112 protein-coding genes, 4 pseudogenes and 2 riboswitches (1 of these 118 running past the window's edge) are annotated in these 115343 nt (G+C 35.9%); of the genes and pseudogenes, 98 read left to right on the top strand and 18 right to left on the bottom strand.

What is annotated here, in order from left to right:
- The 12 genes and pseudogenes from BCI01S_RS14140 to BCI01S_RS14085 all read left to right on the top strand — a co-directional run.
- On the top strand, positions 1-432 hold the 3' portion of the coding sequence (locus BCI01S_RS14140; RefSeq protein WP_061799477.1) for a tyrosine-protein phosphatase. 333 nt of this gene lie to the left of the window's left edge; only the last 432 of its 765 coding nucleotides appear in the window; the start codon falls outside the window, past its left edge; it ends in the stop codon at positions 430-432.
- A 127-nt stretch (positions 433-559) separates the two neighbouring features.
- The gene (locus tag BCI01S_RS14135) at positions 560-1234 is read left to right on the top strand and encodes a sugar transferase (protein WP_061799471.1); all 675 of its coding nucleotides are present in this window, start codon (positions 560-562) and stop codon (positions 1232-1234) included.
- Positions 1235-1254: 20 nt separating this feature from the next.
- Entirely contained in the window at positions 1255-2538 is a 1284-nt protein-coding gene (locus BCI01S_RS14130) for a lipopolysaccharide biosynthesis protein (RefSeq protein WP_061799466.1), read from the top strand.
- Positions 2525-3052, top strand: coding sequence for an acyltransferase (locus BCI01S_RS14125; RefSeq protein WP_061799461.1), 528 nt, complete (start codon positions 2525-2527; stop codon positions 3050-3052). The genes BCI01S_RS14130 and BCI01S_RS14125 overlap by 14 nt, the downstream gene beginning before the upstream one ends.
- A gap of 68 nt (positions 3053-3120) precedes the next feature.
- Positions 3121-4320 (top strand): O-antigen ligase family protein, encoded by a 1200-nt coding sequence (locus tag BCI01S_RS14120; protein ID WP_167555733.1) that lies wholly within the window; start codon positions 3121-3123, stop codon positions 4318-4320.
- On the top strand, positions 4317-4790 hold the full coding sequence (gene pssD, locus BCI01S_RS14115; protein WP_235844509.1) for a PssD/Cps14F family polysaccharide biosynthesis glycosyltransferase: 474 nt from the start codon (positions 4317-4319) through the stop codon (positions 4788-4790). Before BCI01S_RS14120 ends, pssD begins: the two co-directional genes overlap by 4 nt.
- The gene (pssE, locus tag BCI01S_RS14110; protein WP_061799453.1) at positions 4787-5269 is read left to right on the top strand and encodes a PssE/Cps14G family polysaccharide biosynthesis glycosyltransferase; all 483 of its coding nucleotides are present in this window, start codon (positions 4787-4789) and stop codon (positions 5267-5269) included. The genes pssD and pssE overlap by 4 nt, the downstream gene beginning before the upstream one ends.
- 15 nt (positions 5270-5284) lie before the next feature.
- Positions 5285-6298 (top strand): glycosyltransferase, encoded by a 1014-nt coding sequence (locus BCI01S_RS14105; protein WP_061799452.1) that lies wholly within the window; start codon positions 5285-5287, stop codon positions 6296-6298.
- 161 nt (positions 6299-6459) lie between these two features.
- Positions 6460-7824, top strand: a complete 1365-nt coding sequence (locus BCI01S_RS14100; protein WP_061799450.1) for a sugar phosphate nucleotidyltransferase — start codon at positions 6460-6462, stop codon at positions 7822-7824.
- 62 nt (positions 7825-7886) lie between these two features.
- Positions 7887-9053 carry a nucleotide sugar dehydrogenase gene (locus tag BCI01S_RS14095; RefSeq protein WP_061799445.1) on the top strand — a complete coding sequence of 389 codons (1167 nt, stop codon included), beginning with the start codon at positions 7887-7889 and terminating at the stop codon, positions 9051-9053.
- A gap of 207 nt (positions 9054-9260) precedes the next feature.
- Positions 9261-10322 (top strand): endo-1,4-beta-xylanase, encoded by a 1062-nt coding sequence (locus BCI01S_RS14090; RefSeq protein WP_061799439.1) that lies wholly within the window; start codon positions 9261-9263, stop codon positions 10320-10322.
- Between the two features lie 104 nt (positions 10323-10426).
- Positions 10427-10927: pseudogene (locus tag BCI01S_RS14085) on the top strand (transaldolase family protein); the annotation flags it as partial.
- Positions 10928-11100: 173 nt separating this feature from the next.
- On the opposite strand, the gene BCI01S_RS14080 reads toward BCI01S_RS14085, so the two are convergent.
- From BCI01S_RS14080 to BCI01S_RS14060, 6 genes and pseudogenes are all read right to left on the bottom strand, one after another.
- Complete coding sequence (locus BCI01S_RS14080; RefSeq protein ID WP_172885269.1) at positions 11101-11634, bottom strand: phosphoribosyltransferase family protein; 534 nt, start codon at positions 11632-11634, stop codon at positions 11101-11103.
- An 18-nt stretch (positions 11635-11652) separates the two neighbouring features.
- Positions 11653-12726 carry a solute carrier family 23 protein gene (locus tag BCI01S_RS14075; RefSeq protein ID WP_061799428.1) on the bottom strand — a complete coding sequence of 358 codons (1074 nt, stop codon included), beginning with the start codon at positions 12724-12726 and terminating at the stop codon, positions 11653-11655.
- 73 nt (positions 12727-12799) lie between these two features.
- Positions 12800-12901, bottom strand: a riboswitch (purine riboswitch).
- A 534-nt stretch (positions 12902-13435) separates the two neighbouring features.
- On the bottom strand, positions 13436-13786 hold the full coding sequence (locus BCI01S_RS25295) for a hypothetical protein (protein ID WP_152680008.1): 351 nt from the start codon (positions 13784-13786) through the stop codon (positions 13436-13438).
- 406 nt (positions 13787-14192) lie between these two features.
- Positions 14193-15005 carry a hypothetical protein gene (locus tag BCI01S_RS14065; RefSeq protein WP_047941941.1) on the bottom strand — a complete coding sequence of 271 codons (813 nt, stop codon included), beginning with the start codon at positions 15003-15005 and terminating at the stop codon, positions 14193-14195.
- Between the two features lie 305 nt (positions 15006-15310).
- A pseudogene (locus BCI01S_RS25995) lies at positions 15311-15550 on the bottom strand (transposase); the annotation flags it as partial.
- Positions 15551-15714: 164 nt separating this feature from the next.
- Positions 15715-17133 (bottom strand): PTS transporter subunit IIC, encoded by a 1419-nt coding sequence (locus tag BCI01S_RS14060; protein WP_047941944.1) that lies wholly within the window; start codon positions 17131-17133, stop codon positions 15715-15717.
- Between the two features lie 293 nt (positions 17134-17426).
- Here BCI01S_RS14060 and BCI01S_RS14055 point away from each other — a divergent pair, with 293 nt between their 5' ends.
- The 5 genes from BCI01S_RS14055 to BCI01S_RS14035 all read left to right on the top strand — a co-directional run bounded on the left by BCI01S_RS14055 (position 17427) and on the right by BCI01S_RS14035 (position 22838).
- Complete coding sequence (locus BCI01S_RS14055; protein WP_047941946.1) at positions 17427-18443, top strand: LacI family DNA-binding transcriptional regulator; 1017 nt, start codon at positions 17427-17429, stop codon at positions 18441-18443.
- Positions 18436-19095: a ribulose-phosphate 3-epimerase gene (gene rpe, locus BCI01S_RS14050; RefSeq protein ID WP_047941947.1), complete on the top strand. Its 660-nt coding sequence runs from the start codon at positions 18436-18438 to the stop codon at positions 19093-19095. The genes BCI01S_RS14055 and rpe overlap by 8 nt, the downstream gene beginning before the upstream one ends.
- 22 nt (positions 19096-19117) lie before the next feature.
- The gene (gene rbsK / locus BCI01S_RS14045) at positions 19118-20032 is read left to right on the top strand and encodes a ribokinase (RefSeq protein ID WP_061799421.1); all 915 of its coding nucleotides are present in this window, start codon (positions 19118-19120) and stop codon (positions 20030-20032) included.
- A gap of 326 nt (positions 20033-20358) precedes the next feature.
- The gene (locus BCI01S_RS14040) at positions 20359-22002 is read left to right on the top strand and encodes a PTS transporter subunit IIBC (protein WP_082810065.1); all 1644 of its coding nucleotides are present in this window, start codon (positions 20359-20361) and stop codon (positions 22000-22002) included.
- A complete protein-coding gene (locus BCI01S_RS14035; protein WP_061799419.1) occupies positions 21999-22838 on the top strand; it encodes an endonuclease/exonuclease/phosphatase family protein in 840 nt (279 codons plus the stop codon). Before BCI01S_RS14040 ends, BCI01S_RS14035 begins: the two co-directional genes overlap by 4 nt.
- A 148-nt stretch (positions 22839-22986) precedes the next feature.
- On the opposite strand, the gene guaD is transcribed toward BCI01S_RS14035, so the two are convergent.
- The gene (gene guaD / locus BCI01S_RS14030; protein WP_061799418.1) at positions 22987-24354 is read right to left on the bottom strand and encodes a guanine deaminase; all 1368 of its coding nucleotides are present in this window, start codon (positions 24352-24354) and stop codon (positions 22987-22989) included.
- Between the two features lie 157 nt (positions 24355-24511).
- Positions 24512-24613, top strand: a riboswitch (purine riboswitch).
- Between the two features lie 182 nt (positions 24614-24795).
- Here guaD and BCI01S_RS14025 point away from each other — a divergent pair.
- The 13 genes from BCI01S_RS14025 (at position 24796) to BCI01S_RS13965 (ending at position 40176) form a co-directional block, all read left to right on the top strand.
- Positions 24796-26154 carry a uracil-xanthine permease family protein gene (locus BCI01S_RS14025; protein ID WP_061799415.1) on the top strand — a complete coding sequence of 453 codons (1359 nt, stop codon included), beginning with the start codon at positions 24796-24798 and terminating at the stop codon, positions 26152-26154.
- A gap of 25 nt (positions 26155-26179) precedes the next feature.
- Positions 26180-27184, top strand: coding sequence for an aromatic ring-hydroxylating dioxygenase subunit alpha (locus BCI01S_RS14020; RefSeq protein ID WP_061799408.1), 1005 nt, complete (start codon positions 26180-26182; stop codon positions 27182-27184).
- Positions 27185-27406: 222 nt separating this feature from the next.
- Positions 27407-27967 (top strand): transposase, encoded by a 561-nt coding sequence (locus BCI01S_RS14015; RefSeq protein ID WP_082810064.1) that lies wholly within the window; start codon positions 27407-27409, stop codon positions 27965-27967.
- A gap of 1418 nt (positions 27968-29385) precedes the next feature.
- Complete coding sequence (locus BCI01S_RS14010; protein WP_047941958.1) at positions 29386-31092, top strand: NAD-dependent malic enzyme; 1707 nt, start codon at positions 29386-29388, stop codon at positions 31090-31092.
- An 81-nt stretch (positions 31093-31173) separates the two neighbouring features.
- The gene (locus BCI01S_RS14005; protein WP_061799406.1) at positions 31174-32121 is read left to right on the top strand and encodes an AEC family transporter; all 948 of its coding nucleotides are present in this window, start codon (positions 31174-31176) and stop codon (positions 32119-32121) included.
- A gap of 293 nt (positions 32122-32414) precedes the next feature.
- The gene (locus BCI01S_RS14000) at positions 32415-32828 is read left to right on the top strand and encodes a hypothetical protein (RefSeq protein WP_061799404.1); all 414 of its coding nucleotides are present in this window, start codon (positions 32415-32417) and stop codon (positions 32826-32828) included.
- A gap of 329 nt (positions 32829-33157) precedes the next feature.
- Complete coding sequence (locus BCI01S_RS13995; protein WP_061799563.1) at positions 33158-34387, top strand: MFS transporter; 1230 nt, start codon at positions 33158-33160, stop codon at positions 34385-34387.
- A gap of 121 nt (positions 34388-34508) precedes the next feature.
- Positions 34509-35282 (top strand): IclR family transcriptional regulator, encoded by a 774-nt coding sequence (locus BCI01S_RS13990; protein ID WP_061799402.1) that lies wholly within the window; start codon positions 34509-34511, stop codon positions 35280-35282.
- 18 nt (positions 35283-35300) lie between these two features.
- Positions 35301-36566 carry a Zn-dependent hydrolase gene (locus BCI01S_RS13985; protein WP_235844508.1) on the top strand — a complete coding sequence of 422 codons (1266 nt, stop codon included), beginning with the start codon at positions 35301-35303 and terminating at the stop codon, positions 36564-36566.
- 26 nt (positions 36567-36592) lie between these two features.
- A complete protein-coding gene (locus BCI01S_RS13980) occupies positions 36593-37378 on the top strand; it encodes a dihydroorotate dehydrogenase electron transfer subunit (protein WP_061799398.1) in 786 nt (261 codons plus the stop codon).
- Positions 37375-38286, top strand: a complete 912-nt coding sequence (locus BCI01S_RS13975; RefSeq protein WP_061799392.1) for a dihydroorotate dehydrogenase — start codon at positions 37375-37377, stop codon at positions 38284-38286. The genes BCI01S_RS13980 and BCI01S_RS13975 overlap by 4 nt, the downstream gene beginning before the upstream one ends.
- A 206-nt stretch (positions 38287-38492) precedes the next feature.
- Complete coding sequence (allB, locus tag BCI01S_RS13970) at positions 38493-39938, top strand: allantoinase AllB (RefSeq protein WP_061799390.1); 1446 nt, start codon at positions 38493-38495, stop codon at positions 39936-39938.
- Between the two features lie 52 nt (positions 39939-39990).
- The gene (locus BCI01S_RS13965) at positions 39991-40176 is read left to right on the top strand and encodes a hypothetical protein (protein WP_061799388.1); all 186 of its coding nucleotides are present in this window, start codon (positions 39991-39993) and stop codon (positions 40174-40176) included.
- Between the two features lie 169 nt (positions 40177-40345).
- On the opposite strand, the gene BCI01S_RS13960 is transcribed toward BCI01S_RS13965, so the two are convergent.
- The gene (locus BCI01S_RS13960; RefSeq protein WP_061799387.1) at positions 40346-41254 is read right to left on the bottom strand and encodes a helix-turn-helix transcriptional regulator; all 909 of its coding nucleotides are present in this window, start codon (positions 41252-41254) and stop codon (positions 40346-40348) included.
- Positions 41255-41330: 76 nt separating this feature from the next.
- Here BCI01S_RS13960 and BCI01S_RS13955 point away from each other — a divergent pair, with 76 nt between their 5' ends.
- From BCI01S_RS13955 to BCI01S_RS24810, 5 genes and pseudogenes are all read left to right on the top strand, one after another.
- Positions 41331-41783, top strand: coding sequence for a VOC family protein (locus BCI01S_RS13955; RefSeq protein WP_061799386.1), 453 nt, complete (start codon positions 41331-41333; stop codon positions 41781-41783).
- Positions 41784-41971: 188 nt separating this feature from the next.
- The gene (locus BCI01S_RS13950) at positions 41972-43417 is read left to right on the top strand and encodes a right-handed parallel beta-helix repeat-containing protein (protein WP_061799385.1); all 1446 of its coding nucleotides are present in this window, start codon (positions 41972-41974) and stop codon (positions 43415-43417) included.
- Positions 43418-43685: 268 nt separating this feature from the next.
- Entirely contained in the window at positions 43686-44225 is a 540-nt protein-coding gene (locus tag BCI01S_RS13945; RefSeq protein WP_061799383.1) for a hypothetical protein, read from the top strand.
- Between the two features lie 132 nt (positions 44226-44357).
- Positions 44358-44699 carry a MazG nucleotide pyrophosphohydrolase domain-containing protein gene (locus BCI01S_RS13940; RefSeq protein ID WP_047941978.1) on the top strand — a complete coding sequence of 114 codons (342 nt, stop codon included), beginning with the start codon at positions 44358-44360 and terminating at the stop codon, positions 44697-44699.
- Positions 44680-45248 (top strand): annotated as a pseudogene (locus BCI01S_RS24810) (PTS transporter subunit EIIC); the annotation flags it as partial. The gene BCI01S_RS13940 and the pseudogene BCI01S_RS24810, both read left to right, overlap by 20 nt.
- Positions 45249-45847: 599 nt before the next feature.
- On the opposite strand, the gene BCI01S_RS13925 reads toward BCI01S_RS24810, so the two are convergent.
- Both BCI01S_RS13925 and BCI01S_RS13920 read right to left on the bottom strand, forming a co-directional pair.
- Positions 45848-46576 (bottom strand): SIS domain-containing protein, encoded by a 729-nt coding sequence (locus BCI01S_RS13925; protein ID WP_061799379.1) that lies wholly within the window; start codon positions 46574-46576, stop codon positions 45848-45850.
- Between the two features lie 59 nt (positions 46577-46635).
- Positions 46636-48027, bottom strand: a complete 1392-nt coding sequence (locus BCI01S_RS13920; protein ID WP_047941983.1) for a nucleotidyltransferase family protein — start codon at positions 48025-48027, stop codon at positions 46636-46638.
- A 226-nt stretch (positions 48028-48253) separates the two neighbouring features.
- Between BCI01S_RS13920 and BCI01S_RS13915 the strand changes: the two genes are divergently transcribed.
- From BCI01S_RS13915 to BCI01S_RS13885, 7 genes are all read left to right on the top strand, one after another.
- Positions 48254-48967, top strand: coding sequence for a GntR family transcriptional regulator (locus BCI01S_RS13915; RefSeq protein WP_061799376.1), 714 nt, complete (start codon positions 48254-48256; stop codon positions 48965-48967).
- A 342-nt stretch (positions 48968-49309) separates the two neighbouring features.
- Positions 49310-49753: an ROK family protein gene (locus tag BCI01S_RS26230; RefSeq protein ID WP_061799374.1), complete on the top strand. Its 444-nt coding sequence runs from the start codon at positions 49310-49312 to the stop codon at positions 49751-49753.
- Positions 49744-50298: an ROK family protein gene (locus tag BCI01S_RS26225; protein WP_082810062.1), complete on the top strand. Its 555-nt coding sequence runs from the start codon at positions 49744-49746 to the stop codon at positions 50296-50298. The genes BCI01S_RS26230 and BCI01S_RS26225 overlap by 10 nt, the downstream gene beginning before the upstream one ends.
- Positions 50286-51011, top strand: coding sequence for a chitin disaccharide deacetylase (gene chbG / locus BCI01S_RS13900; RefSeq protein ID WP_061799368.1), 726 nt, complete (start codon positions 50286-50288; stop codon positions 51009-51011). Before BCI01S_RS26225 ends, chbG begins: the two co-directional genes overlap by 13 nt.
- Before the next feature lie 13 nt (positions 51012-51024).
- Positions 51025-51258 (top strand): PTS system mannose/fructose/sorbose family transporter subunit IID, encoded by a 234-nt coding sequence (locus BCI01S_RS13895; RefSeq protein WP_047941986.1) that lies wholly within the window; start codon positions 51025-51027, stop codon positions 51256-51258.
- 91 nt (positions 51259-51349) lie between these two features.
- Positions 51350-52645, top strand: coding sequence for a neutral/alkaline non-lysosomal ceramidase N-terminal domain-containing protein (locus BCI01S_RS13890; protein ID WP_061799366.1), 1296 nt, complete (start codon positions 51350-51352; stop codon positions 52643-52645).
- Positions 52646-52725: 80 nt separating this feature from the next.
- Positions 52726-53133 (top strand): PTS sugar transporter subunit IIA, encoded by a 408-nt coding sequence (locus BCI01S_RS13885; RefSeq protein WP_061799364.1) that lies wholly within the window; start codon positions 52726-52728, stop codon positions 53131-53133.
- On the opposite strand, the pseudogene BCI01S_RS25985 reads toward BCI01S_RS13885, so the two are convergent.
- Positions 53107-53223, bottom strand: a pseudogene (locus BCI01S_RS25985) (AsnC family transcriptional regulator); the annotation flags it as partial. The gene BCI01S_RS13885 and the pseudogene BCI01S_RS25985 overlap by 27 nt on opposite strands.
- A 121-nt stretch (positions 53224-53344) precedes the next feature.
- Between BCI01S_RS25985 and BCI01S_RS13880 the strand changes: the two are divergent.
- The 5 genes from BCI01S_RS13880 to BCI01S_RS13865 all read left to right on the top strand — a co-directional run bounded on the left by BCI01S_RS13880 (position 53345) and on the right by BCI01S_RS13865 (position 57852).
- The gene (locus BCI01S_RS13880) at positions 53345-53761 is read left to right on the top strand and encodes a carboxymuconolactone decarboxylase family protein (protein ID WP_061799362.1); all 417 of its coding nucleotides are present in this window, start codon (positions 53345-53347) and stop codon (positions 53759-53761) included.
- 117 nt (positions 53762-53878) lie between these two features.
- Positions 53879-54046, top strand: a complete 168-nt coding sequence (locus BCI01S_RS24795; protein ID WP_268874849.1) for a YjfB family protein — start codon at positions 53879-53881, stop codon at positions 54044-54046.
- A gap of 179 nt (positions 54047-54225) precedes the next feature.
- Positions 54226-54489, top strand: a complete 264-nt coding sequence (locus tag BCI01S_RS13875) for a MazG nucleotide pyrophosphohydrolase domain-containing protein (protein WP_061799360.1) — start codon at positions 54226-54228, stop codon at positions 54487-54489.
- A 343-nt stretch (positions 54490-54832) separates the two neighbouring features.
- A complete protein-coding gene (gene licT / locus BCI01S_RS13870; protein WP_061799358.1) occupies positions 54833-55663 on the top strand; it encodes a BglG family transcription antiterminator LicT in 831 nt (276 codons plus the stop codon).
- 248 nt (positions 55664-55911) lie between these two features.
- Positions 55912-57852: a beta-glucoside-specific PTS transporter subunit IIABC gene (locus BCI01S_RS13865; protein ID WP_061799356.1), complete on the top strand. Its 1941-nt coding sequence runs from the start codon at positions 55912-55914 to the stop codon at positions 57850-57852.
- A 309-nt stretch (positions 57853-58161) separates the two neighbouring features.
- Here BCI01S_RS13865 and BCI01S_RS13860 read toward each other — a convergent pair whose 3' ends face one another.
- Positions 58162-58602 carry an Lrp/AsnC family transcriptional regulator gene (locus BCI01S_RS13860; RefSeq protein ID WP_047941989.1) on the bottom strand — a complete coding sequence of 147 codons (441 nt, stop codon included), beginning with the start codon at positions 58600-58602 and terminating at the stop codon, positions 58162-58164.
- Positions 58603-58723: 121 nt separating this feature from the next.
- On the opposite strand from BCI01S_RS13860, the gene BCI01S_RS13855 reads away from it, so the two are divergent.
- The 31 genes from BCI01S_RS13855 to BCI01S_RS13710 all read left to right on the top strand — a co-directional run bounded on the left by BCI01S_RS13855 (position 58724) and on the right by BCI01S_RS13710 (position 88148).
- A complete protein-coding gene (locus tag BCI01S_RS13855; RefSeq protein ID WP_061799352.1) occupies positions 58724-59140 on the top strand; it encodes a carboxymuconolactone decarboxylase family protein in 417 nt (138 codons plus the stop codon).
- A 201-nt stretch (positions 59141-59341) separates the two neighbouring features.
- Positions 59342-59515, top strand: coding sequence for a YjfB family protein (locus BCI01S_RS24790; protein WP_082810060.1), 174 nt, complete (start codon positions 59342-59344; stop codon positions 59513-59515).
- A gap of 479 nt (positions 59516-59994) precedes the next feature.
- The gene (locus BCI01S_RS13850; protein ID WP_061799351.1) at positions 59995-60753 is read left to right on the top strand and encodes an IclR family transcriptional regulator; all 759 of its coding nucleotides are present in this window, start codon (positions 59995-59997) and stop codon (positions 60751-60753) included.
- Positions 60754-60902: 149 nt separating this feature from the next.
- A complete protein-coding gene (locus BCI01S_RS13845; protein ID WP_061799559.1) occupies positions 60903-61856 on the top strand; it encodes a sugar kinase in 954 nt (317 codons plus the stop codon).
- Positions 61857-61878: 22 nt separating this feature from the next.
- Positions 61879-62517: a bifunctional 4-hydroxy-2-oxoglutarate aldolase/2-dehydro-3-deoxy-phosphogluconate aldolase gene (locus tag BCI01S_RS13840; protein WP_047941994.1), complete on the top strand. Its 639-nt coding sequence runs from the start codon at positions 61879-61881 to the stop codon at positions 62515-62517.
- 14 nt (positions 62518-62531) lie between these two features.
- Positions 62532-63680, top strand: coding sequence for a galactonate dehydratase (gene dgoD, locus BCI01S_RS13835; protein WP_061799348.1), 1149 nt, complete (start codon positions 62532-62534; stop codon positions 63678-63680).
- An 86-nt stretch (positions 63681-63766) separates the two neighbouring features.
- A complete protein-coding gene (locus BCI01S_RS13830) occupies positions 63767-65077 on the top strand; it encodes an MFS transporter (RefSeq protein WP_061799346.1) in 1311 nt (436 codons plus the stop codon).
- Between the two features lie 373 nt (positions 65078-65450).
- Positions 65451-66263: a creatininase family protein gene (locus BCI01S_RS13825; protein WP_047942000.1), complete on the top strand. Its 813-nt coding sequence runs from the start codon at positions 65451-65453 to the stop codon at positions 66261-66263.
- Between the two features lie 26 nt (positions 66264-66289).
- Positions 66290-67090, top strand: a complete 801-nt coding sequence (locus BCI01S_RS13820; protein ID WP_047942002.1) for an ABC transporter ATP-binding protein — start codon at positions 66290-66292, stop codon at positions 67088-67090.
- 15 nt (positions 67091-67105) lie between these two features.
- Positions 67106-68443: an FAD-binding oxidoreductase gene (locus tag BCI01S_RS13815; RefSeq protein WP_061799343.1), complete on the top strand. Its 1338-nt coding sequence runs from the start codon at positions 67106-67108 to the stop codon at positions 68441-68443.
- A 13-nt stretch (positions 68444-68456) separates the two neighbouring features.
- Positions 68457-69305 (top strand): ABC transporter permease, encoded by an 849-nt coding sequence (locus tag BCI01S_RS13810; RefSeq protein WP_123260435.1) that lies wholly within the window; start codon positions 68457-68459, stop codon positions 69303-69305.
- A gap of 48 nt (positions 69306-69353) precedes the next feature.
- Positions 69354-70349 carry an ABC transporter substrate-binding protein gene (locus tag BCI01S_RS13805; RefSeq protein WP_047942006.1) on the top strand — a complete coding sequence of 332 codons (996 nt, stop codon included), beginning with the start codon at positions 69354-69356 and terminating at the stop codon, positions 70347-70349.
- Position 70350: 1 nt separating this feature from the next.
- Positions 70351-71673, top strand: a complete 1323-nt coding sequence (locus tag BCI01S_RS13800) for an amidohydrolase family protein (protein WP_061799340.1) — start codon at positions 70351-70353, stop codon at positions 71671-71673.
- A 21-nt stretch (positions 71674-71694) separates the two neighbouring features.
- A complete protein-coding gene (locus BCI01S_RS13795) occupies positions 71695-72930 on the top strand; it encodes an amidohydrolase family protein (protein WP_061799339.1) in 1236 nt (411 codons plus the stop codon).
- Positions 72931-72981: 51 nt separating this feature from the next.
- On the top strand, positions 72982-73218 hold the full coding sequence (locus tag BCI01S_RS13790) for a ferredoxin (protein WP_047942012.1): 237 nt from the start codon (positions 72982-72984) through the stop codon (positions 73216-73218).
- Between the two features lie 217 nt (positions 73219-73435).
- The gene (locus tag BCI01S_RS25745) at positions 73436-74323 is read left to right on the top strand and encodes a hypothetical protein (RefSeq protein ID WP_172885252.1); all 888 of its coding nucleotides are present in this window, start codon (positions 73436-73438) and stop codon (positions 74321-74323) included.
- 161 nt (positions 74324-74484) lie between these two features.
- Entirely contained in the window at positions 74485-76605 is a 2121-nt protein-coding gene (locus tag BCI01S_RS13780; RefSeq protein WP_061799335.1) for a BglG family transcription antiterminator, read from the top strand.
- A 16-nt stretch (positions 76606-76621) separates the two neighbouring features.
- Entirely contained in the window at positions 76622-77062 is a 441-nt protein-coding gene (locus BCI01S_RS13775; protein WP_047942016.1) for a PTS sugar transporter subunit IIA, read from the top strand.
- Positions 77062-77328, top strand: coding sequence for a PTS sugar transporter subunit IIB (locus BCI01S_RS13770; RefSeq protein ID WP_047942018.1), 267 nt, complete (start codon positions 77062-77064; stop codon positions 77326-77328). Before BCI01S_RS13775 ends, BCI01S_RS13770 begins: the two co-directional genes overlap by 1 nt.
- A 31-nt stretch (positions 77329-77359) precedes the next feature.
- Complete coding sequence (gene ulaA, locus BCI01S_RS13765; RefSeq protein ID WP_061799334.1) at positions 77360-78655, top strand: PTS ascorbate transporter subunit IIC; 1296 nt, start codon at positions 77360-77362, stop codon at positions 78653-78655.
- Positions 78656-78726: 71 nt separating this feature from the next.
- Positions 78727-79719, top strand: a complete 993-nt coding sequence (locus tag BCI01S_RS13760; RefSeq protein WP_061799332.1) for a phosphotriesterase family protein — start codon at positions 78727-78729, stop codon at positions 79717-79719.
- Positions 79720-79735: 16 nt separating this feature from the next.
- On the top strand, positions 79736-80464 hold the full coding sequence (locus tag BCI01S_RS13755; protein WP_061799329.1) for a creatininase family protein: 729 nt from the start codon (positions 79736-79738) through the stop codon (positions 80462-80464).
- Between the two features lies 1 nt (position 80465).
- On the top strand, positions 80466-81179 hold the full coding sequence (locus tag BCI01S_RS13750) for a KDGP aldolase (protein WP_061799328.1): 714 nt from the start codon (positions 80466-80468) through the stop codon (positions 81177-81179).
- A 3-nt stretch (positions 81180-81182) separates the two neighbouring features.
- Positions 81183-81935, top strand: coding sequence for an SIS domain-containing protein (locus tag BCI01S_RS13745; protein ID WP_047942028.1), 753 nt, complete (start codon positions 81183-81185; stop codon positions 81933-81935).
- A 561-nt stretch (positions 81936-82496) separates the two neighbouring features.
- The gene (locus BCI01S_RS13740) at positions 82497-83615 is read left to right on the top strand and encodes an ROK family transcriptional regulator (RefSeq protein WP_047942029.1); all 1119 of its coding nucleotides are present in this window, start codon (positions 82497-82499) and stop codon (positions 83613-83615) included.
- Between the two features lie 31 nt (positions 83616-83646).
- A complete protein-coding gene (locus BCI01S_RS13735) occupies positions 83647-84060 on the top strand; it encodes a PTS sugar transporter subunit IIA (RefSeq protein WP_053215654.1) in 414 nt (137 codons plus the stop codon).
- Positions 84061-84062: 2 nt separating this feature from the next.
- Positions 84063-84542: a PTS sugar transporter subunit IIB gene (locus tag BCI01S_RS13730; RefSeq protein ID WP_047942035.1), complete on the top strand. Its 480-nt coding sequence runs from the start codon at positions 84063-84065 to the stop codon at positions 84540-84542.
- An 83-nt stretch (positions 84543-84625) separates the two neighbouring features.
- Positions 84626-85414 (top strand): PTS mannose/fructose/sorbose/N-acetylgalactosamine transporter subunit IIC, encoded by a 789-nt coding sequence (locus BCI01S_RS13725; RefSeq protein WP_047942037.1) that lies wholly within the window; start codon positions 84626-84628, stop codon positions 85412-85414.
- Positions 85407-86216, top strand: coding sequence for a PTS system mannose/fructose/sorbose family transporter subunit IID (locus BCI01S_RS13720; RefSeq protein WP_061799326.1), 810 nt, complete (start codon positions 85407-85409; stop codon positions 86214-86216). The genes BCI01S_RS13725 and BCI01S_RS13720 overlap by 8 nt, the downstream gene beginning before the upstream one ends.
- Before the next feature lie 14 nt (positions 86217-86230).
- Positions 86231-87295 (top strand): SIS domain-containing protein, encoded by a 1065-nt coding sequence (locus tag BCI01S_RS13715; protein WP_061799323.1) that lies wholly within the window; start codon positions 86231-86233, stop codon positions 87293-87295.
- A 415-nt stretch (positions 87296-87710) separates the two neighbouring features.
- Complete coding sequence (locus BCI01S_RS13710; protein WP_061799318.1) at positions 87711-88148, top strand: YhfM domain-containing protein; 438 nt, start codon at positions 87711-87713, stop codon at positions 88146-88148.
- A gap of 529 nt (positions 88149-88677) precedes the next feature.
- Here the strand turns inward: BCI01S_RS13710 and BCI01S_RS13705 are convergent.
- Both BCI01S_RS13705 and BCI01S_RS13700 read right to left on the bottom strand, forming a co-directional pair.
- Complete coding sequence (locus BCI01S_RS13705) at positions 88678-89940, bottom strand: S1C family serine protease (protein ID WP_061799312.1); 1263 nt, start codon at positions 89938-89940, stop codon at positions 88678-88680.
- A gap of 356 nt (positions 89941-90296) precedes the next feature.
- Complete coding sequence (locus tag BCI01S_RS13700) at positions 90297-91277, bottom strand: helix-turn-helix transcriptional regulator (protein ID WP_061799301.1); 981 nt, start codon at positions 91275-91277, stop codon at positions 90297-90299.
- Between the two features lie 88 nt (positions 91278-91365).
- On the opposite strand from BCI01S_RS13700, the gene BCI01S_RS13695 reads away from it, so the two are divergent.
- From BCI01S_RS13695 to BCI01S_RS13675, 5 genes are all read left to right on the top strand, one after another.
- Positions 91366-91896 carry a dihydrofolate reductase family protein gene (locus BCI01S_RS13695; RefSeq protein ID WP_061799295.1) on the top strand — a complete coding sequence of 177 codons (531 nt, stop codon included), beginning with the start codon at positions 91366-91368 and terminating at the stop codon, positions 91894-91896.
- 322 nt (positions 91897-92218) lie between these two features.
- Complete coding sequence (locus tag BCI01S_RS13690) at positions 92219-92875, top strand: response regulator transcription factor (RefSeq protein ID WP_047942160.1); 657 nt, start codon at positions 92219-92221, stop codon at positions 92873-92875.
- Positions 92872-93804 (top strand): sensor histidine kinase, encoded by a 933-nt coding sequence (locus BCI01S_RS13685; RefSeq protein WP_061799291.1) that lies wholly within the window; start codon positions 92872-92874, stop codon positions 93802-93804. The genes BCI01S_RS13690 and BCI01S_RS13685 overlap by 4 nt, the downstream gene beginning before the upstream one ends.
- A gap of 90 nt (positions 93805-93894) precedes the next feature.
- Positions 93895-94818 carry an ABC transporter ATP-binding protein gene (locus BCI01S_RS13680; RefSeq protein WP_047942048.1) on the top strand — a complete coding sequence of 308 codons (924 nt, stop codon included), beginning with the start codon at positions 93895-93897 and terminating at the stop codon, positions 94816-94818.
- A 31-nt stretch (positions 94819-94849) separates the two neighbouring features.
- A complete protein-coding gene (locus BCI01S_RS13675; RefSeq protein WP_061799287.1) occupies positions 94850-95548 on the top strand; it encodes an ABC transporter permease in 699 nt (232 codons plus the stop codon).
- A 58-nt stretch (positions 95549-95606) separates the two neighbouring features.
- Here the strand turns inward: BCI01S_RS13675 and BCI01S_RS13670 are convergent, their stop codons facing one another.
- Entirely contained in the window at positions 95607-96077 is a 471-nt protein-coding gene (locus tag BCI01S_RS13670; protein ID WP_061799282.1) for a tRNA (cytidine(34)-2'-O)-methyltransferase, read from the bottom strand.
- A gap of 270 nt (positions 96078-96347) precedes the next feature.
- Here BCI01S_RS13670 and BCI01S_RS13665 point away from each other — a divergent pair, with 270 nt between their 5' ends.
- From BCI01S_RS13665 to BCI01S_RS13645, 5 genes are all read left to right on the top strand, one after another.
- Complete coding sequence (locus BCI01S_RS13665; protein ID WP_061799277.1) at positions 96348-96833, top strand: sigma-70 family RNA polymerase sigma factor; 486 nt, start codon at positions 96348-96350, stop codon at positions 96831-96833.
- Between the two features lie 169 nt (positions 96834-97002).
- The gene (locus BCI01S_RS13660) at positions 97003-97995 is read left to right on the top strand and encodes a PAS domain S-box protein (RefSeq protein ID WP_061799271.1); all 993 of its coding nucleotides are present in this window, start codon (positions 97003-97005) and stop codon (positions 97993-97995) included.
- The gene (locus BCI01S_RS13655; RefSeq protein WP_309325685.1) at positions 97947-99509 is read left to right on the top strand and encodes a bifunctional diguanylate cyclase/phosphodiesterase; all 1563 of its coding nucleotides are present in this window, start codon (positions 97947-97949) and stop codon (positions 99507-99509) included. The genes BCI01S_RS13660 and BCI01S_RS13655 overlap by 49 nt, the downstream gene beginning before the upstream one ends.
- A 145-nt stretch (positions 99510-99654) precedes the next feature.
- Positions 99655-99894, top strand: coding sequence for a helix-turn-helix domain-containing protein (locus tag BCI01S_RS13650; protein WP_061799259.1), 240 nt, complete (start codon positions 99655-99657; stop codon positions 99892-99894).
- Positions 99895-99924: 30 nt separating this feature from the next.
- On the top strand, positions 99925-100413 hold the full coding sequence (locus BCI01S_RS13645; RefSeq protein ID WP_061799254.1) for a competence protein ComK: 489 nt from the start codon (positions 99925-99927) through the stop codon (positions 100411-100413).
- A gap of 233 nt (positions 100414-100646) precedes the next feature.
- On the opposite strand, the gene BCI01S_RS13640 is transcribed toward BCI01S_RS13645, so the two are convergent.
- The gene (locus BCI01S_RS13640) at positions 100647-101093 is read right to left on the bottom strand and encodes a helix-turn-helix domain-containing protein (RefSeq protein ID WP_061799249.1); all 447 of its coding nucleotides are present in this window, start codon (positions 101091-101093) and stop codon (positions 100647-100649) included.
- Between the two features lie 450 nt (positions 101094-101543).
- Between BCI01S_RS13640 and gnd the strand changes: the two genes are divergently transcribed.
- From gnd to BCI01S_RS13595, 9 genes are all read left to right on the top strand, one after another.
- Complete coding sequence (gnd, locus tag BCI01S_RS13635) at positions 101544-102440, top strand: phosphogluconate dehydrogenase (NAD(+)-dependent, decarboxylating) (protein ID WP_061799243.1); 897 nt, start codon at positions 101544-101546, stop codon at positions 102438-102440.
- Between the two features lie 109 nt (positions 102441-102549).
- Positions 102550-103317: a PTS sugar transporter subunit IIC gene (locus BCI01S_RS13630; RefSeq protein ID WP_047942054.1), complete on the top strand. Its 768-nt coding sequence runs from the start codon at positions 102550-102552 to the stop codon at positions 103315-103317.
- A gap of 24 nt (positions 103318-103341) precedes the next feature.
- Entirely contained in the window at positions 103342-104211 is an 870-nt protein-coding gene (locus BCI01S_RS13625) for a PTS system mannose/fructose/sorbose family transporter subunit IID (RefSeq protein ID WP_047942055.1), read from the top strand.
- A 77-nt stretch (positions 104212-104288) separates the two neighbouring features.
- Complete coding sequence (locus BCI01S_RS13620) at positions 104289-104702, top strand: PTS sugar transporter subunit IIA (protein WP_061799237.1); 414 nt, start codon at positions 104289-104291, stop codon at positions 104700-104702.
- Between the two features lie 27 nt (positions 104703-104729).
- Positions 104730-105224 carry a PTS sugar transporter subunit IIB gene (locus BCI01S_RS13615; protein WP_061799230.1) on the top strand — a complete coding sequence of 165 codons (495 nt, stop codon included), beginning with the start codon at positions 104730-104732 and terminating at the stop codon, positions 105222-105224.
- Between the two features lie 95 nt (positions 105225-105319).
- Complete coding sequence (locus BCI01S_RS13610) at positions 105320-106312, top strand: D-isomer specific 2-hydroxyacid dehydrogenase family protein (RefSeq protein ID WP_061799226.1); 993 nt, start codon at positions 105320-105322, stop codon at positions 106310-106312.
- Between the two features lie 40 nt (positions 106313-106352).
- Entirely contained in the window at positions 106353-107018 is a 666-nt protein-coding gene (locus tag BCI01S_RS13605) for an HAD family hydrolase (protein ID WP_061799221.1), read from the top strand.
- A gap of 37 nt (positions 107019-107055) precedes the next feature.
- Positions 107056-107979: a phosphoglycerate dehydrogenase gene (locus BCI01S_RS13600; RefSeq protein WP_061799218.1), complete on the top strand. Its 924-nt coding sequence runs from the start codon at positions 107056-107058 to the stop codon at positions 107977-107979.
- Between the two features lie 19 nt (positions 107980-107998).
- Positions 107999-108628, top strand: coding sequence for a bifunctional 2-keto-4-hydroxyglutarate aldolase/2-keto-3-deoxy-6-phosphogluconate aldolase (locus tag BCI01S_RS13595; protein ID WP_061799212.1), 630 nt, complete (start codon positions 107999-108001; stop codon positions 108626-108628).
- Between the two features lie 68 nt (positions 108629-108696).
- Here the strand turns inward: BCI01S_RS13595 and BCI01S_RS13590 are convergent, their stop codons facing one another.
- Entirely contained in the window at positions 108697-109410 is a 714-nt protein-coding gene (locus BCI01S_RS13590) for a response regulator transcription factor (protein ID WP_061799210.1), read from the bottom strand.
- Positions 109392-111338, bottom strand: a complete 1947-nt coding sequence (locus BCI01S_RS13585; protein WP_156485431.1) for a sensor histidine kinase — start codon at positions 111336-111338, stop codon at positions 109392-109394. Before BCI01S_RS13585 ends, BCI01S_RS13590 begins: the two co-directional genes overlap by 19 nt.
- A 473-nt stretch (positions 111339-111811) precedes the next feature.
- Between BCI01S_RS13585 and BCI01S_RS13580 the strand changes: the two genes are divergently transcribed.
- On the top strand, positions 111812-115343 hold a 3532-nt coding region (locus tag BCI01S_RS13580), incomplete at its 3' end, for a hypothetical protein (protein ID WP_156485430.1).

The raw sequence follows: 115343 nt of genomic DNA, 5'->3' as shown, positions 1-115343 counted from the left end.
TCCTCTGTGCCGCGATATGCAGAAAGGTTATTGTATGAATTGCAAACTGAGGGAATAATTCCAATTATTGTACATCCGGAGAGAAATAAAGAATTGCAGGAAAAGCCTAATCTTCTTTATCAGTTCGTAAAAGGTGGCGCATTAACTCAAGTAACGGCATCTAGCGTGGTGGGATATTTTGGAAAGAACGTGAAAAAATTTTCAGAGCAGTTGATTGAGTACAATTTAACCCATTTTATTGCATCCGATGCTCATAATATCCATAATAGAACATTTAAAATGACTGAAGCTTTAGATATGATTGAAGCAAATTTTGGTACGGATTATATCTATCTTTTTAAAGAAAATGCCCAATTTCTAGTGGAAGATAAGAATATAATAAAAGAAATTCCTGAACGGATAAAAAGAAAGAAAATTTTAGGGATATTTTAATCCAATAATTTACTAGATAACTAATAGTAGGAAAATGTATATTTCAATAGTATCATGGTTTTATTATTTATTAGTTATCTGGAGACTACATAAAAAGAAAAATAATTAAGGGTTAGGTGATATAGTGATGTCTGAATTTTATAAGGATCAATCTCTGTATTTAGAAATGAAACAAAATATATCTGTAAATACAGCTCGAAGTTACCTTGTAATGAAAAGATCAATAGACATCATCGGTTCATTCTGTGGATTAGTTGTTCTAAGCATCCTTTTTATTATTATTGGTCTTTTAATTAAATTAGAAGATCCAAAGGGGAAAGTTTTCTTTAAACAAATAAGAGTTGGAAAAGATGGTAGTGAATTTTATATGTATAAGTTTAGATCAATGGCATCCGATGCTGAGGAACGTCTGAAAGAGTTATTAGAATTAAATGAAGTATCTGGAGCAATGTTCAAGATGAAAGATGATCCAAGAGTAACCAAGATTGGAAAGTTTATTAGGAAAACCAGTATCGACGAGTTACCCCAGTTATTTAATGTTTTAAAAGGGGAAATGAGTCTAGTAGGCCCTAGACCACCATTACCAAGGGAAGTAGCTGATTATTCTTCTTATGACAAGCTGAGATTATTAGTAGTTCCAGGTTGTACTGGTTTGTGGCAAGTAAGTGGTAGGAATGAGTTGGGCTTTCAACAAATGGTTGAATTGGATATTGAATATATAAAAAAAAGAACAATTCTATTTGATGCTAAAATTATTTTAAGAACTGTAAAATGCATGTTTAAACCAAATGGAGCGTATTAAAAGATTATGGTGAAATTCTAATGAATTCAATGATGAAAAAAGTAGGTTGGATGCTTTATGGACAAGGCGGAAGGCTGATATTTCAAACAATTTACTTTCTGGGCTTAGCTTTTGTATTTACACCTTATGAGTATGGAATATATGTAAGTATTACAGCTATAACTGTAATACTTAGTCCGTTTTGTGGAGTAGGATTTAATAGTTTACTGGTTAAAATAATTTCTACCGATAATAAAAATTTTCCAAGAGTCTATGGTAATGCTTTAAAAATAACAGTATATAGTTATGTTTTATTATTGATAATTGGTTCTGTAGCTGTTTGTTTTTTATTTGATAACTACTTTTTTGCATTTAAGTTATTTATACTCATCAGCCTTGCCGATTTATTATTTTTAAAGTTAACAGAAATGTCTTCGCAAATTTTTATTGCTAAAAATTTGGTGAAAATTTCTGCTCATATTCTAAATTTTATAAGTTTAATTCGTTTTATGTCAGTCTTATTTTATTTTATAATGGTTAGAATTAATCCACAATATACGGGGCTTTTAAATTGGGGGAAAATATATTTAATAGGATCCTTGATTTTCACTATATATATATTAATTTATACTCTTAAAAAAAATGAAAAACCATTATTAAGAGAGAAAATATCACTATCGTATATAAAAGAAGGGATTTATTTCTCGATAGGATTATCATCACAGGGAATATATAATGATATCGATAAAACCTTAATGGGGAAATATACTAATTTAGAAACTACCGGGCAATATGGTTTTGCATATAAAGTTTTGGATGTACTATTCATACCTATTAAAGCCATTCTTGCAATTACTTTTCCGATATTTTTTAAATATGGAAAAGAAGGCAATATACGAAAAACTTTACGCTTTGGTTTGAAAATTATGTTTCTTCTATTACCATTACTAATATTAATATGTGTACTTTCATTTTATTTTGTTCCCCCGTTAATTAAACTAATATTTGATAATAAATATTTAGAAAGTATCAGTATGTTTAAACTATTATTACCAATTGTTATTTTAAGAAACATTCACTATATACTGGCTGATGCAGTTACAGGGGCTGGCTACCAAAAAGAAAGAAGTATTATTCAAATAATAGTAGCAATTTTGAATTTCTTATTAAACATATATTTTATAAGCCAATTTCAAGTTATGGGAGCTATTATTGTAAGTATAGTTTCAGATTTGTTGATGGTAGTATTTGTTGCAATTTTAATTCTTAATAAATTAAAGGATGACAAAATAAATTTAAAAGGGAGTCATAATGAAAATAGTTAAAGATTCTTATTTAGCAATTTTAAATTTTATTGTGCCAAATATTCCATTTCATAGTTTAAGAATATTTTTATATAGATTACTAAAAATCAATATTGGGAAAGATACTACTATTTTGAGACCTGTTTTTTTCTACAATCCATTTAAGATTACAATAGGTAGAAACTGTGCTATTAATGACCACGTTGTACTTGATGGGAGAGGTACATTAAAAATCGGTAATAACGTAAATATATCACCTTATGTAAAAATTTACACTGCGGAACATGATGTAAATAGTTCTAATTTTAAATATATTGAGGGAAAAGTAGTTATAGATGATTATGCCTGGGTTAGCACAAACGCAATGGTTATGCCTGGTGTAACTATTGGGAAAGGTGCAATAATAGCAGCTGGTGCAGTTGTAACTAGAAATGTTGAGCCATACGCAATTGTAGGGGGAGTTCCTGCTAAGAAGATTGGAGAAAGAAATAAAGAATTAGATTACACTCCTAATTTCAAGAAGTTCTTTCACTGATTTTGAAGGAAGTTTAATCTTAGAAAAGGTTGATGAAATTGATTTATTTATATTATTGGCTAATTGTTATGTTAGGTGCAATTTCTTGGAAACCGTTAATACCAAATTATGGTGGGACGATTTTAACATTAGTGAAAGGAGCATTATTAATAACAATAATATTTATTATAATTTCGAGAGGGATTAATAAGAATTTTCTTACTTATTTCAGTTTATGTGGTATCTTTGTATTGTTTTTTTATCTACTTTTACAAATTAGTAGATTAGATTCTGTTGAATTTGCGAACTTGGGCGACATATTTAAATCTTTTTCATCTTATCTTTTATTATTTTTAATGCTAATGATTAGGTTAAGAAATGAAGAAATTAAAAGAATCTTAGATTTAATACAAAAATTGCCGATTTTCAGTGTGGTATTCGGATTGTTCTTTTCTCTCTTTACTGATTGGTCTGTGATAAAATTTGAATTTACAGGTGTGAATAGGCTACAAGGAAGTAATCCTCCTGCTCATTTAGCTGAAATTTGCTTTGTTGCTATAATTACTTCTGTAGGTCTTCTACTAAAGAAAGATATTCAAAAAACTCTATATTCAAGTTCAACCAATAAATTATATTGTTACCTACTTATTAATACTTTAATTTTGATTCTTACTTTTACTAGAATTACTCTTTTAGGTGCAGGTTTGATTATTTTATATATGTTAATTAAGAAACTGTATATTACAATAATCAACAATAGGTATTCAATACCAATTGTTTTTATCACTATTATAAGTATTTTTCCAGCAATATTTATCTTTATTTATATGGTTAAAAGTATTTTAAGAAGATCAACTAATGAAGGTGGAGGAATAAATACCTCCGGGAGATATTGGGCTTGGAAGTATTTTATTGATAGAGCAAATGAATATCCTGTATTCGGAAGAGGAATGGGCGCAAGTCAATCGCTATATGATGTTAATCCTTATAAAGAATTTGTAGCACCTCATAATGAGTATATTAGATCCTACCTTGAAGTGGGTATATTAGGTAGTATAATAATGATTATTTTTATTTTAGTATTTATAGGATGGTTAATTTATAGTAACAAATCAAATAAATTGTTGAGTAATAAATTTATTTTTATAAGTATTATTTCCATTGGAATAGTCTCTTATTATGATAATTTATTTGTAACTATTCACTTTAGCTTACCGTTTATTTTATTAATACTATGCTTAGTGAATGTTTTTACATTTCGAAAAAGTCAGGAAGGGGACTTCACGTGAAAAGGGTGACCTTAATTAGTTCAACTGGTGGACATTGGACACAATTAAACAATATATATAAAGAATTCAAAAAAATAGAGTCTATTGAAAATAAGGTCAAAATAAAGTTAATAACTGAAAAAAATGAATCTAATAAGGATAATAAAAAAGTTGATTTTCTTTATCAACAAGATAGAAAAAGTAAAAATCTAATATTCATTTTAGTTCTTAATGCAATTTTATCTTTATATTATGTTATCAGATATCGACCACATTATGTAATATCAACTGGAGCAGGTGGGACTATTCTTTATCTGATATTTGCAAAGCTTATGGGTTCGAAAGTGATTTTTATTGAAAGTTATGCGAAAATTAATAGCCCTACTATAACTGGAAAAATAGTTTATAAATTTGCAGATATATTTTATGTTCAATGGCCAGAAATGCTAAAATTCTATCCTAATGGAATATATAAGGGGAGTTTATATTGATATTTGTTATATTAGGGACTCAAAAATTTCCTATGAATAGATTAATAGATGAAATTGATTTATTAATAGAGAGAAACGTATTTGCTGCTGAGGAAGTTGTAATACAATCTGGTTATAGTAAGACTTCAAAATTCGCTAAAAGTTTTGAGATAATTAAGGAGAATGACTTTGATCAGTATTTAGCAAATAGCTCGCTTGTTATTTGTCATGGTGGTACCTCAGCTATAATTAAATCGCTTAATCTATCTAAAAAAGTAATAGTTGTTCCAAGACTATCTAAATTTAATGAACATGTTGATGATCATCAGAAAGAGATAGTAAATGTTCTCTTTCAAAAGGGATATATTGAAATGGTTGAGGATATAAAGGAATTAGAACATTATGTTACTAAAGCTTATAAAACAACCTATAATAAATACAATTCAAATGGTGAATTAGCCAATGTTATTGTAAATTATATTTTAAATGAAACAGAATAGTGAGGAATAGATTAGATGGATAATATATTTTTAGTATGGACGAAGTATCAATCGAGGGTTGAGTCGTTAATAAAAGATATAGCACAAAATTTAGGGGACTCAAAGATTATTTATAGAGATAATCCGCCAGCAAACAGTATTAAAAAAATTATATTATATATGATTTACTTTTTTAAAGATTTAGTTTTTATAATTAAAAGTAAGCCCAAAAGTGTGTTTGTACAAAATCCTCCAAGCTACTCACTATTTGCTCCAATTTTATATAAGCTCATTATTAATAAAAAGGTAAAAGTAATTTCTGATTTGCATAATGCAATGACTCGTGAACCATGGCTAAATAGAATTGGCACCAAATTTTTATTAAGTCATTGTGATTTATTAATTGTTCATAATGAAATTGTGTATAGAGGAATAAGAGAAAGGAATCTTTTTAGTTATATAAATCCAGACAAAATTATTGTATTAGAAGACAAAACTCCACTTATCAAGGAAGTAGAAAGAAAGGTAACTAGTAGTGCTGATAAGAGACCAATTGTTTTTTTTCCTGCTTCATTTAATATGGATGAACCTATCGTTGAAGTAATCGACAGTGCTAAATTAGTACCAGAATTTCGAATTATAATGACTGGTAATTATAAAAAGTTATATTCAAACTTTAATTTGTCTGAAAAAGATTTACCGGAAAATGTAGAAGTTACAGGATGGATAGAAACTAAAGATTATTTAGATCTATTGAAAAATTGTGATATTCTTTTGGGGCTTACGATATTCGATGATATTCAGATGAGTGTAAGTAATGAAGGATTAGGTGCAGAAAAGGTAATGGTATTGTCTGATATGGAAGCATTAAGATTAATCTATCAAGATGGTGCAGTATATACAGAAAATTCAGCGAAGTCAATTGCTAAGAATTTGGGAGTTGCTTTTAAAAAAAGAAATGAACTTAAGAAGAAAATTAAAGAGGTAAAAATAATAAAAGAAGAACGTTATATTAAACAATTAAATAACGTTATTAACAGCATTCTCTAGCTTTCAGTAGTCTAAATTATGTGTTGTCATTAAATTCTTTATTTACCATATAGTTTGTGCAAGGGACAACTTACTAAAGAATGAGTTGAAAAGATAGTGATTAATTGTTTGCACCAAAATTGCATGAGAAATTTAACAATATATTTATAGAGGAGTATACTATGAAATTAGTATTATTATCAGGTGGATCAGGAAAAAGACTATGGCCGCTATCAAATGATGCTCGTTCTAAGCAATTTTTAAAAGTTTTAGAAGATAAAAATAATAGAGCATCCATGGTTCAAAGAGTATATAAGCAACTAAAAAACGTAGGTTTGGATAAGTCTGTTGTGATTGCTACTAGTGCCTCTCAAGTAGATATGATTAAGAATCAACTTGGTAATAAAGTGTCAATTGTAGTTGAACCAGAAAGACGTGATACATTCCCAGCAATTGCATTATCTGCTGCATATTTATATACAAAGTGTGCTGTTGATATGGATGAAGTTGTTGGTATTCTACCTGTAGATCCATATGTTGAAGATGAATTTTTTTTAAGAGTCGCAGAGTTAGAGCATATTGTAAAAAATACTGATTCTGATTTAGCGCTAATAGGGGTTAATCCAACTTTTCCATCTTCAAAATATGGCTATATTGTTCCGAGTAACGACAAATTACAACATGATTATTTACAAGTTAGTCATTTTAAAGAAAAACCGTCCGAATTACAAGCAAAAGAGTTAATTAAAAAAGGTGCCTTATGGAATTGTGGAGTTTTTGCATTTAAACTCTCATTTATTATTAACATAATAGAAGATTTGGGATTATCAACGAATTATGAAGAATTAAAAAAACAATATAATTTAATTAATAAGAATAGCTTTGATTATGAAGTAGTTGAAAAGGCAAATAAAATCGTAGCAATTGATTATAATGGTTATTGGAAAGATTTAGGAACCTGGAATACCCTTACTGAGGAAATGACAACAAATATAATGGGAATTGGAACAATTAGTGAAGATAGCGAAAATGTCCATTTAATAAACGAACTTGAAATACCAGTAGCTGTTTTAGGAGGAAAAAACTTAATAGTAGCTGCTTCCCCTGATGGCATTTTAGTGAGTGATAAAGAAAGCAGTCCTAAACTTAAAGATTTAATAACTGACTTTAATCAACGTCCAATGTATGAAGAGCGTATATGGGGCTGGTATAAGGTTCTTGATTTTTCAAAGTACGATAAAGAAAAGGAAGTTCTTACAAAAAAAATCTGTATTAATGCAGGCAAAAATTTGAGTTATCATTACCATCAGCATCGAGTAGAGGTATGGACTGTAATTAAAGGCAGTGGAGAATTAATAATGAATAATGAATCGCGTGTCATTTCTGCTGGTGATGTAATAGAAATATCTCCTTATATCAAACATGCTTTAAGAGCGATAGAGGATTTAGAAATTATTGAGATACAAAAAGGGACTAATATTATTGAAGAAGATGTAAAGGATCCAATTTTTTCTTGGAAGGAAATTTTATTAGACTTAAGAGTATAGAGGATTAACTTTACTTCTAATTTAATTTGGATTTACAAACTTAAAGGAAGTGTGCCTAATATATGAAAATTACCGTTGCTGGGACTGGTTATGTGGGTCTATCTAATGCTATTCTTTTAGCTCAACATAATGACGTAATTGCGCTTGATATTATACAAGAAAAGGTAGATTTAATTAATAAGAAAAAATCCCCGATAATAGATCATGAAATAGAGGAATACTTGGCAACAAAGGAATTAAAATTATCAGCTACTACTGATAACTTTAAAGCTTTTAAGGATGCAGAATATGTAATCATATCTACACCAACTAATTATGATCCAGAAAAAAATTATTTTAATACTAGAACAGTTGAAGCTGTAATTGCTAATGTACTATCTATTAATCCAGAAGCTGTAATGGTTATCAAATCTACTGTTCCGGTAGGATATACTGAGAAAATTAAGGAGAAATTTGAAACAGAGAATATTATCTTTTCACCGGAGTTCTTAAGAGAAGGTAAAGCACTTTATGATAATTTGTATCCATCGCGCATTGTGTTAGGCGAACAATCAGAAAGAGCAAAAGTTTTTGCTAATTTACTAGTACAGGGTGCAATTAAAGAAGATATCGATGTATTATTTACGAATTCTACTGAAGCAGAAGCTATTAAACTATTTGCTAATACATATTTAGCGATGAGAGTAGCATTCTTTAATGAACTTGATTCTTATGCTGAAGTAAGAGGGTTAGATTCAAAACAAATTATTGATGGTGTTGGATTAGATCCAAGAATCGGAACTCATTATAACAATCCTTCATTTGGATATGGTGGCTATTGCTTACCCAAAGACACAAAACAACTTTTAGCTAATTATGCAGATGTTCCAAATAATATCATGACAGCCATTGTCGATGCCAATAGAACGAGAAAAGATCACATAGCAGAAATGATTATTAAAAAGAATCCAAAAATTGTTGGTATTTATCGCTTAACAATGAAAATGGATTCAGATAACTTTAGACAATCTGCTATACAAGGTGTTATGAAACGTATAAAAGCAAAAGGGATTGAAGTAGTTGTTTATGAACCAGCATTGCAGGAAGAAACTTTCTATAATTCTAGGGTGATTAATGATTTCGATCAATTTAAGGAAATTTCTGATGTGATTGTTGCTAATAGATTATCTAGTGATTTAGCAGATGTTGAAGAGAAGGTTTATACGAGGGATTTGTTTAGTAGAGATTAGTATTTGTGAAATAAAATGGATAATAAGCATATAAAAGGAGTACTATTTTTTTAGTGCTCCTTTTGAGTATTTTGATAGGAAATTGAACTGAAAAAATAACTAAGAGTTTTTACTTTAAGAGAATATAGATACCAAATATAAATAATAGATATATTGATTTTTAGGAAATAAGTATACTCAATAAAACTATTCATTAGGAGCTTTAGAATGCAATATAAGAGATCGAGACTCAAATTAATTATATTTCTACTACTATTATTCATTTGTATTGGAATATTTATATTTAATATAGAAGTAAACACTAATAAAAATAGTAGCTTAAAAGTGGAAGGTAGAAAGCATGATTTATTAATTGGGACAGCAGTGAACGGAGAGGCACTTAATAATGATGCTGAATATAAGAAAAAAATAAGAGAAGAATTTAGTATTATTACTCCAGAAAATGAGATGAAGTTTAGTGTAGTACAACCGAATTTAAATAAATTTAATTTCAAAAATGCCGACAAGATTGTCGAATTTGCTGAAGAAAATGAAATAAAAGTTAGAGGGCATACTCTCGTTTGGGATAAAAGAATACCTGATTGGCTTGAGAATTCTAACTTTACTAAGGAAGAAGCTGAACAAATTTTAAAAAATCATATATATACAGTAGTTAACAGGTATAAAGGTAGGGTATATGCTTGGGATGTTGTAAATGAGGCTTTTAATAATGATGGTAGTTTAAAAGATTCTTATTGGTTAAGAACTATTGGACCTGAATATATAAAAAAGGCTTTTATATGGGCAAAAGAGGCAGATCCTGATGCGCTATTATTTTACAATGATTATAGTGCTGAAGTAACTAATGAAAAATCAAATGCAATTTTTAATTTGTTAAAAAGTTTTAAAAATGAAAAAATACCAGTTGATGGAATTGGATTTCAATTTCATACCAATCTATATCAAAAATTCACTGAAAATGAGATAACAATAAATATGGAAAGGTTTAGAGATATTGGTTTAAAAATAAATGTTACGGAATTAGATGTAAAGATTTCTGATAGTAATTATTCTGAAAAGTTAAAGCTAAAGAAACAGGCTGAGCAATATTCAGTTGTGTTAAATTCATGTATGAATTTAAAGGGAAGTTGTACCGTTTTTAGTATGTGGGGATTTACAGATAAATATACTTGGATAAGGAGTGATAGTCCTCTGTTGCTGAATAGTGTTTATGAAAAAAAACCGAGCTATAATGCTATTAAAAATATTTTAACAAATATTCATCAATAAATTTGATTGATGCTAAACAATTATGTATAGATTTATGAATGAAGAATATGGGGGTTTTATGATTAAAGGGAAATTTTTTATTTTAAGTATTTTCCGATGACTTTGCCATCATGGAGAAAGAAGCAGAAAAGATAAATAGCTGGGGAGAAAATGTCTATATTAAAATACCAATTACTAATTCGATGGGGCAATCATCTATTCCCTTAATCAAAAAACTATCCAGTAAAGGAATGCAATTAAACATTACAGCCATTTTAACACTAGACCAAGTCGAAGAAACGGTTCAAGCCTTCAAATCTGGAACAAAAAATAATGTTTCCGTATTCGCCGGCAGAATTGCAGATTCGGGAATCGATCCTATTCCCACTATGAAAGAAGCCGCCAAAATATGCAGCAAAAAAGAAGGAACAGAGCTATTATGGGCCAGTTCGAGAGAGCTATTAAACATCATGCAAGCAGACGCATGTGGCTGCTCGATCATCACCTGCTCTCCCGACATCCTTAACAAACTAGAAAACGTAGGTAGAGACCTAAAAACTATATCCCTAGACACAGTAAAAATGTTTAATAAGGACGTACAAGAATTAGGATATTCCATTATTTAGCAGGATGGTTTCTCCTGCTTTCTTTTTTGAGGGAGTATTGTAGAGCTTCGGGTACTGTTTTTAAAGTGAATAAAATAATGAAGAGCCATTAGAACAATGTTTGTTCCAATGGCTGTTTTTACTACGCAATTTTTTTAATCCTTCACAAAAAACATTCTTTGTATCCCAACCTATTAAAACACAGGCAACTTCTCTAAATAAACGATATCATCTCTTTCGGCAGCATCTCCTTCAGCAAGAATGGCAGCTTTGGAAACAACGATTCCTCCTGCTTTGGTAACTAGTTCCTCGAGTACTCGTATCGATTCCCCGGTGCTAATGACATCATCAATTATGGCAATGCGTTTTCCTTTAATCTTGGCGGCGTCTTTTCCATCTAAACAGAGTAATTGTTCTTTTTGTGTGGTAATGGACACGACTTGATTGATTAGCGGTTCGTCCATATAGGGTTTTACACTTTTTCGAGCAACGATATATTCTGGCATGTTGAGTTGTTTCGATAATTCATGGACGAGGGGAATTCCTTTTGCCTCAGCTGTTACTAAATAATCGATGTCTTTCAATTGCTCTGCTAAAAGGGAAGCGGCTGCAACGACGATTTCTGTATCACCTAAAATGACAAAGCTTGCAATCTTTAAATCATTTGAAATAGGGATAATCGGTAACTCTCTTTTTACTCCTGCAACTGTTAGTGAATAAGTCTCCATCATAAATCCTCCTTTTTCTTAAACTCCAAAGAGTCCTAGTAAAAATTCCATCACAACGCCAGCTAATAACCCTAAAAATGGATCGGCAATGGCTGTTACGATGATAGTAATGGCTCCAACAATAGGAGAACTAGCTTCTGTACCAGTTAGTGCAGCTGTTGCATTGCCTGGTAATGTCACAATCGCACCTAGGACGAAAAGGAAACCGGCAATGGATGAGCTGGGTACATATTTTCCAATCTTCGGCAAAAGTTTGAAGAACAGGATCGCTGCCATGATGGCCATTGTTAGTACACCTGCCCATACTGCATGGGGAGCAGAAGCAGTCGCGGAAATAATGATTTCCACAGGTCCTCCACCAAATAGAGAAGAGACCATATCTGCTAAACTACTAATAATTGTTAGCGTGTCAATGTTTACATTTGCTCCAGCGATTTCTCCATTGATTTTTCCAAAGGCAATATTAGCACCAATATTTAAACAAACAAGAGCGAGTGCCCCGCGAATAACAGAAGGGTTGAGAATAAACTTTTGGAGCTTAAATTTATCTTCTGTTAGCATATTTGTTACAGTGGCAGATTCTTTTTTAGTGAAATGATAGACAATGCTAGAAAGCAGCACAGAAACAGTGATTGTATATACTAAGTCTTTTGAAATAATATAGGTTAATAAGGCACTAGCGAATGAAGTTATCCCAATCAATCGATCGTTTTTCGCCATATCCCAGGCAACCTTCGCAAGCATAAAACCAACACCAGCCATCATCCCATTTGTAATAACAGGACCAATCCAGGCAACGATTTGTTCCATCAATCCAAAAACACCTATAATAACTAATAAAAAGGCACCAAAAAAGATGGAAGAGAGCCGTTCGCGCATATTTTTTCCCATTGTTCCTGCAACTGTTATGGTTTCCGCCTGAAAGGAAATAACGGCCACATTGCTTGTTAAGCTATTCCCAGCAGCACCTACAAGAAAGGCAAGCGCAGTTGGCACGGACGCAAAGCCAAATGATAGCGCCAGTAACCCTTGAGGCAATCCATTTAATACAACACTAAATGCTGCTAGTATGTCTTTTAGTATATCTTCCATTTTCCTTCTCCTTTACTATTTCCCGCAATGTCCTATAGAAAAAAACCGTTCAGCAAAGTAGAACGGTTTCTAGAAAAAGAAATTTTCCGTCCATAGTAGAGTGATTTAGGGTCACTCTGTAGAGACTCCCAGACCATATTACCGGGATTATACGGGTTATTTACGTACAATATTTACATTGTAACTTAAAAAGTTCGTATTTTGAATAAAAATTTTGAATAGATAGAAGATGAGGACTTCTTTTGGTAGTAGAATCTGCTGAAGGATGAATACAGCAGTTCGAATAATGGACTCAAATATTGTTATGAAAAATCTCATATCTGTATTGATATGGTTGAATTAGGCCGTTAAAAATAATAATTAAGTACACTAATCCTTTACCTGTCGTTTTCTTTAATTGCTTGTATTAGGGGTGGGAAAATAAAAACTGCAATAAGTATAGGGTATCGAATTTTTATTTTATTTAAAGTAAAAATTGCATAGCAGGAAATCAATTGGTCTATTTGACAGGAAGCATATCAATTTTCCTCTTCGTAAAATTTCACCGCCTTTCATTTCTGCGGAGAGGTTGGTCCTAGTCTTATCAAAATATAAATCTATAGGACCAAATGGTAATTATTAAGTCTACTAACTTTATATAGGATAAAAAAGATATAATAGATCGGGCGCTAGTCCTTCTTGGATTAGCGCCCTTATAAATATTACACCATTAATCTACCAATCCTTTCTTAACACTGCCTCTTACTACTACTTTTAAATAGGGTTCTTTTTTTGAGTATTCAAAGAGACCAATGTAATCTATTCCATTATAATTCAAATATATTTCTTCTGCCTTGTCTTTTGTTGTTATTTTAGTACCTGATAAATGCCTTTCATGAGGAGTAGACATAAGCTCTTCTCTTCCATTAACAGTAACACCATTATCGATAAGAATATAAGAGACTAGCATGAAATAAGGAATATCTAAATCACTATCTACAAATTTTTTAATATCTAATTGTATTTCTTCTTTTTCTAAGAACGTTTTAACATATTCTACTTCATTAAATTTCTTCACCACTTCATAAACCTCCGTAGATTCAGCGAGATGGTCTATCGAAATAGGAGGAATAAAAAAATGAAGCAAAGTGTTAGTTAAAATCCCAAAAATTAATGAGAAAAGCACTATTTTTTTATCCTTTTTGACTAAGAATAGAAAGATTATTCCAAGTATTATTCCTATTGGTATAGTAATAGATTCTGTTTTAAACGAAACAAATGTAATAATGTATATGAATGTTAGCTTCAAAAAAAGAATAGAACTTTTTTTCTTCTGAAGAATAAAAACAGAAGTACATAGAAGGAAATAGATGGAGCTGGCTATAATTAAATACATAAATCCTCCTTTCCTTTTAAATACTTTATTAGTCTCAAGTTTAATCTCTGAAAAAATAAAACCTATAAATTGTGTGTAAGAAAATTATTTGTTAATTACCAATTTTAATATTAAAATCTAATACAAACTCTTGACATAACCAACCAGTAGGTACATTTACAGACGCCTTTCCAATACTTACGGCTCCAGTGAAAGGAATTAATGAATGAATATACTTAGCTTGAAATTTTCCAGTCTCATTTTTAAATTTAACGGGAACTTTTATATCTTGACTAAGTCCACCAGTCATAAAGTATGTATTAGGTAATAAGAACTTCCCACTTATACCATACAGATTTTGTGAGGTATCCATTTTAGCGCTGACATAATTATTGTTAAATACATGAAGGTAAGAATAAAACCCATCTAGAGAATTTGTAACCCCAATAAATCTATTATCCCAGGCAATAGCGACATTATCTGTCCACTGCAAATCAGCATAATCAGACCAAGTGAAATTTAAAAATGCACGATATGAATACTCAGTTGCATTACTTGAAGACTTATCTACAAATGCAGAAACTGATAATTTATCATCATTATAATAATCTCCGTTATCATAAGAATTAATACTAGCTAATGACGTCTTTGTATTGCTAATAGGTATGTTATTTTCTTTATTATATTTAGCGATATCTTTTTCAATCAGTTCGTTTATTTGATTTCGATTTTCATTTGTTACTTCATATTTTTTTCCATTTAAACTATTATAATATTCCTTTTTTGTAATAGTATAATCTGCTTTTTCTCCTGTCGAAGTAGCAAGTTTTTCTTTAGTTTCCTCATTCATTGACAGTATCTCTTCTTTTGAGAATCCCTTTTCAACTAATAAACTATCAAAATTTGTATCTGCTGAGGCTTCCAATGAGAATCCTAAAAAAACTATTGATAGAAAAAAACAATCAAAATTCCTTTATGTCGTTCTATCATCATCATTATCCCTCCTTAAATTTACTTCACAGTTTATCATTGCGTCTAACCTTTTAAAAATTGCAAATCTCTTGAAAGATAGTCCTCTATTTAAATAAGAGACTATATTCTTACAATTTCTGCATTAAATACTAAATTACTCTAGTATATCTAACTTGATAAAACAGTATCTCTATTATATTGAAATCAGATTTTAACAATCTTGGGCAAAGTAATAACAAAAGTAAATATATTGAATATTACTAGGTCCTTAATTTTATGTCTTATAAGACAGATTGAGAGTAAGGTGCATAGAATAATTTTAAGCTTCATGCGTGGATGATAGGCAGGACAACCTTCATTTTGAAGAAATGGTTCAAACGTTTCTTGAGGGATACTTTCCACTAAATGATGGACATGGAAGGCAATATCATTATTTTGTAACGTTACTTCTAAATCTAAAGGCAAAACGAGTTGATTCATGATATAATCTTTAAATATAAGGACACTTCTTTCTGATTAGATTTTGTGTGGTAACTTAATTTATCAGAAGTTGTCCTTATTTTTTATTGTAAAAATAAGCAAAACGGTGAAATTTTACTTGTCGTAAAATTTCACCGTTTTTTTCGTCTTAGAGGTGGGTTTTGTCCCAGCCTACTTTCTAGTTATGACACTTTCTTATCTGTATTTTGTTTCAATTCCATTTTCTTATTTTCCTTTCTCATTTGTTTAAAGTACCAGCCGAATAACAGGATATAAGCGGCAAGAGCTAGCACGGAGAATCCTATTAATTTGATATCCCAAGTATCGACAGCTTTTCCAAATAGAATAGCGAGCATTTTTTCAATTGGATCAGAGTCCACGGAAGAGAACAGGGCGTCAGCAGCCAGTCCATTAGGAAAATTCCCCATAGCTTTGGAGGTTTCCGTCACGAATTTAGCAATAAAAGTTGCTCCCCATAAGAATAAAGGAATTAAAATGGTTCCAATAATGGTCATGCGTACTACTCTTCCCTTTGTTACGATTAGAAGAGCTGGGGCTAATACAGTAAGCAGAATTCCTCCTAATGGAAGGACTGTATTGCCGGGAAGAAAGATAGCGACTAGCAGCAAGATTGGTGCTAAAATATTCGCTACTGCCCATAGTTCTGCGCGTGTCGCTAAGATTGGCCAGTCGATTCCTATCAATAATTTCCGGCCTTTAAAACGCTTACTCATTTTCGATGTAATACCTTCGGATAAAGGACCAATAGCTGGGCCGAACCAACTGCCAACTAATGCAAATAGTTCAAGGGCAACAGCACCAGTAAAGGCTAAGGTGAAAATTTCTGCGACCGACAATTGTCCAAGAATACCGATGAATATCCCTAAGTAGGCACCAATTGCGAAATTACTGCCCCAGAAACCAATTTTTTTATTTAATGCTTCTGCATTAAAGTCAAATTTATCAATAAATGGTAAGCATATATCGATAAACTTGTTTAACACCATAACAAGTGGTGCGATTAGTAAGGATGGATGAGCAGTTGTTGTAATGTTGTTTTGATCATATCCTAAAAGCTCATTGATTGTAGGCTTCATTACATCTGCATTGATAAGCATTAATGCGTAAATAAAAGCTACGAATAATGTCGTAAGAATTAGATTATCGTTAGAATAATACATAGTAAGAAGACCAATGACAGAGAGATTCCAAATATTAAATAAATCTACGTTTAAGGTTGTTGTTTTCTTGGCGATCAACATGAATACGTTTACTAAAAGGCATATAAAAGCGAAGTAGAGTGTGTAAACAGATCCCCATGTGATGACAGCGAGTGGAGCCCATCCTAAATCTGTAACAGATAAAGCAACTCCCGTAGATTCTACAAAACTATTTAGTGCTGGTGAAAAAGCAGTAGTAAGCAAAGAAATAATTGCTCCCATACCCGTTAAGGCAATGGCCATTCTTAGGCCGCCTTCAATTGCTTTCGAGATAGAAACGCCAACGATTAAGGAAAGAATCGTAATGATGATAAACATCATGGCAGATCCTCCTAAATTAATAAAGCCATTAAAAGCATCATTTAATTTCTCAAAAAACATTTGGCTTACCTTCCTTTTATGAAATTTACGTAATCGGTTCCGTAAACGGTTACTCAAAATATAACAGAATTTTTTTAAAGGTACAACTATTAATTTAAATTAGTTTATTAAAGGAAAAGCATTTTTAAAAGAATAAGAGAGAAAGGAAAGTAACCGGTTTCGTTGATAGGAGAGCCTTTTCGCTGGATTGATAAATAGCGGTAAGTTTTTAAAATATATAATTTCAGTTGACATTATTTTTTTGGAATGATTAAATGAAAATAAGTAATCGGTTACGTAAATGAGGGATTAAGATGATAACAATCAAAGATGTTGCGAAAGAAGCAGGTGTTTCTGTTGCTACTGTATCAAGAGTTCTTAATAATAAAGGTGGCGCGAAGCCTGAAACAATTACGCATGTAGAAAATGTAATAAAGAAATTGAATTATAAACCAAATAAAATAGCCAAAAGTCTTTCGGAAGGAAGCTCCAATTTAATTGCGCTTCTTGTCCCAACATTGAATAATCCCTTTTTTCCTGAGTTGGTTAGGGAAATTGAAAAGGTTGCAAATGAAAACGGTTATAATGTGTATTTATGCAATAGTGATGATGATCGCATGAAAGTGGAATATTACCTAGAATCTATGATTGACCACTATGTTAGTGGCGCCATTATTAATTCGCTTCATGTAGATGCAAGTGACTTAGCAGAATTAGAAAAACGCGGAATTAGAACAATTACAATTGACCGTGCAAATTTTGAACATCCATACTCTGCCATAACTGTTGATCACACTTTAGGTGCACAGCTGGCAGTTACTCATCTTATTCGAGATGAAAAATGTAATAATATTGTGTTTATTTCCGGACCTAAAAATGAGAAAAGTGCGATTGATCGTTTAACTGGATTCACGCTTGCTTTAAACGAGGCGGGACATCCTGTCAAAACGCATATATGTTATGGTGATTTTGGAACTGCAAGTGGGTATGAAAATACAAAGGCTCTCATTCAAAATGGCCATTCATTCGATAGCATTTTCTGTGCAAACGATGCAATGGCTATTGGCGCTATGCGTGCATGCCATGAGTTTGGCATTAAAGTACCAAGTGAAGTGAAGATTGTTGGCTACGATAATATTAGTCTTGCTTCCTATATGTATCCAACTCTTTCATCTGTAGACCAGTGCAAAGAAGATATTGGCAGATTAGCGGTCAATGAATTAATCCAATTAATAAAAAATCCGAAGAATAAGCAGAAACAATATGAATTGGAGCCAAAGTTAGTCATAAGAAATTCGTCAACAATTAATGGAGGAAGTATTAATGAATAAAATCGGACCATCTCTGATGTGTGCAGACTTAGGGAATTTAGAACAAAATATTAAAGAATTAGATAAAGCGGGTGTTGATTTTTATCATATTGACATTATGGATGGAAAATTTGTACCTAATTTCACATTAGGACCAGACTTTGTGAAAACGGTTCGCAGACTTACAACAACGCCATTAGATATTCATTTAATGGTAGAAGAGCCAGAAAGACATATCGACTTATTTGCAGAGTGTGGAGCAGACATGATTTCTGTGCATCAAGAATCAACAAATGCTCTACATAGTGTATTAATGAAAATTAAAGAGAAAGGAATAAAAGCGGGAGTAGCGATAAATCCGGGAACTTCGCTTGAATTCCTTGATCAAGTATATGACTTAATTGATTATGTCGTAGTGATGACTGTAAACCCAGGATTTGCCGGCCAAAAATTTATTCCTTCTATGTATGAAAAGATTGCGAAACTAAATGAGAAGATAAAGCAGTATAATCGTGAAATCGAGATTCAAGTAGACGGCAATATTGGAGAAAGTACCATTCCAACATGCCAAGAAAATGGTGCGTCGATGTATGTATTAGGAACAAGTGCTGTATTTAATAGTAATCATTCATTGGAAGAAAATGTTCGATTAACAAGAGAAATATTTAACTAAAACCAACTGGAGGAAAGCTAAAATGAATTATGATATCGTAGTTGTCGGCAGTATTAATATGGATATAATTGTAGAAGCACCGAAGTATCCAGCATATGGGGATACGATGTTTTGTGATTCGATTAAGATGCTGCCAGGGGGAAAGGGAGCAAACCAGGCTGTCTCTGTAGCGAAGCTTGGTAAAAAAACGTGTCTAGTTGGATCCGTTGGAAAAGATAGTGCAGGAAATCAATTGATTGAGAATTTACAGTCAAAAAATGTGGATACTAGTTATATTGTGCAAAGTGAAGCATCAGGTACTGGTACTTTTGTTGCGATTGTTGACAGTTCAGGTGAAAACACAATGGTAGGAACAAAGGGAGCAAACGATTCTCTATCAAAAGAGGATATTGAGAAGATATTCGCCCAAATAGATGCGAAGATTCTGCTTGTCCAATTGGAAACTAGCAAGGAATCTATCATCGCTGCAATGCAGGCTGCTAAAGAACGCGGAATGTATGTAATCTTAGATCCAGCACCTGCTGATGGAATTTTTGAGGAAGCCTTTCAATATGCTGACTTAGTAACACCAAACAAACAAGAAACAAAACGCATCACTGGAATTGATGTAATAAATAAAGAAACGGCACTTGAAGCAGCGAAAAAACTAAATGAAAAAGGCATTTCTGATGTCATTGTCAAAATGGGCGAACATGGAAGCTTAGTATACAAAAATGGAGAAGCAACAGTAGTAGATGCTATTAAAGTGAAAGCAGTGGATACAGTAGGAGCAGGCGACTGCTTTGCAGGTGCTCTTGCTAGTGCCTATTTAGATACGAATGATTTAGTAAAAGCGGCTAATTTCGCAAGCGTTGCAGCAGGAATAAAAGTATCGCGGAGCGGCGGCCAAGAAGCAATCCCAACTTTGAGTGAAGTGGAAGGGTATTTGGTGAAGTAAGGCTTTGGTTATACTAAAAAACTTGATAAAATCCTCATCCGTAACTGGTTGGGGATTTTTTGGGTGTCAGGCACCATAAAAAGACAAACGGTCTATTTTGTCCATAGGAGATAGACAGTGAAATTACCAGACGCAATTTATTTATCATTCATTCTAGAAGAAAGATTTTCTCTTGCGGAGATTTTATTTTAATGCAATCGTTTGCGTTATTTTTACAATTAATTACTAATATTATAAATATTTTTCTTGTAAAATGGTAGATATATTACTATAATCAAAGATAAGTTTTAGTGCAAACGTTTTAATTGGAAATAGGAGGGAACACAATGAAAAAAATGTTGTCATTTGAATTTTGGCAAAAATTCGGAAAAGCATTGATGGTAGTGGTAGCTGTTATGCCGGCAGCTGGAATCATGATTAGTTTAGGTAAGCTGATTGCCATGATTGATGCTTCTGTTTTTATCACAATTGGAAGCGTTGTAGAGAATATTGGTTGGGGGATTATTGGGAATTTACATATTTTATTTGCCTTAGCAATTGGTGGTTCGTGGGCAAAGGAAAAAGCAGGCGGGGCCTTTGCTGCGGGGATTGCCTTCTTATTAATTAATAGAATTACAGGCTCTATCTTTGGAGTTACAAATGAAATGCTATCCGAAGAAGGAGCATTTACGCATACTTTATTTGGAACCAAGATTTTAGTAGAAGGTTATTTTACAAGTGTATTGGAAGCGCCTGCACTTAATATGGGTGTGTTTGTGGGGATTATCTCCGGTTTTATCGGAGCCATTGTCTATAATAAATATTATAATTTCAGAAAGCTGCCGGATGCGCTGGCCTTCTTTAATGGAAAACGATTTGTGCCGTTTGTGGTTATCCTTTGGTCTGTTATCGTTTCCTTGATCCTTGCGGTGATTTGGCCAACGATCCAAACAGGCATTAACCATTTTGGACTGTGGATTGCGACTTCAAGTGAAAGCGCTCCAATCCTAGCGCCTTTTATCTATGGTACAGCTGAACGTCTACTTATTCCATTTGGTCTACACCATATGTTAACGATTCCAATTAACTATACCTCACTAGGTGGAACATATACGATTATGTCTGGTGTGATGGCTGGTAAGGAAGTATTTGGACAAGACCCACTTTGGCTAGCATGGGCAAGTGATTTAGTGAATCTACAAAATGCGGGTGATACTGCGGCATATAATCAACTGCTATCATCTGTTACTCCAGCACGTTTTAAAGTAGGGCAGATGATTGGGGCGACAGCAATTTTGATGGGAGTCGCTGTTGCAATCTACCGAAATGTGGATATGGATAAAAAGAAAAAATATAAATCAATGATTTTTTCCGCAGCCATCGCTGTCTTCTTAACAGGGGTTACAGAGCCATTAGAATTCATGTTTATGTTTGCTGCTCCAGTACTTTATGTTGTTTATGCTATTTTACAAGGATTAGCTTTTGCCTCTGCGGATATGGTCCATTTACGGCTCCATTCCTTTGGAAACTTAGAACTGATTACACGTTTGCCGATTGCTTTTAAAGCAGGCTTGGGAGGCGACGTCCTAAACTTTGTAATTGTATGTATTGTCTTCTTTATAGTGAGCTATTTTATTGCGAATTTCATGATTAAGAAATTTAATTTTTCAACACCAGGTCGCAATGGTAACTATGAAAGTGATGCAGATTCTAACACCACAGAAGCTGGGAACGCTGGTCCTACTAACAGCCAAGTGTTAGAAATTGTCGACTTATTAGGCGGAAAAGCTAATATTACCGATGTGGATGCCTGTATGACAAGACTGCGTGTCTCCGTAAAAGAGCTAGATAAAGTAGGCGATGAATCGTCATGGAAAGCAGCTGGTGCAATGGGCTTAATTAAGAAGGATGGCGGTGTTCAAGCTATCTATGGTCCAAAGGCTGACATTCTGAAATCAGACATTAATGACTATTTGGAGCAAAGTGAATGAAATTATTAACATTAAATACCCATAGCTGGATAGAAGAAAGTCCTTTAGAAAAACTGGAAGCGATCAAGGAGCAATTGCTTGCTGATTCCTATGATGTTATTTCCTTACAGGAAGTAAATCAATCGATGGATGCAGAGGAGGCAGAGGTGGATTCTTTTTTCATTGCCCCCAATCAAGATACGGTAATTAAAAAAGATAACTTTGCTTTTCTTCTCCAGCAGGAGCTGAAGAAAGAAGGGCTTGAATATTATTGGAGCTGGGTTCCTAGTCATATTGGTTACGACCAATATGATGAAGGAATCGCCATTCTCACTCGATTTAAAGTAACAAATGCAAGAGGGATATTGCTGTCCCGCAAAGATGATTATACAGACTATCATACAAGAAAAGCGTTGGAAGTTAGTTTTCAAGCAAGTGAAAGAAACTATTTAGTATACGGATTGCACCTCTCTTGGTGGCAGGATGAAACCGAAAGCTATCCTTTCTTGTATGAATGGAACAAGCTTGTTGAAGCATGGGAAGCGGAAGCACGGGCAGGTGGATGTATCTTGTTGATGGGCGATTTTAATAACCCTGCCCATATCGAAGAGGAAGGGTATAGTGTTGTTTCCAAGCACCCTCATTTAAAGGATGCTTATCTAGATGCCACGGTCAAAAATGGCAGCCATACTGTGGTGAAGAAAATTGATGGCTGGGAGGATAATAGTGATCTTCTTCGAATTGATTATATCTTTGTTTCTTCTAATCTATCTGTTTACTCATATGAAACTGTTTTTGATGGAAGAACCACGCCGGTTGTGTCTGATCATTTTGGGGTTAAGGTAGAGATAGGGTGACAGGCACCATAAAAAGACACTGTCTCTCTACAAGGGACATTTAAATATATTCTTCAATATTAGCTTTTTTACTTAGCAGAAGCACCCTAATCAAACGTTTGATTAGGGTGCTTCATGTTATCTGATTGATTGTAGACCAATAGAATTCTCAAGAACGGGAATGAACTTTCTCTCCTTGAACCCAAACCTCCGAGATATTATCTGGGCGTACGAGATAGAGGATCTTTTGGAAAATATCATCTAAATCTTCTGCTTCAGAGAAAATCGGCAGTTTTGCAGTTGGTATTTTTGTATCAATGATTTGTACATCCCAAGTGTAGTTTTCTTGTAAACGTCCGATTGGCAGACTTAAGCTTTCACCCCCGCCGGCAGTTGCTAGATAAAAGGCTTCATGAATAGAAATTCGGGAATCTGGTACGCCTCTTTCCTCTGCGGGAAGAGCTGGATTTACGCCATCTTCTAGCATTCTCGAGGAAACAACGGCTTGCTTCGCATTATCATACAGACTTGGAGTGGCACCAGCGGAAATATCTGTACCTAGTCCGATATCAATTCCCATTGATTGAAATCTTTTTATGGGCAGTACGCTATTGGCGAAGTAGGCGTTGGATAGCGGGCAATGGCTGATGGCTGTACCAGTTTCCACAAATAATGCGGCATCGTTGTCATTTAAGAAGTTACAATGAGCCATCACAGATTTGTCGCCTAATAATCCAAAATCATGGAGAGCGAATGCATCATGCTTACCCAAGCGTTCTTTTACATAACCATGGGCCCAGTCACTTTCACTGCAATGGGACTGAATATGGGTATCATATTTTGCTGCCAATTCCCCAAGTCCCTTAAGGGCTTCGTCTGAGCAGCTTGGAATAAATCGAGGTGTAACAACAGGATAAACACCTTGTTTCGCTTCTTTGGCTAACTCTTTCACGGCTAAAATAAATGACTCTGTATCAGCTAGAGCTGTTTGTGTATCGGCATCTCGGTAATAGGATGGGTTTTGTTCTGGATCATCCATGACGACTTTGCCTACTAAACCTCTTTGCCCTTTTTCTGCACAGATTTTTGCCAATAACAAACTCGCCTCTTTGTGGACAGTCGCGAAATAAAGAACGGTTGTTGTTCCATTTGCAAGCAAGGTGCTTACCAAGTCTTCATATACTGATGAGGCGAAGGATAAATCTGCATACTTAGCTTCTAGTGGAAATGTATAGGTATGCAGCCAATCGTATAGCGGGATATCTAAAGCTGTACCCGACTGTGCCCATTGCGGTGCATGAACATGCAAGTCTACAAAACCAGGTAAGAAATATTGCCCCTCTGCTAAACGGTGGAAGTTAGCTTGTCCTTCATAAGTCTCTAACAAGGCTGGATATTCGGCCTGTTCCGGTCCAATCATTTTTTTTATCATTCCATTGGTATCGATAAAGAATAAATAGTCTTTCAATATAGTTACTTTTTTGGGAGATTCACTAGAAAAAGCAGTTCCGTGAAAAATATGCGTATAATTGTTCATAAACACCTTCCTAATGTTCGTGTTTTGTGTTAATATAGTCATTGTAGCAAGTTGATAATTGCTAGTAAATAAAAAATTTTATTGCGTATTTTAAAAAATGAAGTGAATGTTGAAGGTGGGCTTGAGCATTGCAAATGTTTCAGGTTGCTATAATATTCAAAAATAAATAGTGTATTTTCATATAATCGTAGGGATATGGCCTACAAGTTTCTACCTGTTTACCGTAAATAAACTGACTATGAAAAGCAGAGATAAAATGGACATGACGTCCCTTTATAGGGAGATGTCTATTCTTGTCATACTTTGATTATAAAGGGCTCGAAGTGCATGCTTTTCTTTTGTTAAGGAAGGTATGTACTTCGAGCTTTTCTGTTCGGTGAATTTGCTCGTTAATGAAGAAACAAGGATTATATGAAGGTATCATTAACAGGGGGTACTGGGATGGAGAATATGGCAAAAGATTTGGAAGCAAAGGGGAATATACAGAAAGGAAAAGAAGAAATTACCGTTGGCAAATCGATTTTTCTAGGAGTACAGCAAATATTAGCGATGGATTTGTTTATCCCGCCGATTATCTTGGCAGGCTTATTGTCCTTTTCCGTATCGGATAGTGCATTGCTGATCCAAATGACCTTTATCGCATGTGGAATTGCAACGATTATTCAAGCAGGCTTTGCAATGAAGCTTCCTGTTATGCAAGGACCTTCCTTTGTGCCATTAAGTGCACTTGCAGCAATTGGAACGACATCAGGAATTGGAACAATGATAGGCAGCTTAATACCTGGTGCGTTAATTATTGCCTTGCTTGGTTATCCGCTTAAACTCTATAGCAAAGTGGTTAGAAAAGTCATCCCACCGATTGTTGCTGGGACTGTTATTGTGGTTGTAGGGATTTCTTTAATGCCGAGTGCGATTAATTCTATTTATACAGCAGAAGGTAGTTTTGGCGAAAATATCTTGGTTGCGACCGTTACAGCAGCTGTATTGATTTTCTGTATGTACGTAGGGGAAAAGGCTAAATCTAAATGGAAATATATAAAAGTAGTATCGGTTATCTTAGCACTAGGATTAGGCTCACTTGTTGCCTCTTTCTTCGGTTTAGTTAGTTTTGCCTCATTAGAAAATGCAAGCTGGTTTCAAATGCCAAGTCTATTTGCATTTGGAGCGCCACAATTCAATGTTCATGCCATCCTAGTCATGATTGTAGTTTACTTAATTGTCACTATTGAAACAACGGGAACATGGTTTACTGTAAGCAATGTAACGGGTGAAGAGCTTAATGACAAACGTTTAAATGGCGGTGCATTCGGTGAAGGGTTAGGCTGTTTTGTCGGTTCTTTTTTTGGTGGAACGCCAGTAACGGGCTATTCCTCTAATGCTGGTATTATTGCGATTACAGGAGTAAAGAGCCGTAAGCCAATTATTATGGGTGGAATTATGTTAGTAGTTCTAGGCATGATGCCAAAACTGACGAGTTTGATTGCCTGTATCCCTAGTGTGGTGATTAATAGTGTATTTGCGATTTTATGCGTAATCATTATGATGAATGGATTTAAAGTCGTGAAAGGATTGGAATTTACGGAGAGAAATATGATTGTTATTGGAGTTCCAATCATGCTCGCTTTATTTGCTGTATTAATGCCGGCGAATGTGTTAAATGGGCTGCCTGAAATTGTTACTTACTTTGTATCATCAGGGACAGCTATAGGAGCCATTGCTGCATTAATTCTTAATCTAGTTTTGCCGCAAAAACAAGTAGAGCGTGTAAATACAAACAAGCCAACGGTAAATGTTAACTAAAAATAGGAACAGGAGAGGCGCGATTATGCAACAAGATAGACTATGGAATGAATGGCATCCAGTATGTAAAGCAGAGGAATTGCAGGATGATCCGAAACAAGTATTTGTTCTTGGAGAAAGAGTAGCCATTTTTCGAAATGAGAAAGGCGTTCATGCCTTTAAAGATTTGTGTATTCATAGAGGAGCGGCACTTTCGCTTGGTAAGGTGAAAAACGGAAATTTAGTTTGTGCATACCATGCTTGGGAATACGATTGTGCAGGAGCATGTGTCAAGATACCGGCATTGCCAAATGGACGAGCTATTCCAAGAAAAGCGAAAGCAACCGTTTATCATTGTGAGGAATACCTTGGACTTATTTGGGTGAACTTGGGGGATGATCCAGCACCGCTTATTTCTTATCCTGAATATAGTACAGAAGGATATCGAACAGCGATATGTGGTCCTTATGAGGTAAAAGCAAATGCACCGCGAATCATTGAAAACTTCCTTGATGTTTCCCATCTTATGTTTGTTCATGAAGGCTTGCTTGGAGATGAGGATCATGCCGAAGTGGTCGATTATAAAGTGGATTTTATCGATAACCGTTTTATTACAAGTAAAATTCCTGTCTACCAGCCCAATCCAGATGGACGTTCAAAAGGTGGATATGCCAATTATGTGTATGAAATTTTAAATCCAACAACTGCTCGTTTCACAAAAACAACAGATGGATCAGAAGATGCGTTGACGATTTTGCTTGTCGTCAATCAAGAAGATAACGAACAGTCGAAAGCCTTTATGCTGTTAACAAGAAACTATGATTTAGATAAACCAGATGAACCATTTATCGAATTCCAGGATAAAATCTTTTATCAAGATTTAGATATTGTTCAAAGCCAAAAGCCAGAATTACTGCCATTGGATCTGCAGGCAGAATTGCATCTTAAGTCAGACGCCCTGACGATCAGCTACCGTAGATGGCTGCAGGAACTTGGAGTGGAAAATGGAACAACTCCTAGTGACAGGCACCATAAAAAGACAAAAAGCTAATTCTGTCTTTCTCAGGAGGACAAAAGGGAAAGGGATCATTTTTTGATTTCTTTTCCTATTTTTTTGTCGGAAAATGCAGGGATTTTGTATGGGATGTAGAATGTTGTATTTTAAGCTGCCTCTTTCTATTAGAGGACATAGAATAAAACCCTCTTGCTTAATCTTCGTCGATTTTATCCTTCATAATATGCAGGCAAAATTCATAAAAAGGGAGGTTGTTCGTTGGCTAGAAAAAAGCGTGTTTGGTATCCTGGTGCTAGTTATCATATTACGAGTCGAGGTATTCGCCGTACTTCTTTATTTTTGGACGAGGAAGACCGCGAAAAGTATCTGCGATTATTGACAGAAGTAATGGAGGAAAGGCCATTTATTCTGCAAACCTATTGTTTGATGACAAATCACATCCATCTTCAAATTAAAACTCTTCAACATTCCCCAAGTGACATTATAAGAACTCTCCATTTTAATTACGCGATATATTTCAATAAGAAATACGATTTTACAGGACATGTGTTTGAAAGCCGTTATGGATCTGAGTTGATTACTTCTGCTCAATATGAATTAGAAGTGAATCGGTACATTCATCTAAATCCAATTCGAGCTGGTATGGTAGAAAGCTTGGAAGAATATCCTTGGAGCAGTTATTTTGACTATATAGAGACCAAAGAGGGAAGTATGGTAAATTCAGAACGGATTTTTGCGTATTTTCCTGAACCCAAACCTGAGCAATATCTTCAATTTTTACATGCGAGAGGAAAAGAATCTGATCAATATCCAATCTAGGTTTTGCAATACTTAGGAAAGTTAAATAAGTTGACCTTATTTAAAGAGTTTTTCCACCAAGGTTTACGTTTTTCTTCTATATCTGTTGTGGGAGTCAATAGAATTTGATGCTCTCCGTTGTTATAATAAGTCAAGGCTCACACTTGTTCTCCTTTTTCCAACGATATGATTTTATGGCTTAAGGTAATACCATGTTCTTCTGATGCATTTAAGCAAATGTCAGAATGAATTTTTTCTTCAAACATACTTCCCCCCTCCAAACACTTATTTTAAAATCCACTAGACATATTTATCCATAATATTAGGTTTAGATCCAAAACAAAAAGAAAATATTGTTAATCAGTATAATTCATGGTGGTATCATTAATCTTCCATATTTCTTTATAACTTATGATTCAATTCCTAAAAAATTAGCGTAATTAATAGTGGTTTTTATTTTATTTCCCAAAATAGTATATTAAATCGCTAAAAAACAGAAAATAAAATAGAGGGAGATTATCATTAAGCTCAAATAAATATAACATTTGTACTTTATTAACACGAAGTGAACATTTAATCTATAGTATAAATTAGTTCATGTCTGCTTCCATGGGTAAAGGTAACATTTAAACTTTTTTTCAATGTCTTGGACAGAGCTCAATTAAGGATATTTTATCGTTCTTGAACATATTAAAATGAAACGTGGATATAAAATTTATAACCACTTTATGTATTGCAAAAGTAATACAACTATGATCCCTCTGTCTAGACTGGCGTTCATGGACGTTGACGAAATTTCTTCTTTGGACAAAAAAGAAATTTCCAGACAGTGTGTTTGAGGTTAATAATGATGCCGACGTGGTACAGTCAAATAGAATATCAAAAAGAGAAAGTGAAGTAGAAATAGATCATTTTCTCAACAAAAGTTGAAGGCAGAAAACAATCTTCATCAGGAGGCTGTTTTTTTATAATATTTCCTAAGGACAATTATATTAGGTTAACTAGCTAAATTTTACCTAGTTAACCTAATAAAGGGTAAAGAGTAAGCTGGAGGTAAAAGCAAAAACAAGGATGCTAAATTGTTTCTACTAAGGATAAGTGATTTCGTTGTTTTTTCTATGATGATAAAGCGGTACCATCTACGCTGTTACTAAAGTCCCCTTATTTTTCGTAAACTTTTGTCTAAATCAATTCCTTGACAAGCATTTTTAGCAGGAGTATATTTGGTTACGGATTATAACTAGGGTAGAAAAAATTATTAAAAAAGAGGAAGAATGACCTATAAGAGAGAAGGGGGGAAGAAGAAGTAGTTTAATTATAGGAAGGAACGAGGCTTAATAAAACCTCGTAAGGAAAAGAAGTGTCGGAAATTATCTTGAATTAAAGATATCTCAATTTGAGAATTTCTGTTAACTTAAAAAAGAAAGAAGGAGCAAGACATGGCAATAGGAACAATTAGTAAACAAGATGTTATTCAAACAAATTTAAAAGGAAAACAGCTCTTATTAAATCCTTTTCTTAATAAAGGCGTAGCTTTTTCGAAAGAAGAACGTCAAGAGCTTGGTTTAAATGGTTTATTACCAACTCAAATTCTAACATTAGAAGAACAAGCAAAACGTATTTACGAACAATTTTCTGCCCAAACAAGTGATTTACGTAAAAACGGTCTTTTATATGATTTGTACAATCGAAATGTTGTTCTATTTTACAAAGTACTTCAGGATAACCTGAACGAAATGCTGCCCATTATTTACACTCCTACTGTTGGAGAAGTGATTCAAAAGTACTCTCATGAATATCATATTCCTGGTGGATTATATTTATCTATCGATAATATGGAGAACATGGAAGAAGCTTTTAACAATTTAAATATTCCTAGTGATGGAATTGATTTAATCGTAGTAACTGATTCAGAAAGCATTCTTGGAATTGGAGATCAGGGTGTCGGAGGAATTAATATTGCGATCGGTAAACTAGCTGTGTATACGGCAGCGGCTGGCATAGATCCTAGTAGAGTGCTTCCAATTGTGTTGGATGTAGGAACAAACAATGAAGCTTTAATTAAAGATCCATTATATCTTGGTAACAAATTTAGTCGTGTTCGCGGCAAAAACTATGATCAGTTTATTGAGCAATTTGTGGAAAATGCCTTGAAGACTTTTCCAGATGTTCTCCTTCATTGGGAAGACCTTGGAAATGTAAATGCTCGTGCAATCATGGAAAAATACAGTGATAAAATTCTTACTTTCAATGATGATATCCAAGGAACAGGCGCTGTTACTTTGGCGGCCGTCATGTCTGCTTTAAAGGTTACGAAAGAGTCTCTTTCTGATCAGCGAATTGTTATCTTTGGACCAGGTGCTGCTGGCATTGGGAATGCAGATCAAATGGTAGAAACAATGGTATTAGAGGGAGTTTCGAGAGAAGAAGCGTATAATCGCTTTTGGCCAATTGACTTCCGTGGATTATTAACAGATGAAACTCCAGATGTTGTTTCTTTCCAACAGCCATATGTTCGTTCTGCAAAAGAAGTAGAGGATTGGGAAAGAAACGAGGAAAATATTATTCCGCTTCTAGAAGTTATTAGAAAAGTAAAGCCGACTATTCTTATCGGTACATCTGGACAAGCTGGTGCTTTCTCTGAAGAAGTGGTAAAAGAGATGGCTAAACATGTTGAACGTCCGATTATCATGCCGATGTCTAATCCAACCCCATTAGCAGAAGCTACACCAGAAGACATTATTAAATGGACAGATGGGAAAGCACTAATTGCTACTGGTAGTCCATTTAAAGCCGTGGAATATAACGGTGTCACATATGAAATTGGTCAATCGAATAACGCGTTTGTTTTTCCCGGACTAGGGTTAGGAGCAATTATTGCAAAAGCTTCCATTATTTCAAAAGGAATGTTTGCAGCCTCCGCAAATGCTGTTGCATCATTATCTGATAGCAGCTCGCTTGGGGCATCTATCCTTCCTTCCATTGACAAATTACAAGAGGTATCTAAAGCCGTAGCTATAGCAGTAGCTGAAGCTGCGATCGAAGAAGGAATTGCGCAAGCGGAAATAGAGGATATAGAACAAGCGCTTAATGATTATATGTGGAACCCTGAATATAAAACAATAACATTAAAACAAGACAATTAAATAAATAGAATCGTCTTGCAATCACTGTAAGACGATTCAAACAGCTTAGAAACGAACAAAGGGAAAGTGAAGTGAATTACCATGTCTCTTGGACATATATTTTTAGTATTAATCCCCATCTTTTTTACCATTATTTTAGGATATTTAGGTGGCTATCTAAACATTTTTAATGCTGATTCTTCTAAAGGTCTCAATACATTAGTAACAAAATTTGCACTACCAGCGCATTTATTTATTGGAATTACAACTACATCAAAGCAAACATTAATCGATCAATGGCCGTTTTTCTTAAATATGTTTATAGGTATTATTGGTTTTTATGTCATATTACTACTTATTGCGAAGTTTGTTTTTAAATATGATGTTACAAAAGCTTCGATGTTCTCATTAAATTCTACGCAGCCGGCATTTGCTTTTATGGGGATTTCTGTGCTTGGTAGTTTATTCGGACAACAAGAAGTTGCTATTCCTATTGCGATTACAGGAATTGTGGTTAATGCCATTTTAGATCCTTTAGCAACAATTGTGGGGAATATCGGCGAAAGTAATAAAGGGAAAGCAAAGGATGAGAAGGGAAGCACAATAGGTATTATTTTGCATGGATTAAGTGAACCACTTGCTTGTATTCCATTACTAGCAGTTGTATTGACACTATTTGGTTTCCACTCACCAGAAATAGTACAAAGTGCGCTTGATCAAATTGGCTCCGTAACATCTGGTGTTGCTTTATTTGCGGTAGGGGTAACCGTAGGTATTCGCAAGATCAATTTCCAAGGAGTTGCTTTTGGTATTTCACTATTAAAAGTGATAGTGCTGCCAGTATTTATGATATTGGTTGCTCATCTAGTAGGGTTAAACCATGCCGATACAGTAAAAGCTATTTTATTAGTAGCATTCCCAGGATCAGCCGTTGCAGCGATGATTTCAACTAGATTCGATTCGCTAACAACAGAAACAGCATCTTCTTTCGTAATTAGCACTATATTATCATTAATTACATTACCAATCTTTATAACCTGGTTGATTTAAATAAATAAAAAGGAAGCAGAAGGGGGGTTTTTCTGCTTTCCTTTTTTTATTGGTGACAGGCACCATAAAAAGACATCCTATCAATTTTGTCCATCTTAGAAGGACAAATTGATGGTAGAGGCTATGTTAATGGTATATAGAAATAGGGCCTTGATAACTAAGGGGAAAAATACTCTGCCATTCCACAACAAAAAAACACTAACATTAGGTTATTTTAAGAATAGATGACAGCAGCTTCTTCTAACCAAAATGGTAAGATAATATTAATCAGATAAGGGAGGGGACTCATCATCATGTTTTTCCTAAAAGATGAAGGATTTGAATATAGCAAGACACAACTAAAAATAGAAGTAATCGATATACGTAATATAGAAGACTTTATTCAATTACAATTAAGATTTACATTTGACTTTAGTTTTGGAACATTTTCTCATGAGGTAACTTGGTCTAACCATGATATAGAAGCGGTGGTGTCCCAATTGGAAAACCTCCATCTTTCTGGAGAAATCACAGCCATTGAACCCGACATTTCATTCAGCTATCAAAGAATGGAGGGAAATCTTTATACATTTTATATTCACTTTGACAATGGAATGATTCATTCAAACATGGGAACAGACTCAGGGATTAGCCTTAGATTAATAATTAATAGACAGTCTTTAGTAGATTGGGCAAGGCAGCTAACCAAACTATTACACCATACATAATAATTTATTATAGTTAAGTATAAAAATCCTTCCCCTCATCGCCATTCCAGATGAGGATATTTTTGTATGGATCAAACTAGAAATAAATATCTGAAAATAAAAAATATTGTCATATTTTCTGACAATATAATAGATTTTCAAAAAAGTTAATAGTAATATACGTTTATGTTACTTAATTTTGAAACATCGTTCCGTTCAGTGAAACACTGCCGGTAGAAAGACATACAAGGGTTATTTTGGGGAGAGGAGAAGGGGAGCAGGTTTTGATAGAAAGATAACAGGATAGAATCGGTCATATTTAAGTTAAGGGGAGGAGTTATTCAGTGAATATGAAAGCATATGAAAATTCAGAGGTACCGGAAAAGAAGATAACGGGTTATCAGTGGAAAACGCTATGGTCTTCAACGGTTGGATATGCCATGGATGGGTTAGATATGATGATTTTGGCTTATACACTGCCGCTCATAATTGCTTTTTTTGGCATTAATCAAGCGCAAGCGGGAAGCCTTTCTACTATTACATTGCTTGGAGCTGTAATTGGTGGAATTGTATTTGGGGTAATGGCGGATAAATTTGGGCGAGTACGGGTGTTTACTTGGACTATTTTAATATTTTCTGTTTTTACAGGTTTATGTGCTTTAGCTCCTAATTTAGAAACATTTGCGATTTTTCGCTTTTTAGCTGGTTTAGGTCTTGGTGGAGAATTTGGAATTGGGATGACGCTTGTCAGTGAGACTTGGCCGAAGAAGTATCGCTCTCGTGCTACATCTGTAGTAGCGGTTGGATTTCAGTTAGGGATTGTTCTTGCTACTTTAACCGTATTGTTTATTGCACCGAAATTTGGATGGCATGGTGTATTCCTTGCAGGGGTAGTACCAGCGGTTTTTGCGTTTTGGTCCCGCAAAAATTTAAAGGAACCAGAGATTTGGACAAAACTTAAAGAAGAAAATAAAAATAAAATTGCCATTGGACAATTATTTGCTTCAAAGGAAACAACGAAGATAACGATTGGCTTAATTATCGCCACAAGTGTTCAAAACTTTGGCTTTTATGGCATTATGACGTGGATGCCGACGATGCTTGCTTCGGAACTAGGCTACAATTTTAATAAAACAACTTTATGGACGGTAACAACAATTGTCGGGATGATATTAGGGATTTTAATCTTTGGTTATTTGGCAGACAAAATTGGACGCAGACCATCTTATATCACTTTCCTGATTGCGGCGGCAATTATTGTTTGGGTCTATTTCCAAGTAACATCGACAGCAGCTTTATTGCTTCTTGGCGGCGTATTAGGATTCTTTGTAAATGGGATGATGGGTGGATATGGAGCCCTGCTAGCAGAGCATTATAATACAGAAGTTCGTTCCACTGCAGAAAATATTATTTTTAATGTAGGGAGAGCAATCGCGGGATTTGCGCCATTTATTATTGGTTATATTTCTCTTAATCATTCTTTAAGCTATGCACTTAGCTTATTGTCCGGTGTTTACATTTTATCTGCACTAGCATTTATCTTTTTAATTCCTGAATCAAAGGATAAAGAGATTGTTTAAGAATTAAGGTTACAATCTATATTTTAAGAGAGAAGGGTGTTTTTATGACACCTTCTCTTATTAAAAAAGACTGGAACAATGTTCCGCCTAGAGAAACTTTTTTTAAAAGGAGAGACATGGCTTGGAATGGTTAAATCGCTTTACAGTTGTAATGGACTGCCTCTCTTCTAATGCCAATATAGGAATGGGTGTCAGTGAACTTGCGAGAGAGACAGATTTAAGTAAGGGTACGATTCATCGAATGCTTACAAGTATGTGTGAACATCAGCTTGTTGTGCAGGATAAAACGACTAAACAGTATTATCTAGGACCGAAAACGATGCTGTGGGGCAGTCAATTTTTAAGATTGCAGGATCCGATTAAATTACTGGGCAGATATGGAGAAAAATTATCTAATGAAACCAATCTGTATACCTTCATTTGTCGTTATCATGGAGGCGATGTCTATTGTGTTTACACCCATCAGCCATCAGATCTGCGCAATAAATATTTTGTTCATGTGGGACAACGGATGCCGATTCATAGTGCCGCAGCAGCAAAAGTAATTTTGGCGTATCAAGAGGAAGCAATGATTGAGAAGATGGTGCAAGAGACACCCTTTGAAGCTACCACCCCCTATACGAAAACGAATCCTCTCGATATCAAACAAGAACTAAAAGAAATCTATCATTCCCAACTTGCATTTTGCATTGAAGAATTGGAAATAGGCGTATCTGCTATTTCCGCGCCAATATTTTATGATGACAAAAAAACGAATGTCAGTATCAGCATTGTTGGCGAAAGTGACTATATCGAAATGCAGCAAGAAATATTAGTGAAACAAATAAACGAAGTGGCCAAAGAGGCAAGTGAACATATGAAATCTATGCATCTATTAAGTTCTATTCGCTTATAAAGAGAAGGGCGGAGCTCCATGGCCCATAATCAAGGAGATAGAAAGATGGATCGAAAAAGAAGATACGAAGAACTGTTGAATAATATGAATCAATATAATTCGGGAACGAAAGGAATCACAAGAGTGGCCTTTACAAATGAGGAACAGGCATGCAGTCATGCCTTTATGCGTTTGTGTAAAAATGAGGGCCTAGAAATTAGAATGGATTATTGCGGCAATATTATTGCGAGAAGAGAAGGAAAGCAAAAAAATCTTCCGCCAGTTGTCATAGGGTCCCATCTAGATACCGTTTACCAAGGTGGTAAATACGATGGCGTAGTAGGAGTTACAGCAGGTTTAGAAGTGATAAAACGCCTCAATGAACAAAACCTGGAAACGGAACATCCGATTGAGATTATTTCTTTCGCCTGTGAAGAATCGTCTCGATTCGGGGTCTCAACGGTTGGAAGCAAAGCAATGGCAGGAACACTGCAAAAGGAGAAGTATCGTCATCTGAAGGATAAGGATGGAATTACCTTTGAAAAAGCTCTTTCACTTTGTGCTCTGCGATTTGATCAATTGGATTTGGCAAGCAGAGCGACAGAACGTTTTCAAGCTTTCTTTGAATTACATATTGAACAAGGTCCGATTCTGATGAATACCAATAAGAAAATTGGGATAGTAACAGGGGTTGCGGCACCCGTCCGCTTCATTATTGAAGTAAAAGGCGCTGCTTCACATTCTGGTACAACACCGATGAATATGCGCAAGGATGCATTGCTTGGGGCAAGTGAACTAGCGCTTGCTTTAGAAGAAGCAGCGAAAGAAGAACAGCATAACGGTACCGTCGCAACAATCGGGGTGCTTTCCATTCCAATGGGGGCGATGAATGTGGTACCAGGTACAGTCGAAATGAAAGTCGATATTCGCTCCACTTCGACTGCCTCTAGAAATAAAGTACTCACTGCTCTTTTAAAAAAAATGGAGGATGTTCAGGAAAGACGAGGTTTAACGATAACTTCACAGGAGATTAGCAAGGAAGAGCCTGTTCAGTTATCAAAAGAGCTTACTTTTCAAATAGAAAAAATTTGTCTGGAAAAAAAGCTTCCTTATCAATGGATGCAAAGTGGCGCTGGGCATGATGCCATGAATATGACTTCCTTCGGTCCAGTTGGGTTAATCTTTATTCCGTCTTTAAACGGGATTAGTCATCATCCAGATGAACATACCGATTTAGACGATATTTTAATCGGAATTGATGTATTAGAGGCAGCTGTATTACAGCAAGCAATAGCCGTGTATTAATTAAAGAAAGGAAGGAGAGAAAAAGGATGGCAGTGAAGGCAGAAATAATATTTAACAAGCAAGTAAGCAAGCGGTATTTTCATTTAAAAGTAAAAGTTCCCAATCAGCAGCTATTCCCAGTTCAAGCGGGTCAATTTTTTCATATCAAATGCAATGATGGACCTAAGCCCTTGTTACGCAGACCACTTAGTATTTTTCGCATCAATGAAGCAGAAAGTACATTGGAGTTTCTTTATTTAGTAAAAGGAGTTGGGACAAAGGCTTTAGCGGAGCGAAAGTCGGAAGAGACGCTGGATATACTTGGTCCATTAGGGAAGGGATTTAGCATAGCGGAAGGAAGTGAAAATATTCTTGTTGTTGCTAGAGGTGTAGGAATTGCCACCCTTTCCGCTCTTGCTTTCAAGATGAAAAGTAAGAATATTTCGTGTTTTGCGATTGTCAGTGCTAGAACAGAGGAAGATTATTTAGTGGAAGCGGAGTTAAAGGCAGCTGGTGTGGAAGCTGTGTTTGTAAATGATGAAGCTGGAACGAGTGATCCTCAGTACGTAAAACTTTTAGCAGAAACATGGATAAGCGAAAAAAAGATAGATGGCATCTATACATGTGGATCAAGAAGACTATCTATATTAATGAAGGAATTAGCATATGAACACAAGCTTTTTGCTGAAATCGCCTTGGAAGAAAATATGGGATGCGGGATTGGTTCTTGCTATGGATGTGTCTGTCAGATTGAAGAAGAGGAACGCATCCGGCCAGTCCGGATTTGTATGGAAGGTCCAGTCTTTCCGTTAGAAAAGGTGGTATTTGCATGAGTGGCTTGGAAGTAACATTAGGCAATCTTCATTTGCGAAATCCGGTTATGCCAGCGTCTGGAACATTTGCGGAACAAATGACTAATTATATTGATATCAATCAGATTGGGGCCATTATTCCCAAAAGCATTACAAAGAATCGGCGAACAGGCAATCCTACCCCTCGTATTTGTGAAACAAAGGCTGGTGGCATGATTAATTCGATTGGGATTCAAAGTGAGGGATTAACGTATTTTAAAGAAAAGACAATCCCCTTTTATGCAGCTTTTTCGACTCCTCTTATCCCTAGTGTGTCAGCCGACAGCATCGAGGAATTTGTGGAGGTTAGCGCAGAGCTCGGTGCTATGGACGAGGTGGAGGCCATTGAATTAAATATTTCCTGTCCCAATTTGAAAAATAATGGGATGGCGTTTGGCATGGATCCATCCATCTCGCATGAATTAGTAAGCCAGGTACGAAAGTCGACAAATAAGCCGCTCATTCCGAAGTTATCTCCTAATGTAACAAGTATTGTGGAGATTGCCAAAGCTTGTGAAGCAGCCGGCGCCGATATTTTAACGGTTTCCAACACATTTTTGGCTATGTCTATTGATGTTCATACTAGAAAACCGAAGATCAGCAATGTAATGGGCGGCTATTCCGGCCCAGCTATTTTGCCCCTCGTTGTCCGAATGGTTTACCAAGTGTATCAGGCAACCTCCCTTCCGATTATAGGATGCGGAGGCGTCATGAATGGAGAGGATGCCATCGAATTAATGCTCGCAGGTGCGTCCGCTGTACAAATTGGCACAGCTTCCTTCGTCGATCCAGAAGCAATGATAACGATCCGCGATGAAATAGAAGCCTATATGCAGGCACATGGAATAAAGGATATACAAGATATTATTGGTGGAGTGGTGGTTCGGTAGTCGAATGGATGGAGGTTTGGCTGAAAAGGCAGCGGTTTTGGCTGATAAAAGAGAAGTTTGGCTGAAAAGATAGCGATTTTGGCTGAAAAAACGAAAGAATGGCTGATATCCATGCCGTTTTGGCTGATAAACCCCAAAGAATGGCTGATATCCTCGCCGCATTGGTTGATAAATCAATTTTTTCATATAAAAAAGGAGTGGAGAATATGTTGTGGGATCATGTTATTAAAAACGGCTATTTATATACCGGAAATGGATTTAAAAAAGGGCATCTCTATATAAAAGACGGAAAGATTGCGGCCATCTCTCAGGATGAATTAGCGGGAGAAGCGGCAGAGGTAACAGATGGAGAGGGATTATATGTTTGTCCTGGCTTTATGGATACCCATATTCATTCAAGGGATCCAGGTCCAACGTATAAAGAAGATTTTTATTATAGCACCCAAGCTGCAGCGGCAGGTGGGATTACGACTGTTTTTGAAATGCCGAACACTAATCCTCCTATAAATAATGTCGAAAATTTTGAGAAACAAAAGAAAAACCTTGCGGCCAAAGCACATGTGGATTTCGCCATATGGGGAATCTGCTTAGGGGATGCTAACCGAGAGGATATCGTTCCACTGCACCATGCTGGGGTTATTGGCTTTAAGTTTTTCTGGGGCTATGCCATTAATAAAGAGACTTATCAGTTGATGTATAACTATAAGGATGGAGACGAAGGCGTCATTCCGCCGCTTTCAGATGGAGAGGTCTATAGTATTTTCCGAGAAGTTCAAAAAACGGGACAAATTCTTGCTATTCATGCGGAAAATAATCAAATAATTCAACGGCTGACAGAGGAAGTAGAAGCTTCCGGGAAAAGAGATTATGAGGCACTTCTGCAAGGACGCCCGAACTTAGCAGAGGAAATGACCATTCAATCTGGGATTGCATTGGCGAAAAATCTTGGCACTAGACTGCATATTCTTCATGTAAGTACAGGAGAAGGGGTAAAGTTAATAAGACAAGCACAAGCAGATGGCTATACAAATATTACATCAGAAACATGTCCGCATTATCTCTTTTTATCCAATGAGGATTATGAAAGAGTTGGCCCGCAGATGAAGGTATATCCGCCTATTAAATATAAAAAGGATCAGGAAGAGCTGTGGAGAGGAATTCAAGATGGTACCGTAACGGTTGTCTGCTCCGACCATGCTCCTCATACCGAGGAAGAAAAGGATGGCAGCTTATGGGATATTCCTGCTGGAATGTGCGGTGTTGAAACATTAGCACCACTACTATTAAACGCAGTAAGTGAAGAGAAAATCTCTTTAGTCGATGCCTGTAAACTCCTTTCCGAAAACCCAGCAAGGCAATATGGAATCTATCCGCAAAAAGGATCATTACAAGTAGGAACCGATGCAGATATTACAATAGTAGATATGAAGAAAAAACATACTATTAAAAGAGAAGAGCTCCACAGTAAAAGCAAGGTAACAGCATACGACCAAACTCCTATTACAGGAATGCCAGTCGCCACCATTGTCCGCGGAACAAAAGTAATGGAAAACGGCCAAATTATCAGTCAACCAATTGGAAGAATCGTGGTGCCAGGAGGGAATGAGAGGGACGGTTCTTCTTTCCAGCTTAGGAGCATAGGTGATTTGTGATTGCTTCTATTAAAGTTTTGTAGATAAAAAAAACAGGAGGAGAGCGGGATAAATGAATAAAAAAGAGAAGCTAGATTCTTTTATAAAACTATACCACCTAATCAACTTTTACTACGAAAACCGTGACCGCCCAGCAGATGGAGAATTCGACTTTTTTGAAGAAGTAAAAACCAATTGTGAAACATTAGAAATTGATTACGATGCGTTTATCCAGGAACTTCGATTGCAACGGTTGTGAGGGGGGAGAAGGGAATCAGAGGGAAGGCTCTGGATTCCCTTTTTCTAAAGGATTTTATGACTTATTGGAGTTTTTTTCTGTTAAACTTAATCATCAATAATAATAAAAGTATTGATCCAGTTTTTTTAAGCAATTATTAAGGAACTGAAAATGATGGTTAACATCAACTTTACTTATAAAGCTTCACTGTATCCTCCAAAAAATTTAAGTATTCAGCAATAAAAGCTTTAGGCTTTATAATTTTCACCTTATTACCGAATCCCGCTAAAAACTGGTAGGCAAATGGATTCATAGGCAATTCAATAGTGGCAAGATAACTTTCTGAGTTCCTCTTGTTAACAGCGTTCTTGCCATATCTCTCGATAAATTGATCTCTGACTGCAACGTCTATCAATAGCTGTACATTAACTAAATCTTGTTGTTCATTATGTTGCTTTTCTGCTTCCAATACCTTATCAGTTCTCGGTATAAAAAAACCGCCTTTGTTGATATTAGTCATCCTCGTCAATTTAAAGGTTCGATAATCTTCCCGTTCTAAACTATAACCAAAAAGGTACCAATGCATTTCTCGCAAATGCATCTTATAAGGTTCTACAACTCTGGAAGTTATATTTCCTATTGAGTCTACATACTCAAATTTTACTAACCAGTTATTTTCCATTGCTTGTTTTATTAATAAAACATCTTCATCTATTTGACTTCTTCCTTTCCAATCATAAAAAGTTACATCCAATTTTGGAGATATATTTGCACTGGTCATTCCTTTGATTTTTAGAATAGTCGTTTGAATTTCTTGATTTGTAATCAGCTGCTCAAAGCCACCTAAAGCTACGAGTATATTTTCAATATCATTCTGATTTAGTAATCGTTTATCGAATTTATACTCATCCATTAGTGCATATCCACCTTCAGCACCATATTTCGCATAAATAGGGATGTTTGCATAGCTTAATGCTTCCATATCACGTTGAATCGTTCGTTTCGTTACATGAAAAAGTCGACTAAATTCTGATGCGGAAACAACTTCTTTTTGTAATAAGATCATTACTATTGAAATAAGTCGCTCAATTTTTTTCATTTTCTCCTCCTATATACGACATATAGTTGTCGCTTATGTCCTATTATACTTTAAATATAAAAAGGAGGAATTAAATATGAAAGCAATAGGTTATTTACAATTCGATGGAAAAGCAGAAGAAGCGATAGACTTCTATGAAAAGGCATTACATGCAACAAATGTAAAAAAGGTGAGATTTGGCGCTTTTGGTCAAGATCCTAATGCTCCATTAACGGAAGAAGAGCAAAACATGATTATGGAATCTCGTATTGAGTTTTCAGGGAATATTCTAATGATTTCTGACGTCCTGCCTTTTATGCAAGTTATGACGGGCGAAATCGTAAAAGGGAATACCGTCTTAATCAGTATTATTGATGCAGATCAAAATAGGAATCAGCAAATATTTGAAAAGCTTGCAGAAGATGGTACTGTAATCATGCCGTTAGCTTCTACACCATGGTCAGCAAGTTTCGGAATGGTAGTGGATAAGTATGGAGTAACGTGGAAATTTAACAGTGAGGCGAGTAAATTTCTAGATAGTTTTAAGTAGGCGCAGGCAATACAAAAATTGTACTAATAGTTCTTTGTAAAATAAATCCCTATCTATTTTCAAATAGATGGGGGTTTTTTTGCTGTGATTTTCTAAAAGTAGAATGTGCTTCGGTAGGCAAGTCTTGCAGTATAATAACTGCTAGAGTACCATTAATTAAGAATAAATTAGATGAGGGGATAATAAATTTGAAAAAAGAAGTAGTAATCTTAATTGCGATTGTAATACTTGTTGTCATAATTTATGGGTTTATCGATTGGAGAGGAAAAACAGAGGATAGAGAGACAGAACCCAAAATAAACCAGGAGCAAGAAACTGGAATCCAATCTCTTTATGTTTCACCAACAGGAAATGATCGAAATGATGGAAGTAAGGAACATCCCTTTCAAACATTAAAAAAGGCGACAGATAAAGCGGTAGCAGGAACAACTGTTTATATACGTGAGGGGATTTACAAAGAACCGCTCACGGTTAAACATAGCGGCAAAAAAGAACTTCCGATTGTCTTTCAAGCCTATGATCAAGAGGAAGTAATAATTAGCGGTGTGGAGAAGGCAGAAAAAGAAGAGGAGACATCTCTCATAACCATTCAGAATAAAAATTATGTTTCTATTAAAGGATTAATAATGGAAGACTTATCTACTAGTCTTGCTGATGAAACAGTAATGGGAATATATATAGCAGGGTCAAGCAGCCATATTGTGATAGAGAACAATGTAGTAAGAAAAATCAGCACCCTGAACGAGGATGGGAATGCACATGGAATAGCAGTTTATGGAACAGAGGGAATGAAGAATATTGTCATTCGCAATAATGTGGTCCAAGATTTAAAGCTTGGAGCAAGTGAAGCACTTGTCTTAAATGGTAATATAGACGGATTTATCATTGAAGGGAATACAGTTCGTAATAATGATAATATTGGCATTGATCTAATTGGATACGAAGGAACGGGAAAAAAGGATGATTTCACCCGTAATGGAATAATCAGAAATAATATAGTATATAATAATTCTTCATTTGGTAATCCCGCTTATGGAGATGATTATAGTGCAGCGGGGATATATGTAGATGGCGGCAAAAATATAAAAGTGAAAGCTAATACGGTTTATCTTAATGACCTTGGGATTGAGGCAACATCTGAGCATCGAAAGAAGTATGCAGATAATATTGAGATTACCCACAACATAGTTTATGAAAATGTTTATACCGGTATATCTATTGGGGGATATGACGAAGAGCGTGGCGGTACTACCAACACTATTATTGCAAAAAATATTCTCTATCAAAATGATACAAAGGGGTTAGAGGGGGGACAGCTGCTTCTGCAATATGATACCAAAAAGAATACCATCCAACAAAATATCATGACAACTAGTTCTTCACAGTTATTTATCGTTAATGAATTTCAAAAAAATGTAGATAATCGACTAGTGAAAAATATTTATCATAAAGAAGAGAACAAACAGGGAAGATGGATCTGGAAAGGAGAAGAATATACAGATTTTATAGATTTTAAAGAAGCCTCCAACAGTGATAAGCAATCCATGTATATTGATCCAAAATATAAGAATCCCTTAAAGCATGACTTTGACTTGAAACCAAATTCCCCTGTTTACAATATTTTGAGTGAATGAGTAAGAAAGCAGGGGGGCTTCTGCTTTCCTTTTGTTCTATTGATTCCCATTTTATTCTAAATGCTTTTTGAAATACAGCTGACTACTTGTGAAAGAATATACACTTGGTTTTACACTCAATACCATTCAGAATGAAATTATACCTTTAAATAAAATAGTACTTTTGCAGTATATATAGCTAAAGTAAATGCAATCAGTCAGTAATATATGTAAGCAAGCAAACATTAAAGTTATGTAACGAATACAAATAAAATGGGGGCTTAAATAGTTGAAAACCATTTTTTTATTGAACTATGGTTCTGACTTAGAACATGAAAGAATAGATACTTTAGTCAAAGAAATGTTAATGCCATTTAGGAACCTTGGATATGATAAAATCAACAAAAATATTCCTAAGAATCCAGATGTAAAATTAATCATAGATACTTTTGACATTAATAAAGAGAAACATATAGAAAACCTATATTATCTAGAAGAGTTTTATATAATAGATAAGCAGTTTGAAAGATTTAAAGAAGAATTTACAAAGTTTAATGGATGTCATCTATATTGCAGGCCGAATCACAGAGGACATTACTATATACATATTAATAATATAGAATATACTGCACGATCGTTCGTTACAATTGACAATAAAGAAATTATACTAATAGATTATGAATCACCTGATAATGAGAAATTAAGAAGAAAGGTTTATCATTTACCTGAAAATTTTCAGTCGTTTAAAATATCGCTTGATAAAATACCCAACTACGAAGATAGAGAAAAAATGGTTCAAAAATGGATAAGCGAAATTATAAATTTTTAATAAAAAGGAATCTTATTTATTATTGTAATTCCTTTTAAAATAATGAATTCTCCTAGAAAATATCCTATTAAAACCATAAAAAATTTTCATTATTTTTGATAAACTTATAATTGAATTGGAGGTTAGATGAGTATGAATGTAACGGAATTTCAGCAATGGGTAAAGGATTATTATGAAGGCAGAGGCTGGTCTGATCTAGACATATTTATTAGAATTGGCTTTTTAGCAGAAGAAACAGGTGAGGTAGCACGCGCTATAAGAGCTCTTGAAATTGGTAGAGACAGGCCAGATGAAGTAGTAGGCTCATATGAGGAAAATAAACAAGAGTTAACGGAAGAACTAGGTGATGTGCTAGGTAATTTAATAGTAATTGCCAACAAGTACAATATTCCACTAGAAGAAGTGTTTCAGTCACATAAAAAGAAACTATCTGATCGTTATTCACAAACGACAACTTCTCAATCGCTTTATTGATATTATTTCAAATATTTTCTCCCCAGTTTTAGGTTTGCTAGCTGCCACAGGTATTATCAAAGGTTTTAATGCATTATTCGTGGCATTTGGCTGGATCAGTAATGTACTAGTAAATGCTCAGACAGGCACAATGGAGTCTACCTATGGAATCTATGCCTTATTAAAATGCGATAGGCGATGGTTTCTTCGTATTTTTGCCAATCTTCTTAGGTTATACGGCAATGAAAAAATTTGGCGGAACACCTATGTTAGGGATGGCTATCGCTACAGCTTTGGTACACCTAACTCTTGTGGATATCAAAGCGCTTGATTCAATTATGACAGTTTTTCAAGGAACACTATTTGAATCACCAATTCAAATCGAATTTTTAGGAATTCCCGTTGTTCTAATGACTTATACATCTAGTGTTATTCCGATTATCTTAGCAACCTATTTTGCGGAAAAAGTAAAAAAATGGTTAGTAAAAGGTAATGCCAGCGGTGGTAAAAAGCTTTTTTGTTCCACTATTCATCTTGTTATTGATTGTCCCGCTCACATTCTTAATTATTTTATACGAGTTAGATAGTCTAAAAGTATGCCACTACCACCCGTAGCAAAACTGGTTGTTTTTGTTACAGTAATTTGATTTCTTATTTATGCTGTTGTTGTAAAAAACTTCAGTATATTCCGAAGAGCCATTCAATGAAATAAGGCTTATTGTGCTTTCTTGGCAGTTTTTCGAAGAAAGAATTGGTTTTGTAAAAGAAGGAGCCCAGAAGAGGTTGGGAATTGCCTGATGGTATTGTAGAAACCAAAGAGGTAATTAAAGATGCAGTAATTCAGAAAAAATATCTTTAATATGTGGTGATTAGGTATACCTGTAAGTGGGGAACTACAAACAAGTTCAGAAAAGTTTAGAAGTTGTACTTTTTATTATTGAAGAGGCTTTAAATCTGATTGAGAATAATGACTATAAAGATATATCGGAAGCTGGTTTCAATCTTTTCAGAAAGGATTCAAAAGACTTCAAGCTTTGGGATTTTTGGTTTGCTGTAATGAGAGGGAAAAGTAATAAGAGAGAGTGCTCAAAAGTCAGACTTTTGGCACTCTCTTCCTTTTCTTGGTTTATTTTTAATAGCGTAATAAGGAAACACAAATTATGGATTACTTACCATTTCACATAATTTGAAAATATCTCATCATTAAATTGATCAGCCCCATCCACATTTGAACTCTTAAATACTGGAGGGGTAATACCAGCTTCTATTAAAAGCTGTAGAGATTCAACGATGAGAGCTTGAGCAAGGAAGCATCCAACGGCATCTGAAGTAGCTCCAGAATAAATGTCAGAGTTTGAGATCCGGAAACCAGCATCACCGATAACAGCGCCATTATCGAGTACTACATCAGCAAGTTCATAAAGTTTTTTTCCGCTCTGGTGTCTTGAAGTTACACTTTGAGAATGTTTAATGCTCGTCATAGCAATGACCTTTGCTCCCTTTTTCCTTGCCTCTATAGCCATTTCAACGGGTACAGTATTTCTTCCTGAGTTTGATACAATCATAATTACATCTTTGTCTGATACTTCATGTAAATTTAAGTACGACTTCGCAAGTCCTTCGATTCTTTCAAGATAGGTGCTTTTATTTGGGCGTTCATGCAACATTAACTCTGGAGGTAAAATAGCTGTGACTAAGGCAAGTCCACCTGCACGATTATAAATCTCTTCGGCAATCATATGAGAGTGCCCAGAACCGAATACATAAAATCTTCCACCCGACTTAACAGCTTGTGAGATGAGGTTAGCACCTTCTATAATGGATTCTTCTTGTGTTTCTTGAACTTCCATTAAAATATTGTTAAAGAATTTACTATAATCCGCAAATAATGATCCCATTGTTCTTCCTCCATTAAAAGTTTTTATTTTGAATTTATTACTATGATAGCTTTTAAGCTTTACCATCCATAACGATGAGTGTCCCATCCTTTTTCAATTAGAGTTTGTTGGGCATACAATAACGTCTTAGATGGTATATCTTTCTCCACTGCAACACCTGATCCGATAACGCAATTACTGCCTACTTTAGTTCCCGGCATATATAGACTCAAAATACCGGTCCGAGTAAAGTCACCAAAATAAACAGCATTTCCAAATTTCTCAGGAATTTCTCTTCTACCATTCACCTTTTGAGTTTGAGGCAGATCATCGAAACGAGTAATACCTACTGTGACTCCAGCAGCGATATCTGTTGATTCACCTATGATTCCGAACACTTCACCAAAATGTATAAAACTGACGTTATCAAAGGTAATACCGCTAAATTCTGCACAATGTCCAATGCGATTTTTACTCCCAATGACGCTATCAGGACCTATCCTACAAAAGTTTTCTATGCGACAATGAGAACCTATTACTACGTTTCCTTCTATAGTTACACCATTTTCAATTTTTGTATGATCTCCAATAATCGCATTTCCTTTTATCGTTACATATTTTCCTATTTCCACATGTTCTCCAAGCTTTATACATCCTTGAATATCAGCTGTCGGATGGATATTACAAGTCTCAGGAATATCATTATGTTGAAGTTTATTTGTCATAACCGATAGCGCCAGCTGATTAGCTTGCATTAGGTGCCAAGGCTTATCTATATCAATTACTCCATCTGTGATAGGATAGGATGAAACCGTATATCCTTCTTCTACTAACCATTGTAGACTTTGCTCAAATTCCATCTCGTGTTGTGGCATAACTCCTGTCGGTACATTTTTCATGAAACCTGGGTTATGGTGCAACATTCTCTTCAACGCTTTTGTACTTAGAGCAAAGACGCCTATGAGTCGCTCTTGTACATAATGAGGACGAGGGTGACCATAAATATTCTGAACACTGTTTCCGGTCCCTTTGGAAATTCCAAACCAATCAGGTGCAAATTCATTTGTTATAGGTTTAGATAAAATGAGTGTATCTACAGTATTAAGTTCTTTTTGATAGGCATCAACAAAACTAGTTAATCTCTCTAGAGTAATAAAGATATCTCCATACATGATCAACAAATGTTCGTCGTTAACGAGGGACACTACTTTTTCTAAACTATCTGCAGTCCCCTCAGTTACCGAGAGTTCAATAGTTTCAACTCCTTCAAAATCGCAAACAAGAGATTTAATTCTGCGTCCTAGATAACTAGTCACAATAATAATCCGGTCAAAAGACAAGCTCTTAAGATGGTTTACGAGATGAACGATATTTCCTTGGTTAGCTACTGGTAATGCTGCCTTAGGCCAATAATCATTATATGGCCACATTTTTTTTCCTTTACCTGCAGCCAATATAATAGCTGTTTTCACATCAATCACTCCGTATGTTTATTTAGTCAATTTAATCAAACCCTAAAAAGTAATGCAGTACGTCCTTTAAGTTGTTTAAATCTAATGAATCATATCCATAAAGATTTACACCATAATTCGAATTTATACCTCCTTTATAAATTGATATATACCAATTCTCTTTAATTATTATAAAAATATGTATATAATGTCAATAGAATAATCTTAAATAAAAGGAATGTGAAACATGAACAATAAAAAAACCCCTTTATATAAACAACTGAAAAAGGAAATTATACAAAAAATTGAAAGAGGGGAGTTGAAACCGGGTGATGTGTTACCACCTGAAAGAGAACTTGCAGAATTATTCGAAATGAGTCGTATGACGGTGAGGCAAGCTATTTCAGAATTGGTCAATGAATATATTCTCATAAGACGACACGGCAGCGGGACATATGTAGCTGAATCTAAAATTCCACAAGGTAGGCGTTTAAAGAGCTTTAGTGAGGACATGAGAGCGCGAGGGCTGTTGCCCGGATCCAAGGTTCTAGAGAAAACAATAATTGTAGAACCTCCTGCAAACATGATTGCTGATTTAAAATCTGAGGGAAAGATTCTTATGCTGAAGCGTTTAAGATTGGCAGATTTGTATCCTTTAGCAATTGAAACAATAATGCTGCCGATTGAAAAGTTTAATAATCTTGAAAGTAGAAACTTCGAGAACGAATCGCTATATCGAATCTTAGAGGATGAATACAGTATAAAGATTACAAAGGCTCAACAAAAAATCGAGGTAAGAATGCCTACTCCTCAGGAATCAGAATTACTTGAAATAAACTACTCTGTACCCGTCTTTCATTTTAAACAGATAACCTTTGATCAAAATAACGAAATTTTCGAGGTTGCTCATTCAGTATATAGGGGAGACAGATATGAAATAAATACTGAAATTTATAGCTAGACTATGACTACGAATCCAAAATAAGGGATTCGTATTTTTTTAAAATTAAATTGACAAAAATATCAGGTAAATATAAAATTTATGTAATTGGTTCGTACCAATTTAGGATTGGTATAAGCACTAAATAATTGGTGCTCTCGTTATGTTATTGCCGATTTATGGCTCCATTTTTCCGTTTCCGGCCTGGCCATATAATTTGGTATTGATACTAGTTTTGGTCTATATCTTAGTTGGTTTCATTTTAGGATTAGTCCTAAAAAAGAAAAACGCAAAACCTTGTACAGGATGTTAGTAAAATTATTAGTTCAGATGGTTCAGAAAAAATGTAGAAAAGGTGATAAAATGAGTGGTTTGTATGGATTAGTGGATATTGGAGGAACTAAAACCCTAATTGGAATAGCCACTAATGAAAAGATTATTGGCACACGTCAGTTGATGTCTAAAACTATAGAATCACCACAAATGCTGATAGATATTCTTATGAAAGAATTCGATTCATTAATAGCTGAAACGGACCATAAATATGGAAGGTTAAACTCGGTCGGTATAAGTGTCCCGGGTCCGTTAAATCGAGAAAATGGAGTTATTCATTTCACAGGAAATTTAAAGTGGTCCAATTTTAAGATTGTGGAAGAACTAAGAAAAAGGCTCAATGATATTCCGATAATCATAGATGATGACGCTAACGCTGCTGGTATTGCAGAAGCGATTTATGGAGCAGGAAAAGGCTATAAGAATCAAATATATTTGACAGTCAGTACAGGTATTGAGGTGCAATCATTATAGATGAAAAACTATATTATGGAAAACAAGATCTTGCGGGCGAAATCGGCCATATGACGGTATCACCAGACGGACCACCATGCTCCTGTGGGAATTTCGGTTGCCTAGAAGCTTTGGCTTCTGGAACATCTATTGCAAAAAAAGGGGAGCAATTATTGATTCAAGAGCAATCTGAAGTATTATTAGAACTTGCCGGTAAGAATTCGGTTACTGCTGAAATGGTTTTTGAGGCAGTTAGGTTGGGAGATCAAGCCTGTTTTTCTATCATCCAACAAACTTGCCGATATTTAGGGATTGGTTTGGCAAATATAATACAAATTTTCAACCCTGACGCGATAATTTTAGGAGGCGGAATTATGAATAATCAGTCAAAACTATTAATTCCATTAATAGAAAATGAAATGAATCAACGCTTGTTCAAAATTCACAGGGGTCATCTGGATCTTAAATTGGCTGCACTTAGCGGACAGAGCGGTTTATGGGGAGCGTGGCATTTAGCCAAAAATTTCCCTTCTAGAGCGGAGAGAAACTCATCATGCCATATTTAATAGTAAATGCTGATGACTTTGGTCTTTCAAAAGGAGTAAATTACGGAATTATTGATGCACATGTAAGTGGAATTGTTACATCAACAACGCTAATGGTGAACATGCCGGCAGCGAAACATGCCTCAAGCCTAGCCAAAAAATATCCTTCTTTGGGTGTTGGAGTTCACCTCAACCTAACGGCAGGTAAACCTATTCATCAAAATGTTCCATCACTAGTCAATCAAAAGGGATATTTCCATAGCAAGAAAGAAGTTTTAAACAAGGCAAATGTAATTGAGATAGAAAAAGAACTTAGGGCACAAATGAACGAATTTTACACTTTTGGATTGAATCCTACTCACATAGATACTCATCATAATTTACACGGCACAGAGCCAGTTTCTTCGATTGTAAAAGTTTTGGCTGAAGAGTACCGGCTGCCAATACGTCAATTAAATAAGGATGATTCAGCGATAAACACTCTAGAGTTTTGTTCTAAATTCCATGATGATAATGCTTCTTATGAAACTTTATTGGATATTTTTGAGCGTGCAAGTGTGACCCCTTTAGAAATGATGTGTCATCCTGGTTTTGTTGATCAACAACTTTTAAATCACAGTTCTTATAATATACAAAGAATAAAGGAATTAGGTATATTAACTGATCCCTTTACAATAACTGCCGTTCAAAAAGCTAGTATCCAGTTAATATCTTACAAGGAGCTCAGATGGTAATAATTCTGTCTATATGCAGTACTTTTCAATTTTTACAATTATATGTGTTCAAAGATATATTGCAATGGCAACGATGTTAGGGATTGTAGTCATTGGTGGTTTAATCCCGCAACTTGTACAATTAGCCACTCCTTATGTACTAAAAGTGGGAGGTGCAGAAATAAAGTTCCAGGAAATCTTTGATTGGATTTTACCTAGCTTACATCCCTTAGCTATTACAGTTATTAGTTTCCTATTAATTAAGTAAGGTTTTAGTGCAATCAAAATTTTAATGGGAATGATTATTTTTTGTGTATTGGGTAAATAGATTGGTATTTTATAATGAATAAGGTGATAAAATGAATATTTATTGTGGATCAGCTAAAGTTGATATCACACCTACTGAAAGTAAGCTTTTAGCAGGTTATATGGCTACAAGACAATCTAAGGGAATTCATGATCCAATTTATGCACGAATTGTTGCAATCAGATCTCAACAGACTTTTATAATTCTAGTTAGCTTAGATTTGATTTGTATAGATCAAAACTATACAGTCGAACTTCGCAAAAAAATTTCAGACCAAACGAATGTTTCAAAAGAATGTATCTTCCTTCACGCTACGCATACTCATTCTGGTCCAGGGGGGACTATTCAGGAAACATCTCCCATCTGGAGAGCATTTCCTGATTTATGGATGCCATACGATAGAATACTTGTAAATGAACAACATAAAAAAATTGTTGAGGCTGTTAAACTAGCATTGGAAAATTTAGAAGAATGTAAAGTTAGTATTTGTGAGGGGGAAGTCAGCGGCATTGCTGCTAATAGGATATCATCTGAAATAGAATATTCCTCAATTTTAAAAGTAATAGAATTTGAATATTGCAGAACGAACAAAAAGATTATAGTGTATCACTTTGCATGCCATCCAACGATAATGAATAGAGACAACCTTCTAATTAGTGCTGATTTCCCTGGAGTAACTAGCTCTAATTTAGAAAATGAAAATAATGTAGAAATTGCATTATTTATAAATGGTCCGTCAGGTGATATTAGTACACGTTTTACAAGAAAAGAGGCAAGTTTTTATGAAGTAAGAAGGGTAGGAACAGTATTATCAGCAGCGGTACTGGAATTATTAACTCACAAAAAACAAATCAAGGTTGATACCATAAGTTCTAAAATAGAGAAAGTAGATTTGGCCCTTCGCAACATAGAAGATTCTGCACAACTGCAGCATAAATTGCACGAACTTAAACAAAGACATAAAATCCAAAGAGTAACAGCTGGAAATAACTGTGCCTATTTAAGAAAGATAGAATCAGAGATTGAAGGTGTTTCTGCATTAATCAAGAAATCAGGAGCGTTAGAAAATTCGTTAACCATTTCTACCGAAATACAAGTATTAAAGCTGGGTGAGATCTTATTTGTATCAATACCTGGAGAAATATTTAATGAAACTGGAACAGAAATAACTAATAACTACAACGGAGTACCAGTATTCATAGCTGGTAACACTAACGACTACATAGGATATATAGTCCCAGAAGGCTACTATGCGAGTGACAGCTATGAGGCATATATGACGTTATTAGAAAAAGGATCCTCAGAAAAAATAAGAGACACAATACTCTATATGATGGACCAATTATAGGTGAGTATTTTACTCCATTAATGGCGCGATTGTTTAACAACACAAACAGAAAATGATCAAATTTTTTATAAAAAACGTCCATGAAATATATTAAGAGAAAAAAACAGGCTCTGTCCTCCGTTGGCATTATCCCTTCAGCAGGGCGGACTGTATCTCCAGTAAACGGTATTGTTACGACTCTTTTCAAAACAAAGCATGCCATCGGAATTACATCTGACAATGGGGCAGAAATCTTAATTCATATTGGAATGGATACAGTCAAGCTGGAAGGTAAATACTTCACAGCACATGTAAAACAAGGAGATAAAGTGAGTGCTGGTGACTTGTTATTAGAATTTGATATGGAAAAAATTAGAGAAGAAGGATACAATCTGATTACTCCTGTTATTATTACAAACAGTGCTGATTTTAAACAAATCGATACGACAAGGGAAAGGGCAGTAAGTGAAAAGCAAGTTGTCGCGTTCTGTTACAGACGGAGAAAATAAATTAATTCTTCTTCCAAGTTCACTCATCGATAATCGACTATTTTGGTTTAATTCATCGATTATTTTCTTATCAATTAAATCTATTTTCATTTTTAATAAAAAACCTCCATTTTTATTAATTTTATAAAGTGTTTCGAAGGAAAATATATCATTTTTAATGGGAATCTTTTATATTCTCCAGTAAAATTAATTCTACAAGGAGGTAGTAAGGATGGCAAGAATTAATGAATCAAAAAACGGTGAAACACCTTTTCAAAGACTCTTAGGATATAATGTAGATGTCTTAAATGGATGGAATCAATTAGGAGATGTGTTAGAAAAAGATTTGAATCTATCATCCCATCTAAAAGAACAAGTAAGAAGAACATTAGCACAAAGCAATGGGTGTGAATATTGCAAGGCAAAGGGAAAACCTGAACCCCACCTGTTCGATGAAAAAACGTCGATTGCAGTAGGGTTTGCAGAAGCCTTTTTGAAGCAAAAAGGGGATATTTCAGATGCTCAATTTAATATATTGAGAGAGTATCTTTCAGAAGCGGAAATTAGTGAGCTTATTGCGTTTATCACCTTTACTACCGCTTCCCAATATTTTGGCGCAATAATGAAATTAGAGCCTGTGACAATATAACAGATTCAGAGGGACGGTTCTGCCGCTTCCCTTTTGTCAATTAATGGCGAGGAAATTGGAGATAAATAGATATAAAGATAGAGAAACATACCGCCTAATGAGATTTTGTTATAAGCAATTAAGGCATTATCAATAGGAATGAAGCAAGAAAGCTTAACGCAAAATGTCGGCATAGCTTTAACAAAAAAGGCAATGGATACTGCTGAACAGAATAGTGATAAATTACTAATAATGCTAGAAGCCCCACATCCCACACTAGGGAAATCGATTGATCTTTCGGTTTGATTGCTATCCAGCACCAAGCAAGTGAGGACAAGGAAAAAGGACCATTTTTATGGTTCTTTTTTTCTTTGTAAGTCAATTAGATCTTTATAATATATTTATACTTAACCTATTAAATTTACGTAAAAAGTGTATTTCATTCATCCTAAAAAATCTCCATCCAATAATTCATTTATTAGTATGTGATTAAGGATATATTTATTCGAATTGGCTTTTTAGCAGAAGAAACAGGTGAGGTAGCACGCGCTATAAGAGCTCTTGAAATTGGTAGAGACAGGCCAGATGAAGTAGTAGGCTCATATGAGGAAAATAAACAAGAGTTAACGGAAGAACTAGGTGATGTGCTGGGTAATTTAATAGTAATTGCCAACAAGTACAATATTCCACTAGAAGAAGTGTTTCAGTCACATAAAAAGAAACTATCTGATCGTTATTCACAAGCTTAGCAAAATAGTAAGTTTCACCTTAAGGGGGGACAATTCCAGTCTTCTGCTACTGAAGAAGCAAAGCAATTGCATAATAGGATAACTGCAGAACCTTATGCCAAAGGGATTAAAAATGTTTGTATGCTGCACTTTTAAAGGGAAATTACAGTTTTTTAAATCCAGCTGCCAATAAGGTATCTGGATTTTTTTCAGGAAGGGGAAAGCGAATTTAATTTAATTCTTGGATTGGATATTCCCTTCCTGCATATTTTGCGCTTTGATTCTTGTTGACACTCCATTTCTTTGTTCCTTATTATAGAAATAATAACGGAAAAATAGCAGAAATTAGAAAGGTGGTGCAAATTTGAAAGTAATTAAAGTTTTCAATAACAATATTATTAGTGTCGTAAATAATCAAAACAAAGAATTAATGATAATGGGAAGAGGAATTGGATTTCAGGTAAAACCTGGAGATCTGGTCAATAAGAAAAAAATTGAAAAAATCTATACGCTAGACAGCAAAGAAGTATCGGAAAAATTTAAAACCTTGCTTCGTGAAGTTCCTATTGAAGTAATGGAAGTATGTGAAGAGATCATCCTATATGCTAAAACGGTATATCATAAGAAATTAAATGATATTATTTATGTTGCTTTGACCGACCATATTAATTTTGCAATTCAACGAAAAAAGGATGGCTATGAAATTAAAAATGCTCTCATGTGGGAAACGAAGAAATTATATAAAGATGAGTTTGCTATTGGGGTGGAAGCTATTAAGATGATAAAGGAAAGGCTTGGGATTGAGCTTCCTGAGGATGAAGCTGGTTTTATAGCTCTTCATATTCTGAACGCAGAGTTGAACGATGATATCACCAATATTATGTCTATTACCAAAGTCATTCAGGAACTTTTAACGATTGTAAAATATCATTTTAAGATAGACTTTGATGAGGAGTCGTTAAATTATTTTCGTTTTATCACGCACCTGAAGTTTTTTGCCCAAAGAATGCTCACTCGTACTTATATGGATAATGATGATGATGATTTATTTAATATCGTAAAAGAGAAACATCCAAAAGCCTTTTCCTGTTCGGTAAAAATTAATGATTATCTTAAAAAAGAGTATCATTATGCACCAACCAATGAAGAACTGCTTTACTTAACGATTCATATTGAAAGAGTGTGTCAGCGTTAAATTGTTCAAAATTTACATTTATCAAAAAAAGAAAGGGTTTACATTTTAGTGGATTTATATTATATTGAAGGCAACAGCAAAATATCAGACCGTAATAGGGTTGTTACTGGTAAAGCAGGCAAAACCTAAGTCACTTATAATATGAGGCTCATGTCTTATATTGTAAGAGATTTAGGTTTTTTTGTTTTTCATGATTCGACACGATCTGAAAATTTTGCTAAATAATACATGTTGGAGGTGTCACCATCATGAAATATGAACAACTAGCAAAAGACATAATACAAAATGTCGGAGGGAAAGAGAATGTAAAGAGCGTAACCCATTGTATTACACGTTTACGTTTTAAGTTGAAAGATGAAAGTAAGGCAAACACAGAGGTATTAAAAGACATGGATGAAATTGTAACCGTTATCAAAAGCGGTGGACAATACCAAGTGGTAATTGGAAATCATGTGCCAGATGTCTACAAAGATGTTGTGGCAGCAGGCGGATTTTCATCATCAGCCCCAGTAGATCCAGAGGATGAAAACCAAGAAAAACAAAGCTTGTTCAATCGCTTTATTGATATTATCTCAAATATTTTCTCCCCAGTTTTAGGTTTGCTAGCTGCAACAGGTATTATCAAAGGTTTTAATGCATTATTCGTGGCATTTGGCTGGATCAGTAATGTACCAGTAAATGCTCAGACAGGGGCAGTGGAGTCTACCTATGGAATCTATGCCTTATTAAATGCGATAGGAGATGGTTTCTTCGTATTTTTGCCAATCTTCTTAGGTTATACGGCAATGAAAAAGTTTGGCGGAACACCTATGTTAGGGATGGCTATCGCTACAGCTTTGGTACACCCAACTCTTGTGGATATCAAAGCGCTTGATCCAATTATGACAGTTTTTCAAGGAACACTATTTGAATCACCAATTCAAATCGAATTTTTAGGAATTCCCGTTGTTCTAATGACTTATACATCTAGTGTTATTCCGATTATCTTAGCAACCTATTTTGCGGCAAAAGTAGAAAAATGGTTAGCAACGGTCATGCCAGCGGTGGTAAAAAGCTTTTTTGTTCCACTATTCACCTTGTTATTGATTGTCCCACTAACATTCTTAATTATTGGACCTGTATCAACATGGGCATCAAACCTTCTTGGTCAAGGAACTTTATGGATTTATGAAGCTGTTCCAGCTATTGCAGGTTTGGTCATGGGTGGTTTTTGGCAAGTATTTGTTATCTTTGGTCTTCACTGGGGATTCGTTCCAATCGGTTACAATAACTACCCCGTATTAGGCTATGATAATTTCTTAATAATGACATTTGCAGCATCATTCGCGCAAATTGGTGCCGTCCTAGCTGTTATGCTTCTTACTAAAAACAAAAAGGTAAAATCATTAAGTATTCCAGCCTTTATTTCTGGTATCTTTGGTGTAACAGAACCAGCAATTTATGGGGTGACACTACCACTTAAAAAGCCGTTTATTATCAGTTGCATAGGCGCAGGCATAGGTGGGGCAATCATTGCGGTCATGAATGCAAAATCATATTCTCCAGGTCCACTAGGAATTTTCAAAATTCCTACATTGATCAACCCAGAAAATGGTGTAGATACAGCCTTCTGGGGTGCGATGATTGCGATTGGTGTTGCATTTGTATTATCATTCGTTCTTACATTATTGTTTGGTGGTATTAATAAACAAGCAAAAGAAGTGGTTAGTGAAGGGAAAGAAATAATGAAAGGAGTAAGAAATGAAGAAATAGTTAGCCCGATTTCTGGTGAACTAATCTCTCTGAAAGAAATTCCTGATCAAGTTTTTGCTTCCGAATCAATGGGGAAAGGCGTTGGCATTATCCCTTCCGCAGGGAGGGCTGTATCTCCAGTAAACGGTATTGTTACGACTCTTTTCAAAACAAAGCATGCCATCGGAATTACATCTGACAATGGGGCAGAAATCTTAATTCATATTGGAATGGATACAGTCCAGCTGGAGGGTAAATACTTCACAGCACATGTAAAACAAGGAGATAAAGTGAGTGCTGGTGACTTGTTATTAGAATTTGATATGGAAAAAATTAGAGAAGAAGGATACAATCTGATTACTCCTGTTATTATTACAAACAGTGCAGATTATAAACAAATTGATACGATAAAGGAAAGGACAGTAAGTGAAAAGCAAGTTGTCATTACGGCTGTTTAATCAGCGTTATTCAGAATAAAAAGTACTGTGTTTTCTGGGGGTGGCCGACACTAGCTAGATGGCAGTAGCGATGCTTATTGGAAGCGCTTCCTTAATTTTCTGTTTATACAACGGAAGAAATTCAACTATTGATTAAAAATACTAATAAGAAGAGGGAAGGTCACCATATGGGAGAAACCTTCCTTTTTCTAATCGTGCGGGAATAACGGACAAATCTCCTCAATAACAAGTGCGTTCTTACCGCTCCATATAAAATAAACACTTTTATCATTTTAAGGGGGTATCTCATTAAACAAAATCTAAATAAAATCAGTCTGAATCAATCTTTAAATTTGTATCCACCTTTGAAAAAATAAAATGTGTTACAGTGTGAGCAAAAGGGTTTATATCTTCAATAAATTGTTCTGCTTTGGCAAATGTATCGAATTGCATTTTTAGCATATAGCAGGCATTTCCAGCAATTCTGTAACAAAACTCTACATTTGGCTGCTCCTCAATATACCTTTTAAAAGAATTATAATCACCATTTTTGACGGTTGCTTCAATAATACATTGAATAGGAAGTCCAAGTTTACTGTAATCCACTTCTAAAGTATACCTTTTGATTATTCCAAATGACTCCATTTGCCTTACGCGTTCTGTTACAGACGGAGAAGATAAATTAATTCTTCTTCCAAGTTCACTCATCGATAATCGACTATTTTGGTTTAATTCATCGATTATTTTCTTATCAATTGAATCTATTTTCATTTTTAATAAAAAACCTCCATATTTGTTAAGTTTGTAAAGTGTATCTATAAAAAATGTATCATTTTTAATGGGAACCTTTTATAATCTCCAGTAAAATTAATTCTACAAGGAGGTAGTAAGGATGGCAAGAATTAATGAATCAAAAAACGGTGAAACACCTTTTCAAAGACTCTTAGGATATAATGTAGATGTCTTAAATGGATGGAATCAATTAGGAGATGTGTTAGAAAAAGATTTGAATCTATCATCCCATCTAAAAGAACAAGTAAGAAGAACATTAGCACAAAGCAATGGGTGTGAATATTGCAAGGCAAAGGGAAAACCTGAATCTCACTTGTTCGATGAAAAAACGTCGATTGCAGTAGGGTTTGCAGAAGTCTTTTTGAAGCAAAAAGGGGACATTTCAGATGCCCAATTCAATATATTGAAAGAGTATCTTTCAGAAGCGGAAATCAGTGAGCTTATTGCGTTTATCACCTTTACTACCGCTTCCCAATATTTTGGCGCAATAATGAAATTAGAGCCTGTGACAATATAACAGATTCAGAGGGACGGTTCGGCCGTTTAATTAATGGCAAGAAGATTGGAGATAAATAGAAATAAAGATAGAGAAACATACCGCAAAAGGAGATTTTTGCTATAAGCAATTAAGGTATTACCAAGCTCTAAGTAATAGATTGGTAAAAATTTGTTTACAGTTATGTCTGGCAGCCGATAACAAGAAGAGGTGGTGAAAAAAATGGATATTGCTGCATTATCAATAGGAATGAAGCAAGCAAGCTTATCGCAAAATGTCGGCATAGCTTTAACAAAAAAGGCAATGGATACCGCTGAACAGAATAATGATCAATTACTAAAAATGCTAGAAGCCCCACATCCTACATTAGGGAAATCAATTGATTTTTCGGTTTGATATTGGTATCCAGCGCCAAGCAGGTGAGGGCAAGGAAAAGGAACCATTTTCATGGTTCTTTTTTCTTTGTAGGTCAATTGTATCTTTATAACATATCTCTATCTCTTTTCTTTTTCGGAAAAATTTATGACAAGCGTTTAAATGAAAAAATGGATTTTTGATATAAAAAGGACAGGTTCCACGTCCTGGTTTAAGTAAATTTATAAAAAGAAGGAACAATAATATAACGCAAGAAGCTTCTAGTGAGTAAATCCAACTCTCTGTCTCTGAAGCTTCTTTTTTCTGAAACAAACTATTTGATTGGTGGGGAGTTATAGATTTGAAATTCTCTTCAAAGGATTTATTTTAACGATTATTTTTTTGTTAGCGATTCCACAAAACATATTGACACTGAAAATAAGGGGTGATATTATGTATCGGAATTAATCACATATATGATTTTGTATCACATATGTGATATGAAGGAAGGGGAGGATTGGATGTCGGTTAAATCTGCCGAAAGGGTTCTGCGAATTTTTGAACTACTTGCCCATTATCCGGATGGGTTATCAATTAAAGAAATTAGTGAGAAACTTTCATTCCCGCAAAGTAGTACATCTAATCTCGTGGCGACGCTTTTGGAACAGAATTATCTAAGTATAGATGTATTGAAGCGATTTAAATTAGGAGCAAAATTAGTCCATATTGGTACACTTGCTATGGAAAATATGGATATATCTATCCAAGCTAAGCCATATTTGCAAAAATTAATGGAAAATGTTCAAGAGACTGTATTTATGGCAACGCTTGCTGAAAATGAATTAGTCTATGTCCAAAAAATAAACAGCAATCGCTCAATCCGTACGACTGCCCAAACTGGCTATCGTAAACCATTGTATAGCACGGGGTTGGGGAAGACCTTTTTAGCTAATATGTCAGAAGAAGAGAGAAAGCGGATTTTAGACCAGATTGAACTTATTCCGATTACAGAGAAAACGGTGACAGACAGAGCGGAATTAGAAAAAGAGCTTTATCAGTATTCGATGATTGGATATACGATTGATGATGAAGAAGGAGAAGAAGGATTATATTGTGTGGCGGCACCTGTATTTGGACCAGGACGCAAGCTGGAAGCAGCAATAAGTGTAGCAGGCCCAAGGGAAAGAATGCTTAAACAAAAAGAAGAAGTAGTAGAAAGAGTTCTTTGGACAGCGAAGAAAATTTCGGAAAGTATGGGTTGCATTTTATCCCACACTTAGCAGACAGTAAGACTCAACCGTATGCTTATGAGAATTTGGAGAAGATTGGTTGAGTTTAACTGTCCGTATAGGTTCGAATGGTTCGACTAATCATCAGTGGGGTTGGCCATCTGATGGAAGTTTCACGTTATAAGAAACGAGGTGAAGAGATGGATGTTATTAGTATCGGTGAGACGATGGTTTTATTTACACCCAATACACTCGGCAAAATCCGCTATGCGAATCAGTATACTTCGAGGATTGCCGGTGCTGAGACCAATACTTTGATTGGTTTAGCAAAATTAGGCCATCAGGCTGGCTGGATCAGCCGGCTGGGCCGTGATGAATTTGGTGAGATGATTTTAAATACAGTTCGAGGAGAAGGGGTAGACGTTAGCAAGGTAGTGATTGATGAAACAGCACCAACAGGAATTCTCTTTAAGGAAATCTTGAATCAGGATGCTGTCAATATTTATTACTATCGCAAAGACTCAGCTGCAAGCAGGCTAGAACCAGCTGATTTAGATAGAGACTATATAGCCAATGCGAAATACTTGTATCTATCTGGAATTACACCTGCCCTTAGTCTATCTTGTAGAAAAGTTGTGTTTGAGTCGATTGATATTGCAAAAGACAACGGATTAAAAATAGTCTTTGACCCCAATATACGCAGAAAGCTTTGGGATGATAAGGAAGCAAGAGAAGTCATTCTGGAGATAGCGGCGAAATCCGATATTGTCTTGCCAGGTATAAGTGAATGTGAATTTTTATTTGGCACGAAGGAATATGGGAGAGCAGTTCGATCCTTCCACGAGATGGGAGTGGAAATAGTAATTATTAAACTTGGAGAGAAGGGTGCCTATTACTCTACTACTGATAGCAAAGGATATATTGATAGTTATCCAGTAAAAACAGTAATTGATCCAGTAGGTGCAGGAGATGGATTTGCTGCAGGCGTCCTGTCTGGGCTGCTTGATAAATTAACCATCAGTGAAGCAGTAAAAAGAGGCTGTGCCATCGGAGCTATGGTTTGTTCTACTAATGGAGATATAGAAGGACTTCCTAGCAAAAGGGAATTAAATCAATTTTTTCAATCCGACTTAACCGATGAAGTGAATAGATAAATAGAAGGGAAGCGGTAATAAGATGAGTACACTTCAGAAAATTTTCGATCATAAATTAATTGCCATCATACGAGGGGCTGATCCTGAGGATACATTGAAAATTGTTAAGTCCTTATATGAAGGGGGAATAAGAGTAGTCGAAATTACGATGAATTCGCCGAAAGCGCTAACAGCCATTGAAAGGGCAGTCGACGAATTTGGAGACAGAATGGCGGTAGGTGCTGGTACGGTGTTAGATGCAGAGTCTGCGCGAAGTGCTCTGTTAGCTGGTGCTCAATTTATTTTATCCCCGACTTATAAAGAGGAAACCATCCGGATGACCAAAAGATATGGTGCAGTTAGCATTCCTGCTGCTTTCACCCCAACTGAAATTTTGGAAGCGTACGAGTCTGGAGGGGATATTATAAAAGTTTTTCCAGCCACTGCTGTAGGTCCGAAGTTTATCAAGGATATTCATGGGCCATTGCCGCAAATACCATTGTTACCAACTGGCGGAGTGGATTTAACAAATGTGAAGGAATACTTAGAGGCTGGGGCTGCAGGATTGGGAATTGGTAGTTCGTTAGTAGACACAAAAAAGGAAATAACGGAACAATATTTACAAGAATTAACTGAAAAGTCAAATAAATTTACGTTGTTAGCACAAAATTATTCATTATAAGGAGTGTTTTTTCTATGAAAATAACAGGCTATGAATTATTCACCGTACAACCACGTTGGTTATTCTTGAAAATCGAAACGGATGAAGGAATTGTTGGATGGGGAGAACCAGTAATTGAAGGGAAAGCTGCTACAGTCAAAGGGGCTGTAGAAGAACTAATGACGTATCTAATTGGGAAAGATCCATTAAGAATTGAAGATCACTGGAATGTCATGTATAGAGGAGGCTTCTATAGAGGCGGTCCGATTCTTATGAGTGCTATCGCTGGAATTGATCAAGCACTTTGGGATATAAAAGGAAAATACTATGATGCCCCAGTCTATCAATTATTGGGCGGAGCATGCCGTGACTCTATCAAGGTTTATTCATGGATTGGCGGAGACCGCCCAAGTGATACGGCAAGAGCGGCAAAAGAGTGTGTCGATAAAGGGTTTCAAGCGATAAAGATGAATGCATCGGAAGAAATGCAATACATAGATTCCTATGAAAAGGTGAATAAAGTACTTGAAAACGTTGCAGCTATTCGTGCAGCCGTTGGCAAAAATATCGGGATTGGAATTGACTTTCACGGGCGTGTGCATAAGCCAATGGCAAAAGTGCTAGCTAAAGCATTAGAAGAATTTAATCCAATGTTTATTGAAGAACCAGTATTACCAGAAAATAATGAAGCATTAAGAGAAATTGCATCATTAACGGCTATCCCTATCGCAACAGGCGAACGTATGTTTTCAAGATGGGATTTCAAATCCTTATTAAGCGATGGATATGTTGATATTATCCAGCCAGATTTATCCCATGCAGGTGGAATCACGGAATGCAAAAAAATTATCAGTATGGCTGAAGCTTATGATGTAGCAGCAGCACCACACTGTCCATTAGGGCCGATTGCATTAGCGGCTTGTTTACAAGTAGATGCAACAGCACATAATGCTGTCATTCAAGAACAGAGTCTAGGTATTCATTATAACCAAGGCAGTGATTTACTTGATTACTTAAAGGATCCAACAGTCTTTTCTTACGAAGATGGTTATGTGAAAATTCCGCAAGGACCTGGACTAGGGATTGAGGTTGATGAGGATGTTGTTCGTGAAATGGCGAAAACAGGTCATCAATGGCAAAACCCAGTATGGCGTCATCGTGATGGAAGCGTGGCAGAGTGGTAAGGATGCTGGTTGTACGGCAGGGAGAAACTCCCTGCCGTAGGAAGAAAAGGATTGATAGTGAAAGAGGACGATAGGAGGACTAAGATATGAAGAACAAAGCAACAAAGGTTCGCTATAGTGTTGTATTCATGTTATTTATAACGGTTATTATTAACTATATGGATCGAAGTAACATATCTATTGCAGCTCCCTTTATTACGGAAGAGCTAGGATTAAGTTCTGTGACAATGGGTCTTATTTTTTCAGCTTTTGGTTGGACGTATTGCTTGCTTCAAATTCCAGGTGGCTGGGTGTTGGATAAACTAGGGAACCGTAATACTCATGCAATTGGGATTGCAGGATTCTCCCTTATGACTTTACTTCAAGGATTTGCAAGCGGTTTCTTAGGGTTGTTTATATTACGAGTAGGTTTAGGAGTTTTTGAAGCACCAGCTTTCCCGACAAATAGTAAGGTTGCAGCTAGCTGGTTTCCGGAAAATGAACGTGCAAGAGCAATTTCCATTTACACCTCAGGTCAATTTATTGGACTAGCATTCCTAACACCGACTCTTATTTTCTTCCAACAAACGTTTGGATGGAGAGGTCTGTTTATTGTTACTGGTATTATTGGACTTGTGTGGGCCGTTCTTTGGTTCATTCTTTATCGCGATCCAAGCAAAAGTAAAAAAGTGAACAAGGCCGAACTTGATTACATTCAAGCTGGAGACGGCTTTGTTGATGCAGCTGCTGATAAAGCGGACAAACCGAAAATCGGAAAGAAAGATTTCGCAACGGTCTTAACAAGCAGAAAGCTTTGGGGAATCTATATTGGCCAATTTGCAGTTAGCTCCACCCTATGGTTTTTCTTAACTTGGTTCCCTACCTATTTAGTCGAGTATCGCGGCTTATCCTTTATTAAGACCGGATTTTTAGCATCCTTGCCCTTTATTGCCGCATTTATCGGGGTCCTTTCCGCAGGTTTCCTTTCCGACTTCCTTGTGAAAAAAGGAGTGTCTAGCAATAAAGCAAGAAAAGCACCAATAATCGCAGGCTTAATCTTATCTACCTCCATTATCGGAGCCAACTATGTGAATAGTCCAAGCTTAATTGTATTGTTCATGTCTATTGCCTTTTTTGGTAACGGTTTCGCCTCGATCACATGGGTATTCGTTTCTCTATTAGCACCAAAACGACTAATCGGTATTGCCGGCGGCGTTTTTAATTTCATTGGGGGAACAGCCTCTATTATTATTCCAATTGTCATTGGCTTCTTAGTAAAAGGAGGCAGCTTTGCACCAGCTCTTACATTTATTGCCTGCATCGCATTAGTAGGCGCCCTGTCCTATATATTCCTAGTAGGGAAAGTCGAACGGGTACCAGAACGAACAGATAATGACAAAATAATTAACGTCTCTTAAGGAGCAGGGGGATAGTTCCCCTGCTTCCTTTTTTAATTCTTCTATTATTGCTATTTTTTCCTACTCCCCTATCCTCGCTACTTTACCTTTTGCGCCAACTGACGATAAATTTCTAGAACAGAAGGAAGGTATAAAATGAAAAGCACCTTCTTCATTTATGAATTATCCCAATATTCAAATTTGTTCAAAGTATACAAAATATTATGAAAATATCTACGAAACTGCTAATGTATATTTGCAAAGTAACCACTAATATAAATATTATGTTTATGTTAGTAAATATAACATCAGTCGTAATGGTGTGGCATAAAAAGTTGATTTTGGGATGAGGGGTACGAAAATTCATAGGTTTCTTAAAGGGAGATGGGAAAAGATGTTACATGGCAGATATAGCGGTCATGCTTTTGAAAAAAGGTTCTTACCTAGATTGACGTCCAAAGAAATTAAGGAATTAGATAAGGAAAACGCACTTGTTATTTTGCCGATCGGTGCAGTAGAACAGCATGGACCACACTTGCCTGTTTATACAGATACTTTAATAGGCGAAGGGCTGTTAGTGGAAGCATTAAATTTAATCCCAGATGAGGATGTTTGGATTTTACCATCCTTACCATATGGAAAGAGTACAGAGCATTTAGGAATGTCAGGAACAATAACATTGTCAGCAGACACTTTACAGGCTGTCATTCGTGATATTGCGAAAAGTGTAAAGGAAAGTGGGTTTAAAAAATTGCTTCTGTTCAATACTCATGGAGGGAATCATGATCTTCTAAATATGATGGCAAGAGAAGTACGGATTGAAACAGGGATGAATGTCTTTCGACTAAACCCTGATTATTCGGTCCTACATTCCCTTATTTCTGATAAGGAACAAAAGTATGGGATTCATGGAGGCGAGGTCGAAACGTCCATGGTGTTAGCGTTAAAAGAAGCATGGGTGGATATGGAACTTAGTCCAACAGAGTTTGTCCACTTACCTGAAGATACACAGCATTTATATTTGAAAGGAAACAGTTACTTTGCGTGGGTGATGAAGGATATATCGGAAACAGGAATTGCGGGAGATGCTGCTAGTGCGACCATTGAAAAAGGGGAACAGATTCTCCAATTAGTTAGTGAAAGCTTTGCCGGTGCTATTAAGGAAATGATTCATTTCGATCTTCGTACAGTCAAAAGCATAATATAATTCGAAAACTCAGGAGGAGGTTCTGTATGCAAAATACCAATGTGATGGAAGGACAAAAGCTGCATCCTTTAAATGAAACGATTGTTCATCTCCAAAATGTTAATAAGATTTATCCAAATGGGAAAACAGCCGTTCAAAATGTCAGTCTCGATATTGAACAGGGAGAGTTTGTATCCTTTGTTGGTCCATCAGGCTGTGGAAAATCAACGATTTTTAAGATGATTTCCGGGTTGATTGAACATACAGATGGAGAACTAACGATTCTAGGGAAGAGCCCTCGTCAAGCTCAAAAACAGAGCACAGATGTATCCTTCGTTTTTCAAGATGCTACCTTATTACCTTGGAGAAATGTAATGGACAATATTTTGCTTCCACTCGAATTCCAGCAAATCCCTAAAAAGCGAAAAGAGGAAATGGCAGAAAAAGTGTTGGAATTAGTAGGATTAAAGGATTTCCGCAAAGCTTTGCCAAGGGAATTATCTGGCGGCATGAAAATGAGGGTATCGATTGCCAGGGCGCTTGTGGCGAAACCAAAATTACTATTAATGGATGAGCCCTTTGGCGCATTAGATGAGATAACGAGACAAAACTTGCAAGCAGAGTTATTAAAAATATGGGAAAAGGAAAAAATGACCGTTCTATTCATTACCCATAATGTATTTGAAGCCGTATATTTATCAACGAAAATTGCCGTAATGACCCCTAGTCCAGGAAAGATAGAAAATACAGTCGAAGTGGACTTACCCTTTCCGAGAAATGCTGAATTAAGAACTTCCCATCATTTTAGTGATATAGCAGCAAAGGTTTCTCATTATTTACAATTTTAATAGGTGGTGATTTTTATGTGGTTAGATAAATTAATAGAGTTAGTGGGAGAAGAGAAGGTCATTGTAAGTGATAACTTAAGAGAACGATTGTCTAAGGATTATTACTGGTATTCGCCCGTACTATTCGAAGAATTAAAAGATAAAGTAGCTGATTGTGTAGTAAAACCGACATCGATAGAAGAGATACAAAGGTTGGTAACTTTTGCAGTCGAAAATAAAGTACCTGTAACGATTAGGGGAGCAGGAACAGGTAACTATGGACAGGCAATTCCTTTAAAAGGTGGAATTGTGCTTGATTTAACGAAAATGGATAAATTACTAGATTTAAAAGAAGATACCGTCAAAGTACAGGCGGGAATGCGTCTTGGCACATTAGAAAAAAAATTACGAAAACAAGGAAAAGAACTAAGGATTTATCCAAGCACTTTTATGACTGCGACAGTAGGTGGTTTCTTGTGCGGAGGTTCAGGTGGAATTGGTTCCATTCGGTGGGGTAATTTATGGGATGGCAATATTCTAGGTGTGACGGTGATGACTTTTGAAGGCGAGCCGAGAATCTTTGAGGTAGTAGGAGAGGAAATAGAAGATTATATACATAATTACGGGACAACCGGAATTGTGTTAGAAGCTATTTTACCAGTGGAGGAGAAGCAAGAGTGGACCCAGCACATCATTTCCTTCCCTACCTTTAAAGAAGCGGTGAAATTTGGGGATGAGTTAGCCCATAAGGAAGAGATAATAAAACGTCTCGTATCTGTGTGTGAATGGCCGATTCCTTCTCACTTTCATTCATTAAAAGACGTTCTTCATGAGGAGAAATCTATTACGATGCTAGAAATAGAGGAGTCCTGTTTGGATGCATTACAAAGCTTAGTAGATAAATATAAAGGAAGTACAGATTTAATGATACCTGCTAACAACTATCATAAAGGTTTAAAGGTATCTGATTTTACATGGAATCATGCAACCCTTTGGGCTCATAAACATGGTGAGAATATGACATACCTTCAAGCTAGATTTAAGGTTGATCGTATTTTTGAACAGATGGATACATTGAGGGCAGAATTTGGAGAGGAGATTCAATTTCACTTTGAGTATATCAAGATAAAAGGAAAAATTACTCCTGCCTCCTTACCAGTCATACTCTATCAGTCAAAAGAAAGATTATATGAAATTATTGATTTCTGCCGAACGATAGAAGTGGAGATTAATGATCCCCATACGTACTTACTTGGATTTGGCGGTTATAATCTGAAAATGGAAAAAATCTTAATGAAGAAACGAGAAAATGATCCTTTCGATTTACTAAATCCAGGTAAGATTCCGGTGAAACAAGAATCAGAGATAATTTAAAAGGAGGGATATTATGGAACAAGCATCACAAAAGGTTACGGAAGTGCAGATAATAGGAATAAAAACGGATAAAAAATGGACGAAAGCGTTTAGCGTTTGGATTCCCCCTTTGATTGTATTTGTATTGTTTATGCTCCTTTGGCAATACGGTACTGTGCTATTTCAAATACCACCCTATCTATTGCCGAAACCAACAGATATTCTTCAAGCATCACTAGAGAACTGGGAGAACTTGCGAAATGCAGTGACTAAAACGATTACTGCTTCTATCATTGGATTTATTTTTAGTGTGATTGGGGGAGTCATTGCAGCAATATTAATGGCTAGTTCGAAAATGCTGGAAAGAAGCTTGTATCCTTACGCCATTCTTCTCCAGACGATTCCGATTGTCGCGATTGCCCCGATCATTGTTATCTGGTTCGGATCTGGAACAAATGCGATTGTCATTATTGCCTTTACGATTGGATTTTTTCCAATGCTGTCGAATACCTTAGTGGGTTTAAATGCAACGGATCGAGGAATGATTAATCTACTAACCTTGTACCAAGCGTCTAAATGGAAAATTATGTGGAAGGTCCGCATTCCTTTTGCCCTCCCTTATATTATGGCAGGGCTGAAAATCTCCTGTACCCTTGCTGTGGTTGGTGCCATTGTCGGGGAGTATATTGCAGGCATTGGCGGTGGAGACGGTGGGTTAGGCTATGCGATTACCGTTGCCTCTAGTCGCATGGAAACAGCCTACTTATTTGCCTGTGGAATTTCTGCGAGTATTTTAGGGATTGTCTTTTTCCTGTTGGTCAATCTATTGTCAAAATGGGTTTTAGGATCCTGGCATGAATCAGAAATGAAACGAGACAATTAATAGGCATGTGATTTTTTACTAGATAATCGTAAAGGGGGAAATTAGTGAATGAGGAAAATAAAATCATACAAAAAAATTGGTGTGTTCGTCACTGCTATGTCTATGTTGCTGCTTACGGCCTGTGGAGATGCGAAGGAATCAGGCGGAAGCTCTAAGGATGGAGAATTAACGAAAGCTAAATTAGTTACAAATTGGTTTGCTCAACCGGAGCATGGTGGGAACTATGCCGCCTTAAAACAGGATTTCTATAAAGAAGAAGGACTTGATATGACGATTGAGCCAGGCGGTCCGCAAATTTCGTCTACACAAATAGTTGCTTCTGGCAAAGCCCAATTTGGTTATACGCAAGCAGAGGACGTTCTAATCGCCAGAGATAAAGGAATACCTTTAGTAGCAATTGGAGCAATTTTTCAAAAAAGTCCTCAAGTATTAATAGGGCATGAAGGTGCATTAAAGGATTTCAAGGATTTAGATGGTAAAACAGTATACACAGCACCAGGCAGTGGCTATTGGGAGTATATTAAGAAGGCAAATGACTTAGAAGTGAAGGATATGGCTTATACCGGATCATTGGCAACGTTTATTGATGACCCTAATGCCGTCACGCAAGGGTATGTTACTTCGGAGCCTTATGTTTTAGAGCAGGATGGAGTAAAAACAGACTACTTATTCATTCATGACTCTGGTTTTGAAACATATGCCAATGTTATTTTCACGACAGAGGATGTTATTAAAGATAATCCTGAATTGGTTCAATCCTTTATGAAAGCAACGGTAAAAGGCTGGGAATATTACCGTGACCATTCAGACGAAATTAATCCTTTTTTAAAGGAGAAAAATCCTGATTTATCCATGGAATTAATGGATTACGGAGCGAAAGCAGAAGAAGAGTTGATTTTCGGCGGGGATGCAAAAGAGCATGGATTTGGTTATATGTCTGATGAACGCTGGACAATGCTCCAAGATGAGCTGCTGGATCTTGGCATTATTAAAAAGAAAGAAGATGTTTCAAAAATATTTACGAATGATTATTTAGGTGAATAAGATGAAGGATATTCAATTGATCAATGTTTCTTTGCCATTGCTGAATACGGAAAAGCTTTATACCATTGTGATTCAAAACGGCATGTATACAAAAGTAGAACCACAAACCCAAAAGAGAAATGGGAATTTTTCCATATTTAAAGACATTTGGAGCAGTAAGGAAGATTATCAACCAATAATAGATATGGGGGGAAGAATTCTTCTTCCCTCTTTTATTGATATCCATACTCATCTTGATAAAGCATTCTCTTTAGAAACGGTGCCGAATAAGTCGGGGACGCTAATCGAAGCAATCAGAAATTATAGCGAAAAAGCTGCCTCTTTTTCCAAAAACGAAATAAAACGGCGAGTAATGAAAGGAGCACTTCAAGCACTCTCACATGGCACCACTCATATACGAACCCATGTTAACTTTGAATGGAATATATCGAATGAGTTGGCATTAAGCCATCTGCAAGCGGTACTAGAGGCAAGGGATTTGTTGAAGCCCTATGTAACTATACAAGTTGTTCCGATGTTCTCGGATTTGACGGTGAAGTCGGAAAGAGAAAAAGATGTATTGAGAGAAGCGATTTCCTATGGGATAGATGGAATAGGCGGAGCACCACATTTATCACCGAACGCAACGAAAGATATCGATCAGCTGTTTGAACTAGCCGCTAAATATGATAAGTTCGTTGATTTGCATGTGGATGAACAGGATAATCCGGAAATTTGTACGATTGAAAGAATTATTGATAATACGAAGAAATGGGATTTTCAAGGAAGAGTAACGGCGGGGCATTTATGCTCTCTATCTGCTATGACAGAAGAAAAGTCCGATCGCATTATAGAAGAAATGGCTCTTCAACATATCTACGCTGTCACTTTGCCTGGTGCCAATATGTATTTGCAAGGCAGAGGAGATAAGGGAATCGTTCGAAGAGGAATAACGAGAGTACGTGAAATGCTGCAGAAAAAGGTCGGATTAGCAACAGCCTCCGATAATGTAAGTGATCCATTTCATCCCTTTGGTCGATTTGATTTATTACAAATAGGATTGCTTACTGCTTATACAGCACATTTGGCGAGTGAAGAGGAGCTGATAGCTGTTTTAAATATGATAACTCAAACTCCAGCTGCTATTTTTGGGAAAAAAGCCCATGGAATGAAAGAAGGAGGGGTAGCTGAGTTTGTGTTATTCGATGCTACAAATATATATGATCTTTTTGCGAATCTATCTCCCGCGCGGTATGTATACAAAGATGGTGATTGGATTAGCAGCTCCCAATTCGAGCATCGATTCGGCGAAGGCAGTTTAAGTAGATTAGTAGAGATGGGATAAACAGATGAATGGAGTGAGAAGATGTTTGATCTAGTTTTAAAGAATGCTCAGCTTCCTTTTAAGGGAAATCCTACTAATATAGGTATAAAGGATGGGAAAATCCACTCCATTTCATCAAGCAATTTAATGGGGAATGAGGAAATGGATTTAGAAGGAAATGTATTACTGCCTCCTTTTGTGGAGATGCACACGCATTTAGATACGGTGCTGACAGCAGGGGAACCTTGGTTTAATCAATCTGGTACATTGGGAGAAGCAATTGATATTTGGTCTGTCAGAAAGCAATCGCTGACTAAAGAAGATGTGAAAAATAGAGCATTCAAAGCCCTTAAAATGTTGATGGAATATGGCGTGCTATATGTGAGAGCAGCAGTTGATATTTCCGATTCTGACTTAACAGCTTTGCATGCCATCATGGAATTAAGAGAAGAGCTGAAGTCATTCCTTTCTCTTCAAATAATCGCTTTCCCACAAAATGGAATTATTTCTTGTCCGGAAAATCAAGAGCGGTTAGAAAAAGCAATATTACTAGGAGCTGATGCTGTTAGTGCAGTTCCGCACTTGGAAAATACGAGAGAGGAAGGAATTCAATCATTGGAATTCGCTTTTTCTCTAGCCAAAAAATATGAAAAAGAAATTCATATTTTTTGTGATGAAGTCGATGATGAACATTCTCGTTTCCTTGAAGTTGTCGCAAGCCTGACAATGCAGGAGAAAATGGAGGGAAAGGTAACCGCTAGCCACGCTAATGCCATGCTTTATTATTCAGATGCCTATGCCAACAAAGTCATGTCATTAGTGAAAAAGGCTCAAGTTACAATTGTCTGCTGCCCATTAGTTAACACTACGATGCAAGGGAGAGCAGATGCTCATCCAAAGGGGAGAGGTATTACACGTTTGAAAGAGTTAGCGGAACAGGGTGTAAATGTATGCATTGCCCATGATGATATCCAAACTCCCTTTTACCCATTTGGAAATGGCAATATCCTTCAAGCGGCCCACATGGCTCTTCATTTAGCACATATGACTGGAAGAGAGGAGCTGAAGCAAATAGTGAACATGATTACGGTTAATGGAGCACGAGCTTACTCTATAAAGGATAAGTATGGGATTGAAGTAGGAAAAGAAGCGAATTTTGTCTGCTTTTCAGTAAAAGATGTATATGAGATTTTCTTTAAGCAACCAAAATGTAGGTATTTATTTAGGAAAGGAGCGTTAGTGGTAGAGACTGTGCCGGAGAGAACTAGCTGGAAATGAAAAGATTAGGAGAGGAAGCTCGAGCTAGAAATGGAGGGAAGGGGGATAAGAATGGCTAAATATGTAATGGTTGATAAGGATACATGTATTGCGTGCGGAGCATGTGGAGCAGCGGCCCCAGAGATTTTTGATTACGATGAGGAAGGATTATCAGAGGTGATGATAGATCATAATACAGGAACAGTAGCGTTAGCAGATGAATTATATGATGATTTATTCGATGCACTTGATGGGTGTCCGACTGGGTCTATTTTGGTAGAGAATTGTCCGTTTGGTGAGGAGAGTTGAAGTTTGTTAATGTGTTTACAGTTTTTTGGGGAAGAGAAGAGTGAATAGAGTCTATTTTGAGAAAAAGATAAAGGCATCCCCGTCTAAATTAGATGGGGATAAATTTTACTTGTAAAGCAGCTTAATTAGTGAATGTCGTTGTTTTTATTTAATTAATAAGGTATAAATATAGTATCTACATAGAAATTCTATATATTTATAGAAAAGAGATGATACAATGACAAAAACAAAATGGCCCCTGGCTTTACTAGCCGTAATGGATATAGTACTACTCATCATGCACTTTTCAGGCTATTATTTTATCTTCCTGCTGCCAACTGGTTATATCCTTCCGCTTATCCTTAACATTTTGATTTTATCTATTATGGGATTTCGTTCTGCACGCATTCGTTCCTTTTGGGTGATAATTGGTTTAATGCTCAGTATTCCTATTTTGCTTTTACACGCGCTCATGGTTTCCCTTTTGGAAAATAATTATACGACCATTGATTCTCCGGATAACAGGCAGTCGTTAGTGATTGAACATCGGAATTTTACCCTTGGTGAAACCACTTATTATTATGAATTCTACAAAACAAAGTTCGGACTTATCGGCAAGCATCTTGATGGCCAACCCATTAGAGTAATGGTTCGTTCTTCCGATATGGGTGATGGGGGAGATGAAAGTGCCATAGGGTGGGAAAACGCCCAATGGATTACAAAGGATGTGGTTCGTTTTCCAACGCTAGAGGGAGAAAAGGATGTGTATTTAAATCCCACTTCTACTCGTAATAATGCTATCCAAAATAAGAAGGAAGAAAACCAATCCTTTTCGTCAGAAATGACGGAAAGGATTGACATTTTTATGAAAATGGCGGAGAAGAAAGAGGATGGGCAAGCAATAGAGATTAATGGTAATCGCCTAGAGGTTCGTTATGATAAATCAGCGAATGAAAGCTGGATAGAAGTTGAAAACGACAAGGAGTCAGGAACGATTCCAAGACAGCAATGTTCCCGGATAGTGAGGAATGAGGAGAACGGCTATTATATGCTGGAGGAATGTACACATAGATGGGAATATCGGTTGTATCCTTTGGGGAACGGGGAAGAGCGTATATACAGATAATAAAATTTGTTTTCGAATCATGCTGATTAACGAGTACGATTTTGCACAAAAGCTGTTGATTATAATCGGTCTTTCCATATAGACAGATAGGGGGTAGAATCAAGCTAAGCAATTGCCCTTTATCTTTTTGCACATTACTTAAGTGCGAGGAGGAATATGACATGTCATTAGATAAACGCAGTACTGCGATATTAATGCAACTCATCCATGCAGACTCATATATGTCTGTGGAAGAATTAACAGAGAAATTAAATGTTTCCCGCCGAACCATCTATTATGATATAGAGAAAATCAATGACTGGCTCGATAGCCTTGGAATCGACAAGGTGGAAAAAGTGCGGAGTGCGGGATTTATTCTTCCAGATAAAGTGAAAAAGCTTATTCCAACCAACATACAGAAAGTCCAAGCCTGGCATTATGAATACTCACAAGATGAACGCAAGGCATGGATTGCTATTTATATCTTAATGGGCGGAAAACGATATTTTCTGGAAGACCTAATGGAAAAAACTAGAGTTAGTAGAACGACTACTATTGAAGATATTAAATCTTTAAAAATGGATATTTGCTCTTTTCATCTTCATTTGGATTTTGAACGGAAGCAAGGATACACCATATCAGGGGATGAAACGGAAGTTCGGAGAGCAATTGGGTATTATTTATCGATTGCCATCCCCGTCCAAAATCAGCATTCATTAGTAGCTGCTCTGCAAATTCAACTTAGCGACGCCAAAAACAGTGAGCAACTTTTAGCATTGCTGAAACAAGTTTATCATTTACTGTTCCAAAGCGAAAAAGAATTAAATATTAAGTTTACCGATAATATGCTTTACAGCTTAAGTTTGCGATTTATGCTATTTAGCATGAGAATAACGCAAGCAAAATATATAAAAATGGATGTAGTGGAAAAGGAAGTATTACGGAACACGAAAGCATTTTTGGTTGCAAAACAAATTTGCAGGGAACTCGAACGTATATTTCAAACAACCTTTCTTGAAGATGAACAGATTTATTTAACTACTTACTTATTAGGGGCACGTGTTAATTACTCGGAAGAAGATTTAAATGACAATATCCTTTCAGAAGAGTTAATGAAGATTGCCAAAATAATGACGAATCAATTTCAAATCCTTGCTTGTACCTTATTTGATGATCAGGAAACCCTGGTGAAAAATCTCGTTCTCCATTTAAAACCTGCTTTTTATCGGGTCAAATATGGACTTGATGTCGAAAAAAATATTGTTGACGCTGTTAAATCCCAATTTGAAGAGGTATACTTCCTCACGCAGAAGGTGATTGAGCCCTTCGAAAAGCTGATTGGGAAGCAGCTGCCAGAAAATGAAATCGCTTATATTTCTTTTCACTTTGGAGGGTGCTTAAGGAGAGCTGGGACAACACTAATTACTAGGAAAAAGGCATTAGTCGTGTGTGCAAATGGGATTGGCACCTCTCAAATATTAAAACAGCAATTAGAAGGGTTATTCTCAACAATTGATATTACTGATTCTATTTCCGTTAGAGATTATGAGAAGAAGAACTATCATGTTGATCTTGTCTTTTCCACAACAGCGATTCAGAAAAAGGATACACCAGTTTTTATCGTTAGTCCTATTCTATCGGATGCTGAAAAGGAAAGCTTATTAAAAAAAGTAAACGTTATCTTTAATAGCACGCAAAAGCAGCATCTTGCCACAAATCGAATTATCGATGTGGTGGAACGATATGCAACGATACATCAAAAAGACGAGTTGATGAAGGAATTAAGACAATATTTAAATAGTCCAGAAATGACAATAACCGAAGCCTATAAACCAAACTTACTTGATATTTTAAAAGAAGAACATATCCAGACAACTTTAAATGTTCCAAATTGGAAATCAGCTATTAAATTAGCGGCTCGTTCCCTGATAGAAGGTGAATATATTACGGAAGCATATCGAGATGCGATGATTTCAAAAATTGAAAAGTATGGACCTTATATTGTTATTTCACCGAAGGTAGCGATTCCTCATGCTAAACCAGAAGATGGCGTCAAGAAACTAGGCATCAGTCTATTGAAACTTGAAGAAGCCGTTTCATTTTCAAATGATGAAAAGCATGATGTTTCCTTAATCATTACATTAGCTCCTTTGGATCAAGAATCACATCTCAGGGCTTTATCCCAATTAACAGGATTATTTTCCAAAAAAGACACAGTGAACAGATTAATCAAACTTCAAACAGCACAGGATATCTATCAATATATGAAACAATCCTTAATTGATCAGCAATTGGTTAACTAACATGGAGGTGTGATACATGAAATTTTTGGAGGAATCTCTAATTGCTTTAGATGTAGAAGCTGCATCACCGGAAGAGGCTATTATTAGCACGGGGAAGCTTCTAATGAATAGTAAACTTGTTGAAGAAACTTATGTACATGCTATGGTGCGTTCTTTTCAAACAAATGGTCCTTATTTTGTCCTTGCGCCAAATATAGCGCTCCCTCATGCAAGACCAGAAGACGGCGTGAAAGAGGCATGTGTATCATTTGTCAGACTAAAGACACCAGTTAAATTTGGTCATTCTTCTAATGACCCAGTGAGGTTAGTATTCGCTTTAGGCGCTTCCTCTAGTACAGAGCATGTTACCGTGCTGCAAAAATTAACGGCACTGCTATCAAATCAAGAAAATGTAGAAAAACTACTGAATGCACAAAGCTATGAAGAGATTAAACCATTAATAGGAGGACAAATCTAATGAAAATTTTATGCGTATGTGGATTAGGACAAGGAACAAGCTTGATTTTACGAATTAATGTAGAAAATGTACTGCGCCAAATGGGGATAGACGCAGATGTAGAAAACACAGACGTTTCCAGTGCTTCTGCCGAACGTCCTGACTTTATCATTACAAGTAATGAATTATCCCAGTCATTAGCAGGACATTCCTCCAAAATCATTATCGTTAATAATTACTTTGATACAAATGAAATTAAAACAGCTCTTGAAGCAAATATCGTTTAATAAATCCTAAATAATAGAGGAGGAACAAACAATGGAGGTCATTCAATGGCTAGCATCTAACTTCTTCGGAATACCGGCAATTTTATTAGGCTTTATTGTGTTGCTTGGTTTAATCTTACAGAAAAAGAATACAAGCCAAATCATCAGCGGCACATTTAAAGCAATGATTGGTTTCTTAATCATTAATGCTGGTGCAGGTGTTATTACTGGTTCCCTTGGAGTATTTGAACCGATGTGGAGCGAAGTATTTGGGATTGAAGGAGCAGAATTTAGTGCTTTTATGGGACAAGAAGCCTTCAATGCGAAATATGGCTCAGCAGTTACATTAGCGATGTTTATCGGGTTTGTTATTAACGTGTTATTAGCAAGATTCACTCGCTTTAAATATATCTACTTAACAGGGCATATGATGTTCTGGACAACCATGATATTTGCAGGTGTCCTTATCGATACAACAACAAATATCCCATTCGCAGCTTTAGTTCTTATATTATCCGTATTTATGGGGATTTATTGGACCTTCCAACCAGCTATCGTCCAGCCGTATATGCGGAAAATTACTGGCCATGACCAAATAGCGCTAGGACACACTTCTGCGCTCGTTGCATTACTTGCATCTTGGTTTGGAAAATGGTTTGGGAATAAAGAGAATGATGCGGAAAAAATCAAATTGCCGAAAGGTCTTGAATTTCTTAGAGACTCCAATGTTATTACTGCCCTGACAATGAGTATTCTCTTCGTAATAGGTGCTGTTATTCTTTCTTTAAAAGATACACCTGCTGCAGATGCTTTAGTTGCTCAAGCTGGCGATCAGAATTTTATCATGTATGCCATTATTCAATCCTTTACCTTTGCAGCTGGTATTGCTGTTGTCCTTTTCGGGGTGAAAATGTTTATTGGTGAGATTGTTCCTGCCTTCAACGGAATCGCTACGAAACTAGTTCCTGGTGCAAGACCTGCATTAGATGCACCTATCGTATTCACTTATGCTCCAAATGCCGTTATTCTTGGATTCCTTGGCGCATTTGCTGGCGGTATCATCTGGCTAATTATTTTAGGGCAAACAGTAGGGTATGTGTTTGTGCCAACAATGATTGTACTATTCTTTCATGGAGCAACTGCTGGTGTTTTTGGGAATGCAACTGGCGGCGTCCGCGGCGCTCTAATGGGTGGCTTCATAACAGCAACCGTTGTCGCATGGGGACAATATCTAATGGTTAAAACGCTGATTGCCTCGACGATTCCAGACACCGCCATGTGGGCTGCGGATTCTGATATGTTCATCTTAGGACCATTATTCAGATTGATCGGGATGCTCTTTAATTAAATAACAATTATATAATCCGACATTGATTCATATGTCGGTTTTTCACTTAATCGATCAGGAGGTAAATGAAAATGAGCTTTATTCGGACATTAAGAGGAGATATTCAACATAAAGAGTTAGGTTTTACTTATTCACATGAACATATTGTTTGCCGTCCAGCCTATTGGGCTGAAAGAGATGCGGATGATTTACTATTAGATGATAAGGAAAAGTCTAAAAAGGATGTGGCTGATTTCAAACGCCATGGAGGCCAAGCAATTGTTGATGCTACAGCCGTTGATTATGGCCGCGATGTGCAAGCGGTAAAGGAAATATCGGATGAGCTGGATCTCCACATTATCGGTACAGCTGGTTTTAACAAGAGCTTTCTTTGGGATGGAAAGATTAAAGACGAGCTTAAACCGCTTATTGGAAATTACGATACTTATGCGGAATGGATTGATCAAACAAGTATTAATAAACTAACGGAGTTTGTCATTAGAGAAGTGGAAGAAGGACTGGAAGGCACGCCGTTTAAAGCAGGACAAGTGAAATTCGGAACAGGCTATAACCGAATTACGCCCTTAGAAGAGAAGACTTTACGTGCAGTAGCAAGAGCACATCATGAAACAAAAGCTCCAATCCATTCCCATACTGAAGTTGGCACGATGGCATTAGAGCAAATCGAACTATTAAAATCAGAAAATGTGAATCTTGAATTCTTAAGTCTAGGACATATGGATCGTAATCCAGATCCATCTTATCATGAAAAAATAGCGAAAACAGGGGCACTCTTAAGTTTTGACGGCATAGCGAAAATCAAATACGCACCAGAGTCGCTAAGAATTGAATGCATTCTACATTTAGTAGAAAAGGGCTATGAAAATCAAATCCTTATTTCGGGTGATACAGCTCGTAAAAGCTATTATAAACATTATGATTACGGCTTAGGTCTCGAATACATTATTGCCAAGTGGGTTCCTAGATTCATTGAGGAAGCAAATCAAAAAGGCTTTGATGGGGAGCAGCTGGTTCATAAATTCTTTGTAGAAAACCCAGCAAGATGCTTTACATTTAAAAAATAATGAGCGAGGTGTAAGCATGCAATTCCAATACGAAAACTCCTTTGAGGTGAAAGGAAAAATAATCGATAAAAAGGTCGCTATCTTACCAATCGGAGCTGTAGAGGCTCACGGCCCGCATTTACCATTAGGGACAGATAATCTTTTAGCGGAACGGTTAAGTGCGAAGCTCGCCGAACAAGTTAATGGATTTGTTTTACCGACGTTACCTTATGGACAGGTTTGGAGTTTAAAGAACTTCCCTGGCAGCATCAATGTATCGAATGAATCGTTAATTAGTATGTTATTCGATATCGGAGAAAGTTTATACCGTCAGGGCTTCCAAATTTTCGCCATGGTTAATGGACATTTAGGAAATGCTTTTGCCATGAAAGAAGCAGCACGAAAGCTTTATGAAATTTACCCAGAGTTAATCGTACTCTACCTATTTTATCCTGGTACAAGCAAAGTTATTGCTGAAGTTAGAGAAACGCCAGCAAGCCATGGCACATACTTTCACGCAGATGAAATAGAAACATCCTACATGTTATATCTAGCTCCAGAGTTTGTTGCGATGGAGAAAGCATTAAATGATATGCCAACCATTCCAATGATTGCCGATGTGACACCAACACCTTGGGAAGAATTCACCGAAACAGCCATTTTAAGTGATGCAACATTAGCCCGTCCAGATAAAGGGGAAAAAATAATCAAAGTTGCTCTTCAAAACATGGTACAAATTATTGAAAAAATGAAAGAGGGCCGCTAACATGTTAAAAGAAAAGCTTTTTGATTTTGTTTTATTCAACTTTCTAGCAAAGGATAAAGAAAATGTACAGGATATCATGGAAGCTGGAAAAGGCTTTGTTGTTCCAGGAATCGTAGCGTCCGATTTTTCCAATAAGCAAGAAGGGGCTAGTAAGGTTAAAGAATTGAAGGAAGTAGTTGATATCGTCTCTATCGGTCTTGGCGGTGGCGGAGATCCTGTGTATGCAAAACGAGTTCTCGACATAGCCGCTATTTCTAATCCAGGACATATTAATCAGCCATTTGAAAGTGCCATCTATGCAAAAGGATTTCTAGAAGGAAAAGGAGCATCTCCTCAGCTTGTTAATGCATTGGTAAAACCAAGTGGAACCGTTGGAACTGTGAAATTAGCTTCAGGTATGGAAGTAAAAGTAGAGGAATTCGTAGAAATTGCGCTCGTATTAGGAGTGGAGTCCATTAAATTTATGCCTCTATCCGGCGAAGTTCATTTAGAGGAGCTTGTCTATTTAACAAAAGTTGCTGCACAAAAAGGAATTCGTGGTATTGAACCTGCAGGTGGTATAAGTGCGTTCAATATAAAGACAATCATTGATGCAGTAAAGAAAATAGAAATAGAATTTTTTATGCCGCATATATTTGGTTCCACAATTGACCAAGCAACAGGGAAAACCATTCCGACGGAAGTTGCACAAATACTAAATAAACTGGGGGCTTAACTTATGCTAACGAACTATTTTGAAAAAGTAAGCAATCTACTGCAGCTCGTTTTAGAAAAGGAAAAAGCGCAATTGCAATTGGCTGCGGAGAAAGTCGCAGACAGCATTGAAAATGATGGTATTATTCAATTGTTTGGATGTGGCCACTCGCATATCTTAACAGAAGAGGTTTTTTACCGCGCTGGTGGATTGGTACCCCTAAAACCAATCTTATTCGAACCGCTAATGCTTCACGAAGGGGCAATGCGTTCTTCCCAGCTGGAGCGCAAAAATGATTATGCACAAAACTTTATAGAGGAATATGAGATTAAGCCAAATGATATCGTTTTTGTGTTATCCACATCTGGGCGAAATCCTGTCCCTGTAGATGTAGCGCAATATGCGAAAGAAAAAGGCGCTTTTGTCATTGGGATAACTTCATTAGAATATTCCCAAAGCCAGCCTTCTCGTCATAAAAGCGGCAGCCATCTTTTTAATTCAGTCGATTTAGTGATAAATAATCATTCTGCTAAAGGAGATGCAATCTTAAGCTACGATAAGGTGAAGGTACCATTTGCCCCGACTTCTACTGTTATTGGTGCGACTATTCTTAATAGTATCTTCGCAGAGGCAATTAAAATCATGGCAGATCATGATTTTGAACCACCAGTTTTCTTAAGTGGAAATATAGAAGGATCTGACGACCATAATGAAGCATTAGTAAAAAAATATGAAAAAAGAATCCCGTTACTAACTTTAAATATGAAAGAGGAGTAAGAAACGAGGCAGCTAATCATTGGCATGAAAATGGAATTTTTAACTCTATAAGAAAGTCTCTTTTATTAACTTTTAACAGGGCTTCTCTCTACTGTATGAGAGAGCCCTATTTTAGTATAAACAAAGATAATTCAGTAAAGGAATCTTCAAAATAAATTTTCTTCTCCCATTTGGCTGATATACCCTTTACATTGGCTGATATGCTCCCCGTTTTGGCTGATATATCCCTACTTTGGCTGATATGCTCCCCGTTTTGGCTGATATACCCTTTACTTTGGCTGATATGCTCTTCGTTTTGGCTGATATATCCCTTACATTGGCTGATATCCTCCTCGTTTTAGCTGATATATCCCTTAAGTTCCCTGATATCTTCCCCCGCAATTAAAAAATACTAATAAAATTCGTAGAATGATCAGAATTTTTTAAAAAAAATATTGAAATGTCAGAAAACTCATGCGATAATACAAATAATTAGTCCAGTAACAAAACTAATTAAAGTGTAAGAAATAATAGAAATTTTTAAGGATTTACAAACTAGTATTGGAGATAGGATAAAGCATTATGAAAAACAAAGTTGCAGCACATCATGACTTGATAAAAAAAATTAATCGGTCATTGATATTGGAAGAAATTAAAACAGAAAAGTTAATTAGCAGAGCTCAAATTGCGAAGAAATTATCACTAAGTAAGTCAACGGTTTCATCTATTGTGGAAGAATTGTTAGAAAAAAAGTTAGTAATTGAGATGGGAGAACAAAGTCCAGTAAAAGGTGGTGGGAGACCTGCATTAATGTTAGGATACAACACGGATTCAGCCTATGGTATTGGGTTAGACATTGATAGAGTAAGAATTTTGATCATTATTACCAATTTAGTTGGAAAGATAATCTTTAAAAAAAAGGTGAAGCTAACGAATCAAGTAGAAGAAATTATCAGTATTGTCAAACAGAGCATAAAAGAATCTGCTATACCAGAGGAAAAAATTCTAGGGATGGGCATAGGGGTGCCTGGTAGAGCTAATTCAGAAATAGTATTTCGGGCAAAAGCTTTAAATTGGACTAATCTTAACCTTCATGAAATTTTCAAACCGCATTTTCCTTTTCCCACTTTCATAAACAATGATGTCAATTGTGCAGGTCTAGGCGAAATGTGGCTGGATCCTTCAGGGATTAAAAATCTCTTATTCATTGAAATAGGGCAGAGTGTTGGAAGCGCAGTTATTAACGAAGGGAATCTAGTTTATGGTCATGATTACCAAGCAGGTGAGATTGCCTATCAAATAAGCCGGAGTGATTTTGAAAATGGCAAGTTTAACCTGATGGGAAAACCAGGTGTATTCGAATCAAAAGTATCTGGAGTTGCATTGGCAGAGTCAGGTTATTCCCCTGAAGTTTTGTTTCAAAAGTATTCCCATGGAGAGGAACAAGTGATTTCTATCGTAGATAGTTTTGTTATTGAACTATCTGTTTTTATCGCTAATGCAACAAATCTAATAAATCCTGAAAGAGTTATTATTGGTGGAGATGTTTCCGAATCGATGGATATAGTAATCAATCAAATAAGTGAATTAGTTACAAACCTTACTCCAATAAAAACAGAAATAAGTCTGGCTAGGCTTGGAGGGGATGCTGGAGCACTTGGTGCGATAGCGTTTATGTTTAAACAGATAGAAAATCAGTAACACAAAAAGCCATCTTATGGAGGGATGAATAGTGAGAATCATTATTGCAACACATGGTGAGTTAGCCAAGTCATTAATCGAGACTGCTGAATTAATTATAGGTACAAACCACCAAATGAGTTATTTTTGTATGACAAAATCAAAATCAGGAGAAGTAGGAAAGAAGGAATTAACAGAGTTAATTTATAGCGATACTTTAACAGATCTTGTTATTTTCACAGATGTGTATGGGGGAAGTGTCAATAATATTTGTTCTGAAATATTATTGAGTTTACCAGAAAATGAAACATTTCATTTAGTTTCGGGTGTGAATCTTCCTATGATTTTGACTACCATTATGACTTCATATAACGAAGATTCATTGGAAGCGATATTAACTGAATCTATTAAAGAAGGAAGAAATGGGATTAAATACATCAATGAATTAGTAAAAGGAGTGGTGTGAAAATGATTTCTTTATTCAGGATTGATGATCGTCTTCTCCATGGGCAAGTTGCTTTTGGATGGTCACCTTCTGTTGGTGCAAATGTTATTCTTGTGGTAAATGACGAAGCGAAAAATGACAAAGTAAAAGCAATGGCTCTCGATTTGGCTAAACCTAATAATGTGAAATTATATATTAGAGGAGTTGCAGAATCTGGAGAAATAATTAGTAAATTTGCTGAAGCGAAAAAAAGTAATGTATTAGTTCTGGTAAGAAATACAGATGATGCTCTAGAAGTTGCTAAGAACTCCCAAGGTGCTATAAGTGAGATAAATATTGGGGGGCTAAGATACGAAGAAGGGAAGAAAAAATTGACTGATTTAGTTGCAGTCAGCGAAAAAGATATCAATAACCTGAAACAAATAGAGCAGCTAGGTATAAATTTAGATTTCAGAATATTGCCAAGAGATAAAAAACAATCATTCAGTGATTTACTAAAATAAAAAAATATTTCATCAAGATCTACGAACAATGGTCGTCATCATATCTAAGAAAATGGTAGTAAGAATAAGGGGAGGCGAGATTTTTGTTATATGAGGCAATATTATTGGGGTTAATAGCCGGTATAGGAATATTGGATAGCAGATTATTCGGAGTCTTGATGTTAGAACGCCCTTTGGTATTAGGTGCATTGGTTGGATTAGTTCTTGGTGATTTTAAGACGGGGATTATTATTGGTGCGCAACTAGAATTAATCTGGATGGGGATTGCTGGCATCGGTTCATCTACACCACCCGATGTTGTGACAGGAGGAGTCTTGGGTACTGCTTTTGCGATAATTTCTGGAAAGGGTCCAGAAGTTGCCTTGGCACTTGCAGTTCCTATTGCAGTTTTAGCTCAATCACTAGGTGTACTTGTAAGGGTAATTAATACTTATTTTGTACATAAAGCTGATCATTACGCGCAAAAAGCTGATTTTAAAAAAGTTACCCTCATGATGTGGATACCTATCTCTTTATTTTTCCTAAGTGTGTTTGTTCCAACCTTTTTAGCAATTTTATTTGGGGCAGATAAAGTTACGTATCTAATTAATTCAGTTCCAAAAGTGATTTTAGAGGGAATGACTATTGCCGGAAACCTGCTGCCAGCCATTGGATTTGCTCTCTTGATGGATATGCTGTTTTCTAAAAAAATGGCCGTATTTTTCTTTATTGGTTTCTTAGCGGCATCCTATCTAGAACTTGATGTTATGGCAATAGCGTTAATGGGTGTATGTTTAGCAATTCTATTAAACTTTTTCATTGATAATAACGATGCTGGAAAGAAGAAGGACGAAAGTAATAATTTAACGGAGGGAGAGATTAACTTTGAGTGAGGGGAAGAAGCTTAGTAAAAAGGACTTGCAAAGCGTTTTTTGGCGGTCATTTGCTCTGCAGGGTGCCTTTAACTATGAGAGAATGCAGAATCTCGGCTTTTGTTATACGATGATCCCGGTAATCAAGAGATTATATGAAAAGGAAGAAGAACAGGCACAGGCTTTAAAAAGACATTTGGAAATTTTTAATACAACACCAGTTGTTTCTCCTACTATTGCCGGAATTAGTGCAGCGATGGAGGAACAAAATGCAAATAATGAAGATTTTGACACTGGTTCCATTAATGCGGTAAAAACAGCGCTTATGGGACCGTTAGCTGGTATTGGAGATTCATTATTTTGGGGAACATTGAGGATAATTGCTGCGGGTATTGGTATATCCTTTGCAGAGCATGGCAATCTGATTGGTCCAATCCTGTTTTTGCTGCTTTATAATGTTCCCAATTTATTAGTAAGAATTTTTGGATTAAAGTTTGGTTATTCTGTTGGTGTGAATTCATTGGAAAGAATACAAAAAGAAGGCCTGATGGACAAAATTATGGCAATGGCTACTACAGTTGGTTTACTTGTAGTGGGAGCAATGGTAGCAACTATGTTAAATATCACCACACCATTGAAATTTAGCGTAAATGGAGCAGAAGTAGTAATTCAAGACATATTGAATCAAATTTTGCCTAATCTTTTGCCAATATTAGTAACATTTGTTGTATTTTGGATGATTAGAAAAAAAGTAAGCATATCTAAGATGACAATTGCGACTATTTTTATTGGAATAATTATACATTGGATTGGAATATTATAAAGGAGAGATTATTAATGAATATTACAGATTATTTAAAAGAAACTCCAGCAAAAATGAAGGAAATAATTGCACTATCAAGTGAGCTGTTTTCTACTGTTAAAAAAGAGGAGATTAATAGAATTATTATTACAGGATCTGGAACTAGTTATCATTCAGGGGCGCAAGTTCAACAAAAAATGCGTGAGTTAACTGGATTATCTGTAGAAGCTTATTATCCTTTTCAAATTACAAAGGAATTATTAACAAAGGACACAAAAAATACTCTCTTTATTGGAATCTCGCAAGGGGGAAGTAGTTATTCTACCTACAATTCTATGAAATTAGCCAAAGAGTCAGGATGTATCATAGCATCCATGGCGGGAACAGATAATGCACTAATTGATGAAATTGCCGATTATGTACTGACTGTTCAATGTGGGGAAGAGAAAGCAGGTGCAAAAACAAAAGGATTTTATTGCACAAAATTAAATTTGCTTCTTTTAGCTCTTTATATTGGAGAAGAAAATGGGAAATTGAGTAGTGAGGAAACGAAGCAAGTGATAGAAATATTAAATAAAACAAGCGATGCCTTTCTAGATATTTACTATTCTGCGGAAGAATGGGTGCGAAAGAATAGTGAAAAACTAAAAAATGCAAAAGAAATAAGAATTGTCGGCACCAATGAATTATATGGGGATACTTTAGAAGGTGCTTTGAAATTATTAGAGACGATGCGTATTCCTGTAACTGGTTATGAATTTGAAGAATTTATTCATGGAATCTATAACGCAATTAATGAAGATTCTACGATTATATTCTTGCATACAGGAGAAGAGCCGAGAGTAAATAAATTAATTAGCGTTCTATCAGACTGGACAGATAATATCTATATCATTGGCAGTAAGGTAGATGGTTTTGAGGATAAGAATTTGGTGATAGAAAATGGAGATAATTATTTGTATCATTCATTTGTGTATCCAATAGCAGTACAGTTAATATGTGCAATAGTCCCTGCTTTAAAAGGAATTAATCCAAGTACACCAAAAGATCCGAAATTCCATATGAAATTAGAAAGCAAAAAATTGAGTGGGAAAATATAAAGATTAGCAATAGCTGATCAGTAAAAGTCTATCTTTCTAACCTAAAGGAAGATAGGCTTTTTTGAATTTAAAGATGTCCTAACTATTTTAAGGAGTGATTCTGTACTTTTAGTTTTTGCTCCTTATTTTTTGATATAAATAGAGAAAATATGATGGCAGGGAGTGAGAGCTTGATTCGAGGAATAGAAGAAGAGAGGTTAATAGAGTTAGATGAAAAGTTCAAGAAGATTCCATTAAGTGGATGGATTATTCGAGAAGTATTTTGAGATATCATGAACAATCAAGAGGTATTTGGCAAATTCAAAAGATAATAAATAAAGAAGGTAAAATAAATTTCCTTAATAAATAGAAACATTTCTATAATTTATTCCGTCTGTTATAGAATAACAATTTATTTACCAAGGGAGCTTATGTAATGAAAAGAATCTTTGTACTTATTTTACCACTAGCTTTTATCTCTATTTTTTTCTTAGGTTGTCAATCACAAGAAGAAACATATTCATTAAACAATAATATTAAGTATGACGGAGAAATAGTCAAAATTAGCATCTCAGAAATAAAAGGCAATAATGACTATGTTTTTGCTGATAAGGATTCGATTGAATTTTTAAGAGGTATTGCATTAAATGCTGTAAAAGAGAATAGGATTGTAAATATGTCTAATCCTAATTTTAATATAGATATTGAATATAAAAACAAAAAAACGGAAAGTTTATATCTATGGTTAGGTGGAGAAAATGAAAAAAGTGCATTAATGAAAATGGATGATAATTCTCATACTATTTATACAATTTCAGAAGAAATGAGCAGTAAATTTTCAACTCTATTAAGAAATAAAAAGAGTACATTTTAGAATAGGCTATCTTCTTTTTAAAGTCTAGAAAAAGGGGCTTTGAGGTTTATGCTAACCAAAAACTTTATGATAAGATGGTCCCGATCCTTTCACCTGACTATATGAGGTTAAATTTTAATATAGAATTTGATTAGTTTACACCCAATACTAGATTTGTTTCTATACCAAGCTGTGGTATCTGTGGGATTAACTCCTTATTTCATCTTTATAAGCACAATAGTCTTGGAAAATGGAATAACACACTAGCTTTCGGAGCATTTCTCATAATGAATAATCCTTATTTAAAACATACTTAAAACGCGACATCAATGAGACTAAATCAAAAATTTGAATGACTTAAACAGTTGCATTTTAAGGCTAGTACTTTCTTTGAATAAAAAAGAGCCACTAAACACTAAACTGGAATGTGAGAAATTCTAAAAATATACGAATGAAATTACTTACAAAGGAGACCGGATATTACTTTGGAGTAATTACTTTTTATCTAATACTAGAGAGGAAGCGGTAGCACCGTTCCTCTCTAGTCTTTTTATTCCTGAGCAGTATTAGTATCTTCCTCTAAGTTATCGTACCATTCTTTTGGTACTTCAGCGTACTCATGGTATTCATCTTTATAGCTGCCTCTATCAAAGTACCCATGGTTTGAAAAGAGGTTTTGATAGATAAAGTCACCATCATCATTGTAAAAATAGGATGCTATTTCTTTTTCGCTCATAGGATTAGAAATCCATGAAGAGATTAAATCATATATTTTATAGAGGGGTATACTGAAGCCAATGTTTGCATCTCTGGTATCTACTGCTGAGTTTATGGCAATTACCTTACCTGTTGATTTATCTACAAGAGGACCACCACTACTTCCTGGAGCAATTGGGGCAGAAATTTGATACACCTCTTCATATTCGAATTGATCAATAACAAAGGTCCGCCCGATTCCACTAATATTGCCTAAAGTGACTGTATTTTCATAGCCTTGAGGGCTTCCGAGTGTCATTACTTCGGCACCTATTTCTGCAGGGCTTGTTGATTCCAGCTCCAATGGCTCCTGACCAGCTAAATCAGGCGCACGAATAACTGCCACATCTGAATTGTTACTATAACCGATAACGGTACCAGAATATCTCTTTCCATCTTTCCCTTTTACCTCAACTGAAGTGGAGCCTTCCACTACATGAGCATTTGTTAGGACATCACCATTATTATTAATCAAAAATCCAGAACCTTGCCCAGCGTTAGTAAAAATAGTAAACACCTTTTCTTGTGCAGACTTTATTAAAGCTGTTGTATCTTTCCTTTCTTCTATCGGAACTTCTATTTGCTTGTAGGTAATTTTTTCTTTCTCTATTTTTAGTATAGTAGATTCCTCTTTTGGAGCAGTTTTCTTTTCTTTTATCGGAACTTCTACTTGCTTGTAAATAATTTTTTCTGCTTCTTTTTGGGCTGTAGGTAATGCTGATTCTGTCTTTGAAACAGTTTTCTTTTCTTTTGCCGGCATCTCTGCTGGTTCGGATACTACCTTTTCTTCTTCTGGTTTAGAAACTACCTTTTCGACAGTCTCGTTTATATCTTTAGAAGACTCTATTTTTGAAGCAAGTAGTTGTTGGCTATCTAAAGCCTTTCGAAGGTCACCCATTTTTATATATAATATACCAATTAAAGATAAACAACTAAAAAACATAACAATACTAATTATCCAGTGTAAAGCTGTACTAAAACTTCTTACTGACTTATTACAGGCTGGACACTTTTTATCTTTTGTATCAAGCTGATTTCCACAATGCCTACAATACACTAAATTCCCTCTTTTCTTACATTTTGAGTCTATTTATCAATATGATATCACAATTTTTGCAAAGATAGGGTTGGTTTCCTAGCAAGTACTGATAATATAAATGTATTTTTGTGAAATACTGTTAATTTAATAATTAAACAGTATTGTAGATTTGCCATTACATTTTGAGTTTTTTATAAAAGGCTTGAATATCTATCATCTTCCCAACTTCTCATAAACTTTGATATTTGAATTATCCGAATCTTAAAAAGATGAAAATGCACCTGCCTAGTAAATATATCCTAGAGTGTTAAAGACTACTGATGCTGGAGCAGAAAGATAAAATTGACCATGTTTTTGTTTAATTGCATTTAATTTTATTTTGCATTGTTTTCCTTCCTTAGGTTATAAAAATCAACTATCTTCTTCGCCATTTGGTAAATTTCCTGTTTCAGCGTGGAAGGGGAGATGACTCTGATTTGATCGCCAAAGCCTAAAATATAGGCAATTGCTTCTTGTTCTGTATCACTGCGCAGGCTTACAGGGAGCCATCCCTCTGCAGTTGGTGTTCCTATTCTTTCGATTTGCACAAAACGTGTGGTGAATTTCATTCTATGAATAATCGATGGCGCTGCTTCCACTTCTACCTTATATTCAGGAAGAGAGCTAATAAAAGTTTGTGTGGATTCCAGCCAATATTTCTCTAAATTGAAGTCGATTGGTCTAGTAAAAGCTTCCTCTGTCATCACTAAGGACAGGAGTCTGGATGCTCGATAATTTCGTATCTTTTCGTCTGAGGAGGCAATTAAGTACCAAGTACTGCCTTTAGCTACTAATCCTAAAGGATTGACCATTCGAAAAACTACTTTTCCGTCAGCTCGCTCATATTGAATATGCAGTACTTTTTCTTTCCAAATTGCTTCTTGGATTATTTTAAAGGAAACAAGTTTTTCCGCTGGTTGTTTCCATGCGGTTGTATCTATATGAATTCGGTTCCAGACATCGAGGGAACCTTGTCGAAAAGTATTCGGGAGTGCAGCAACCATTTTCTGGCGGGCATCATGCCATTCTTTTGCTAATCCGAGGTCGGATAGCAATTGAACAGAAGGAGAAATAAGCAAAGACAACATTTCATCATACTTTAATCCAGTTAAGTTCGTACGATACTGGTCAAGCAATGTCCATCCCCCCATTTTCCCTCTTTCTGCTACAATGGGTATTCCTGCTGTACTTAAAGCATCCATATCCCGATGGATTGTTCTTTCTGTAACTTCTAATTCCTTCGCTAATTCTTTTGTTGTCATTTTCCCTCTATTTTGTAACAGGAGCAAAATGGATATCAACCGATCAGCCCGCATACAATCACCTCTAAAATTATATATATGACAAAAGGTGTCATTATTAAACATTATACTATAACCATCGAACGTTTTAGGAGGAATGTATATGAAAAAACAGCGGAATATCGTATTATTTACAGCAACAAGTCTAGATGGTTATATTGCTGGGAAGGATGAATCATTAGAATGGTTATTTAAAGTAGAGGGAGAAGGAGATAATGGGTTTTCTGCATTCTACGAAACGATAGATACTATTCTAATGGGAAGAAAAACATATGATTGGATTATCAATCATACGAACGATTTTTCTTATAAAAATAAGGAATGCTATGTTTTTTCGAGACAGGAAAACAAGGATACAGACGAGGTGACATTTATAAAGGATGATATCATCGAGTTTGCAAATAAATTAAAAAAACAAGAGGGAAAGAATATATGGATGGTTGGCGGGGGAGAACTATTACACTCTTTTCTTAAAGAAAAGTTAATAGATGAGTTCATTCTTACCATCGCCCCTGCGATAATTGGAGAAGGAGTTCCTTTATTTAAAGAAGCTGATTATCAAGTGGACTTGATCTTAAAAGGAACAAAATGTTTCAACCAGTTTGTAGAGGTTCATTATGAAAGAAGAAGGTAAGAGATTGGGCTAAAAAAAGTTGAAATATCTTAAACCCGGTCCCTTTACTGCGCCCCAATTGTTAGACACATCTAACAACGGGAGGCGCAGTTTTTTTATGTCCAAATAGGATAGGAATTTAAGCAAAAGGAATCTTTTCTCACGTGTACTTTTCGTAAACTCCATATAAATGCCATTATTAATTTATACTACTTATAGTAGTATAAAAGGTAAATAAATGTTTTATAGAATAATTAGCTCTTATATTTAGGGAAATAAGAGAGGGGGAGTCTAGGTGCAAAAAACTATTTTACTTGTGGAAGATGATCTTGCGATTAGTGATATGGTAAAAAGATATTTACATAATGAAGGATTTAATGTGGAATGTGTTTTTGATGGAAAGACGGCAGGACAAATGTTTAAGGAAAAGCGTTATGATTTGATTTTATTAGATATCATGTTACCGAAATTGAGTGGGATGGATGTTCTTCAAAGTATCAGAACAACTAGTTATATTCCTGTTATCATCATGTCAGCGAAAGACACAGAGATTGATAAAGCTTTAGGATTAGGGTTTGGTGCAGATGATTATATTACAAAACCATTTTCCATGATTGAACTAGCTGCAAGAGTAAAAGCAGCGATTAGAAGATCGACACAGTACGCTGACAAAAGTCGTGAAGAATCTAAGCCATCAAGGATGAAAGTCTATGAATTGGAATTAGATAAAGAAAATCATCGGGTATGGAAGAATGGTTTGGAAATTAATTTGACAGCGACAGAATGGAAAATCCTGCTTTTGTTTTTTAGCAACCAAAAGAAAGTGTTTACAAAGGAACAAATTTATCGTTCTGTTTGGAGCGATGATTATTTTGGTGATGATAATGTTATTAATGTCCATATGAGACGATTGCGCGAAAAAATTGAGGATAATCCCTCTGATCCTATTTATATCAAAACAATATGGGGGATTGGTTATAAGTTAGGGGAGTTTGAATGATTATCTGGATCAGTATTATTTTGGTTCTTCTTATTTTTAACGTGTATCAATATCGACAAAGGAAAAATCGGGATCAACATATAGCATATTTATCAACCAAACTAAAAAAAATTCTGCAGAGGCAAACGAATGAAAGAATTCTCGTGGTCTCAAATGATCAACAATTAAAAGATCTCCTTATAAACATCAATCAAGTATTAGATGATCGTCACGAAAAGTCCCGAGAATTTATCAAAATGGAACATTCCATGAAGCGCATGCTTGCAAATATTTCCCATGACTTAAAAACACCTCTTACGGTAATTGCCGGTTATATTGAAATGTTTCAGAAAGATTTTCCCATTACAGAAACAGAAAGAGTGCAATTATTAAGTCAGGTGCATGACAAAACAATGGAGCTTATTCAATTAATGAATACATTCTTTGATCTCGCAAAGCTTGAGTCTGGTGATAAAGAAATTCCCCTTGAAATAGTAAATTTATCTGAACTATGCAGGAAAAATATCTTAACATTCCATGATTGGATAAGAGCCAAAGGGCTAGAGGCAATGATTGATATCCCTGATGAGTCTGTCTTTGCGCTGGGAAATGAGGAAGCTGTAAATCGTGTTTTACATAACCTCCTTTCGAATGCGCTCCGTTATGGTCTCGATGGGAAGGTAATTGGATTAAGCCTGTATTTTGATGAACAGCAGGTTTATATAGAAGTGTTTGATCGCGGGAAGGGAATCGACGAAGCTGACCAAGCGAATATCTTTGAGCGTCTATTTACACTTGACGATTCGAGAAATAAAGCATTTCAAGGCAGTGGTTTAGGGCTGACTATTACCAAAAGGCTAGTCGAAGAGATGCACGGAGAAATTTCCGTGCATTCTATTCCATATGAAAAAACTTCATTTAACATTACCTTTAGGCGAATGAATGGGTAAGGAATCTTAAGGTTTTTGTAAGATTTAAGACAGAAAAAAGCAAGGGATAGGAGCTAAAATGAAGACAGATAGTAAATGAGGAGGATTTAGATGGACTATGCTGTACGAACAAAAGATTTAACCAAAACCATACAAGGACGTGAAGTCGTATCCCAGGTTTCCCTTCATATTAAACAAGGAGAAGTATATGGATTTCTTGGTCCTAATGGTGCAGGGAAATCTACGATTATGAAGATGCTGACCAATATGATTAAGCCTACACAAGGTAGTATTACAATCTTCGGAAAGCCCCTTCTTCCGAATTCCTATGATTACCTGACGAGAATTGGCAGCATGATTGAGTATCCGATTTTTTATGAGAAAATGACTGCTTTAGAAAATCTAGAACTACATTGTGAGTACATGGGTTACCATAACAAAAAAGCAATTAAGGAAGCGTTAGAGTGGGTTGGCCTTGAAAATGTGGAAACGATGAAACCAAAAGACTTTTCCTTGGGGATGAGGCAGCGTTTATGTGTTGCCAGAGCAATTATCACTAAGCCGGAATTATTAATTTTAGATGAGCCGATTAATGGGCTAGATCCAGCTGGGATTAAGTCAATGAGAAAATTGTTTAATATCCTTAATAAAGAATATGGAATGACCATTTTGGTTTCTAGTCATATAATCGGTGAAATTGAACAAATTGCAGACACGATTGGTGTGATAAAAAACGGTAAACTTATCGAAGAAGCAACGATGGATTCTATAAAGGCGAAAAATACAGATTATCTAGAATTAGTAACAAATAATCAGCGCAAAGCAGCTTTTGTTTTACACAATAAATTGAATATGAATAATTTGAAAGTGATCGATGATGAGGTGATTCGTATTTATGATACAGCCATTACTCCATCACAAATAACGAAAACGTTGATAGTAGAGGATATTGATGTAGAGTCTATGACAAAGAAACAAACCTCATTAGAAGAGTATTTTATAAAGAAAGTTGGATTGGAAAAAATCAATCATTAATTAACTTTTAATGATAATAGGAGGATATATTTTGTTTCATTTAATCAAGCTGGAGCTTAGAAAACATAAATTAGGTTGGTTTATTAAAGGAGCTATTATTGCTAATATCGTTATTCTTGGGTTATTATGCATGATTACTTTCGAGCAAATAATGGAAGGAGAGGAATCCTTTCAAAGCTTTGCGGATTATTCCATGGTTGCTGGAACAATGGTTCGTGGCGTATTTGTTGTTTTTGCTTCTGTGCTAATTTCGAAGGTCATCATAGATGAGTTCAAAAATCGAACTGCGCTTGTTTTGTTTTCTTACCCAATAGATCGGAAAAAAATAATGAGCGCAAAGATTGTCTTGATTTTTATTATGACATTCGTGACGTTGATTATTTCTAATCTGTTTGTCATTCTGAGTTTTCTCGGGCTAAATCAAGTATTTCATCTAACAATTGAAATGAATGTAACGATTAATCAATTTCGTTCCGAGCTATTAAATATATTGGTATTTAATGTGGCAACTGCAGGTGCATCGCTTGTGCCTCTCTATTTTGGGATGAGAAATTATTCAACCCCTGCAACAATTGGTTCCTCTCTGTTGATTGTTATGATTATGTGTTCCTCGATCGGGACGGACTTTTCCTTGGCTAATATTATTTATATCCCTATTACTTTAACAATTGTTGCAATTGGCATTGTTAACATGACTATACGCAAGATGGATTCAATTGATTTACAGTAATTATTTCAGGCTCCAAGAAAACTAATGAAAAAAGGGAAGCAGAGGAGATTCTGCTTCCTTATTTTATTTGTGAATATCCTTGTTGTCGTAATGCTTCAAATACTAGTATTGCTGCTGTATTGGAAAGGTTTAGGGATCGAATGTGTTCGGTCATTGGAATTCGTAGAAAATGGTCTTTGTGTGTTTCTAGTAAGTCTTTTGGCAAGCCCGTTGTTTCTTTTCCGAATATGAAGTAATAGTCCTTTGATTGGTCAGTGAAATCATAGGCTGTATAGGTTTTTTCAGCGAATGTTTCAATATAGTAAAATTCGCCTTGATTTTTCAAAAAAAAATCGTCTAATGAATCGTAATAGGTAATATTTACGTTCTCCCAGAAATCTAGACCTGCTTGTTTGATCATCTTTTCATCGGTTGAAAAACCAAGTGGTCGAATTAAATGCAGCGCTGTATTTGTTCCTGCACAAGTACGTGCAATATTGGCAGTATTAGCCGGAATTTCTGGCTGATACAAGACAACGTGTATGGCCATGAATGTCACCTCTATTTATATTTTCCCTTTCGAATTATAGCATATTTTGAGGCAGCGGCAGATTTATTTAAAGGATAACAGCCTCTTAAAATAGGGCTATTTATCAAATAACCCTCACTCTACCTTCAAGTTAGACGTCAATTCTAAATATTACTTGCATTTTTTGTATTCTATCGTATCTTTTCTTCTGTCGAAAGTCTCCTTATTTTTCCATAAAGTAAAGGTACCTAGGAATAAAAAGGAAAGGCGCTTTTCTGGAAGGAAACGAATGTGGAAGGGAAGAATTACGAGCAATTAGTAGAGGAGTTTACTCCGATGATCCACCATATGATAAAAAAGTTGCTGATTTATAAAGACAAGCAAGAGTTTTTTCAAATTGGTTTAATAAGCATTTGGGAAACGATGAGTCAGTTTAAGGAGGAAAAGGGTAAATACAGCAATTACTTATATCGACATATGCAAGGAAGATTTCTTGATGAATTGAAGCGGCGGACAAGAGAGGCAGAAAGGAATGATTACCCAAGTGAAGAGTTTTGGGCGCTGATGGAAAGTCCTATTCTATACCGAGAAGAAGAGGACTATATAAAAGGTCTTTGCAAGGAACTATCTGAGGGGGAGACAACTTGGGTAATAGCCACCTTTGTTCATCAGCTAACTGTAAAAGAAATAGCACAGAAAGAACGAGTATCGCCTTCTGCTGTGAAATGGTGGCGGAAAACAGCGAAGGAGAAGTTGAAGCGGATATTGGAATTCTAGAGAGAAAGCGATGACTAACCACTACGAATAACATCCCTATTGATTATGAGAATCTTTTATTTGGATGGATCATCCTTCACTTAATAAATTGTTCGAGAATTCATATAGTCCAAATTTTACTGAACCTATATAATGGATTGTATATGACCGTAAAAATAGGGAGAAAGCTATGAAATTAGAACCGTTTATTAATGCAAGTCCTGATATTATTATTTTAAAGGATAAAGAAGGCCGCTGGATAGAAGCGAATCGTAACACATTGGAACTTTTTAATATAGAGAAATATCAAGGGAAAACAGACGAGGAATTAGGAGAGCTATATCCTCATATTGCTGCGTATGTGCCTGGCTTTGTGAAAAGTGATCTCCAAGCTTGGCAGACAGGAAAACAGATAGAAGTAAAAGGGTCGTTTTTTTTCCAAAACTCAGAGCGTATATTTGAGATAATTAAGGTACCGATATTTGATTCAGCTGGAAATCGTCAAAATCTAATCGTATTTGGACGAGATATTACGAAATTAGAAAAAAGTGAACAAATATATAAATCTCTATTTCTACATGACCCAGATGGAGTCTATACTTTGGACAAGGAAGGCAATTTTTTAGATGTTAATAAAGTTGCAGAAGAAATCAGCGGGTATACAAAGGAGGAATTAACGAGATTAAATTTCCGTGATTTAATCGTACCTGAACAACTTCCGAAAGTGCTGCTGCGTTTTGACAAGGTCTGTTGTGGAATGACTCAAGGGATTGAGTCGCAAATCATTCGAAAAGATGGGAAAATCCGGGATATCAAATTGACCACGATTCCATTGAAGTTAAATGATCAAGTTATCGGTATACATGGAATCGCCCAAGATATAACAGAAAAGAAAAGCATTGAGGAACTGCAAAAGAAACAAAAGGCTATTTTATCGAGAATTGCCGTGGGTGAACCATTAGAACAAATAATTGAATATATTACTGAAAGCGTAGAAGAACTTTTAAAAGGAATTTGTTCGATTATGTATTATGAAGAAGAGCATAATTGGCTGCGTTTTGGCTATGGTCCAAAGCTAGATTCTACATTCATTGAAAAAATTGATAAGTTTCCTGTAGGAGAGAATTTTGCCTCCTGTGGCCATTCAGCATACACGAAGGAATTAAAATTACAGCGGATATAGAAACAGATCCATCTTGGTCAAATTGGAGGGCAATTGCACTCGCGAATGGATTGCGTTCCTGCTGGTCATTGCCCATTATCTCATCTAAAGATTCCTTATTAGGAACATTTGCTGTTTATTATAAGGAACCATTGGAACCAAAGGATTCTGATATTGAAATGTTAAAAGATTTTAGTCATTTGACAGGAATTGCTTTGGAACGCCATTTCCATGAAGAAAAGATTAAATATCTAGCAAATTATGATAGTTTAACAAATCTGCCGAATTTGCGGTATTTAAAGGAGATCTTCTCGCAGCGCTTACAAGAAACGAGCCACCTTGCAGTTATGTTTTTAGATTTAGATAACTTAAAACCACATAACGATACTTTTGGTCATTCATCAGGAGATAGGTTAATACAAGAAGTAGGGAAACGAATTCAAGAAGCCATTGGTGAAAAGAATGTGGTGGCACGAATGGGCGGGGATGAATTTGTTATATTAATTAGTAATTATATTAGCAAATCCATGTTACGTGCATTAGCTGCTAAAATTCTCCAAGCAATTGAAGAACCGATCATTATAGATGGTCAAGAATTTTCCACCCATGGAAGCATCGGTATAAGTCTTAGTGGGGAACATGGCCAAACGTTTGAGGAACTGAAGAAGAATGCTGATATTGCTATGTATAGTATGAAGAAAGTGGGTGGCAATGCCTTTAATTTGTATGATCCAAAAATGAATGAAAATGCTGTCAGTGCTTTTCAGTTAAAGAGCAATCTAAAAAAAGCACTGAAAGAAAACGAGTTTGTTCTTTATTACCAACCTAAAGTGAATATAGAAACAGGTAATTTTATTGGAGTGGAAGCATTAATTAGGTGGATTTCGCCAGAGAAAGGGGTAATCAGTCCTGCAGCCTTTATTTCCCTAGCGGAGGAAAGTGACTTTATTTTACTGCTTGGTGAGTGGATTCTAAATGAAGCATGTGCTCAAATAAAAGAATGGGAAAAGTTAAATATAAAAATCCCCATCGCCATCAATGTATCGATTAAACAGCTCTTAAAACAAGATTTCGCTGCACTAGTGAGCAAAAAACTGATGGAATATAAGATTTCTTCTGAATACCTAGAAATAGAAATAACAGAAAGTGTGTTATCTAACCATGAATTTCTCGTTCGAGATACGGTTTCTACATTGCGGAGCATGGGCATAAAAGTCTCCATTGATGACTTTGGAACGGGATATGCTTCCTTCATGTACTTAAAACAGTTTCAAGCAGATACGATTAAAATTGATAAGTCATTTATTAGTCATCTTCCTGCTAGTCAGGAAGATGCAGCCATTGTTTCAGCGATTATCATCCTTGCATCGGAATTAGGTATGAATGTGATTGCAGAAGGAGTAGAAACCCATGAGCAGTCTGACTTCCTAAAAAGCAAAGGATGCACTAACCTACAAGGCTACTTATATAGCAAACCCCTTCCACCAAGCGAAATACTTTCATTTTTAACGGAAGCAGAGGGACGGTTCTTGTGAGGTCAATGACCTTCCATCGAACCGTCTTTTTTCTGTTTTTACAGTTGATTCCTAAAAATTAACAAAATGTTAACAAATTCCTGCCTATAGGAAGTTTTACTGGTTATTCATTTCCTTCATAATAGTTCTAAAGGAGGTGATAAATTTGAAAACAAGAGGGGAAAAAAGTTGTATTGATTATAAATTACTTAAAGAGAGGAGGTTACAGAAAAAGCTCACTCAGTTTGAGCTTGCGGATGAAACAGGCTTACACTATGCCCACCTTGGTCAAATTGAAAGAGGGCAAAAGGAACCAAAAGTAAGTACCCTATACAAAATTTGTGAAGTACTTGATTTACAGCTGGATGCAGTTCTTATTAAAGAGACGATGGAGGAACTAGATTAAAAAGTGTGTGAAAAAGAAGGAGTGTTAAAGATGAAGAAAGAGTGTATTTTAAATAAATATATTGCCAATGAACGCACGATGACCATCATGCCCATGGAAGCAATCGAATATGGCACAGTGGTAAAAGAAGTAGATCGGACTGTGTATGTCAAAGAAACTCCCTTTGACATAATCAAGGAGAATCTATTAATTGGAGGTTCTGATTTTGATGGAAGACGTCGTTCTATTACATATAAATTAGGAATGCAGAAAAGACTGCCTATGCCAATTAACCCCCCAAGAAATATATATGCATTTCCCACCCATGCTCCTAGGCAATTTCACTGTCAATGGATCTTCACCGAGCATATCGATCACATACACCCAGTAAAACACAATGAAAAATTTAAAAGCGCTATCATTTTTAAAAATGGAGAAAAAATCTTTACGGAAGTATCTCCCTATATCCTAGAGACACAGATTATCAAATCATGGAGGGTAAGAAAAACAATGGAAGATAGAAAGGATATCCGGCAATAGGCTCTTATAATGAATAGTGGGTTCAAAGAAACAGGCTTCTATGAGGTCCCATTATTTATATAGAACAGTTTATCCCTCTTTCCAAAGGATTAGGAAATGTCTGAAATCTAGCAGGAGAGGATATAAGAGAATCGGAGGGGTGGTTCTACTGTTACCCTGTTATAGGCATAAGATATGACTGGGTAGAACCATTCCCCCTTTGGTAACGATGCCAGTACAAGAATTGTCGACCGTTACCGACTTTCAAAATCGCGTTTCATTCGGGCAATCATTAATAATTCGGCAGCATCTCGTTCATTTAAATCATTAAATATGGAAACTAGTTCTTTTGCTTCTTCTGTTAGTGTTTCGTTGGCTACATGTTCATTAATGGATTCTCGTTCTTTTATTATACTAGTGCTGATTGACGGTTTGTCATCCTGGATTACTATATTTCCGCTTTTTAAGGATGAATCTCCTAAAAATTCCTCTCCAGCAAGCAGCCAATCAGCAGATACCTCAAATTCCTTCGCAATGGTGTAAATGGCCTTAGCTCCAGGTAATGATTTCTTTTTCTCACTTTCCCAGTCTCCAACATTTCCCGAAGATACCCCAATTCTTTTTCCAAAAGCAGCTTGCGACAATCCGTGTTTTTCTCTTAATAATTTGATACGTTCCCCAATATGTTCGATCTTTTTCACTAATTTAAACTCCCTTCACACGAAAAAATGTATTTATACGAAATTTCGTCTATTTTCGGTTGACTCACTCGAAAAAACGTGTATAATTTGAATTAACAAATGATATTTGCCCACCGGTGTTCTAGCTAGTAAATATCACTTTGTGAAAAAATAGTAGTAAATTTCCGGTAGTTACTAAGCTTAGAATGGACCGGAAAGTTGTAAGAGCTGTCTGACATATAAATAAGTTCCGATTTATTTGGTACATCATTTCTAGGATGCTCGATGAGCGAAGCAGATAAGCGTAGGGAAGCTATGCCCATTTATCTATTAACCTAGCAATTGTACACGAAAAAAAGTAGATTCATGCATAAAATAATCTGAATGTAAGATTAAAGAAAAATGGTAATACTTTTTCAAAGTCACAAGCATTTACAAAGAATAAGCTGTTTGTAAACAAGGAGTGGTTTGATGCAAATTGGAATGATTGGTTTAGGAAAAATGGGATTTAACCTTGCGTTAAACTTAGCAAACAATCATCATTCTGTCTATGGTTTTGACGAATCTAGTGATGCTAGAAATAGAGCGAATGAAAATGGGATACATATTGTGGAAAGTATAGATCAAATGCTTATAAATATGCAATCTCCAAGAGTAGTATGGGTAATGGTAACAGCAGGAAAACCAAGTGAAATCGTGATAGAAAAGCTGCTCGAAAAAATGAAAGCGGATGATATTGTCATTGATGGAGGAAATGCAAATTATAAAGACTCTATCCGCCGTGCCGCCTTAGCTGAGGAAAAGGGCATTCATTTCTTAGATGTCGGCACATCAGGGGGAATTTTAGGCGCCAACCAGGGTGCATGTTTAATGATTGGAGGCAGTCAGGAAATTTTTGAACGAATAGAACCAATATTTAAAAGTGTTTCTACTCAAGATGGTTACTTATATGCAGGAGAATCTGGCAGCGGTCATTTCTTAAAAATGGTTCATAACGGAATTGAATATGGCTTTATGCAAGCAATTGGTGAGGGATTTCAAGTGCTGAATCAAAGTCAGTATGATTTTGATTTAGCTAAAATCGCTGCTGTCTGGAATAATGGTTCTGTCATTCGGAGCTGGCTTATGGAATTAATGGAATCTGCCTTCCAAAAAGATGCCAGACTCGAAAAAATTCGTGGAATGGTAGCATCATCGGGTGAGGCAAAGTGGACAGTTGAAACAGCATTAGATTTAGAAGTTCCTGTTCCCATTATTGCTTTGTCGCTTATGATGAGAAACCGATCACTGGAAGAGGACAGTTTTTCTGCGAAAGTGGTTGCTGCTCTCCGTAATGAATTTGGCGGCCACCGTGTGATTAGGAAGTAATTTTATATTTTATATAATTATTTCATATTTTTCTGCGGAAGGAGGACAGTGTTGTAGTAATTTGTGCAATTATGAACATTTTTAAAAATATAAGGGAGTGATAAGACAAATGGCAACACTATCCATTGGTCAAGCACTAATAATCGCCATTTGGGTTGCAATCGTTATGTCCCGAGGGATAGGCTATGCAACTTTAACATTGCGCTTTAGCCCGTTAATGACAGGGTTAGTTGTTGGAATTGTAACAGGACATATAACAGAAGCGATGATTATTACAGCGGCAATTCAATTAGTTTATATGGGCGCAGTTGCGCCAGGAGGTGCATTACCAAGTGAGCCTGCTATCGCGGCAGCTATTGCTGTAACAGTAGCTGTATTAGGGGATTTTACACCGGAAAAAGCAGTGGCTATCGCAGTTCCAGTTGGAATACTAGGTAGTTATGCTTATCAATTCCGCTTCTTTTTGAATACGTTTGCATTACGGGTGTTAGATAAATATGCAGCAGATGTAAATGACAGAGGAATATTTACATCTGTCATCATTATCCCGATTGTCATAAGTTTCATTCTTTATGTTCCATTAGTGTTTATTGCTCTTTACTATGGAGCTCCGGTTGTTGCTGATTTTGTTAATTCAATTAGCGATGGTCCAATTATCCACGTGCTTGAAGTAGTTGGCGGCGGTCTTGCTGCTCTGGGTATTGCCGTTATTATGCATGTTATCGGTAAAAAGGAACTGCTTTTATTCTTTTTTCTAGCATACTTCATGAGTGTTGCTTTAAAAGACTTACAGATTAATACGGTAACGTATGCGATTTTCGGTGCTATTCTTGCTGGTCTGTATGTATTATTCACGAGAGGGAAGGAAGCAGCTTAAGAACTTAAAAAGGTGGGTTGATTGATGAGCGCAGAAGAAAAGAAACAAAGTCCAGAGAATTACCCTGAGCCAATTACAAAAAAAGATTTGCTTAAGGCTTGGGCAAGATGGTGGTGGGCAAATGAGATCCCGCATACCTTTGATAGAATGGTGGCTCCTTCCTTTTTATTTGGAATGACGCCAATTCTGAAAAAATTATATAAAGATAAAAAAGATTTAAGTGAGGCGTACCAAAGGCACTTATTATTTTTTAACACGCAAGCCATTTGGGGCGGAGGTACATTGACTGGTATTACAGCATCCCTTGAAGAATCCCGCGCGAAAGCACTTGCTGAAGGAAAAGAGGAAGAAGCGCCGAGTCCAGACATGATTAACAATACAAAAGTAGGATTGATGGGTGCTCTAGCAGGGATTGGAGATGCGATTGACTCCGGTACTGTCCAGTATATTTTTATAGCAATCGCTTTGCCATGGGCGATGGCAGGCAGTCCTCTTGGAGCATTATTTCCGTTCCTTGGTTTCACGCTCGTAACATTTCTTTATGGCTATTATTTTGTCAGAATGGGCTACGGGCTGGGACGTAATGCAGCCAAAGAAATTTTAGCAGGAAGCCGTATTAAAACGATGATTGACGCATTATCTGTTCTTGGATTGTTTATGATGGGCATCTTGGCAGGGTCCTATGTAAAAGTAAGCAGCTCATTATCCTTTACTCTATCAGAAAAACAATTCGTGCTGCAGGATATTTTAGACTCAATTTTACCAGGGTTACTGCCTTTATTAACCGTATTAGGTGTTTACTTATACTTCGATAAAAAAGGCTTTAATATTACCAAAGGATTATTATGGCTAACTGGTACATTAATTGTACTCGGTGCAATCAAAGTTTTATAAATCTATTATTTTTGAGAAGTGATTATATAGGTAAGGAAAAAGTTGATAAGATTATCCCAAAGTAAAGGAGCAGGTGTATGGAAAATCGAGCAATTTTGGTGATTACACATGGGGAATTCGGCATCGAGCTCATTAAAAGTGCAGAAATGATTATGGGACCTCAGCGAAATTTACGAGCTTTAGCACTGCGACCAGGTGAATCAGTAGATGATTTGCGTGAGGATGCAAGTAAAATAATGGAAGAGAATGAGAAAAACGGCTTGGAAACCATTTTACTTGTAGATTTATTGGGCGGCAGCCCTTCTAATGTATCTTTATCGTTATTAAGCAAGTATGACTTACACATATTAACCGGTATCAATATGCCGATGTTAATTGAATTATTAACTTTCTACCAAACAGTAGAAGATACCAATAATTTAATCGAAACAGTGCAGGGAACAGGTACAAGTGGAATTCATCATTTGAATCGGAATTTCTTAAAGAAATAAATATCTAATCTGAAAAAGGAGGCCAGCATGGGGAAAATCAATTTAGTAAGAGTAGATGATCGCTTAATTCATGGACAAGTAATGACAAAATGGTCAAAAGGTTTAGGGACTAATGCCCTTTATGTTATTGACAACGAAACAGCATCTGATGAATTTATGAAAGATATTTATATAAATACAAACTCTACTTCTGGATTGAAGATTCAGGTATACAGCAATCAAGAAGTAGTTGAAAAATGGAATAGCGATCAGTTTGGAAAAGATAACGTTGTCCTACTTTTTAAATATATTGCTAGTGTGAAAGAAGTTGTGGAACAGGGGTTACCTGTTACTAGGCTCAATATAGGAGGCGTTTCAAAAAAGGGAGAGGCACAATTTGTTATCCCTACCGTTGCGTTAACAGAAACAGATGTTGATCATTTAAAGTCGTTAGATGCCAAAGGAATCGAAATATTTTTCCAAACGGTTCCAGACAGCAAAAAAGTTCCATTGATGGATGGGTTAAAAACGATTAAGAAATAGTTCTCAAGGAATGAAAGTACCTTTTTCTAAAAGGTGATTTCATTCCTTCCCCATATGTTCAGTAATGCACAATTTAAGCGGAAAGGAACAAAGCAATGGCAAACAAAATTGCAATTGTAAATTCAAGTAGTTTTGGAGAAAGATTCCCTGATCAAATAGAACGTCTTGAAAGCATTGGAGAGATAAAAAGATTTACCTTCCCTGTAAATATTTCGGGAAAAGAGCTAGCTGAAAAATTGCAGGGATTTACGATCATTATATCCAGCGTTACTCCTTTTTTTACGAGGGAATTCTTTGAACAAAAGGACGAAACACTGATTATATCCCGACATGGGATTGGCTATAACAACATTGATATAGAAGCTGCAACAGAAAAAGGGACGATTGTGACCATTGTATCCGCATTAGTAGAAAGAGATGCTGTAGCGGAAAATGCAGTTACTAACCTCTTAGCAGTAGTGAGAAAAACATATCCAGCAGCAACGGCAGCAAGAGAAGGCCGTTGGGCAGATCGGGCTCAATTTGTTGGACATCAAATCAATGGGAAAACAGTTGGTGTAATTGGATTAGGGAATATAGGAAGCAGAGTTGGCGAGATTTTCAAGGATGGCTTTAATGCTAGATTACTAGCATATGACCCCTATCAAACAAAAGAGGAACTGGAACAAAAAGGTGCGGAAAGTGTTTCTTTAGAAGAATTATTAAAACAGTCCGATATTATTTCATTAAATGCATTTGTTAATGAGGAAAGCTACCATCTTCTGTCTGATCACGAATTTTCTTTAATGAAAGAAGGGGTGTATCTCACTAATACGGCACGTGGCGAATTGTGGGCGCAGGATGCTGTATTGCGGGCATTGGAGAGCGGCAAAATTGCAGGGCTCGCAACAGATGTTTTAGAAGGGGAACCAGTGGATAAAACCCATCCCTTTTTCCAATATGAAAATGTTCTGGTGACCCCGCACACTTCCGCCTATACAATGGAATGCTTAAGAGGAATGGGAGAGAAAGTAGTGTCAGACATAGAAAGAACACTTAAAAAAGAGAGACCGGACAATGTGGTCAATGTGGAGTTGTTTCAAGGATGATTTTGTCCTAAGCGTTGTATTGATTGAAAGGAGAATTAGTTTGGAGATTCCATCGTTAGTTATTTTTGATATGGATGGTTTAATGTTTGATACGGAAAAGTTAGCCTATCAAGCGTGGCAAATGACAGCTGCCCATTATGGCTTTTCTTTTGAAAGGACTCTATTTGAACAGTTTATCGGCATAACGAATCAAGATATTGTTCGAAAAATGGCTGATTATTATGGTCCAGATCAACCTGTGCAAGAGTGGCGGGCATATATGCGTTTAAAAAAGCATGAATTAGAATACTCGTTTAGTAGAGGACCTCATTTTAAAAAGCCAGGATTGGACGAATTACTTTCCTTTTTAGAGTCTCAGGGCATAAAGATGGCTGTAGCTTCATCAAGTGCGAGAGAAGTAATCCATCGATTTCTAACTTTATCAGACACACTTCCTTTCATTGATTTATATGTTTCGGGAGAGGAAGTACCAAGTGGAAAGCCAAGTCCTGATATTTTCCTTGAAGTTTGTACTCGATTAAAGGTGAGTCCGAAAGAGTCACTTGTATTGGAAGATTCCCCCGCTGGTATACAAGCGGCCTATCTTGCTGGTATTCCAGCAATTTTTATCCCTGATTTTGTGAAGGAAACAGCTATAATTCGTAAGCTTAAACCTAAAATTTTGGGGGATTTGGCGGAAGTTGAACAATATTTACGATTCGTATAATACCTAAAATTAGGAAACGAGAGGAGGAGGGAGACAAATGCCGAAAGTACTCATTACTCCCAGATCTTTTGGAAAATACAGTGAGGAGGCAAGCCGAATATTGACTGCTCATGGCTTTGAAGTGGTTACTAACCCATATGGCAGAATCTTAACTGAAGAAGAAATGAAAAAAGAAATAGTGAATGTAGATGCAGTTATTGTTGGTGTGGATCCATTGAATGCTGATGTCCTAGCAGAGGCGAAACGGTTAAAGGTTATTTCAAAATATGGCGTTGGAACAGATAATATTGATGTTGATTACTGCAAAGCCAACAATATTCCAGTAACGATTACTCGAAATGCCAACGCTGACTCTGTCGCGGATTTTACTTTCGCTCTAATGTTAGCGATTGCGAGAAGAATAGTAGAAATTGATCAATCATGCCGTGCAATGGATTGGGGCAAAAAAACAAGTATTGGTATATACGGAAAAACACTTGGTGTGATTGGGACCGGCGCCATTGGAAAGGGCGTTATTAAGAGAGCCCATGGCTTTGACATGGATATTCTAGCTTACGATGTTTGCCCAGATAATGAGTTTGCTAAAAAATACAAGGTGACTTATGTGGAACTGGAACATCTTGTGAAAGAAAGTGACTTTATAACTCTTCACTTACCAGCAACTCCAGAAACAACCAATCTATTTAGTGAGAAAGAATTCAGCATGATGAAGGAAACGGCTGTATTGGTCAACACAGCTCGTGGAGAACTGATTGATGAAGATGCCCTTTATAATGTTCTGCGGGATAAGAAAATTTGGGGAGCTGGAATAGATGTTTTCAAAAAGGAACCACCAGAAAAGAAGGAACTGCTGGAGCTGGATAATATGATTATCGGGTCACATGCTGCTGCCTCTAGTGTGGATGCAGTCAATAAAATGAGCTTAATGGCAGTTGAAAATATCCTTGCTAATTTTAAATAAAAGGAAAAGGTGATCTTTTATGGATAAAATAGAAGTTTTAGCAAAAATGAAAGAGGAAAAGATTGTAGCAGTAATTCGAGCGCAAAATATAGAACAAGGGCTGCATGTAAGTGAAGCGATCCGGCAAGGCGGCATTAAATTTTTAGAGTTAACCATGACAATTCCTGGCGCATTGGATGTGATCAAAAAACTTGCTGATAAATATACAGGAGAGGATGTTATCGTTGGTGCTGGAACAGTATTAGATCCGGAAACAGCAAGACTTGCTATTTTGGCAGGAGCAAAATTTATAGTAGGACCAAATCTGTCCCCGGAAGTCATTACGATGTGCCACCGCTACAGAGTTGCTGTTATGCCTGGCGTTATGTCACCAACCGAAGCACTAACAGCAATAGAACTTGGTGCAGATGTTATCAAAGTATTCCCGGGTGGAGCCTTTGGACCAAGTATTGTGAAAGATTTTAAAGGACCTCTTCCTCAAGGGAACTTTATGCCAAGCGGCGGCGTTACTGTCGAAAACGCAGCTGAATGGATCAAAAAGGGCGCCTATGCTTTAGGAACAGGCTCCAGCCTAACAAAAGGAGCAGCCACAGGCGATTACGAAGCAGTAACCCGCGAAGCAGAAAAGTTTGTAGCGATTGTGAAGTAGAGAAGCAGATGGACGGTTCTTGTGCGGATTTCTTTATTATAGGAAAGCGTTAGTCGCTTTCCTATAATTTATGTCACAAGTTTATAGCCCAACCCTCTTACTGTTTCAATGTATATTTCATCCTTTGCGTAGGAATCGAGTTTTTTGCGGAGTTTTGAAATATGGACTTTGATTGTTCTTGTTTCTCCTAAGCTATCCTCTCCCCAAATCATGTTATAAAGTCTATTTGCATTAAATGTAGTTCCAGGATACTTGGCCAAAATAGATAAAATTAAAAATTCCTTAATGGAAAGAGGTACATACTGACCATTAATGGTGATACGCTGTTGCTGAAAATGAAAAGTAATTGGTCCAAGCTGAAAGTTATCAGCAGGCTTGTCATTTGTTGAATTGGTTGAAAAAATCTCTTGACTAAAGGAAGTCATACGGCGTAAGTTCGATCGGACACGTGCAACAAGCTGGTGTAAATCGAATGGCTTTGTTACGTAGTCATCTGCTCCAAGTTCGAGTCCTTTTATGATATCTGAACCATCATCTAAACAGCTGACAATAATAATTGGAACATTTGAAGTATTTCTTATTTCCTCACAAACTGAAAAACCACTCGTATCTGGCAATTGAAGATCTAGTAATACTAGATCAGGAGAGAGAATAGCTACAGCTTCTATTGCTTCTCCACCCGTTGAAACACAATTCGTCCTATACCCAAAGCTATTTAAAGCAGTTGTTAGTATCTGTTGAATATCTAGATTATCTTCAACAATCAATATGGTCGAATCCATCGTACTTCCCCTCCACCTTTCACTAATTCACCGGGCAACTTAATTAGGAATTTACTACCAGAGCCAGAAATGCTTGTGGCTGTAATCTTTCCATTATGGTGTTTTACTAATTCCTGTGAAATAGCTAAACCTAGACCAGTCCCTTGCCTTGAAATGGCATCTTTTCCTTTTACAAAACGGTCAAAGATAAAAGGAAGCAAACTCTCCTCTATTCCGGTACCAGTATCCTTAACCTCGATTATAAGAAAACTATTATACCTGGAATTGATATGGTTTTCTCTCTTATAATATCCACTTATGGAAATAGTTCCTCCTTTTGGAGTAAATTTTATTGCATTTTGAATAAGGTTAGAAAATACTTGTTCTATCTTAATTTCATCCAATTGTACAAATAACTGATATCCCTCTGGAAGATTACTTAAAGGAGAATAATTACTGGTAATCCCAGCATTTTTAATTTCATAAGAAAAGCGATCATAAAGCTGCTCCAACAAATGGGGAGCAGCAATTTCCTCCCATTGGAAGTTTAATTGCCCTTCATCCAATTTTGCCAAGTCTAATAAGTCTTTTGACAAATGGTTAAGAAGCTCAGCTTTTTCATTTATGATTTCTAAAAATTTCTTTTCTTTATCTGGCTGTATATTGCTTTGGATTAGCTGGATATATCCTTGCATTGATTGGATTGGTGTTCTAATCTCATGTGTTAATGCTGAAAAGAATGCCTTTCTCGTTTGCTCAATATGTTGCAGTTTTTTATTCTTTTCATAAAGTATTAAGGTTCTTTTATTTATTTTTTCTTCTAATAATTCATTTGTTTTTTGCATTTCTAGGGAAAGTATTTCTACCTGTGAAATGGCATAGGAACTTTTTTTGACAATAATGATTGCTTGGGCAAATAAATAGATGCCTGCAGCAATGGAAGCTAAATCAATGCCTTCTATCCAGAAGTTATAGTACAAGTAGTCATGGACAACTGCAAATCCAAAAATACAGATTGCAATTAAGTTGAGCAAAGCTCCATTACGCCTACGAATATATGCGAGAACAACTATATATAAATGATAGATTAAGATAACAATTAAAAAAAGTTGATAGACAAAATATAAATGTGTAAATATATATGCCGGAAACAGAGTAGTCAAGCTAAATATTACGCTGATTGCCACTAATGAATAAACTATGATTTTGTTTATCTCTTTCGGAAAAAGATTCTGTAAATATAACAGAATCAACATAAAACCAATATAGATCGTTAAGTATTCCAATTTGACACTGACATCCCATGAAAAGTTTGGAAAAAAATACATGAATAGTCTATCCCCAACTAGTAATGTACGAAGTGATGCCAAAAGGCAAAATATTCCTAAAAATAAAGGAAGGGTATTAGACCGCTTGAATAAATAAAGAGAGATTAAGTATAAGCTAAGTGCGAGCAAGGTGATGCTTATAACCAAGTCCCTAATCATCGCGTTTTCGCGAAGTTGACTAATTTCTTGATTATAACCGAACTTAATAGGTGCCCACATTCCTCCCTTTCTCTGTTCGTAGTTTGATACCTGCATTATAATTTCTACCCTTGTGCTATTAGGGATAAAAGAAAAAACTTCAGCATAGGACATTGGCACCATGGAGGTTCGGTTTGTTCCAACTGTCCCTTTTTCAGCAAGCATTGATCCATTAACCCATAGTTTATACGCAGTTGCAACAGTTGGGATATACAAAGACATCAGTTGATCCTTCTGCTTTTCCCCAATCATCACTACTAATCGATATGTTCCATAACCTTCATTTGAAAGAGACGAAGAACCGCTATATGAAGCTTGGGACCAGATGCTTGGAACAGAAATGTAAGGTTTATTACTCCGTTCTTTCAAGAAGTTGTCTGGAGTATATAAAGACTTCCAATAAAACTCCCATTCCCCTTCCAAGTTAATAGTTCTATTATCTAAAGAGGTGTGCTGTAGATCAAGTAATCCTTGGTTTATATTATATTCCGTATTAGCATTCGCTTTATAATCAGTAAAAAACAAAAAACGAACAGGTAAATAATGGATATTTTCATTTTCATCAATAAATAGTCCTTTCGGAAGGTTAACAAAAATTAACCTTTTAGCTGCGAAATATATATAGTACAGGATATATGCCTATAGTATAATAGCACTAGAAAAAAGGTCGGAATTTGCAGGATAAATGTAATTATATGACAGAAAATTCCGTATCTTTGTTCGACCTGATTTAATGCATTCATTCCAATTTTAAAGGAGATGGTGATTGATTACTCTTTAAGTAATATGACTAATCTATTTGTGATATTAACATATTTTGAGTGATTAGAAGAGTAAGAAAAACTTTCCAATAGACACAATTTAAGTACCAATATGGAGCAGAAAGGATAGGAAAGATGAGTAAAAGAAACATAAATAGGTCTTTTAAATTATTGCTGGCTATATTAATTGTCTTATCTTCATTTAGTAGTATTCATTTGAATACTGCTTTCGCTGAGCCGATAAAAAATGGCATCTTTGGATCCGATTATCAGGCTAGTGTGACTAGTGCTGGCGATAAAATGATTATAGATAACAGCATAAACATTGAATTAATAGATTCATCAAGTATAGAAACGGCAAAAGTAGCTGTTACCAATTTTAAGCAAGGGGATGAACTGCACTTTGCTGAACAAAATGGTATAACAGGATCTTTTGATGCAAATAATGGCTTATTAATACTTAACGGTAGTGATAATGTTGAAAACTATGAACAGGCATTAAGCAGTGTCGAATTTTCTACTACATCAGAAGATTTGGAGTCTCGGAAAGTTACTTTTTCCATCGAGACTTTACAGAATACAAATGAAGAGTCTCAAGAGGTAGTAACTTATTATACGGATAAAATAATTAGTGTAATGGAAAAAAATACAGAGATGAAAGAGCCGAACTCGACAGAACCAGTCCAAGAGGTACAAGGGAATTCCGAAACTTCTGATAACGTACAAACAGAAGAAGATTCGATTGAACCAAAAGTAGAAGCAGCGAATACTGAACCAAAGGTAGAAGGATCTAATATTGAGCCAAAAAGAGAAGAATTAGAGGCTTCACCATCTATTTCCGAAATAACTAGTCCTTTAACTAATGGAGGTTTTGAAGATGGTTCAACAGGATGGACTAAATACGGTACTGTTGATGTTGGAGCAGGAGGACCGTATATAACAGGTGGGTCAAGGCCTAATGACCCTACTTATAACTGGACGATAGACCCATATCAGTCAAAAATGGCGGTTTTAATACCGAGTGGTAGTCAAGGAGTATACAATTCGGTAATCAATGAACTAAAGCTTTCTACAGATAATAGTAATTATATTAAAGGGCTATTTCCAAACACAACTAACTTCTCATATATTTATCAAGATGTTGAATTAAAAGCAAATGAAGAGTTAACAATGGCCTGGAACTATTTAGCAATCGACTATGAACCTTTTAATGATGCTTCTTTTACATCTTTTGTAAATATAAACAATCCTAATTCTATTCCTCTTGTTAATGGGGTAAAGGCACAAGTTGGTATATTAGGAGCGACGGTCAAAGGAACAGGTAATTACTCTACAGGAAGCTACGGTAGCACAGGATGGCAAACATCTACATATAAAGCAGTAGATGCAGGGACCTATCGTTTAGGATTTGTAATATATAATCTGGATGATACAGAGCTAAGTCCTTATTTATTTGTAGATAAGGAACCTGGAACAACTTTGAAAAATGGCGAGCCGTTTGGTCCAATACCAAAAGATCCAAATGCACCACCTCCTGCTGGTGAAGTGGAACCAGAGATTGAGCAAACACTTGCTCCAAAGGAAGATAAGATTACAGCAAATGCTACGGATGGAATAATAACAGTAAGAAATGTTCCAGAAAAAACGAAAGTAAAAGTCTATAAAAATGGCAAGGAAATTGCAACTGAAACCGAGAGTGGCACGGTAACGTTATCCAATCTTACTTTTAGTAAAGAGGATACTATTCAAGTCACATTCACAGAGGATGGAAAAACGGAAAGTGAACAAACAACGAAAAAGGTTCAAGAACGCAGTGTCTCTCCAATAGAAGACGATATAGTTGCTAATGCAACAACAGATAAAGTAACAGTAAAAAATGTTGCTGCAGGTGCTACTATTACTATCTACAATGAGGATAGTGAAAAAATTGGGGAAGCAATTAATAGTACAGAGTCTGACGAGATTAGTATTTTAGTTGATTTAGGGCTTGATAATAATCAGGAATTATTCGTAACCGTTACGAATAAGGGTGATTTAGAAAGTAATCCCCTAAAAGTAAATGCAACCCTTGAAAAGTCAATTGCCCCAAAAGTAGAAGACATTGTAGTGAATGCTACAGATAAAACGATTACTGTAAATAATGTTCCAGATAATACAATAGTAAAAGTATATAAAGATAGTGTAGAAGTTGCTTTTGTTGAAGGGAAAAAAGGCAATATAACCATCCATGATATAGAAGTAATAAAAGGCGAAGAATTACATTTAACTTTTACCGAAAAGAATAAACTCGAGAGTGAAGAAACTGCGAAGGCTGCTCAAGCTCGCAGTGAAAAAGTTGATGGGGAAAAAGTCGTTGCTAATGCAACCACAAATACCATTACGATAGTAGATGTTCCTCATAACGCAAGCATCTTCATTTATAATGCTGCAGAACCAGCAGTAGTTATTGGAGAAGCTAAGGGTAATTCATCAGGTAAAGTTATTATAACGTTGAAGGAAGATATTAAGGTTGAAGCTCCGATTAGTTTGACATTAACACTTCCTGGGGACTTAGAAAGTAATAAAACATCAATTCAGCCAATGGAACAGTCAGCCCAACTAGATATAGAAAATGTATCGGTATCTGCAACATCTGATAAACTATCTGTCAAAGGGGTAGCTGAAGGTTCAACTATAGCTGTTTATAATGAAGCAGGAGAAAAGATTGGAGAAGCAACAAATAATTATGATTCTGCTACTTTATTAGAAATAGAACTCCAAAGTGATTTGAAAAATGGACAAGGTGTCCAAATAACAGTTATAGAAAATGGAAAGTTAGAAAGTGAACCAATAATTGCAGGTGCATCTTTAGATGTATCGAAAGCGCCAGAAGTGCAAGACATAATTGGCAATGCTACAGATAAAAAGGTAACAGTTAACAATGTTCCGAAAGATACGACTGTAAAACTATATAAGTCAGGAATTGAAACGCCTATTCAAACATTAGCGGATGCTAATGATACCGTTGTTTTTGAAAATGTGGAATTAACAGAGGGAGAGATTATTGAAGTATCTTTCACTTTGCCTAATCATTTCGAAAGTGTAAAGGTAGAAAAAAAGGCGCAAATCCTTTCTGATGTACTAGATGAAAACCAAGTGCAAACCTTAGCACCTATTAATGTTGTACAAGTAAGTGATGTCCCTGCTGATGCAAGTATCTTCATCTACGATATAGACGGAGAAACACTATTAGGTTATGGGAAAAATTATAGTAATGAAACTACTCATTTAGAGGTTATTGTTTTTCATAAAAAATTAACTGGAAATGATTCTGTTCTTGTTACGATTCAGGAAATGGATAAGTTAGAGTCAGAGCCACTGAAAAAAAATACTATTGATGTTGCGCAGCCTGTAAAAGAGCGTTATGAAAATGCAGGTGGGTTACCTACAGATCCTGTGTATATGGATGTTGTAACCAAAGATTTTAAACTACTCACTTTAATAGGAAATCCATTAGCGATAGACGAGTCAAAGAGTTTAATAGAAGATTTAAAACAAGCGATTAAAGTACTTGAAGAAGCAAGTGCTGCAAAAGAATTGGAAAACGCGATGCAAGCTGCAGAAAAAGCAAAAGAAGCCGTGAAAAAGGCAGAAACACGCTTTACAACAGCTGGTGGAGAAAAAACGA

The sequence above is a fragment of the Niallia circulans NBRC 13626 genome (assembly GCF_001591585.1).
In the GTDB taxonomy this organism is placed as follows: domain Bacteria; phylum Bacillota; class Bacilli; order Bacillales; family Cytobacillaceae; genus Niallia; species Niallia circulans.
This window is presented reverse-complemented; position numbering and strand designations above follow the sequence as displayed.

Bases quoted from the DNA above. Each gene is read 5' to 3' on its own strand.
- BCI01S_RS14125 (WP_061799461.1), top strand. From the start codon at position 2,525: ATGAAAATAGTTAAAGATTCTTATTTAGCAATTTTAAATTTTATTGTG.
- BCI01S_RS25745 (WP_172885252.1), top strand. From the start codon at position 73,436: ATGACAAAAACAAAATGGCCCCTGGCTTTACTAGCCGTAATGGATATA.
- BCI01S_RS13740 (WP_047942029.1), top strand. From the start codon at position 82,497: ATGAAAAACAAAGTTGCAGCACATCATGACTTGATAAAAAAAATTAAT.
- BCI01S_RS14055 (WP_047941946.1), top strand. From the start codon at position 17,427: ATGATAACAATCAAAGATGTTGCGAAAGAAGCAGGTGTTTCTGTTGCT.
- BCI01S_RS13760 (WP_061799332.1), top strand. From the start codon at position 78,727: ATGAGCTTTATTCGGACATTAAGAGGAGATATTCAACATAAAGAGTTA.
- BCI01S_RS13825 (WP_047942000.1), top strand. From the start codon at position 65,451: ATGTTACATGGCAGATATAGCGGTCATGCTTTTGAAAAAAGGTTCTTA.
- BCI01S_RS13695 (WP_061799295.1), top strand. From the start codon at position 91,366: ATGAAAAAACAGCGGAATATCGTATTATTTACAGCAACAAGTCTAGAT.
- BCI01S_RS13810 (WP_123260435.1), top strand. From the start codon at position 68,457: ATGGAACAAGCATCACAAAAGGTTACGGAAGTGCAGATAATAGGAATA.
- BCI01S_RS13630 (WP_047942054.1), top strand. From the start codon at position 102,550: ATGGCAACACTATCCATTGGTCAAGCACTAATAATCGCCATTTGGGTT.
- BCI01S_RS13755 (WP_061799329.1), top strand. From the start codon at position 79,736: ATGCAATTCCAATACGAAAACTCCTTTGAGGTGAAAGGAAAAATAATC.
- BCI01S_RS13715 (WP_061799323.1), top strand. From the start codon at position 86,231: ATGAATATTACAGATTATTTAAAAGAAACTCCAGCAAAAATGAAGGAA.
- guaD (WP_061799418.1), bottom strand. From the start codon at position 24,354: ATGAACAATTATACGCATATTTTTCACGGAACTGCTTTTTCTAGTGAA.
- BCI01S_RS13915 (WP_061799376.1), top strand. From the start codon at position 48,254: ATGAACAATAAAAAAACCCCTTTATATAAACAACTGAAAAAGGAAATT.
- chbG (WP_061799368.1), top strand. From the start codon at position 50,286: ATGCCATATTTAATAGTAAATGCTGATGACTTTGGTCTTTCAAAAGGA.
- BCI01S_RS13975 (WP_061799392.1), top strand. From the start codon at position 37,375: ATGAGTGGCTTGGAAGTAACATTAGGCAATCTTCATTTGCGAAATCCG.
- BCI01S_RS14095 (WP_061799445.1), top strand. From the start codon at position 7,887: ATGAAAATTACCGTTGCTGGGACTGGTTATGTGGGTCTATCTAATGCT.
- BCI01S_RS13925 (WP_061799379.1), bottom strand. From the start codon at position 46,576: ATGGGATCATTATTTGCGGATTATAGTAAATTCTTTAACAATATTTTA.
- dgoD (WP_061799348.1), top strand. From the start codon at position 62,532: ATGAAAATAACAGGCTATGAATTATTCACCGTACAACCACGTTGGTTA.
- BCI01S_RS13670 (WP_061799282.1), bottom strand. From the start codon at position 96,077: ATGGCCATACACGTTGTCTTGTATCAGCCAGAAATTCCGGCTAATACT.
- BCI01S_RS13790 (WP_047942012.1), top strand. From the start codon at position 72,982: ATGGCTAAATATGTAATGGTTGATAAGGATACATGTATTGCGTGCGGA.
- BCI01S_RS13690 (WP_047942160.1), top strand. From the start codon at position 92,219: ATGGTAAAAAGATATTTACATAATGAAGGATTTAATGTGGAATGTGTT.
- BCI01S_RS13745 (WP_047942028.1), top strand. From the start codon at position 81,183: ATGCTAACGAACTATTTTGAAAAAGTAAGCAATCTACTGCAGCTCGTT.
- BCI01S_RS13615 (WP_061799230.1), top strand. From the start codon at position 104,730: ATGGGGAAAATCAATTTAGTAAGAGTAGATGATCGCTTAATTCATGGA.
- BCI01S_RS13600 (WP_061799218.1), top strand. From the start codon at position 107,056: ATGCCGAAAGTACTCATTACTCCCAGATCTTTTGGAAAATACAGTGAG.
- BCI01S_RS13750 (WP_061799328.1), top strand. From the start codon at position 80,466: ATGTTAAAAGAAAAGCTTTTTGATTTTGTTTTATTCAACTTTCTAGCA.
- BCI01S_RS13985 (WP_235844508.1), top strand. From the start codon at position 35,301: ATGGCCCATAATCAAGGAGATAGAAAGATGGATCGAAAAAGAAGATAC.
- BCI01S_RS13885 (WP_061799364.1), top strand. From the start codon at position 52,726: ATGAAATATATTAAGAGAAAAAAACAGGCTCTGTCCTCCGTTGGCATT.
- BCI01S_RS13590 (WP_061799210.1), bottom strand. From the start codon at position 109,410: ATGGATTCGACCATATTGATTGTTGAAGATAATCTAGATATTCAACAG.
- BCI01S_RS13620 (WP_061799237.1), top strand. From the start codon at position 104,289: ATGGAAAATCGAGCAATTTTGGTGATTACACATGGGGAATTCGGCATC.
- BCI01S_RS13850 (WP_061799351.1), top strand. From the start codon at position 59,995: ATGTCGGTTAAATCTGCCGAAAGGGTTCTGCGAATTTTTGAACTACTT.
- BCI01S_RS13815 (WP_061799343.1), top strand. From the start codon at position 67,106: ATGTGGTTAGATAAATTAATAGAGTTAGTGGGAGAAGAGAAGGTCATT.
- BCI01S_RS13955 (WP_061799386.1), top strand. From the start codon at position 41,331: ATGAAAGCAATAGGTTATTTACAATTCGATGGAAAAGCAGAAGAAGCG.
- BCI01S_RS13940 (WP_047941978.1), top strand. From the start codon at position 44,358: ATGAATGTAACGGAATTTCAGCAATGGGTAAAGGATTATTATGAAGGC.
- BCI01S_RS13880 (WP_061799362.1), top strand. From the start codon at position 53,345: ATGGCAAGAATTAATGAATCAAAAAACGGTGAAACACCTTTTCAAAGA.
- BCI01S_RS14080 (WP_172885269.1), bottom strand. From the start codon at position 11,634: ATGGAGACTTATTCACTAACAGTTGCAGGAGTAAAAAGAGAGTTACCG.
- BCI01S_RS13710 (WP_061799318.1), top strand. From the start codon at position 87,711: ATGAAAAGAATCTTTGTACTTATTTTACCACTAGCTTTTATCTCTATT.
- allB (WP_061799390.1), top strand. From the start codon at position 38,493: ATGTTGTGGGATCATGTTATTAAAAACGGCTATTTATATACCGGAAAT.
- BCI01S_RS13685 (WP_061799291.1), top strand. From the start codon at position 92,872: ATGATTATCTGGATCAGTATTATTTTGGTTCTTCTTATTTTTAACGTG.
- BCI01S_RS13960 (WP_061799387.1), bottom strand. From the start codon at position 41,254: ATGAAAAAAATTGAGCGACTTATTTCAATAGTAATGATCTTATTACAA.
- BCI01S_RS26230 (WP_061799374.1), top strand. From the start codon at position 49,310: ATGAGTGGTTTGTATGGATTAGTGGATATTGGAGGAACTAAAACCCTA.
- BCI01S_RS14100 (WP_061799450.1), top strand. From the start codon at position 6,460: ATGAAATTAGTATTATTATCAGGTGGATCAGGAAAAAGACTATGGCCG.
- ulaA (WP_061799334.1), top strand. From the start codon at position 77,360: ATGGAGGTCATTCAATGGCTAGCATCTAACTTCTTCGGAATACCGGCA.
- BCI01S_RS13830 (WP_061799346.1), top strand. From the start codon at position 63,767: ATGAAGAACAAAGCAACAAAGGTTCGCTATAGTGTTGTATTCATGTTA.
- BCI01S_RS13595 (WP_061799212.1), top strand. From the start codon at position 107,999: ATGGATAAAATAGAAGTTTTAGCAAAAATGAAAGAGGAAAAGATTGTA.
- BCI01S_RS14035 (WP_061799419.1), top strand. From the start codon at position 21,999: ATGAAATTATTAACATTAAATACCCATAGCTGGATAGAAGAAAGTCCT.
- BCI01S_RS14010 (WP_047941958.1), top strand. From the start codon at position 29,386: ATGGCAATAGGAACAATTAGTAAACAAGATGTTATTCAAACAAATTTA.
- BCI01S_RS14020 (WP_061799408.1), top strand. From the start codon at position 26,180: ATGCAACAAGATAGACTATGGAATGAATGGCATCCAGTATGTAAAGCA.
- BCI01S_RS13610 (WP_061799226.1), top strand. From the start codon at position 105,320: ATGGCAAACAAAATTGCAATTGTAAATTCAAGTAGTTTTGGAGAAAGA.
- BCI01S_RS14060 (WP_047941944.1), bottom strand. From the start codon at position 17,133: ATGTTTTTTGAGAAATTAAATGATGCTTTTAATGGCTTTATTAATTTA.
- BCI01S_RS14105 (WP_061799452.1), top strand. From the start codon at position 5,285: ATGGATAATATATTTTTAGTATGGACGAAGTATCAATCGAGGGTTGAG.
- BCI01S_RS13980 (WP_061799398.1), top strand. From the start codon at position 36,593: ATGGCAGTGAAGGCAGAAATAATATTTAACAAGCAAGTAAGCAAGCGG.
- BCI01S_RS14120 (WP_167555733.1), top strand. From the start codon at position 3,121: ATGTTAGGTGCAATTTCTTGGAAACCGTTAATACCAAATTATGGTGGG.
- BCI01S_RS13965 (WP_061799388.1), top strand. From the start codon at position 39,991: ATGAATAAAAAAGAGAAGCTAGATTCTTTTATAAAACTATACCACCTA.
- BCI01S_RS13840 (WP_047941994.1), top strand. From the start codon at position 61,879: ATGAGTACACTTCAGAAAATTTTCGATCATAAATTAATTGCCATCATA.
- BCI01S_RS13895 (WP_047941986.1), top strand. From the start codon at position 51,025: ATGCAGTACTTTTCAATTTTTACAATTATATGTGTTCAAAGATATATT.
- BCI01S_RS13995 (WP_061799563.1), top strand. From the start codon at position 33,158: ATGAAAGCATATGAAAATTCAGAGGTACCGGAAAAGAAGATAACGGGT.
- BCI01S_RS14025 (WP_061799415.1), top strand. From the start codon at position 24,796: ATGGAGAATATGGCAAAAGATTTGGAAGCAAAGGGGAATATACAGAAA.
- BCI01S_RS13865 (WP_061799356.1), top strand. From the start codon at position 55,912: ATGAAATATGAACAACTAGCAAAAGACATAATACAAAATGTCGGAGGG.
- BCI01S_RS13680 (WP_047942048.1), top strand. From the start codon at position 93,895: ATGGACTATGCTGTACGAACAAAAGATTTAACCAAAACCATACAAGGA.
- BCI01S_RS13780 (WP_061799335.1), top strand. From the start codon at position 74,485: ATGTCATTAGATAAACGCAGTACTGCGATATTAATGCAACTCATCCAT.
- BCI01S_RS24790 (WP_082810060.1), top strand. From the start codon at position 59,342: ATGGATATTGCTGCATTATCAATAGGAATGAAGCAAGCAAGCTTATCG.
- rbsK (WP_061799421.1), top strand. From the start codon at position 19,118: ATGAATTATGATATCGTAGTTGTCGGCAGTATTAATATGGATATAATT.
- BCI01S_RS13860 (WP_047941989.1), bottom strand. From the start codon at position 58,602: ATGAAAATAGATTCAATTGATAAGAAAATAATCGATGAATTAAACCAA.
- BCI01S_RS14130 (WP_061799466.1), top strand. From the start codon at position 1,255: ATGAATTCAATGATGAAAAAAGTAGGTTGGATGCTTTATGGACAAGGC.
- BCI01S_RS13845 (WP_061799559.1), top strand. From the start codon at position 60,903: ATGGATGTTATTAGTATCGGTGAGACGATGGTTTTATTTACACCCAAT.
- BCI01S_RS13660 (WP_061799271.1), top strand. From the start codon at position 97,003: ATGAAATTAGAACCGTTTATTAATGCAAGTCCTGATATTATTATTTTA.
- BCI01S_RS13645 (WP_061799254.1), top strand. From the start codon at position 99,925: ATGAAGAAAGAGTGTATTTTAAATAAATATATTGCCAATGAACGCACG.
- BCI01S_RS13805 (WP_047942006.1), top strand. From the start codon at position 69,354: ATGAGGAAAATAAAATCATACAAAAAAATTGGTGTGTTCGTCACTGCT.
- BCI01S_RS13775 (WP_047942016.1), top strand. From the start codon at position 76,622: ATGAAATTTTTGGAGGAATCTCTAATTGCTTTAGATGTAGAAGCTGCA.
- BCI01S_RS13855 (WP_061799352.1), top strand. From the start codon at position 58,724: ATGGCAAGAATTAATGAATCAAAAAACGGTGAAACACCTTTTCAAAGA.
- BCI01S_RS14135 (WP_061799471.1), top strand. From the start codon at position 560: ATGTCTGAATTTTATAAGGATCAATCTCTGTATTTAGAAATGAAACAA.
- BCI01S_RS13700 (WP_061799301.1), bottom strand. From the start codon at position 91,277: ATGCGGGCTGATCGGTTGATATCCATTTTGCTCCTGTTACAAAATAGA.
- BCI01S_RS13795 (WP_061799339.1), top strand. From the start codon at position 71,695: ATGTTTGATCTAGTTTTAAAGAATGCTCAGCTTCCTTTTAAGGGAAAT.
- BCI01S_RS14075 (WP_061799428.1), bottom strand. From the start codon at position 12,726: ATGGAAGATATACTAAAAGACATACTAGCAGCATTTAGTGTTGTATTA.
- BCI01S_RS14000 (WP_061799404.1), top strand. From the start codon at position 32,415: ATGTTTTTCCTAAAAGATGAAGGATTTGAATATAGCAAGACACAACTA.
- BCI01S_RS14005 (WP_061799406.1), top strand. From the start codon at position 31,174: ATGTCTCTTGGACATATATTTTTAGTATTAATCCCCATCTTTTTTACC.
- rpe (WP_047941947.1), top strand. From the start codon at position 18,436: ATGAATAAAATCGGACCATCTCTGATGTGTGCAGACTTAGGGAATTTA.
- BCI01S_RS13890 (WP_061799366.1), top strand. From the start codon at position 51,350: ATGAATATTTATTGTGGATCAGCTAAAGTTGATATCACACCTACTGAA.
- BCI01S_RS13625 (WP_047942055.1), top strand. From the start codon at position 103,342: ATGAGCGCAGAAGAAAAGAAACAAAGTCCAGAGAATTACCCTGAGCCA.
- BCI01S_RS13800 (WP_061799340.1), top strand. From the start codon at position 70,351: ATGAAGGATATTCAATTGATCAATGTTTCTTTGCCATTGCTGAATACG.
- BCI01S_RS13770 (WP_047942018.1), top strand. From the start codon at position 77,062: ATGAAAATTTTATGCGTATGTGGATTAGGACAAGGAACAAGCTTGATT.
- BCI01S_RS13820 (WP_047942002.1), top strand. From the start codon at position 66,290: ATGCAAAATACCAATGTGATGGAAGGACAAAAGCTGCATCCTTTAAAT.
- BCI01S_RS14040 (WP_082810065.1), top strand. From the start codon at position 20,359: ATGAAAAAAATGTTGTCATTTGAATTTTGGCAAAAATTCGGAAAAGCA.
- BCI01S_RS13730 (WP_047942035.1), top strand. From the start codon at position 84,063: ATGATTTCTTTATTCAGGATTGATGATCGTCTTCTCCATGGGCAAGTT.
- BCI01S_RS14090 (WP_061799439.1), top strand. From the start codon at position 9,261: ATGCAATATAAGAGATCGAGACTCAAATTAATTATATTTCTACTACTA.
- gnd (WP_061799243.1), top strand. From the start codon at position 101,544: ATGCAAATTGGAATGATTGGTTTAGGAAAAATGGGATTTAACCTTGCG.